Here is a 112,456-nt window from a genome sequence, read left to right on the forward strand (position 1 = left end):
CCGTCTCGACACCTCTGCCTCGACGGACGGACGCGAGGTGAGTTGGTGATGGCTGGACGCGTCCCGGCCCTGAATGCCGTTGTGGCTCCGCGGTCAGTTCACGGTGTGACACTCGATCGCGTCACGCTTTCGGCCCCGGCGGTCTTTGCGGTGGCGACGCTGTTCGTGAGCCGGCTGGCGATCAACGCACGGACGCCTGTCCCGTTCGATCTTGTTGCCGTCCAGGACCTTCTCGTCCCCGTCACAGCGCTTGCCTGTGCCGGCTCACTGATCGCGATAGCTGTCCTCGACGCTGGGGGTTACGAGACGGTCGGGCTGGCGTTCGTCGGCGTCTTCGGCGTCACCGGCACGATCGCGCGACCGGCTTCCGTGCCCGCCGTCGTGGCACTCGTCGCCGGGTCGGGTGTGGCCGCCGGGGCGCGACTGTATGCAGAGCGGACGTTCCCCATCGGCCCGGCCGTCGTCACCGGTGTCCTCCTCGGTGGCCTCACGGCCTCGCTTGGGAGTTCCCTCGGGATTGCCGCGGCGACAACCCGATCGCTGGGGACACAACTGACGTTGCTCGGCGTCGCTGGGACACCGATCTTCCTCGTGCGGGGCCGAACCGACTACCTGGCAGGTGCTGTGGCAGCCGGGTTGCTGGTGGCCCTCGGGATCGTTGCACCGTTCCTGCTCGGGGCGACCGGCCTCGTTGCCGGCGGGATCGTCGGGGCCTCGCTCCCGCTGATGGCGCTTTCGGTCGGCGGGCTGACAGTCACCGCGAGTGCCGCGTTACGAACGCGCCAACATGCAGCCACACTGGGCGCCGGCTTGCTGCTGTTCGCTGGCGTGCCGGCGACGCTTCCGCGCGCAGTCGCTGTCGTCCTCGCGCTCGTGTTGCTCGTCGAGACGGCGACCGGAGGTGCTCGTGATGCCTGAGCCCGATCGCGACCAGGCGGCGGACGAGCCCGACAGCAGTGACCCCGCTCATCCGGACGTGACGACCAGCCGGGCGGACGTGACACTGGGCGAGGCCAGCCAGGCGGAGTTCGCGGCAGCCGACACCGATCCGGTCGCCGAGGACGGCCTCGCGGCCCTGCTCGACCAGTTGGCTGCCAAAGCGCCGACCGAACGCCAGCGGGCGGCCCTGGCACTGGCCGAGCGCGATCCCAGCGAGGCGGCGATCGACGCACTCGGAGATCGGGCGACGGACGATCCAGACGCCCTCGTCAGACAGTTCGCCGTCGAGGCCCTGGGAGAACTGGCCGACGCGACGCCGGCGGCTGTTCTTTCGGCCACTGACGATCCAGACCCCTGGGTTCGCGCTGAAGCGATCGTCGCCCTCGATCACCTCGACCGGGCGGGACAGGCCGACCGGATTGAGGCGGCTCTCGACGATACACACCACGCAGTCCGACGGAACGCTGTCATCTCGCTGTGGAAGGGCCGCGGTGCGGACGCGCTGCCGGAACTGCTTGCCCTGACCGACGACGACAACGATCGTGTCCGGGAGTGGGTCGCCGAACTGCTGGGTCGGATCGACGATCCGGACGCCGAGGCTGCCCTTCGAAAACTCCGGGCCGACGAGGCGTCCATCGTCGCAAAGACCGCTGCACACGCCCTCGAGGGGGATGGTTCGATGCCGGGGCCACCCGGCGGAACCGCCCCGGACGGGACCGACCCGACTGGATCGCACGACCAACCGCCACAGCTCTGAGCGACCGCCGACGCCACTCACGAAGCAATGACAACCGACACGCTTTCCTCGCAGGTCAGGCGCTCGATCGATGCCATTACCGACGAAGGGGCAGCGAGCCCGATCGAGGTACTGTTCGTCGGCGAGGGCGCGGTCTGGCTGGTCGCCGATCCCGACTCGATCGACAGCGACGAAGCGATGATCGATCTCTTTCGCACGCTGGAGGCGATCCCCGGCGTCGAGACGCTGTACGTCGAGCGAGCCGACACGATCGGGGCGGACCCGGGCCAGCCGTCGTGAGCCGTCTCCGGTCGAACACGTTCGGCACGGCCGACTTGCCTGGAGACGGCAACGTCTTCCCATGGATCGGTATGCCACGACATTTCTGGTTCGACGGGCGGGCGCTGACTGCACTGGGGTGAGGTAGCGTGCGGCCGACCGATATCGACCCGAGTGAGCGGCCGGTCGTCCTCATCTGGGAGTTGACCCAGGCCTGCGATCTGGCCTGTAAACACTGTCGGGCCGAGGCTGAAGACCGCCGTCACCCCGACGAACTCACAACCGAAGAGGGCAAGCAACTCCTCGCCGACGCCGCCGACTTCGGCGACGACCAGCTCGTTGTCCTCTCGGGCGGTGACCCACTCTACCGGGACGACGTGGCCGAACTCGTCGAGTACGGCACCGAGCAGGGATTACGGATGACGCTGACGCCAAGCGGGACGGCCTCGCTGACGGCCGACCGGATCGACGACCTCGCCGAGGCCGGCCTTCGCCGCATGGCGGTGAGTCTGGACGGCCCGGATGCCCAATCCCACGACGAGTTCCGAAAGGAAGAGGAGAGTTTCGCCCAGACGATCGCGGCCGCCCGTGCTGCACGCGACCGGGGGCTGCCGTTGCAGGTCAACACGACTGTCTGTGGGGAGACAGTTGAGGATCTCCCGGCGATCCGTGAACTGGTGGCCGATCTCGGGGCGGTCCTGTGGTCGGTGTTCTTCCTCGTGCCAGTCGGTCGCGGGACCGTCCTCGACCCCATTTCGCCCGAGCGTGCCGAGACGGTGATGGAATGGCTCGTGGACGTCAACCAGGAAGCCGATTTCGGCATCAAGACGACCGAAGCACCCCACTACCGGCGGGTCGCACTCCAGCACCACCGGGAGAGCGGCGGCCGACCGCCCAGTGGGAACGGCGAGTCCGCCGGCGACGATCGCTCGACGGGCATCACGGCCGGCAACGGCTTCGCGTTCGTCAGCCACACCGGCGAGGTGTTCCCGTCGGGCTTTCTGCCCAACTCGGCCGGGTCGGTTCGCGAGGCGAGTGTCGTCGACATCTACCGCAACGCGGAACTCTTCGAGCGACTGCGTGACCCTAACGAACTTTCCGGGAAGTGTGGGGCCTGTGAGTTCCGGTTCGTCTGTGGCGGCAGTCGCTCACGAGCGTTTGCGACGACAGGCGATCCCTTGGCCAGCGACCCCCTGTGTGGCTACGTCCCGAAGGGCTACGACGGACCACTGCCCGACACACAGTCACTCGCAGAATCCGACTGATCGCAGCCGATCGGCGACGCGGCTACAATCGCGTCACTCGCTGACGGCAACCGAATCGCCGACCGCAATCTCGCCGCCCCTGTCTTCTTCGGGAACCGAGGCAATGACCATTAGCGTGTAGTAGTGCTCGAACGCCTCTCGGTCGGCCCACTCGGGAAATGTCTTCTCGCGCATCTCGACGAAGCGCTCCCGAAAGTTCGGTGTCGCCTCCCCAGTGTCTGGATCGCGTTCGGGAACGACACACCGGCCACAGGGCGTCACGCCCTCGAAGTGGACGCCGTTGGCTTCGAACCCCGGCGCGGCCTCGCCGACGAAACGGTCCTCCCAGAACGCGTCGACGCCAGACACCTCGATGTTGGCCCGAAGTCGGCGACGGACACCGTCGACGCTCAGTGTGTCGAACCACGAGGCGACTTCCCGGAGTGTAGCGGTACTGACCACTGACGGTCCCATCTCCCGGCGGTCGACGAAACCCAGCGACTCGTCACGTTCGAGGGTCAACTCGATGTCGAAGAAGTCGGAAAACCACGCTTGGGTTCGTTCGCTCTCGGCGTCGCTGTCGAGATCGAACTCGCGACGGTCGCCGTCGGGGGGTCGGACCGTCAACGTGGAGGATCCCGGATCGAAGTCCGTCTCCAGGTCGTGAACGCGATCAGTTCGTTTCCCATTGAGTACGTCACCGTCGGTATCAAAGAGGGCGAACTCACGGTCGTGTTCCAGCGTGCCGCCCGGACGGACACGCGCCGTCTCGAGGTCTATCCCGTCCAGGCCCTTGACCGGATAGACGCGCAATCGCTCGATCCGTGCCATTGCTGGTCGGTCGGTTGCGCCGGTAGTAAGGGTTCCCGACTCGCTCAGGCGTGTTTGATTTCGATGTGGAACTCCTCGGGGTCGACCTGCTCGGTCTCGTGAGTGAAGCTACGCTCTTCGAGGACGTCGTACAGCGGTTCCGGTTCGAAGCTATTGATCAACAGGAGTGTCTCCCCGGACTGGAGGTCCGTGAGTGCGTCCATAATGGCTCCGAACGGTTCGCCATCGATCTCGCGGGCGTCCAGCGTCGCGTCGTATGCGTCGGCGGATTGTGCCATACCTGCCTAGAGTCGCTTCGTCCGTAATCGTTCTCTCCCGAACAAGTTCGCACTGCAGACTGGCAGCTACTCGTTGAGGACAGTACCCTGTGATCGACCCCTCAAGGCACGTGAACCCGCAGGACGTGCCCGCCACAGCCACACTGGTCGATGTACTCCCAGGTCAGATCGTCACCGTACTCCACATCGAGTACCTCGTAGAGATACGTCTCCGGATGGCCGTGTTCGGCGTGGGTCACGAGATTAACGTGGTACCCCGAGGCCGTGTGTTCGATCGCTGTCAGCGCCCCCTCGACGACCCGCTTTCGGTTTTCGGCGTGTGCTGGCTGTTCGAGGTTCGCTGACCAGGAGTTCTCGTGGACCCGATCGGTCACCGGCGTCGATTCGGCGTCCGCAACCTCAGCGTCGTTCATGAGGATATCAGGGCTCGTGCACTCGAAAGGGTGTTGGCGAATCCGTTCACCGCCGGCAAAACTGGATGATCGGCCGATTCGTCGCCCCCCATCCGAATCCTTATTTTCTATAATGGATGATAGTTGGGTATGGGGGGACAGATTGCCGTGCTCGTGACGGAGGGAGACCGGACGAGCCCACACGTCGATCGGGCGATCGAGAAAGCGGCCGACGAGGAGGCGACGCTCCACGCCGTCTACGTGATCGACGCGTGGCGCTTTGGCGAATACTCGGTTTACGGCTGGGAGGAACTCGCCCGGGAGATACACACCGACAAAAGCGAGGTCATTCTCGATGAGATCCGGGATCGCTGTCAGGCCCGCGGGATCGACTTCGAATCGCGGGTTACCGAGGGCGATCCACAGGACGTCATGGAGTCGTACGTGACGGCAAACGACATCGACTGGCTCGTCTGCCGGCATCCCGATGGGTCCGGTCGACCGACACAATCGCCGAGGCTGCTCGACCGACTCGACGCGGACTCCTCGGCGAGCCTCGAGGTCGTCTGAGTGTGCGCTTGGGTCTCAACAACGGTGGGTTGGGCCCCCGACCGCACAGCGGCTGCTCACTTTTTGGGTAGCGTTGCGACAAACTTCCCCTCGGCTTCTTCCTCGACGGTGTACCCGTCGGCGTCGAAGGCCTCGACTTCGGCCTGGAACTCGTAGAACAGCGGCTTTGGGTCGTGGTCGTTGACGATCGTCAGTGCTTGGCCGCTGTCGAGGTCGGCGAAGGCCTCGTGGATCTTCGGATGGCGCTCTGGCGGCGGGACGTCTCGTAGGTCGAGTGTTGTCATGCACTGTTCACTCACTGTCCGACGGGAATCGGCTTGTTCCCGAACGTATTCGGTCGCCCCTGTCCCCTGGCTGCTCGCCTTTCCGGCCGTTCAATGAGACTTTGTACGTCGATTCCCTACCCGTAGCTATGGTCAATTGTCTCCCGCGTGCCGGTCGTGCTGGATTCGCTCTGGCGGTGATCGCATGACTGTCGCGGTCGTCGGAGCGGGGATGTCCGGGCTGGCGCTGACGCACTTCCTCGCGGAGCGTGGGGCCGACGTCCACACGTTCGAGGCCGCCGCCGAACCCGGCGGTGTCGTCCGCTCGAAGACCGTCGACGGACATGTCCTCGAAACCGGACCGCAACGGCTGCGGCTTTCCGAACCAGTCCAGTCACTGGTCGAGACGCTCGACCTCGAAGACGAACTCCGGTACGGTCACGACGACCAGCCACTGTTTGCCTACCACGACGGGCAACTGCGCACGATGCCGCTGTCGGTCCGAGAGGCGATCACGACTGACCTGCTGTCCTGGCCGGGCAAGGCCCGAGTGCTCCTCGAACCGCTGACGCGGGGACCACAGCCCGAGGAAACCGTCGATGGCTTTCTCACCCGGAAGTTCGGCGCCGAGGCGGCCCGCCGGTTCATGGGGCCGCTGTACAGTGGCCTCTATGGCAGTGATCCAGACGAGATGTACGTCGAGTATTCGCTGGGGCGGGCGCTCGATCACGTCGGCATCGAGCGGAGCATCCTCCTCTATGCGGCCCGCAAGCTGCTCGAAGGCGTCGATCCGCCGTCGATCGTCACGTTCGAGGCTGGGCTCCAGCGCCTCCCCGACGCTATCTCCGAGGCCCACGCCGACACGATCGAGCTGAATACACCCGTCACTAGCGTCGAACGGGCCGGTGACGGCTATCTCGTCCACACCGAAGACGAGACTCACGCCGTCGAGACGGTGGCGTTTACGACGCCGGCTCCGACGACCGCGGCCTTGCTCGATGGCGTCGATCCGGCGGCCGCCGATGTCCTCAAGCAGTTCACGTACAACCCGATCGGCGTCGTCCATTTGCGGTCTGACTTCGATGGGACCGGGCACGGCTTTCACATCATCGACGACGGCTTCTTGACCGACGGCTCCACCTGGAATCACAGCATGCTCGATCGCGACGGCGTGTTCACGTCCTACGTCGGCAGCGGCGATGCCGACGCCCTGGACGCCGATCCGGCGGTCATCGGCCGTCGCGCGGCCGAGGAATTCGAGACGGTCACCGGCGAGCCGGCCGACGTCCTCGACGTGTCGATCCTCCGTCCGGGCATGCCCGCCTACGACCGCTCGTGGGCCGCCCTCGAAGATCTGTCCCTACCCGACGGCATCGAGATCGCCGCCAGTTACACCAGTCGGGCCGGCATCGTCGGCCGTATCGCGGACGGCCGGCAGACGGCTGCCTCGATCGTCGAAGAGTGAACCGCAGGGTCGTGTTCGGGCGGATCGAATCCTACCCGACACCTACATTGGTCGTGACGACTAATTGTCGATCGATGGACGAGAAAACCGAGGAACTCCGGGAGCTGTTTGTCGACGTGGCAGGGACCGACACCGTCACGGCCGATCAGTCCGCCGACCGGGGCACACTCGCTGCTCTCGCCGATCTGGACGACGAGACCGTCACGAAACGGGTCCGGGCAGTCGTCGAGGCCATGGCCGAGACATTCACGTTCGAGGCGGATCTGACGATCGAGGAGCGTGTCGAACTTGTCCAGTTGTTCTACGAAGGGGTCGACGACGACGCGATCGCCGACGCACTCGACACTGACGCCGAGACCGTCTTTCTGGCCCGGCTGGAACTGCACCTCTTTCGGGCGTCCGATACCGACGCCTCGATCGAGTGGGATCAACTCCGGGAGCGGTTCCGAGAAACTGACGACGACGAGACTCTCGCCTCGGAACTGGCCATCGATTCCGATACCATTGTGCGGTATCGGCGCGTCTTCGAGGCCCGCCAGCAAGCCCGTCGTGTCAGCCACCGCTACCGGAGTACCTTCCGGGACGTCATTCCCGACGCCGAGCTGGCCGATCGGCTGACCAAAGAGGCGACCGAGGACGGCCTTGAAGAGGCGGCGGCTGACATCGAGACCGACGTCTCCTTTTGAGGCCGGGCCGTTGCCATTCCCGCAGTCCGTCCGTTTATGATGCGGAGCGCGGCCACTCCCGGCCGTGCCCACGTTCCGTGACCTGGCGACCGCCGCCTACTGTCCCCGCCAGTTGTACTACCGCCGGCGCGACGACGAGACCCCCGAAGTGCCCGATTCAGTCGCCATGCGGCGTGAACTCGCCTACGAATATCCGCGGCTGCTCGCAGACGCGGATCTGGACGACGAGCCCATCGCCGTCACCGCGACCCAGTATCGCTCGGCACTCCACCGGGCGAAAGCCCGCTCCGAGGCCTGGGAAAGCCTTGTCGACCCCGCCGACCGAGACGTCTTACTGGAGGGCCGGGACTGCCGAGGCGTCGCCCACAAGATCCTCGAGGAGCCGGTCGCCCCATCGCTGCTATTTACCGGCGAGCCGCCCGATACCGGCGTCTGGCAGCCCCAGTCCGTCCGACTGGTGGCCGCCGCACTGGCTCTCTCCTACGAACGGGAGCGACCCATCGACATCGCCTTCGCCGAGTATCCGGCTCACGGGGTGGTTCGGCGCGTCTCGCTGTCGGCTCACCGACGGGCTGGCTACCGCTCGACCCTCCGGACCGTCCGGTCCATCGACGGCCCACCCTCACGGGTCCGGAATCGAACGAAGTGCGAGACCTGTGACTATCGCGATTCCTGTGGCGTCCGGACCCGCTCGCTCGGCTCGCTCCTCTGAGCCCGTCCGTTCCGAGCGTGGCCGATCAGTTCGCATCTAGCCACGCGGCAACGGCGTCGGCGTTCGCGCCGCGTCGGTGGATCGTGCCGTCACTGACGTCGACGACCGTGCTCGCCTGGCCGGCCGTGTCACCGCCATCGAGAACCACGCCGGCGGCGTCACGGATCTCTCGGTCGACATCCTCGGCCCGGGTCGCACTCTCCCGGCCGGAGACGTTGGCGCTGGTGGCCGTCAGCGGCCCGGTCTGTTCGAGCAATCGCCGCGCGAGGTCGTGATCCGGCACGCGAACGCCGACGCGTTCACGTCCAGCCGTGAGTGCATCCGGCACGTCGCGCCCTCGCCGGACGACGACCGTCACGGGACCGGGGAGGAACGCCTCCATGAACGCCCGCTCGCGCTCGCTGGCCGCGACGTATTCCAGCGCGGTCGACACGTCGGGGACGCCGAGCGAGATCGGCTCCGAGCTGGCCCGTCCTTTCGTGTCGAACACGGCCTCGACGGCCTCGGGATCGAGCGCGTCAGCGCCCAGGCCATAGACAGTCTCGGTCGGATAGACGACCAGGCCGCCCGAGTCGACAGCTTCGACCGCCGGCTGCAGTCGTTGTTCGCTGGCCATACTACAGCGATTCGATCGCGGCTTCGATCTCGTCGTACTCGGGGAACTCGGGCCACTCCGTGGCGACCCAGGCGTCCTCGACGACGCCCTCGCCGTCGAGGACGAACACGGCCGGTCGTGGTTCTTCGATGCCGGCCATGCCGTCAAGATCGTGGGCGACGCCGTACTCGCGGGCGATCTCGTTGCTCGGGTCCGAATAGAGGCGATACGCTTCGAGGCCTTCGGACTCGATCAGTCGCTTGTGGGCATAAGGCGTCGAGATCGAGACGCCGACGACCGTCGCCGATTCGTGCCACTCGCGATCGGCGATTTCGTTCCAAACGTACGTCGCTGGGAACGACCCGTCCATGGGATGGAACACGAGCACGACGGGCGGCTCCTCGAGCAGGGCCGCAAGCGGGACGTCTTCCCAGTACTCGTCGTTCACCAGCGGGCGGGTGAACGCCGGGGCGGTCTCGCCTTCGGCGACGTGATCGGTTGCCTCGAACTCGACGACGTCGAACTCGAGATCCATCAGGCCTCACCTCCAGTCTGCTCGGTCGCCGTGGCGCTCGCTTGGCCGTACGTGTCTTCGAGGTACGCGACGATCTGGGCGCTCTCGCTCATGGTTACGCCCGTCGATTCGTCGACGATCGCGGGGACTGTCCGCGCGCCGGTTAGTCGCTTGACGGCGTTGCGTTTCGAGTGCAGGGGTTCGACGAACCGCGACTGGTATTCGAGGCCGAAGTCGTCCAGGACGCGAGCGACTCGCTCACAGAACGGACACGCCTGGAGCCGATAGAGCGTGATCGACGGCGCAGTCTCTGACATGTCTTCTCGTTGGGGCCGCCTGTGGCTAAGTCTGTCGGCGCTCTCGCCCGCCGAGACCCCAACGAGCACGAATCCACACAAGAGTTAATTTCCCGGCATGGCAACACAGGGTGTTGATGGGTATATCTGGACTTTCAGCAGCGGCAGAGGTTGGCATCCACCTCTACACCGTGCCGGTCGTTGGCATCGAACTGTCACAGATGGCGGTCACGTTGGTCGGTGCCCTCATGATCCTGGCCCTTCTCGTCGGGTCGGGATTTTTCTCCTCTTCGGAGATCGCGATGTTCTCCCTGCCAGCCCACCGGCTGGACGCGATGTTCGAGGAGGGCAAGCGCGGTGCCGCCGCCGTGAAGGCACTCAAGGAAGATCCCCATCGGTTGCTCGTGACGATCCTCGTCGGCAACAACATGGTCAACATCACCATGTCCTCGATCTCGACGACGATCGTCGGCTTCTACTTCGACGCCGGCGCAGCCGTGATCGTCTCCTCGCTCGGGATCACCTCGCTCGTCCTCCTGTTTGGCGAGAGCGCGCCAAAGTCATACGCCGTCGACAACACCGAGTTACACGCACGTCGGGTCGCCCCCGTCTTGCAGCTCGTCGAGAAGGTCCTGTGGCCGCTCATTACCCTGTTCGACTTCCTGACTGGGCTGGTCAATAGGGTTACCGGCGGTCGCTCGGCCATCGAGACGTCTTATCTGACCCGCGAGGAGATCCGAGACATGATCCAGACTGGCGAGCGTGAAGGCGTCCTCGACGAGGAGGAACGCCAGATGCTCCAGCGTACCCTCCGGTTCAACCGGACGATCGCCAAGGAAGTCATGACACCCCGGCTCGACATGGATGCCATCTCAGTCGATGCCTCGGTCGACGAAGCCATCGAGCAGTGTATCCACGGTGGCCACGCCCGCCTGCCCGTCTACGAGGGGAGTCTCGACAACGTCATCGGGGTCGTCAATATTCGCGATCTCGTCCGTGATGCCCAGTATGGTGGCAGAGACGACGTGGAACTCGAGGACCTCATCGAACCGACGCTACACGTCCCCGAATCGAAAAACGTCGACGATCTCCTCGCCGAGATGCGGGCTGAACGCCTTCATCTGGTGATCGTCATCGACGAATTCGGGACGACCGAAGGGCTGGTCACGATGGAGGATCTCACCGAGGAAATCGTCGGCGAGATTCTAGAAGGCGAAGAAGAACACCCGATCGAGTTCATCGACGACGATACTGCCCTGGTCAAAGGAGAGGTCAACATCGAGGAAGTCAACGAGGCGCTGAGTCTGGATCTGCCAGAGGGCGAGGAGTTCGAGACCATCGCGGGGTTCGTCTTCAATCGCGCCGGCCGGCTGGTCGAAGAAGGCGAATCTATCGAGTACGACGGCGTCGAGATCCGCGTCCAGCAGGTCGAGAACACCCGTATCATGAAAGCGAGAATCTCCTTGCCCGAGGACAAATCTCAGCCGAGGGATGGCAACCCCTCCGATGAATCCGACGAGGCTGACGCGACCGACGAGTCCTGAGAGTCCCACGTCGCTGTGGCTCACAGCAGTGTGAGAAGCCGATACCCACCATACCCCGCAACAAGCGCGATCACGAGCGAGCCGATCCAGGCGAGTACGGTGTAGCCCATCTTCGCCCGGCTGATTCCGCTGCCCCCGGCAGCGTAGCCGCTGCCGACGATCGCACTCACCGTAATCTCGTTGAACGAGACGGGAATGCCGAAGAAGACGGCGATCTGGGCGATGACGAACGCGGGGATCAGTGCCGCGATCGACCGCCGCGGGGACAGCGAAGAGTAGTCCTGGCTGAGTGCCTTGATCATGCGTGGCGCACCGGTCCAGGAGCCGACCAGCAGGCCGACTCCACCGGCGAGCAAGGCGACGACCAGCGGGAGGTCGTACGGCTCCAGGACCGGGAGGACCGGTCCGATCGCGAGCCCGACCTGGCTGCCACCCGCCGAGAACGCGACGAGGCCACCGAGCACGAGGAGGAATCGTCGCTGGCTCTGGGCACGATTCGCCCGCGTTCCCCGATACAGGAGCCCGGCGGCGAGGCTCGCAAACGCCAATGTGACGGCCATCTGTACGGCGATGCCGGCGTCCAGCCTCGTCGCGATCGCCGCCGCAACCGACGCCTGTTGGTCGGCTGGCCCCAATATGGCAAAGCGGATATTCGCCAGAATCGCACCGACGAACCCGGCCAGGGCGGCGACGATGCGGGCTTCCCCGCCTACCCCGCTTCGGAGCCAGCGAGCGGTGCCGTAGGCTGCCCCGCCCCCGACAAAGGGTGTGGCGACCCACAGTGCCACGATCCCCTGGTAGGTTCCCCATGCGGGTTCGCCCCCGAGTGCCAGCCCGACGCCGACGACTGCGCCAGTCACGGTAAAAGCCGTCGCGATCGGGTACCCGGCGAAGACACCGACGGCGACCAGGCCGCCGGCGATCGTGAGCAACAAGATCGAGGCCGTCGAGGTCAGGCCGCTGCCGTCGGGAAAGAGAACGAGTCCGCGTCCGACGGTCTCCGTGACTGCGGCCCCCTGTAGGACAGCCCCGGCGAGTCCGAGAATCCCGACGACGAAGGCAGCCCGCATCACCGAGATGGCATTGGCCCCAACTGCGGGCGCGAACGGCGTCGAGCCCGACGACCCGGCACCGATGGCCCACGCCATGAACAGACTGGCCAGTGCGGCGACGAGCACGGTTCCGACAGTTACGACCAGTCCCATGGTCTCGGGGTTGTCCTGTGTCCGCTAATACGCTACGGTCTCGGCGAGAACGGCTCGACAACGGGGACTGTCCGGATAGACGTCAGTTCGTTCTGGAGTCGACGTCGTCGTGGTTCGTCTGTGGCACTTCGACACCTTCGGCGGCTTCGGGCGTCTCGATCTCCTTTTCGGTGTCGACGTGCCAACGATCGACCTCCTGGTCGAAGTCGGCGAGTTTGTTCGAGACCCGGATTTTCAGGTCGTCGTCGTTGACGTTGACCTCGAAGACGTACTCGGGGTTCGTGTCGTCGACACGGCGGATGTTCGCGCTGATCAGGTCATTATCGAAGTAGTAGGGTGCGACCTGGGTCATGACGTTGCGATAGACGCGGTCTTCGACCGCACGAACCGCCTTCCGGCCGGCTGAATCGGCCGCCCGGGCGACGTAGTCGATCGAATCACTCCAGGCGTCGACGGCCTCGTCGGGGTCGTTGAGGTTCTCGTAGGAATCAGCGAGCTTTTCCCCGGCCGTCCGGAGATCGTCGTCCGGATCTTTCCCCTTCTTTTCGCCCTTTCCTTCGTCGACGCGGGCCTGCTGGGCTGTCTTCTCGTTGACGTCCTCGTCGAGGCGCTCGTGGCTCTTGGGCCGCCACTCGTCGAACTCTTCGAGGGCTCGGTCGTCGACGTCGTACTCGTCGGCGAGTTCCTGGAGCGCCCGCACGATTCGCTCGCCGTGTTCGACGATCTCGATCCAGTCGCCACGCACCTTGAAGCCGGAGACACTCTCTTCCATTGGCGATCACGGGAGTTGCGACGCTGGGTCGTCTCCCGTCTTGGCCGCGGTTAGGCGTCAGCGTGCATAAGGCTTGTCGGGGTGTGCAGATCCCTCTCTAGCACTCCTGGGTCGAATATCAACGCCTTTGAGGTGCCCGCGTCTCAGTTCCGACGATGACCATCGAAGATTACGACCGAGCCAAGGTCGTCTCCCACGCGCTTGCCCAGGACACGTTAACACGACTGCGAGATGTCGATACCGAACAGGTCGCCTTCCGGAAAGGACTGGTCAAACTCGGCCGCATCTGTGGCTACGAGATCATCGACGGCCTCATGCAGCGTGAAACAGTCACCGTCGAGACGCCCCTGATGACGACCGAAGGCGAGCGCGTCGGCGACATGGACGACGTGGTGATCGTCAACGTGCTCCGCGCGGCGACCCCGTTCGTCGAAGGATTGCTCAAGGCATTCCCGCGAGCCAAGCAGGGTGTCATCTCCGCCGGCCGCGACGAGGAAGGTGGCATGGATAGTGAGGGCCAGTTCGACATCTCCATCGAGTACAACAAGATGCCCGACATCCACGACGAGGACACGCTCATCATCGCCGACCCAATGTTGGCGACGGGCTCGACGATGTGTGCCGTCATCGACGAGGTGCTGAACGGTGCCGACCCCGAGCGTGTGATCGTCCTTTCGGCCGTCAGCGCCCCCGAGGGACTCGATCGACTCCGTTCGGAATTCCCCGACATCGAACTCCTGACCGTCGCCATCGACGATCGCCTCGACGACGATGGCTACATCGTTCCCGGACTGGGCGATGCCGGCGATCGGGCGTTCCGGACGACGTAACGAATATCTCCAGACTCCCTCTGTTCTTTGTTCTTCGGTCCGTGTTGTCCGAAGACACGTATCGACTGCCTCGCGATCGACACCCCGATCTCGCGAGGCTACTCTGTCGGCCCGCTGACGTCCGCTCGTCCGCTGGTCGCACTCGCAATCCGATCGCACAGATCGTCGCTCTCTTCGGTCGGCACCCGCACCGAAAACTGGACGTCCTCGCCGTACTCGGCCTCGAACTCGACGCCCTCGCTCTCCAGAATCCCTCTGACGGTCCCCGAGTCGTCGTACTCGACGGTGATCGCCAGCTGTTCGTGGGGCCGCTCCTCTGTGACGCCTGCGTCCTCGATCGCTTCTTTGACGGCCCGTGAGTACGCGCTGACGAGCCCGCCGACGCCCAGTTCCGTCCCGCCGAAATACCGCGTCACGACGACGCCGACGTTCTCCAACTCTTGGCCCTGGAGGACGTTCAGTGCGGGCTTGCCGGCCGAACCTGAGGGCTCGCCGTCGTCGCTTGCGTACTCCCTGAGCGGATCGGCCCGGACCCGGTAGGCCGGGACGTTGTGTGTCGCGTCGTCGTACTCGTCTCGAACCGCCTCGATGAACGACTCGGCGTCCTGGACTGTCTCGACGGGCCGGGCGTGGCCGATGAACTCAGAGCCCGAGATCACGAACTCCGCGTGTCCGGATTCGGCGATCGTCCGATAGACCTCGCTGCTCACTGCCGGGCAATTCGTCGCCCGGGGAGAAACCAGTTTCGCGTTGTCGGGCCGTACGGTCGCTATCCAGCAGTTTCACTTTCACTCCGGTGGGCTGGCTTATTTACCATCTCCCGACCCAGACTGAATTGGAGCGTCGTTGACGACACGCTGTCACACGTTCCACACTGTTCCCCTTTCCAATGCAACAACACAGCCACGCCGTCGGCCGTTGCCCGCACTGTGGGGCCACAATCGAACAGCGACGCGTATTGATCACCTACGAACGGGCCGGCGGCGAGGCCATGTATGCGACCTGTCCCGGGTGCTCGGCGGTCGTCCGCCCGGAGTGATCGGCCCGTTGGTCCCGGTAGGGGCGACCGACACCACAACTCGTTTTGATGTGCCGCCCGTACAGCCGCTGTGTACCGACGGACGTTCCTCGCGACGAGTGCGCTAGGAGCGACAGCATTGGCCGGGTGTGGCTCGATCGAATCCCGGTCGATCGACGTCCCGACTGTCGTCTCCGAGCGGCCGGCCGGCAGCTACGTTCCCGGCCACATCGAGGGGATGGCGCGCGTTGGCTCGGTCACGGCCGGCCCGTACGAACTCGTCGTGACCTACAGCTATCCCCACCGCTTTTGGATGGTGACTGGCACCGACACCGAGCGCGTCCCGCTGGAAGAGGCGGACTCGACTCACCTGATGGCGACTGTTCGCGATCGTGAGACTGGCCTCGTCGTCCCCGAAGTCGGCCTCTCGATGGCGATCACGCGCGAAGGGTCTCTGGCCTCTCAGGAGACGATCTACGCCATGCTCTCCCAGACGATGGGCCTCCACCACGGTGCTAATTTCAGCGGACTCGAAGACGGTCGCGAGTACGACCTTGCGGTCACTGTCGGCACGCCGACGGTCCGGTTGACGGGGGCCTTTCGCGACCGATTCACCGATCCAGTCACCGAGACACTCTCGTATTCGTTCGACGAACGCGCGATGGCCGAGTTGCGACTCGACCGACTCAACCGGGCTGGCGAGCGCGGCGCACTCGAACCGATGGGCGGGGCGGTCGCTGGCGCACGAGCTCCAGAACAAGCGACAGTTTCCGGTCGGACAGCGACGACCCGGGCCGGCGACGTGCGCTATCTCGTTGCCCTCCGCGACGAGTCGCCCCCTGGCATCGACTCCGGCCCGTACCTCGCGGTCATTCCCCACACCCGGTACAACCGGATTCGCCTCTCTCGGATGGGGCTGTCGGCCCGTTTCACCACCGGCGGTGGTCCGATCGAAACCCAACTAACCCGCACGTTCGATCCCGAACTGGGCTATCACTACGGGACGGCCCTGTCGGCGGATCCAGCTGGCGAATCCATCTCGTTGCTCGCCGAGACACCGCCGCAGGTCGCCCGCCACGAGGGCTACGAGACGGCCTTCTTCGACCTGCCGACGGCGTCGGTGCAACTGTAGCGGGTCGCCCTGGGTCGCCGGCGCTGGCGAACCATGTTCCAGTCGCCGGAGGCGGTGTGGTTTTCGGAGTCGACGCCCAACAGTAGCCAATGCCAGCGGAGCGATCCGGACTCGACCGACGCCAGTTCTGCAAGGCCGCGGTGGCGGCTGGCGGCGCGGCGGCGCTGAGTGCGTGTCTCGAACAGTCAGACGATCCAGTACCGACAGGGGTCGACGACCCTACGACCCTGCCCGAACGCCAGCACGCCTGGAACGACCGCGTCCGGACTGACGAGCACGGCAACGTGAAACTCCCGCGCCACCAGGTCTTCCTGTATCTGACACTGGAGCGGGACGGCCCACCGACCGACGCCGACCGGGCGGCCGTCGAATCGGCGCTCTCGACGATCGATCGAGCCTACGAGCGCTCGAACGACGGCCTGCTATCTTCGATCGGGTACTCGCCGGCCTACTTCGACCGGTTCGACGCATCGGTGCCCGACACCATCGACTTGCCGTCCCCGCGCCGCCTCTCGCCGTTCGAGGATCCAGCCTTCGACACCCAGGACGCACTCGTCCACCTCGCCAGCGACCGTGCCGATGTCGTCCTGGAAGCCGACCGCGCCCTGCGGGGCGAGCGTGATCGGGCCAACGGCGTCACCGTCCAGACGCCACTCACCGACGTCTTCTCGGTTGCCGACCGCCGGACGGGCTTCGTCGGTGCGGGGCTCCCAGCCGAGAAGCAGGACGTGGCTGGCATTCCCGACTCCGAGCCCGTTCCCGAGGCTTCGCCGCTGTTTATGGGCTTTGAGGCTGGGTTCACGGGCAATCAGGCGACCGAGGACTACGTGACGATCGACGATGGGCCCTTTGCCGGCGGGACGACCAAACACGTCTCGCGGCTCCGCCAGCGCCTCGATGACTGGTATGGCGAACAGGACTTTACCCAACGCGTCGCGGAACTGTTCAGCCCCGTCCACGCGGCGGACGAACTCGTCGAGGGCGTCGGGGACAATCTCGGTAGCGACAGCGGACTCACTCCCGAGATGATCGAACACGTTCGCGAGCACGCCCGCGAGTTCGGCCGCGTCGGCCACGCACAGAAGGCCGCCCGGGCCAACCGCGACAGCGAGGGCAACGTCCGCCTCCTCCGGCGGCACTGTGAATCGACCGACGGCGACGTTGCCGCTTTGCACTTCCCGTCGCTGCAGCAGGGGATTTCTGCCTTCGAGGACGTCCGACGGGCGATGAACGGGACCGACCTGACTGACGAACCGGCGATTCGCCAGCGGGTCAACAACGGCATTCTGGAATATATTTTCACCACCCACCGGGGGAACTTTTTGATCCCGCCGCGCCGCCATCGGGCGCTCCCGGACCCACACCCGGCGTGATTCTTCCGTCTCGGCGCGGCCAGTCTCGACCGATTTCCCCGGTGCCGTAACGTTTACCGGGTGGCCCGCCGGATCGACGTGATATGCAACGACGCGCTGTCGCGATCTCTGTCGTGCTCTTCCTCGTCGTCGGCGCCGGGGCCTACGCCTTCATCGGCATCTCTGAGGCCCCGTCGATCTCGCTGCCGGGCGAGGCACACACTGTTGGCGACACGTTCAGCGTCCAGGACCGCACCTATACCGTCGAGAGTGTCGATGGCTCGGACGATGGCTCCGGTGAACTCGCCTGGACCAACGAGTCAGCCCGGTACACCGAGACTCTTGCCAACGACTCGACGGTCTCACCACTCGACGTCCGGTGGGACGGCCAAGACGCGCGCTGGTCGCGGACGCTCGAAGCCGGTTCGACGATCCCCTACGAGAACGGCACCTATCGCGTGACGGTCAACACCTCGGCGGACTCGCCGATGGCGATGCTCTCGAACACCGACAACGCCTCACAGAACACGACCATCGCTGTCGAAGACACCCTCACCTACCGCGACAACGAAACGACCGTCACGGCGATCGACGACGACGGCGTGACCCTGGTCTGGGCCGAGCCCTACCGCGTGACTGTCCAGAACGGTACCGCGCCTGACTCGGCAACCTTCCGCCAAGTGTTCGACGTTTCGAGCCGGCTCGAACGCGATCCTGCCGTCTACAACGAGACGGTCTCGGTCGATGGCGTTCAGTCAGTCGTCTCCCGGGAAGACAACGCAACCGTCGCCCTGTCGGCGTATCTGCCCGAACCCGACACCGCTACCTTCGAGGAGGGCGAGCAGGTGTGGTACCAGGGTAACGACGCGACGATCGGCAACGTGACCAGTGCTGGCGTGCCCCTGGTCTGGTCGGCCGAACGGCCGAACACGGTCCGGCTTGCGGGTGCGAGCACCGTCACGCTCAACGACCAACAGTACTTCGTGTACTTTCCAGAGGTGTCGTCCGTCAAAATCCTCCCCAGCGAGGACGCCGCCCAGTCCTACCAGCAACAACAAGCCGATATCGACTACTACCACGAACGGATGAACGGACTCTGGGGTGTGAGTATTCTCAGCTTCCTCGCTGCGATCGTCCTGCTCGCGATGGGATACCTGCCAGTCAAAGGCTGAGTCGACGCTTTTCGTTACTCGCTCCGGGCGAGCCAGGCCAACCCGACGCCGATGGCGACCATCCCCGCGACACCCAGGAGCTGTACCGCCGAGACGAGTGCGCTGCCGTTGGTGCTCCACGGTTGGCCGGCCATCGTGCCGAGCCCGACGACGACGAGAAACGCCCCTGTCACGATCCCGATCGGTTCTAGCCGATCCGCAAAGCGATCCGTAACGCTGTTCATACCCGAGTTGTACACACTCCCGGTGGTAAATCATCCGGTTCGGTGACGACGCCGACGATGTACCGACCGCTGGATCGAGCAACTGCCAGCACGAAGCGCTGTCGCGAGGCTCCTCTGAGAATCCGCGCCAGGTCTCGACACCAAACCCCCTGCCAACGGTGGGCATTGCCCAGCCCTCGTCACTGCTGGCGGGCAGACCGCCATTTGGACTTCGGCCCTTAGCGCCAACCACCAGGTGACGTTTCGTCCCCACTCGGTCGTGGGGACAGTTCCGGGTCTATGTTGGCCTTCTCTTGCCCGCTGTCCGCCCCCGGACGGCAACGGCGATGCGTCTGGGGATCGCTCGACAGTATCGGGTACCCGCCGCTCCTGTCGCCAGCGGATACATCAGTGAGGCCCTCCTGCTTTTCGATGGACAACATGAACGCTGCAATCTACCGCGGCCCTGGCGATATCCGGATCGAAGACCGACCGGACCCTCATATCGAGGAGTCAACCGACGTGGTCGTTCGCGTTACCCACACCGCGATCTGTGGCTCGGACCTGTGGTTCTACCGTGGCGAGGAAGACCGGGAAACGGGGTCCCCCGTTGGCCACGAACCCATGGGGATCGTCGACGCTGTCGGTGCGGACGTCCGATCGGTCGAGCCCGGCGACCGCGTGTTTGCACCCTTTGCAATCAGCTGTGGCGAGTGTGAGTTCTGTCGCAACGGCCTCCAGACGGCTTGCGTAAACGGTCGCTTCTGGGGTGATTTGGACTGTGGCGGGCAGGGCGAGCAAATTCGTGTTCCCCAGGCCGACGGCACGCTCGTTCGCGTTCCCGATCGGTATGCCGACGACGAGGACACCCTCCAAGCGCTCCTTCCACTGACGGACGTGATGGGGACCGGCCACCACGCTGCGGTCAGTGCCGACGTGAGTCCCGGCGATACGGTTGTCGTCGTCGGCGACGGCGCCGTTGGCCTCTGTGGCGTGCTCGCGGCGCGTCGCCTCGGCGCCCAACGCATCATCGCCATGGGCCACCACGACGACCGCCTCGATATGGCTCGTGACTTCGGCGCGACAGCGACCGTCTCGAGTCGGGGCCAACAAGCCATCGAGGAAGTCAACACACTCACCCACGGTGGCGCGAATCACGTCCTCGAATGCGTCGGTGCCGAGTCGGCACTGGAAACCGCTGCCCAAATCGTTCGGCCCGGCGGTAATATCGGCTACGTCGGTGTTCCTCACATCGAGAGTGCCGAATTCGTCAGTCAGTTGTTCGCAAAGAACGCCTCGTTCACTGGTGGCCCTGCCCCCGTCCGGGCCTACGCCGAGGAGCTCATGGCTGACGTGTTACAAGGCACACTCGACCCATCGCCAATCTTCACGAAGACTGTCGATCTCGACGGTATTCCGGAGGGCTATGCGGCGATGGACGAGCGCGAGGCCATCAAGGTCCTGGTGACAGTCAACACATAGCCCGACGCGTTGGCCGGCTGGGACTCAGACACACCTCCTACGAAGTGACCCAACCACTTTGACCGCGAGACCAACTAGCCCCGACGAGCGACCTTCGACGTTGCAAATACCTGTGCTCGTTGGCTCCGGTAGTGGCCGCGCCCGTCCGTGGCGCCTCTGTGAAGACTCTTCGTCCTCGTGGCAGTGGCGAGGCAAGCAAGACGAGACCGTCGAACCGTTGGCAGATCGGCTTGCTCCTGTCTCTCTCGGTGTGTCGCTATCGTCATCTTCGGCCAGCGAGGGTGAAGCCACTCTCCTCGTTCAATATAGCCGAATTTGGTTTATCGCGACTCCCGCTCCGCTACGGGCTGCCCACAGGCGGAGTCGGTACGATAGTTTGGGCCGCTTCGATGATCTGTTCGATCGGGTGTGACTATCGGGTGGGGGCTTCCAGAGTGGGCTCGGTGCACTGATCGCCCCTTCTGCCCGGATCGCACTGGTCGGTGCGGGGGAGTCCCTTTCGTTCCGATGGTGCTGGGGGCTGCTGTGCAACGCCTGTAAATCTTATTTCGGTATATCCAATCTCCCGATCGCAGCCTCTCAGTCCCGTTTGCACTGGTTGACTGCCAACTCTCACAATCAAAACGCGAGCGTCCGGGGACCGGACGCGGCTACAGCACGGACAAGCAGGAATTACAGCGGTAGCGAGGCGAAAGCCCACCCGTTCACGGGTGGGATGAAGCGTTGGGACAATTGCAGTCGGCCATCCGAAGAACATTCGTGCTGATGAAGACTGGGGTAGACACGGCAACAAACGCCTGCACGACTGGGCGTTCGAAATTTTGCTGAGTCATATCGAGTACAAGGCTGAAGAGCGTGGCATCGAGATTGAGTGGGTTGATGAGTACGAGTTGGCTACGTCGATAACGTGCTGTAAGTGTGCTACGAAAGCCGATTCAAACCGTGTTGAGCGTGGCCTGTACGTCTGTGAAAACTGCGAGTTCGTCGCTAATAGTGATTTGAACGCGGCAGAGAATATGCGAGCGACGGTAACTCCGAATCCGTCACAGGATAGGAGTAACGGCTGCTTGGCACAGCCATCGGTACGCCTGTTCGACAAATCCACGGGGCGAGTCGCCCCACAAGAACAGATAGCACCGTAGACCCTAATATCCCAACGTGGGAATCCTACGGCTTCAGCCGTGGGAGGATGTCAAAGCCGGTCGTCGACGATATCGACGAGATCGTCGACTGGGACGTTCTCCTCGTCGCCGCTTTCCATATCTCGCAGGGTCACTTCGTCGTCTTCGAGGTCGCGCTCACCGACGACCACGGCGTAGGTGGCGTTGATTCCGTCGGCGTAGCCGAACTGGCTACCGAGGTTTCGATCGGCCAGGTCCGTCTCGACGGTCAGCCCCTCGGTCCGCAAGTCGGTCGCGAGTTCGACGCCGACGTCTGCGACGCTCGCCGAGACGGTCGCGATGTAGACATCGGTCGAGACAGTCTCTTCGGGCCAGACACCCTCCCGCTCGAGGAGTTCCCGGGTCGTCGAGTATCCGAAGGCGAACCCGACGGCGGGGACCTCCTGGTCGCCAAACAGGCCGACCAGCTCGTCGTAGCGGCCACCGCCAAAGAGCGCCCGCAACTCGCCCTGGGTGTCGAAGGCCTCGAAGACCAGCCCAGTGTAGTAGGCGAGTCCGCGCACGATCGAGAGGTCGAGTTTGCACATCGGGGCGACGTCGTAGGCTTCGAGGTGCTCGGCCAGCTCGGCCATGCGGCCAACGGCGGCCTGGGCGGCCGCCTCGTCTGGGGCGATCGCTTCGAGTTCGTCGATCGCTTCGGTGATCGGCCCGCTGATGTCAGTCAGCTCGTCGACCAGTTCGGCCTGTGCTCCAGTCAAGCCACTCTCGGTCAGCGCCGTGCGGAACTCCTCGCGTTCCAGTTTCTCCTTGTCGTCGATGACTTCCATCGTCGCCTGGGTGTTCTCGACACCCTCGGCTTCGAGAATCGACTCCAAGAGGTTGCGGTCGTTGATCAGAAACTCAACGCTGTCTTCGACGTCGAGTTTCTGGTAGATGCGGGCACCGCAGGCGATCAGCTCGGCGTCGGCGGCGACCGACTCGATCCCGAAGATGTCGATGTCGGTCTGGAAGAACTCGCGGTCTCGCCCCTTCTGGACGTTTTCGTAGCGCCAGCGCTTTGAGGTGTCGAACCACTTGATCGGCGTGGTGAGGTCCTTGCGCTGCTGGACGATCCGCGCCCGCGTCGGGGTTTGCTCGGGGGTCAGTGTCACGTCACGGCCGCCCCGATCCTCGAAGCTGTAGGTCTGTTCGAGCAGTTCCTCGCCGGATTTGATCCGGTACAGTTCCGTCCGTTCGATGGCGGGTGTATCGATCTCTCTGAACCCGAACTCCTGGGCTGTCTGTTCGACGACGTCGATCAGCGCCCGCCAGGAAGAGAACTCCCCGGGCAGGCGATCGTACATACCTTTCAGACTCGTTGTTTCGACCATGGTTTGCTGTGTTTCCGTTTCGAAGATACCGAGACGACTCTCTGCGCCCTCAATCGGTTCGATTGCGAGACCGAACTCCCTGGCGGTCCCGCCGGTGACGAACATGTAGATGCCCGCAACGCCGGGCGGGGCGTCTGCCAGGACCTGCTCCTCGTCGGCAAAGTCGATGTCGCGCTTGTGTGCGTACTCGTCGTACGTGTACAGGGGCGGTTGCTCGCCCCAGACGACGCGGGCCAGTGCGGCTCCGAGCCGCCGGAACGATTCTGGGACCAGCACAGCCTCGGGCACCTCGGGGATGGCCTCGTCGCCCGACATCGCTGCCCAGGTCACGTCGCTGCCGGTCGCGCCAGTCTGCCGATAGCCGCGCTCGCCCAGCGCGTTTTCGACGGCCGTCTCGAAGCCCTCGCTGACGTCGAGTTCTTCGTACCCGAGGAGTTCTTCGAGGATCGCGTCGTACCCCGCATAGAAGCGACTTGCGCCCTGTTCCCAGGCGTCGCGGGGCGATTCGTAGCCCTCGATCCGGCGGTCGGTGAATTCGATCTTTTCGAGCACTGGGCGGGGATTGAGTCGCCCGAAGTGTTTGAACCCGATCCGGAAGGTTCCCAGCTGGTCGGTGTATCCGGTCTCCGGATCGCCGGTGTCGTTGATCGCATTCAACCGGTCGATCTGGGCCTGTAACGCCTCGAATCCCTCGCCCGTCTTGGCGGCGCGTTTGCCTTTCCCGTTGATCAGCGAGCGTATCCACTCAAGGTCGTAGCCCTCGCCGTCGAGTTCGATCGCCAGGGCGGCCCCGGCGTTGCGCCCCTTCTCGGGAACCAGCACTCGCTCACCAGCCATCGTGACTCACCTCGAAGTCGAGGACTGACCGAGCGACTCCGGAGAACTTAGCGGAGATGAACACACTCACCGGCGATAGACGTCATCACGACTGTTCGTGATCGCTCGCTCCCGAAATATATATCGGTTTCCCGACCGGTGCCGGTCGGCGCTGCTCAGGACCGGTCGTCGGCTTCGGTCGTATCGGGGTCTGCCGGCGGTTCGCGCTGGACGACCAGTACTGGCCCGAGGAATCGTTCGGCGATCCGTGCGGCTGGTCCAAAGCAGAATACGACAGCAGCGACGTCACGGCCCGTTTTGACGAGGTAGAACGCAGTAGCCAACACTGATTCGAGCTACGGTTCGAGGCTGCCGGTCGGGCTGTCTGTCGGCCTCGGTCGCTGCGAGACCAGGAACGACCCAGCTCCTCCACTGCTCGTCGTCCAGATCTAGATTGACAACTCTCCGACGAATTAGACCTCCCGTCTCATTTGATATTCTTCTGTGAGTGGACAACCTTGCGGTGGAGAATGCTCTGGAAGCGACTGTTCAACTTCTTGGTTCTCGTCGTGACATCTTCTTTTTATTGTCTATGACTGGACGTTTTGTTACATTTCTTCGAATCGCGAGATGGCCATGGGGTCTTGATCCTCACGACGCCAGTATTGTAGCCATCACCACTGCGAGATGTACTTCTTCGTCCTGGTGTCACGAACATAACGTATTTACAGCTCCCGGGTAATACGATGTATTACTGGTGAGGATAGATGACAACAATCACTGTGTCCGCGATCAAGGCGGACGTCGGCGGCTACGTCGGGCATTCAGACACCCATCCTCGCGTCCGGGAGGCGGTCGAGTCCTCGCTCACGGATCACGCGGATATCCTGGAGGGGTTTCACGTCACTAGCGCGGGTGACGATCTCCAGCTCGTCTTGACCCACCGGCAAGGGATCGACGACGAGCGGATTCACGAACTCGCATGGGGCGCCTTCGAGCGTGGCACAGCGGTCGCCGAGGATCTCGGATTGTACGGCGCGGGCCAAGACCTGCTCTCGGAGGCCTTCTCCGGGAACGTCCGTGGGCTTGGTCCAGGGGCGGCCGAGCTGGAATTCACTGAGCGTCCTTCGGATCCAATCGTCGTCTTCGCGATGGACAAGACCGAGCCAGGGGCGTTCAATCTCCCCATGTACAAGGTATTTGGCGATCCGTTCAACACGCCAGGCCTCGTCATCGATCCCAGCATGAACGAAGGATTTTCCTTCGAGATCTGGGATATCGAGGAGAATCGCAAGGTCTTCCTGGAGACGCCCGAAGACGCCCACGAACTACTGGCGTTGATCGGTGCACCCTCGCGATACGTGATCAAGCGAGTGTATCCCCGCGAGGGTAACAAGAACGACCCCGCGGAGCCGGTTGCCTCCGTCTCGACGGAGAAGCTGGTCGACGTTGCCGGCGAGTACGTCGGCAAGGACGACCCCGTCGCTGTCGTCAGGTCCCAGTCCGGCCTTCCCGCGATCGGGGAGGTCCTAGAGCCGTTCACGTTCCCGCATATGGTCTCGGGCTGGATGCGCGGGAGCCACGTCGGGCCGATGATGCCGGTCCCGATGGAGTATTCCCAGACGTCACGCTTTGACGGTCCGCCGCGATGTATCGCGGCTGGCTTTCAGGTCACGAACGGTAACCTGGTCGGTCCGAACGACCTCTTTGACGATGTCGCCTTCGATCGGGCACGGAAGCAGGCAAACGAACAGGCGGATTACTTGCGCGAACACGGGCCGTTCGAGCCCCACCGATTGCCCCTCGAGGAACTCGAGTACACGACGTTACCGGAGATCATGGATGCTCTCAGCGAGGACTGGCAACGCATGGACTCTTCTGAGGGGGTTCCCGAGGAGACGACGGCCAAACCCGTCGAGTGAACGTAGCCTATCACGTCACGGCCTTCCTGAGCCGTTCGACCGGGCGATGGCTTCGGGACGTCAGTTCCGTCTAGGGACCGACGTATTTTATTTCGGGCTGCCGTAGGCACTCGCATGGGCAAAAAGCGGATCTCCCTCACTCTCGATGAAGATCTCGTGGCGACGTTGGATCGCCGGATCGAAGAGGCGGGAATTGGAAACCGATCGAGGGGTGTCGAAACGTTCCTCACGGACTATCTTCGCCGCCAGGGGATCGGAACTGCTGTGATTCTTGGGGGGAGACAGGATAGCTCTTGCCTCGTCGAGGTTGACGGCGAACCGGCGATCGCACATACTCTAGCGTTCCTTGCGGCAGCGGGGATCGACGAAGTCGCTGTTGCGACCGCTGATCCTGCGGTCAGGGATCATCTCGAAGCGGAGGCCCCGGATGTGACGGTTCTCTACGAGACCGAGGCCATGGGGACCGCCGGCAGTCTCGATCGGGTTGACGTCGCCGCCGACGAGACGTTTCTCGTCATGAATGGCGATGTCCTCTGTGAGTTGGATGTCGCTGACATGGCACGTACCCATCGAGACGCGGATGCTCTCGCAACGATGGCACTCACCACATCCAAGGAGACGTCCGACTACGGCGTGGTCCAGATGAAAGGCAACCGGATCATCGGATTCACTGAAAAACCGGATGTCTCGGAGTCCCACTTGATCAACGCTGGCGTGTATTTGCTCGAGGGGGCCTTCCTGAAGCGCATCCCTGAGGGTCGATCACAATTGTCCGATCTCTTCGAGCAGTTGGCCGAGGAAGGCGAGATTGCCGGCTACGTCTACGAAGGTGAGTGGCGAGAAGTCGCCTAACAGGACGGGTCGTGTCTCGATTGCTTTGACGTCGGCTTTGGCGGCCGCTCTTCGGCAGAACGCGCAATACCGTGAGTCGCCGTTGTCGAAGCAGCGTTCAGGGATCGTAGTCGCTGCCGACGACTTCCCGAATCCGCTCGGCGGTGACCTCACCCACTCCGCCAACCTCCAGCAGGTCCTCTTCGTTTGCGGTCATCACCGCCTCGACGGTGCTGAAGTGTTCGAGCAGTGCCTGGGCCGTCACCGGCCCGACGTCGGCGATCGAGGCGACGACGTACTCCTGTTGTTCGGCCAGCGTCTTCGATTGCTTCTCGCCGTGGACGCTCACCTCGCGGTCGCTCGCCTCCTGTTCCCGGGTCGCGATCGTCGCGAGCAACGCCGCAGTCCCCTCCTCGTCGGCTGTCCGGAGGACGCTCGCCCCGAAATCCACCGCCACCGACGCCAGCGCCCCGCGGATCGCGTTCGGGTGGACGTTCCGTTCTTCGTAGAGGCCCTCGCCCTCCAGAATCACGACCGGCCGATCGTAGTGCCGGGCGTCGTCTTTGACCTGCTCGAAGACCGACCGATCCCCGCCTGTCAGGGTATCCAGAAAGTCAGCGACCGATTTGCGCTCGACGACGACCCGATCCGAGAGAACGTAGTCGCCGACTTCCAGGGTCTCTAGGCGTGTCTCGATCCCTTCTTGGCGGGCGAGGTCCCGCCCGATCGCGCTGTCGAGTTCCCGCTGATCGATGACGACTTCGCACCCCTCCTCGCGCTTGGCTGTGGCGACCGTCCCCTCCGGATCGTCGTCACTGTCGTCGTCCTCATCGGCAGTCGACTCGACTGCATCCGCCTCGGTCGGCGCGAAGGCGTCTAGGCCGGTCTGGCCGTCGTCGTCTGTTTCCGTGCGTTCGTCGTTCTCCGTTGCCGTGCTGTCATCGTCTCCGTCGGACGCCGTGGTATCGTCGTCCTTCCTCCCGGTACCTTCGTGGGTATCGTCGGTCGCCGTGCTGTCAGCACTCTTTTCACTGCTGTCGAAAGCCGTTAGATTGACCTGTTCGTCCAGCCGGGATTCGATCTCGCCGGCGACGTCTTTCAGTTCCCGGAGTTCTTGCTCCATGCGCTTTTCGTCCTGGCGGGACTTCCAGAAGTAGGCCTCGTCGCGGGTGTCTTCGGCGATCAGGACCGTGACGGCCCCTTCGGTCTGGCGGCCGGTCCGGCCCTTGCGTTGGATCGAGCGAATCGCCGTCGGAACCGGTTCGTAAAAGAGGACGAGATCGACTTCGGGCACGTCCAGGCCCTCCTCGGCGACACTGGTCGAGACCAGGACTTCGAACTCGCCCGCGCGGAAGGCGTCTAAGGTTTCTTGCTGGTCGCTCTGGCTCATCCCATCGCTGCCCTCGGTGTCGCTTTGGCCGACGAACTTCCGGGTATCGAAGTGCTCACCCAGGAAGTCCGTCAGCGTCTCCGCGGTGTCGCGGGATTCGGTGAAGACGATGACGCGCTCGCCGTCCTCGATGCCGAGCGTTTGGGCGATCAGCACGCGCGTCCGTCTGAATTTCGGGTGCAGATCGTCGAAGTCCTCGGCTTTCCGGACGGCCTCCCGGACTTTCGGTTCACTGACCAGCCGCTGGTCGGCCTTCGAGGCCCCCGAAGAGCGAGCGGCGTTTTTCAATCGCTCGAAGTACCGGCGTAGACTCTCGACGCTTTGGGTTTCGGCGTAGGTGACGGCCGTCCGGAGTTTGCGGATTTCGGCCAGTAGACTCATCCCCTGATAGCCTTCCGACTGGTCTGCGTCCATCAACTCCTGCACCTTGGCCTGGATCTTCCGGATCTCTCGTTCGGAAACGTCGGGCTGGGTCGTGCCGGTGACACCCAGTTCTTTCAGCTGGCTCATCCGGTCTTTGATCACTTCGTGTAGGCCATCCCGGATCTCGACGACCGGTTCAGGCAACTCGACACGTTCCCAGTCGACGCTCGTCTGGTGGGTGTAGGCGGCCACGTCGGCGTCGTCCTCGGTCATCACCTCGACTTCCCGAATGCCGAGGTTGGCACAGACCTGCAAGATTGCTTCCTCGTCGTCGCCCGGTGAGGCGCTCATGCCTGTCACGAGTGGCTCTTCGGCCTCGGCGTGGTAGCGCTCGGCGATGAACGTGTAGGGGTATTCGCCGCTGGCACGGTGGCACTCGTCGAAGGTGCAGTGGGTCACAGGAGAGAGGTCGATCCGCGAGCCGAGAATGTCGTTCTCGACGACCTGCGGCGTCGCGATCACGACTGTCGCCTCGTCCCACAATTCGGCGCGGTCGTCGGGCCGCACCTCGCCGGTGAAGACGACGATTGCCTCGTCGTCGATCGTTAATGCCTCCCGGTAGAACTCGGCGTGTTGCTGGACGAGGGGCTTGGTCGGGGCCAACAGGAGGGCCTTTCCGCCAGCCTCGTTGAGCCGTTGTACGGTCACCAGCAGACTGACGGTCGTCTTCCCCAACCCCGTCGGCAGACAGACCAGGGTGTGGCTCGTGGCCGCGGCGTCTGCCAGTTGGGTCTGGTAGGCTCGCTGTTCGAGCACGCCGGTTTCGACGAGCGGCCCGTCGACGTACTCGCCGTCAGCATCTTCGCCCTCGCCTGTCGCTGCCATTTCCCCATCGTTTGCCCTGCCAGCGCCTAAGCGTTCGGATACCACGGTGAAAGTGATCTGCCTGTCCGGACGGGCGGCCCACGAGGGAGCCCTGCGACGCATCTCGAATCGTCGTCTAGCGTCCCCTCGACGGTCCTTACAGCACCGTCAGTGCGCCTTCCATCGCCACGGCGGCCGCGATCGGGATCGTCAGGTTGTCGTCGATCACGTACCCGCCCACGACGGGCTTGATGCCGTCGGCAACCGTCGCCGCGATCCCGCCAAGCACCGCCGGCACGGTCGGGACGAACGGGGCAGCAAGCAGCGTACTGAGCCCGAACGTCGCGAGCAACACCCACGCCTGTTTGGCTGTCCGGAGTTCGCCCGATCCCAGCAGCCCGCTGAACGGATCGGCGATGGTGAGCATGAGCATCGCCGGGACGGCGACTGGCGACCGTCCAAGCCCCTCGACGAGCGCCGTCGAACCCGGCGGCGAGAAGGCGAACGCGACCACGGTCAGCCCGACCGCACCGAGGAAGTACCCAGCGAGATTCTCCTGTTCGTAGCTCCGGGTGAGTCGATCGAACACCCACCACTCGAAGCCGGCGACGAGTCTGAACGACTCGAAGCCAAGAGCGATGAGGACGGCTATGCCGAGAAAAGCCTGGATGTGACGCCACTCGATCGCGTCGACGAAGATGTACGAGAGCGGAACGACGCTGGTACTGGCGTGGACGAGCCGTCTGGCGATCTCGCCGTCAGCGTCCCGGAGGCCGCCCGCCACGGTTTCAGATGTCCTCGAAGGCCTGCTCGCCCTCGACTAACGCCTCGATCGTCGCCCCGAGAGTCTCGATAGCGACGCGGCGCTGGGTGGTGCTGTCCCGGTCACGGATCGTCACGGTCCCGTCTTCGAGGGTGTCGTAGTCGACGGTCACACAGTAGGGTGTCCCGACTTCGTCCTGACGGCGGTAGCGTCGACCGATCGCCCCCGAGTCGTCGTACGTGACCGCGAGGCCTGTCGCTCTGAGATCCTGTGCGAGTTCCCGAGCGCGCTCGCCCAACCCGTCTTTGTCCATCAGCGGGAAGACGCCGACGGTCGTCGGGGCGACCTCGGGCGGGAGCGAGAGGTAGGTCCGCTGTTCGCCGTCGACTTCGTCCTCACGGTATGAGTGATCGAGTGCCGTATAGAGCGCCCGGTCGATGCCCAGCGAGGGTTCGACGACGTGCGGTGTGACGTGCTCGCCGGATTCAGTGACCTCCTCGACGGCAAAGCCCGTCTGTTCGACGGGGACGGTGTAGCTCTCGTCGTCGACCTCGACGGTTACTTCTTCGCCTTCGAAGGCATCTGGGTCGTCCGCGGCAAGCGTCTCCAAGGCCGCGGCCACGTCGCCGGCCGCGCCGCCGAACTCCGGCCCGAGGTAACTCATGTCCGGATCGACCGTCGGCGTCTCGACGGTGACGGGATCGTCGTACTGTTTGAAGATCGTGAACTCTTCTTCGGAGTGGGAATCGTGTTTCGAGAGGTCGTAGTCGGCCCGGTAGGCGAACCCGCCCAGTTCGATCCAGTCCGGGTCCTCACCGGGATCGCTGACGTCACCTTCGGCGTCCCAGCAATCCTCGGAGTAGTGGGCGAGTTCGCCGGGGCGGTGCTGTCGAAAGCGGAACCGGTCCATATCTAGGCCGATGCGGTCGTACCACTCGGCAGCGACACCAAGGTAGTAGGCGATCCACGGGTCGGCGACGATACTGTGGTCGACCACCTCGGCGATCGTGGTCTCGATGACGCCGCCGCCCTCGCAGTCCTGGGCGGTGGCTGGATAGAACCGTGCAGAAACGTCTGCCACCGACGAGAGATCCGGCTCGTCTTCTTCTGGATCGACGAACAGTTCGAGTTCGGCCTGGCTGAACTCTCGGACGCGAAGCAGTGACTTCCGGGGGCTGATCTCGTTGCGGTAGGCCCGGCCGATCTGTGTTACCCCGAACGGTAGCTGGTTGCGGGCGTACTCTGCGAGTTGTGGGAACTCGATGAAGATCCCCTGGGCTGTTTCGGGTCGAAGGTAGCCCGGTGACGACGACCCCGGCCCGATATTGGTCTCGAACATCAGATTGAACTGCTCGATAGCTTGGCCGGCAAGTCCCGTCCCGCAGGTCGGACAGACGAGTTCGTACTCGGCGATGACCTCCTCGACGCGTTCGGGGGCCAGCGATTCGGCCTCCTCGATCCCAGTGTCGGGGTCGTCCTCGATTATGTGGTCGGCCCGGTGGGACTCGCTGCACTCGGGACACTCCACGAGCATGTCGTCGAACCCATCGAGGTGGCCCGAGGCTTCGAAGACGGGTTCGGGCAGGACCGTCGGCGCGTCGACCTCCATGTGGCCTTCCTGGATGGCAAAGCGGTCACGCCACGTGTCCTCGACGTTGCGTTTCAGCGCGGCACCCTGCGGGCCGTACGTGTAGAAACCGGAGATCCCGCCGTAGGCGCCGGCCGATTGGAGGAAGAAACCGCGGCGTTTGGCCAGTTCGACCAGTCGTTGTGCCTCTACCTGGGTCATCGTAGCGCTTTCAGGACGTCGATGTCGCGGACGATGCCCGCGAGGTCGTCACCCGAGACTAGCGGCACCTGCTCGATCCCGTGTCTGATGAGCAACTGGGCCGCTTCCTGGGCGGTCCGGCGGCCGTTGACCGTCACGAGATCGGCCGTCATGAACTCACTGACCGGCTCGTCCGGAATCTCGACGTTCCGGGTCGGCATGTAGCTGTTGCCGACGGCTTTGATGCCTTCCCACATCCACTCGTCGTCCTGGTTGGCGATGGATTCACCCGTCTCGGCCTCGCCTTCGACGACTTCAGCCTCCGTTAGGACGTCGACTTCGGTCAGCATGCCACACATGTCTGTGTCGTCGTCGAGGACGACCCCGTAGGGAACGTCGGCGTGAGACAGTTCTCGTTCTGCGACGGGCAACGGCGTCCCAGCGTAGACACAATTGACGTCACGTCGGGCGAGGTCGCCGACTGCTCGATCACCGTCGTCGACGCTTCCTTCCGCGATCGCTCGAACGACGTCCGTGATCGTGACGATCCCTTCGAGCTGGCCGTCGACGACCGGGACGCGTGGCTCGCCCGTCTCGACGATCGTCCGAGCGACGTTTTCCAGCGCAGTGTCCGCAGTCGTCGTCGGTACTTCCTCGACGAGCAAGGCGAGCTGGTCCTCATCAGGATGTTTGATCAGGGAGTCACGCGTGACGATCCCGCGGAACTGTTCGCCCTCGTCGGTCTCTTTGACGACTGGGACCGACGAGAACTGTCGTTCTTGTAAATACTCGAGGACGTCGTCTCTGGTGCCCGGTATCTCGACCGTGACGACATCCTCCCGTGGCGTCATGACGTCCGCGACGTTCATACTGGCAAGTACTCCCAGGTCCACGTACTAAATCTTTGTTTAGTTGGCGTGCCCGATCTCACCCCGCTACGTGAGCGGCTCCGCTCGGATCGGGGTCAATTGTATCGGTCAACTGACGCCAAGCGTCAGACGTCTGGCTGACGAATCGCGGTACTGCCAGTGGGTTTCGGCACGTTTATGTATGATTGTTACCTACTCACATAGTATGTCGCAACAGCCCGACGCGCTCGCGGCAGACGGTCACTCAGACGGTGAAATCATGGCCGCAATCGAGGACGACGAGGCGCTCGTCATAGCCGACATCAGCCGCGACAATGCGTATCTTTCGATGCCGGTGGCGGAGGCGGCGTCGCTGTCGGCGTGGCGATAGGGCTCGCTGTTTTTGCGGTTTGTGCCTTCCCGGACTGCTTGCCGTCGCCAGCGGGAGAAAACAAGCGTTATGCCGGGGCGTGCAGTCACCCCTGATATGGAGATCGTAGTCACGGGCCCGGTCGACGAGGCCGGACTGACACTGCTTGCCGAGGCGGGCCACGACGTCCGGACTGTCGAGGTCGACGGCCCGGCGGCACTGGCCGACCAAGCCGAGACTGCCGACGCACTGATCGTCGCCGGTGACGTGGCGGTCACGTCCACTGTTTTCGAGCGTGCCCCGGACCTGCAGATCGTCGGCCAGGCCGGGATCGACGTCGAGGCCATCGACGTGGAAGCGGCGACCGACAGTGGCGTCTTGGTCGCTAATGCCCCCGAAGAGAGCGTTCGATCGATCGCCGAATTCGTCGTCGGACTGGTCTTTGCCACCGGGCGTGGGATCCCGCAAGGACACGTCCGGCTCAAAGATGGCGAGTGGGCGAAAGGTGACATTCTCGGCTCGGAACTGGACGGCAAGACGGCAGGCCTCATCGGGTTCGACGACGTCGGCCAGGAAGTCACAAAGCGGCTAGGCAACCTCGGGCTCGATCTCGTCGTCTACGCACCCGAGGCCGACGACGAGCAGGTCGAACGGGTCGGTGCTGCGGTCGCCGACTACGAGACGGTCCTCGAGCAGGCTGACTTCCTTTCGCTGCACGCAAGCGCCGACGAGGGCGTCGTACTCGGGGAAGATGCATTCGACACCCTCGGTGAGGGGTATCTGGTCAACTGCGGCGATCCGGCGCTGATCGACGAATCCGCGCTGGCCTCGGCCGTCGACGATGGACCGTTGCACGGTGCCGCGCTCGATACGGTACAGGAGGCCCCACTCTCCGCGGACAGTCCGCTCCGTGACGTCGAGGACGTCATCGTAACCCCCGGCATCGCCACTCGCACGACCGGGACTGCTGAATCCGTTTCGACCGCAATCGCCCGCCAGGTCCTTGCTGCATTCGCCGACGAACCGGTCGCAAACGCCGTCAACGCGCCCTCGATTTCACCCGACAAGTACCCGATGGTCCGGCCGTACGCCGATCTCGCCGAGACGGCTGGTCGGATCGCTCTCCAGCTATTCGAGGGGACACCTTCGGCCGTCGCGGTCGACTATGCCGGCGAGATCGCGACCGAAGACGTCGAACCGATCACGGCAGGCGCGCTCACGGGTGTGTTCGAGTCACTCGGCTGGGACGCCAATCCGGTCAATGCTCGCCGTGTCGCCCAGCGGGAAGGCGTCTCTGTCGAGGTCTCGACGAGCCACGATGCGCCGGACTTCCAGAATCTCTTGACCGTCACCGTCAGTGATGGTGACCGCTCCCTCAGCGTCGAAGGGACGCAGTTTGCCGACCAAGACCCCCGTATCGTCAGTATCGACGACTACTGGCTCGAGGCGATCCCCCACGGCTACATGCTGATCGTCCGGAACGCCGACGCACCAGGCGTCATCGGGTACATTGGGACGGTCCTTGGCGAGCACGACGTCAACATCGCGGGCATGTTCAACAGCCGCGAAGCGATCGGTGGAGAGGCCATGTCGGTGTACAACCTCGACGACGAACCGACGACGGCTGTCCTCGAAGCGCTCAACGACGACGACCGTATCCTCGAGACGACGGTTGTCGAACTCAACGGCTTCTGACCTCCGGCCCAGCGCACCTCTTTGGGCTCGTTTTGAGCACGCCACCTTTGGGGTGTTGACCACCCGATAACGTTACTCGTTGCCACAGAGCGACGACCGATCTGCCAGAGACTCCCTCTCGCTGGGGTCGCTCGATATATCGAGTAGTGACCCAGCCGGCGCTCTGCTGTTATCGTCTCGATACTCGATTCACAGCCGCCCGATTGGCCTTCAGGAACGCAGATGCGTGAGCACTTTGTCGGTATCGTCGGGTACTGGCTCGGGTTCGGTCCCGGCCGCGACGGCGGCGTCGGGATCTTTCAGTAGGTGGCCAGTCGTCAGACAGACCACGGACTCCTCGGCACCGATCTCGCCTTGCTCGCGGAGTTTCCGCAGCCCTGCGATCGAAGTCGCCGACGCGGGTTCGACGCCGACGCCCTCCTCGGCGAGCGCTCGCTGGGCGTCAGTAATTGCCTCGTCGCTGACCGCGACTGCCGTCCCGCCCGTCTCTCGAATACCCGGGAGTGCTTTGGGCGCGTTGACCGGGTTGCCGATGCGGATCGCCGTCGCGATCGTTTCGACATCTTCCCAGCGCTCGACGTGATCCCAGCCCTTCTCGATGGCTTCGACCATCGGTGCCGATCCCTCGGCCTGGACGCCGGTGAGTTTCGGGATGTCGTCGGCGTCGATCGCGCCGCTGGCTTCCAGTTCACGGAAGCACTTGTACAGTGCGGCGGTGTTGCCGGCGTTGCCGACCGGTAGCACGATTCGGTCGGGAAAGTGGCCTTCTTCGTCGCGGAACTGCTCCATGATCTCCAGGCCGATCGTCTTCTGGCCCTCCAGCCGGAAGGGGTTCAGCGAGTTCAGCAGGTAGGCTTCCCCGCGGTCAGCGAGGTCCTGGACGATATCGAGACAGCGATCGAAGTTCCCGTCGACTTCGAGGATGCGCGCGCCGTGGAGACTCGCCTGGGCGATTTTCCCGGCAGCGACCTTGCCTTCCGGCAAGAGCACGAGCACTTGCAGTCCGGCCCGTGACCCGTAGGCCGACAGCGCGGCGGAGGTGTTGCCCGTCGAGGCACAGGCCAGCCGGTCCACACCGACTTCCTGGGCGACGCGGACGCCGACTGTCATCCCGCGATCCTTGAAACTCCCGGTCGGGTTCATTCCCTCGTGTTTGACCCGCAAGCGCTCGATACCGATTTCGGCTTCCAGCTGGGGGACTTCGTGGAGTGGCGTGGTACCTTCCGGGAGCGTCACGCCGGTGTCGAAGGGCAAGGCGGCACTGTACCGCCAGACGCCGCCGTGGAAGGCACTCGATTCGTCACCGAACTCATCGAACGTCGGCAGGTCGGCATACCGGACTTCGAGCAACCCGCCACACGCGTCACACGTATAGCGGATGCCATCGAACGGCGGGTACGTCTTGGCACACTCGATGCAGGTCAGCCAAACGCCATCGGTGGCGGTGGCCGGTTCGTCTTGCGTGATCTCTAGATGGCTCATTGGGTGTCCCGACGTGTCGCAGTGGAAAAAAGCCGCGGAATCCACGCCACCACTTTTAGTTCATCGGGTTCGCTCTGTGAACCCGATCTGCTCACGGACGCGCAGCGTCCGAATGCTCGCGGGCCGTAGGCCCGCTCACACTGTCCGTGGGAACAACGCTTCCACGCCATTCGCATGGTCAGCGGGACCGCCGGTCCCGCTCGACTCCCAAGAACGTGGTCCTCACGAGTGAAGTGAGTGTGGGCTCGGCAGAGCTTGCTCTACCGGTGGACCAAAAACCGCTCGCTCCAGTCGGTCGCTCGCGAAGCTACCGTTCTGCCAACCACACCAACAGCCCGTTCTGGGCGTGGAGTCGATTTTCCGCCTGGTCCCAGACGATCGCGCTGTCACTCTCGATTACCTCGTCGGTGACTTCCTCGCCGCGGTGGGCCGGCAGACAGTGCATCAACGCGCGGTCGCCGAGTAGATCGGCCGTGATCTGGAATCCTTCGAAGGCTTCGAGTTTTTCCTCGCGGCGATCCTCCTGGCCCATGCTGACGAAGACGTCCGTGTAGACGACATCGGCGTCCCCAACGGCTGCCTCGGGATCGGTCGTCGTCTCGGGTGCGGTGCCGAGTTCTCCGGCCCGCTCCAGTACGTCGTCGTCGATCCCGTAGCCCTCCGGGGTCGCGACGGTCAGGTCGAGGCCGACCATTGCCGCGCCGAGGACGAACGACTGGGCGACGTTGTTGCCGTCGCCGACCCAGGCGACTCTCACCTCGTCGAATCCGCCGAAGTGCTCGCGGATGGTCAGTAGATCTGCGAGTGTCTGGCAGGGGTGGGCGTCGTCAGTGAGCCCGTTGATCACCGGCACGGTCGCGTATTCGGCCAGCTTCTGGGCGTCTTCGTGGTCGAACAGCCGCGCCATGATCGTGTCAGTGTACCGCGAGACCGCCCGCGCGGTGTCCTTGACCGGCTCGCCTTCTCCGAGGTGGATGTCGTCCGGCCCGAGGAAAATGGCGTGGCCGCCGAGTTGGGTCATGCCAGTCTCGAAAGAGACCCGTGTCCGGGTCGAGGGCTTTTCGAAGATCATCGCCAGCGTCTCGTCTTCGAGCGGTTTGCCCGGTTCCTTGCCGGCTTTGATCGCGGCCGCGCGGTCGAGGACGCTCGTCAACTCCTCGGCCGAGAGATCGTCGACATCGAGTACGTTGCGTGTCATGGTTCTAAGAGAGTCGTCGTGACGTCCTCTAAGACGGCAACCGAGTGGTCGTACTCGGGCAGCGGCAGGTGTTCGTCCGGAGCGTGGTCAAGATCCGAGTCGCCGGGGCCGTAGGTCACCATCTCGGCGTCCCAGGCGTCGGCGTAGATGTTCATGTCGCTGGTCCCGGTCTTGCGCAACAGGCGTGGGTCGCCGTCGCGCTTACGAATCGCCGCACGAAAGGCGCGGGCGACTTCGGTCCGGGGACTCATCATCACCGGTTCGACCCAATCGTCCCAGTTGACCGTCCCGTTCTCTAAGTGGCCGCCGGCCATTTCTCTGAGTTCGTCGGTCGTGTACTCCGGCGGGACGCGCAACTGGACGCGCATGGTCGTCTCGACGGAGAGTCCGTCGTCGCTGATCCCGCCGTCGATATCGACTGGTTTGCAGGTCACTCGCTCGAAAACGGGGTGCCACTCGTCTTTGGCGAACTCGCTTTCGACGCGGTTCCACCAGTCGATGGCGTCTTGAATCGCGTTGTTGTCGGGCCGCGAGGAGTGCCCAGATTCGCTGGTAGCGACGTACGTGCCACCGAGCAGACCGCGATACCCGAGCGTGATTCCGTCCCAGCCGGAGGGTTCGCCGTTGATCACCACGTCGGGCTCGCTATCGCGGTCCGCGACCAGGTAGCGTCCGCCGGTCGAGTCGACCTCCTCACCGACGACGCCGGCAAAGCTCGCCCCCGTCCGGACTGCTACGGCGGCCATCGCCGCCAGGGGTCCCTTGGCGTCGACACTCCCGCGACCCCACAGCACTGTCTCGCCGTCGTCGTTCTCTTCTAACCGCACTGGAATGTCTCCCGGCACGGTGTCGATGTGAGAGGTGAGGAGGACGCCATCGTCTGCCGGGGCACGGATGTTGCCCACGTCGTCGACCCAGACCTCGCGGTCGTGTGCCTCGAAGAAGGCCACGAGTTCTTCGGTAGCCGCCTCGACGTTGCCAGAGACAGACGGCGTACTGACAAGATCAACGAGTAGTTCGCGGGCCGCCGCTGTCGAGACTTCCGCCGCTTGATCTTCAGTCGCGGCGCTCATCAGTCGATCGCCTCCGATAGCGCCGCGACGGCCGCGTCAGCGTCCTCGCGATCGACGACCAGCGGCGGGAGAAGCCGTACGACCGTTCGACCGGCCGGCAGCGCCAGCACCTGATGGTTCAGGGCGAGATCCTTGAGCACGCGGTTGGCCCCGCGCTTGATCTCGACACCGACCATGAGTCCTTCGCCACGGACCTCGCGGGCACTGTCACCGAGTTCTTCGCTGAGTTGCCCACGAAGGTACTCGCCCACGTCGGCGGCGTGGCTCGGGATCTCTTCTTCGACGAGCGTCGAGACCGTTGCCTCGGCGGCCGCCGAAACTACTGGCCCGCCCGAAAACGTCGAGGCGTGCGAGCCGTAGTCCTCGGCGATCCAGTCACGACAGAGCGTTGCGCCCATCGGGAAGCCATTGGCCAGTCCCTTTGCCGTCGTGAGCATGTCCGGGACGACGCCGCTTTTCTCGCAGGCCCACAGCGCTCCCGTTCGGCCCATGCCGGTCTGGACCTCGTCGAAGATCAGTGCTGCGTCGGCCTCGTCGGTGATCTCGCGGGCGGCCTCGAGGTACTCCGTCGAGGCGGGGTGGATCCCGCCCTCGCCCTGGATGGGTTCCATGATGACCGCGGCCGTCTCGTCGTCGACAGCCTCGGCGAGGGCCTCGCTGTCGTCGTAGGGGACGAACTCGACGTCGCCGATCAGCGGTTCGTAGGGCTTCTTGTACTTGTCCTTCCAGGTGGTCGCCAGCGCCCCCATCGTCCGGCCGTGAAAGCCCTGCATGGTGGCGACGATCTTCGAGTCGCCCGTCGCCGACCGGGCGAACTTCAGGGCGGCCTCGTTGGCCTCCGTCCCCGAATTGCACAGCCAGACGTTGTCGATGTCGCCTGGTGCGACGGCCGCCAGTCGGTCGTACAGTTGCGTCCGGGTTTCGACGGGATAGGACGCCTGGACGTAGGTCAGGTCGTCGATCTGGTCTTTGGCGGCCGTATCGACGGCTGCGTGGCTGTGCCCCAGTGGGACGCAAGCGTAACTTGCGCCCATGTCTAGATACTCTCTACCCGCGTCGTCGTAGACGACTGCACCGTCTCCGTCCTCGATCTGTATCGGTTTCTCTGAAAAGACGAATCCGCTCATGATTGATCCTCCGTATCGATCGCTGTTTCGTGTACGTGTGTTCCGCTTCCGTCGAGGGCAGCACTGATTGGGTCGGCAGCGTTGGCGTCAGCGACGACGACCGCAGGTGCGCCGCCGACGAGTGCCTCTTTGGCAGCCATGATTTTGCGCTCCATGAAGCCCTCGGCGGCGTCTTCGAGCGTCTCCCAGTCCTCGCCCGTCTCGACTGATTCGATCAGCGTCTCGGCATCGTCGGGATCCTCGTAGACACCAGCAACGTCCGTCAGTAGGACGAGCCTCGCGTCGAGTGCCCCGGCGATGGCGGCCGCCGAGCGGTCGGCGTCGGTGTTGACCGGAATCCACTCGGCATCATCCTTACCGGCCATCGGTGGCCCGGCAACTGGGGTGTATCCATCGTCTAACAACGTATACAGTAGGTCCTCGTTGACCTCCTTGATCGAGCCCGAGTGATCGCCGCGCTTGATCTTCCGTTTGCCGTCCTCCATGACGCGAACAGCCGATTTCCGGGGTCCGGCCAGGAGTTTCCCATCGACGCCGTTGAGTCCCACCGCGTCGACGCCTTGGCTCTGCAAGCCCGCGACGAGTTGCGTGTTGAGGTGGCCAAATGCCATCTCGAAGACTTCCATGGTCTTCTCGTCGGTGAATCGGCCGACGACACCGGAAGGCGTCTCGACGTACTCCGGCTCGATCCCCATGCGTTCGAGGGTCTCGTCCACTTTTGTCGAGCCGCCGTGGACGACGACGACGTCTTCTCCCTCGTCTCGCGGGTCGCTGTCCTCCCCGCTCGACGTTTCCGAGGCGCTTCGCGCCTCGCCCTCGACTAACGAGGCGACATCAGCCAGCGCGCCTTCTGGATCGACCGCGCGAGCGCCGCCGACTTTGACGACCACGGTCACGCGCGACACACCTCCGTCATGGCGATCCCACCGGGTGCATTCCCGCAAAGTCCAGTCCGGCCGTCTCTTCGAGGCCGAGCGCGATGTTGGCCGCGTGGACGGCCTGGCCGGCCGAGCCTTTCATCATGTTGTCGATGGCCGAGAAGACGACGACACGCTTGTTTCCAGGATCGAGTTCGAAGCCGACCTCGGCGTCGTTCGAGCCCGCGACGGCCTTCGGCTCGGGGTAGCGATAGACGCCACCGCCGCCGGCGACCATCCGAACGAACGGTTCGTCCTCGTAGCTTCCGCGGTAGGCCCCCCAAAGGTCCCCTTTCGAGACGGGCTCCTCGGGGAAGACGTGGATCGTCGCGCTCGCGCCGCGGATCATCTCCACCGCGTGGACGGTAAAGGAGACGCTCGTCCCGAGGAACTGCTCGATCTCGGCCTCGTGGCGGTGGCCCGTCGGCGCATAGGGGCGGACGACACCCGAGCGCTCGGGATGGCTGGAGGCCTCGCCGCCCCCTGCGCCACCTTCCGAGGACCCGACTTTCACGTCGACGACGATCTGTTCGTCCCCCGAGAGGACGTCGTTCTCGAACAGCGGCAGCAGGCCGAGGATCGTCGCCGTCGCGTTACAGCCGCCGGAGGCGATCAGATCCGCGCCGGCCAGGTTCTCGCGGTTGAGTTCCGGGAGGGCGTACTCGGATTCGGCCAGCAACTCGGGCCGTGAATGCCCGTCGTACCACTCGTCGTACTGGGATTCCGAGTCGAGGCGGAAGTCAGCCGAGAGGTCCACGACAGTGTCGGCCGCGTCTTGGAACGCGTCGATGTGGTCCATCGAGACGCCGTGGGGCGTCGCCGCGAACAGTACGTCCACCGACTCCAGATCCTCGGGCGAACTGAACCGCAGGTCCAGTTCACGGAGGTTCGGGTGGACGTGACCGATGGTCTTGTTCTCCTTCGAGCGACTCGTGGCCTGGGCGATCTCGAAATCGGGATGACCGGCGAGCAACCGCAGGAGTTCGCCGCCGGTGAAGCCACTTGCACCGACGACCGAGGTAGTGAGTGACGCTTCCCCCTCGCTCGCGGACATCACTCGTTCACCTCCGCTTTCGTCTCCAGCCAGTCGACGACCTGGCCGGGCACGTCCGTCTCGACGGCGTCGTTCAGCGCCTTGAACTCGACGGTGTGATTGACCTCGTGGACGGTGTAGCCGGTGGGGTTGCCGTCTGAATCAACACCGGTTTCCATGAGATCGATACCCAGGAGACCGCCGCCGACGGCCTCGCTGGCCTCTGCGACGAGTTCGCGGGCGCGATCGTCCAGTTCGAAGACATCGGTTTCAGCACCCTTCGCGGCGTTGGTCAGCCAATGATCCGAGGAGCGAACCATCGCCGCGATCGGCTCGCCGTCGGTCGCCAGCACGCGGATGTCCCGGCCTGGTTTCTCGACGAACTCCTGGACGTAGAAGACCTTGTGCTCGTAGTGACCCAGCGTCGCCTTGTGTTCGAGGATCGCCTCGGCGGCATCCTTCGTGTCGATCTTGGCCATCAAGCGGCCCCACGAGCCGATGACGGGCTTGAGCACGCAGGGATAGCCGAAGTCTTCGATGATCTCTAAGGCCGTGTCCTTGGTGAACGCGACTTCCGTCTTCGGCGTCGGGACGCCGGCTTTCTGCAGTTCGAGGCTGTTGGTCACCTTATCGGCACAGGTTTCGGCCGTCGCGTGACTGTTGACGACCGGGATATCGTAGGCGTCCAGAAACTCCGTCGCGTAGAGACTCCGGCTGGTCGCCAGACAGCGATCGAGGACGACATCGACGCCCTCGAAATCCGCCGGGGGCGAATCGAGGCCGAAGCGCTGTTTGCGCACGTCGATTTTCGTCACCTCGTGGCCGCGCTCGCGCAACTCTTCGAGCAGGAGTTTCTCGTCCTGGCGAATGCGCGAGTACAGCAATCCGACGTTCATAGCGATTCACGCTCCGTTGTCTGCCCGTCGTCGGGCGACTGATGGGGCGATTCGATGGACGGTCTCGTGGTCATGTGGTGAGTGGTCACTGTGGTCGTGCTGATCGTCTCAAACATACGTCTCCACCTCTGCCTGTAGCGCGGCGTCCGCTTTCGCACGCGTCTCCCGGCGCTCGGCCAGCGCGTCGCTGTCTGCCGCGTGGTCCTCGCGGGCCGTCACAACCTGCTCGGCGACGGCCTCTGGGGCCGGGCCGCCGGGAGAGTCGCGACTGGCGACGCTCTCTGTGGGATCGAGCGTTGCCTCGACCGTTTCGCGGTCGACGAACTCGGTCAATGATTTGTCGAGTACTTTCCGCGTGGCGGCCTCAAGCGTCTGGAAGTCCGTTTCCCCGGCCGTTTCGGCCGCGGCCGCGACAACCTCGTGGGCCGTCCTGAAGGGGACGCCGGCCATCGCTAAGGCGTCGGCGACGCCCGTCGCGGTCGAAAAGCCCTCGCCTGCCGCGTCGGCCAGCGCCGCGTCGTTCCACTCGGCTGTGGCAATCGCGCCGGCAGCGACTTCGGTGGCCTCGCTGACGCCATCGATCGTCCGCCAGGCGTGCCCGCCGGCCCGCTGGAGGTCGCGGTTGTACGCCCGTGGCAACCCTTTCAGCGTCGTCAACAGGCCGTTGAGTCCCGCCGCGGCGTCACCCGCACGTGCGCGGACGAGTTCGAGCGTGTCGGGGTTCTTCTTCTGGGGCATGATCGAGGAGGTCGAGGCATAGGCGTCGTCGACCTCGATGTATCCTTTATTCGCGTAGAGCACGACGTCCTCGGCGAGTCCCGAGAGGGTCGTCGCCAGGGTCGCCAGGTGGGCGGTCGACTCCACGAGGAAATCCCGCGCCGAGACGGCGTCCATCGTGTTGGCCATCACTCCGTCGAAGCCCAGCAGTTCGGCCGTCCGCTCGCGGTCGACATCGAAGGGTGTCCCCGCGAAGGCGGCCGCGCCGAGCGGCGACTGGTTCGTGCGCTCGTAGGCATCGAACAGGCGGGCCGTCTCGCGGGCCAGCGCGCGCTCGTAGGACAGTGCCCAGTGAGCGACGGTCGTCGGCTGGGCCGGCTGGAGGTGGGTGAAGCCGGGCATGACGGTTTCGCCCTCGGCCTCGGCGGTCTCGATCAGCGCGCCGCGCGCTTCGAGCGTCGCCTCGATCGCGTCCAGCAGGTCCTCGCGTAGGCGGTAACGAATGCAGGTCGCCACCTCGTCGTTACGCGAGCGGGCGGTGTGCATCCGACCGCCGTCAGGACCGACGCGGTCGATGACGGCCGTCTCGATAGCCTCGTGGACGTCTTCGCCGTCGGGCAGGGCGTCGTGACCTGCCGCTTCGATGTCGTCGAGTGCGGCCAGGATCTCGCCAGCGGTCTCCGCCTCGACGATCCCCTGTTCGGCGAGCATCACGACGTGGGCGCGATCGACTGCGAGGTCAGCGGCGAAGATGCGCTCATCCGCGGCGAGCGACGAGAGGAACCCCCGGGCGGGGCCGCCGCTGAAGCGCTCGCGGCGAACGACGCTATCGCCGTCGGTCCCGCTCTCGTCCGTGGGTTCCTCGGGCATAACTCACTCCTCGTCGGCCAGAGACTCGGTGACCTCGCTGGCCAGGCGCGACTGGAACCCGTGGTACTTCGCGACGCCGGTGGCGTCGTCCTGTGTAATCCCGCCGGTGACGGCCTCCTCGTTGAACGAGGCCGCCGACTCGTTGTACACCGAGTACTCGGATTCACGCGAGACGGCCCGGCAGTGCCCGCCTTCGAGCTTGACCGTCACTGTCCCGGTCACGCGGGACTGCGTTTCGCCGATGAACCCTTCGAGGTCTTTCACGAGGGGTGCGTCGATCAGTCCCTCGTAGGCCTTCTCGGACCAGCGCTGGTCGATGGAGGTCTTGAACTGGCGTTCCTCGGCGGTGAGGACGAGCCCTTCCAGGGCCTCGTGGGCCGTCAGCAGCACCGTCGCCGCGGGGTGCTCGTAGTTCTCGCGGACCTTCAGGCCGAGCATCCGGTCTTCCATCATGTCCGTGCGGCCGACGCCGTGAGCGCCAGCGATCTCGTTGAGTTGTTCGATGAGTTCGACCGAGCCGAGTTCCTCGCCGTCGACGGCGACCGCAGTGCCGTCCTCGAAGGTGATCTCGACGAGTTCGGCCTCTTTCCCTGACGGATTGTCCGTCCAGAGGTAGATGTCGTCCTCGGGGATCGTTGCGGGGTCTTCGAGTTCCGAGCCCTCGATCGAGCGACTCCAGAGGTTCGTGTCGATGGAGTAGCGACCGCCGGCCCCGCCCTCGACGGGCAGACCCTTCTCCTCGGCGTACTCGTTTTCCCACTCGCGGGTGAGCCCGAGTTCGCGGATCGGCGCAATGACGTCCATGTCGGTGTCGCGCCAGACGGCCTCGAAGCGCAACTGATCGTTGCCCTTGCCAGTACAGCCGTGCGCGAGGGCACTACAGCCCTGCTCTCTGGCGACCGCGGCGATTCCCTCGGCGATGACCGGCCGTGCGAGGGCGGTTCCCAGCGGATAGCCCTGGTAGTCGGCGTTGGCCTCGACGGCGGACAGGCAGAGGTCGGCGAACTCCTCGCGGGCGTCGACGACGTAGTGGTCCAGGCCCAGTGCCTCGGCCGTCTCCTCGGCTTCGTCGAACTCGTAGTCGGGTTGGCCGACGTCGACCGTGACGCCGATGACGTCGTCGTAGCCGTATTCCTCTTTGAGTAGCGGTACGCAGACTGTGGTATCCAGCCCGCCCGAGAAGGCGAGTGCAACTGTGCCGTTTCCGTCCTGTTGTGTCGTGGAGTGTGTCATAGTGTCGTGACTGTCGGGTGAGAGATGACCGCCCCGGAACCCGACGGTGGGCGGCGATGAGAACGTTCGAACGCGTGAAAGGAGTAGTAGTGATGGGGCTAACGGCCCCGTCGTCGGCGTCGAAGAAGGGAGACAGACCCGCCGGTCACAACTGCGATCGACGCGGACCGGTGGATCGGCGTCATGTACCCCGGAATATCCGGCATGGAGTACAAATATCTTCCGGGTTTGTTCCTTGCGTGTTGATCTCTGTCGTGACTGCTGGGTCACGGTTCTGTGTCCTCGTGGTCGGCAACTGCCACAACACCTATGCTTCTCGCGTGTGGAGTTATTTACATGAATCTCGACGTCGAAGACCTCCTGAAGATCGTCCTCGCACTGGTAATCGTCTTGGTTGTCCTCGAAATCGTTGGCGAGGTCCTGGGGTGGATGGCGTGGCTTCTTGGCCCATTCCGGCCGCTGCTCGGGCTGATCATCGTCGTGTTGATCGTGCTGTGGCTTCTCGACCGGATCTGAGGGATCTCGCTCTTTCAGCGAGTGATCCGGACCTGTCTGATCGATCGGGGCGCTTATTCTGCTCGACCTCTCCACTCAAGACGTGTACAGTCTGAACGTCCCCGTTCCCTCGTCGGTTGCCCGACTGGCGAGTGAACTCGCCCGGGAAGTGCCACGGGCCCAGGAACGAACGCGCGGCGAGCACACGCTGGTGCTCAAGCGACTCGGGCAGGATCGATCGGTGCCGCGACTCCAGGCCCAGATCCGGGAGTATCTCGCTGGGCAGCCGCCATTCGAGGCACAAGTGACTGGTATCGATTACTTCGCCAACGCGACGAACGGCCCCTCGCCCGTCGTCTATCTCACCGTCGAGAGTCCCGAACTCCGGCGCGTTCACGCGAAACTCGTCGCGAAGTTCTCCCCGGTCGAAGGGATGGAAGGCGACGACTACTCCCCACACGTCACGATCGCCCGGGGCGGCGATCGGGCGACGACCACCGGACTGGCCGAGCGCTCGATCGAGCCGATCACCTGGACGGTCTCGCGACTGACCGTTCGTGACGCCCGACGCGGTGAGCCCGCAAGTAGTGTCTCTCTGCCAATCTGAGCCTCGCTGTCGGCTCAGTCCTCGAAGCGGCGGTCTTCTTTGGAGATGTCGTCGTCGGCATCTCGACCAGTCGTCGGGACCGTCCTATTCCCGAACGATCCGCCACCCACGAGTCGGTCGCGGCCACTCTGCTTGATGATATCCAGAGCGGTCATGAGGTCTGTCCGGGTGAGCAAGCCAGCGAACTCCCCGGCCTCCATGACCAACAGCCGCCCGATGTTGTTCTCTTGGAGGCGCGTCAGGGCCGCCATCGCGTCTTCGTCCGGGCCGATCGTCCGCAGATCGGTCGTCATCACGTCCGAAACGGTGAAGGCCTCGCGTTCGACTTCCCGGACGGCACGGGCGTCTTCTAAGGTCACCAGCCCGACGATCTCGTCGTTCTCGACGACGGGAAAGCCCGTGTGGCGTTCCCGGAACATGAGTTCCATCAACTCCGCGACCGACATGTCCGGATCGACCGACTGAACCCGATCGGCCGGCGTCATCACGTCTCGGACGGTCACGCCCTCGAAGGCGGCTTTCATCGTCGTCATCTGGGCTTCACTGGATGCGCCGATGTAAATGAAGAAGGCGATCGCGACCAGAAACAGGCCGCCGCCGCCGAACAGGCCGAACAACCCGAGCAGGAGGGCAAAGAGCTTCCCGACCTCGGCGGCGATCTGGGTCGCCCGGGCGAACGGGCGCGTCCGGGCGAGCAGCGCCCGGAGGACCCGTCCGCCGTCCATCGGGAAGCCGGGCAGCATGTTGAAGATCGCCAGGGCGACGTTCATCAGCGCGAAGTACCCAAGCAGGAACTTCACCGACGCGATCCCGACCGCCTCGCCCGTCGGCACGAGCCAGAAGCCGGCATACGAGATGCCAGCGAGGGCCACGCTGACGGCGGGGCCGGCGATCGCGATGAACAGTTCCTGTTTCCAGTCTTCGGGCATCTCCTCGAGCTGGGCGATCCCGCCAAAGAGCCACAACGTGATCGACGAGATCGGAAAGCCAAACCGCATTGCGACGACCGAGTGGCCCAGTTCGTGGAGGACGACGCAGGCAAACAGGCCGACGGCCGCAGTGATCCCCAGGACGTACGGGAACGCACCCGTCGACAGTGGCTCGATGGGGATGCCGGCCCCCCAGACCTCGTTCATGAGTTCGACCGACTGGCCGACCTGCGCGCCGATGATCCAGGCAAACAGCGGGAGTACCAGCAGGAACGTAACGTCCAGCTGTATCGGGATCCCGAAGGCGCTACCGATCCGGATGCGTCGCATGATCTCGTGTACTCTTGGCAGCGTCTTAAGGCTCCGTGTCACGGCATGGCGTCCCGGTCCGATCGGGTCCGAGTGAGTCAAGTGGATCCTGCTCTTATTGGCGGTGTGTCCCAGCAGCTTTCGGCCGTCGACACGCTATTCGTCCACGAAGACGGCGAGGACTTTCGGGTGGTCGTCCAGCAGGACGGACAGCGGGTACTTGGCGGTCGACTGGAGGTCAAAGAGACCTCGGCCGGTCCCCGCCCGGCCCGCCTTCGGGTCCAGCGGGGCAGCCAGGAGGATCTGCGCAGCCCCGACCAGTTCGTCGAACTGGCTCGCCGGGCCGACCGGATCCGCGTCTCCGAACAGACCTCCAGTCGTGGTCGACGGGTCGCCCGCGAGATGCTCGATGCCTACCAACTCGAAGCGAAGGTCGTCCGGACCTGTCGGTACTGTGCCTCCAGTGGCGAGTACGCGCCGATCACGAGCGAGACGGCGATCGCTGCCGACGGCGACGATATCTGTCCGGACTGTGCGATCGCGGAACTGGAGCGTGAACTCGCCTACCACGGCGACGTGACGGGTACTGCCCGCGATCGCCTCGAAGCGCTCTTGCTCGAAGTCCAGGATCTCGAACGCATCAAGAACCTCCTCTCTGGGGAACTCGATCCGGAACTCACGAAGTTCGACGAGATCAGCGCCACCGTCGAGGACGTCGATCTCGTCCCAACTGACTCGCTGAGCCTCCATCCGGGCATGCAACAGAAACTCGAATCCCAGTTCGAGGAACTTCTGCCGGTCCAGAGTCTGGCGGTCGAGCACGGCGTCACGGATGGACAGGACCAACTCGTGGTCTCGGCGACGGCGACCGGGAAGACGCTGATCGGCGAGATGGCCGGGATCGATCGGGTCCTCAACGGCAAGGGAAAGATGCTGTTTTTGGTCCCGCTCGTGGCGCTGGCAAACCAGAAATACCAGGACTTTCAAGAGGAGTACGGCGATCTCGTCGACGTGAGTCTCCGCGTTGGCTCCAGTCGTATCCGGGGTGAAGGTGGCGGGTTCGACCCGAGTGCGGACATCATCGTTGGTACCTACGAGGGAATCGATCATGCCCTGCGGGTCGGCCACGATCTCGGCGAGATCGGGACGGTCGTCATCGACGAGGTCCACACCCTCGGTGAGGGCGAGCGCGGCCACCGTCTGGACGGTCTCATTTCGCGGCTGAAGTACTACTGTGAGGAAGGCGGTGGGACGGCGGTCCGTGACGATCGGGGCGGGCAGACGAGTGCGCCCGGCAACACCCAGTGGATTTACCTCTCGGCGACCGTCGGCAATCCGGGCTCGCTGGCGGACTCCCTGGAGGCGCAACTCATCGAGTTCGAGGAACGGCCCGTGCCGATCGAACGGCACGTCACTTTCGCCGACGACTACGAGAAAGTCGATATCGAGAACAAACTCGTCAAGCGGGCTTTCGACACGAAATCCTCGAAGGGATATCGCGGCCAGACGATCATCTTCACCAACTCACGGCGGCGCTGTCACGAGATCTCTCGTCGACTGGAGTACTCCTCGGCTCCCTATCACGCCGGGCTGGACAACAGCCGCCGCGGCAAAGTCGAGTCGATGTTTGCCGACCAGGAACTGTCCGCCGTCGTCACGACGGCAGCGCTTGCGGCCGGCGTCGACTTCCCGGCCTCCCAGGTCATTTTCGACTCCCTGGCGATGGGCATCGAGTGGCTGACCGTCCAAGAGTTCTCTCAGATGCTCGGGCGGGCCGGCCGGCCCGATTACCACGACAAAGGGACGGTCTACCTGCTGGTCGAACCCGACGGCGTCTATCACAACAGCCAGGAAATGACCGAAGACGAGGTGGCATTCAAGCTCCTCAAAGGAGAGATGGAACCCGTCATGAATCGCTACGACGAGAGCGCAGCTGTCGAGGAGACGCTGGCGAACGTCGTCGTCGGCGGCAGTGCGACCAAGCGACTCAACGGTCGGATGCTCGGTGAGGTGCCGACCAAACACGCTCTTGGAAAGCTTCTGGAGTACGAGTTCATCGATGGCCTGGAGCCGACGCCGCTAGGACGGGCCGTGACGCGGCACTTCCTCTCGCCCGATCGGGCGTTCCTGCTACTGGACGGGATCCGCAAGGGAATGGACCCCTTCGAGATCGTCGCCGACGCGGAGTTGGCTGATGAACAGCGATGAGTCAGTAGCCCGCGCCTTCACCGAGGAAGGTGTCGGCTGCGTAGGCGGCTCCGAACGCCGCGATGCCGGACATCAGTCCGACGATGACGCTATTGATGATGAGATTGCCGAACTGGATCGAACTGAGGTTGTTGAGCGATCCTGACATCTCTGATGCTCCCGCGGGGAGACCGCCGAGACCGGCCGCGCTCGATCCCGCGGCCTCAGTGAATGCACTCAGTGACGGGACGATAAACGACGCCATGAGCGTCGTTACAAGGACGAACACGAATCCGCCCAGGAAGACACCGGCACCTGCCGTCATGCGACGGGTCTGTACGTCGTCGCTCATTCGGGTCGCCACGAACAGGCCGATCAATGGCGCGAGACCGAACGCGATGAAGGGGGCGATCTCGGCCGTCAGATATCCGATCGTCAGCTGGTGAGTCGTTCCCAGTGCTTGACCGACTTGCGGGCCGCTGGAGGTGCCCATCGCCGAAGCGGTACTTCCGGCCACCTCAACCGCTCCCGGGACGAACGAGAATCCGCCGATCATGCCCAGCAGGAACGTCATCGCGCCCAGTAGCACCGACGCGATCCCCATCGTTCCGACGATGCCTTTGAGATAGCGCTTGGGCTCGGGCCGTTGCAGGTCGTTCAACAGGCTCGAACCACCGTAGCCACCGCCTTGGGCGTATTGACCTTGTTGGGCGTACTGGCCGCCCTGGCCTTGCTGATCCTGGGCGTACTGGCCGCCCTGGCCTTGCTGACCCTGGGTGTGCTGGCTGCCCTGGCCCTGGGCCCCCGTGCCCCCCGCTTGCTGGCCGCCGGGAGCTCCACCCTGATTCGCTGGTTGTCCACCCGTATTCCCACGTGGTTGACTGTCCTGCTCGCTATTCTGCGTCTTGCGCGGATTGTTTTCATCCGTCATCAGCGCGTACTTGTCTCAGTCTACGCATAAATCTTTGACATTCCGAACGGCGGTTTCGCCGCCGCAAGTGCCGCGCCGCCAAGAGGGGACAATAATAGGGGGCGCCGCGACGGATGGTATGTCGTTTGTGACTATGGTGGACTGCCGTCCCGGCACCCGACAAACGGGGGCGCTTTTGAGAACGCGGCATGAGTGGACTACGTTCGGGAACGTTCTCAGAGCCTGTATATCGCTGCTTCGTAGGGGCGGAACGTCGTCCCGTCAGGGGTCGACGGAACGTCGGTGTAGTTTCCGGTAACGGCGTCAGCACCGTCGGTCGGGACCGGCGACTCGAAGGTGGCCGGTTCGGCCGACCAGTTGAGCACGATCAGTGCCGTCTCCTCGCTCAGTGTCCGCCTGTAGGCGTAGAGTTGCTCGTCTTCGGGGAGCAGTAGTTCGTAGTCGCCGTCGACGAGGACGGCCCACTCGTGGCGCAGGTCGATCAGTTCTCGGTAGTGGGCGAGCACCGAGTGTGTGTCGGCGCGTGCGGCCTCGACGTTGATCTCGGTGTAGCGCTCGTTGACTTTGAGCCAGGGGCTGCCGTCGGTGAAGCCGGCGTGTTTGCCGTCGGTCCACTGCATCGGCGTCCGGGCGTGGTCCCGGCTCCGCTCGTTGACGAACTGGCGGACCTCCTCGTGAGAATCGATGACGCCGGCTTCCTGGAGCGATTCGACCCGACCGATCGTCATTACGTCATCGATCTCGGCCAGATGCTGGAACTCGGCGTTGTGCATTCCGATCGCGTCGCCCTGATAGACGAACGGTGTGCCCCGCAGCGTCAACAGGAACGTGGCAAGCAGTGTCGCCGACTCGCGATGGTATCGTTCGTCGTCGCCGAATAGCGAAACGGCACGCGGCAGATCGTGATTACCGAGGAACGGTGCCGGCCAGGCGATCTCAGTTTGCTGTCGCGTCACGATGTCCTTCAAGGCCGTGAGGTCCCACTCGTCGCTCGCTTCCGGGTCGAAGAGGTCCTCGGGACTGTCTCCGATTCCGACGTGATCGAACTGGAACACCATCTCGAGGCCATTTGACTCACTGGCGACGTACTCGGCGGCCTGTTCGACGGTCGTGTGGCCCATCTCGGCGACAGTCATCACCCCGGCCTCGCCCAGTGTGCGCTCGGTGAGTTCTTCGAGATACGCGTCCAGGGTGGGGCCGTGGCTGTAGTGGGCGATCCCGGTCGGATCGGTGTCCGGATCGCCGTCCGGGAGGCCTTCGGGCTTCGAAATGTGTGAGGCCGCGTCGATCCGGAACCCGTCGGTCCCCTTCTCGCGCCACCAGCTGATCACGTCGGCGATCTCCCGGCGAACGTCGGGATTGCGCCAGTTGAGGTCGGGTTGGCTCTCGTCGAAGACGTGGAGATACCACGCTTCGCGCTGGTCGTCGTACGACCAGGCCGGCCCGCCGAAGATCGACTCCCAGTTGTTCGGGGGTTCCGCGGGGTCGCCTTCTCGCCAGATGTAGTAGTCGTCGTAGGGTTCCTCACCGGCTCGGGACCGCTGGAACCACGCGTGTTCGTCTGCGGTGTGGTTGATCACCAGGTCCATGATGAGGCGGATGTCCCGGTCGTGGAGGCACTCGACGAGGCGCTCCCAGTCTGCTAGCTCGCCGTACTGGTCGTCGATAGCGCGGTAGTCGCTGATGTCGTAGCCGTTGTCCTCGCCGGGCGATTCGTACACTGGAGACAGCCAGACGGCATCGACACCTAGCTCGTCGAGATACGCGACGTTCTCGACGATACCCGAGAGGTCGCCAACGCCGTCGCCGTCGCTGTCGTTGAAACTCCGTGGGTAGATCTGGTAGACGACGGCTTCGGTCCACCACTCACGATCGAGGCTGTCCTCGCTCGTCTCGACGTGCGTGTCCATGAGTCACCCCGTGAGATAGACGCGTGCCTCCCACGGCGAGAGTTCGAGTGTCGTCCCGAGGGTTTGGGGGGCGTCGTCGTTGGCGATCGCCAGTTCGAGCCCCGGATCGACGTGATCGGGGACGTCGATCGACCGCGATTCTCCGGACCAGTTGAGCACGATCAATCCGCGTTCGTCCCCGAGTGTCCGCGTGTACGCGAACACTGACGGGTGATCCGGATAGTGCAACTCGAAGTCCCCAAAGACGAGGACGTCGCGTTCCTCGCGCAGGGCGATCAGGTCCTGGTAGTATTGCCAGACGGAGGCCGGGTCCGTCCGCTCGCGCTCGGCGTTGACGCTCGTGTAGTTGGGGTTGAGCTTGATCCAGGGGTCGCCGTCGGTGAATCCAGCGTGTGTCCCGTCGGTCCACTGCATCGGCGTTCGGGCGGTATCCCGGCTGACCGCTTCGATCGCGTCCCGGACGTCCGCGTAGGACTCGGCGTCACCGGTAGCGATGGCCTCTTCGACGAAATTGATCGCCTCGACGTCGCGCAGTTCCTCGATCGATTCGAATGGGGTGTTCGTCATCCCGAGTTCCTCGCCCTGGTAGACGAACGGCGTCCCCTGTAGCGTGTGGGTGAACGTTCCAAGCAGTTTGGCGGACTTCCGGCGGTATTGGTCGTCGTCGCCGAACCGCGAGACCATGCGAGGCTGGTCGTGATTCGAGAGGTAGATGCTGTTCCAGCCGTCCTCGGCCAGCCCAGTCTGCCAGCGCTCGATGATTTCTTTGAACGCCGGCAGATGCCACTCGCCGGCCTCCCACTTGCTGTCGCCGTCGCCGACGCTGACGTGTTCGAACTGGAAGACCATCGAGAGGCCGTCGCCGTCCTCGCCGACGAACTCCTGGGCGTCCTCGACGGAGACGCCGGGGGTTTCCCCGACAGTCATAATCTCTCGGTCGACCGTTTCGACCGTCTCGGCCATCATTTCCGAGAGGTAGTCGTGGATCTTCGGGCCGTTCATGAAGTGTTCGGCCCCGGTCAGCCCTCCGTCGGGATCGCCGTCCGGGAGCCCCTCGGGTTTCGAGAGGAGATTGATGACGTCCATCCGGAACCCATCGATCCCTTTCTGTAGCCACCAGCGCATCATCTCGTAGACTGCCTCCCGGACTGCCGGATTGCGCCAGTTGAGATCGGGCTGTTTCTCGTCGAAGAGGTGGAGATACCACGCCTCGCGGGTCTCGTCGTAGGACCAGGCGGAGCCGCCAAAAAAGGAGTCCCAGTTGTTCGGTGGTTCCGCGGGATCGCCCTCTCGCCAGTAGTAGAACTCGTCGTAGGGTTCCTCACCGGCTCGGGAGCGCTGGAACCACTCGTGTTCGTCCGAGGTGTGATTGACGACCAGATCCATGATGAGGCGCATGTCTCGGTCGTGCAACGCTGCGAGCAGCTCTTCCCAGTCTGCTAGCTCGCCGTATTGGTCGTCGATAGCGCGGTAGTCGCTGATGTCGTAGCCGTTGTCCGCCTGCGGTGACGCATAGACTGGGGACAGCCAGACGGCATCGACACCCAGCTCGTCGAGATACGGGACGTTCTCGATCATCCCGGGAATGTCGCCGATGCCATCCCCGTCGCTGTCGTTGAAACTCCGTGGGTAGATCTGGTAGATGTCCGCCCGTTTCCACCACGCTCGTGGCTGTTCTGTCGACCCATCGGCCCCGTCTGCCGGCTCGTTCGGGTTACTCATGTCCGTTTGGACACCACTCGTCGCACGCTCTTAACGTTATCTAAATTTGCGAAGAACATATACTACAACTCTATGGGTCGGTGGGCAATCTCACGTCCCGTCCAGTCGGGCCATCGGTTCGATCGTCGCTCTTCTCGCCACTGGCCGGGCGGCGACGGGCAGGCCTTCGTCTCCCGGCCGTCGTGGATGGGTAACGTATTCAAGGCAACCCGCAGAATGTGAGACGATGAGCGAGCGATCAGACGGCCGTGACCGGGAGATTCGGGAGGAACTCGCCGTCTTTGGCTTCTCGGACACGGAAATCGACGCGTACCTTGCGATATTGGCCCACGACGAGGCGACGACGCGAACGATCGCCGAGGCGGCCGACGTGACCCAGCGAGCGGTCTACAACATCGCCGAACGGCTGGCCGATCGTGGGTTGGTCCGGGTCAAAGAGCACGCATCACCGACGACAATCAGTGCCGTGCCCCCCGACGATGCGATCGAGAACCTCACCACCCGGCTCGAATCGATCCGACCCCAACTGGCTGCAACGTACGACGAAACGGCAGAGACCTCTCCGGACATCCGGATCATCAAATCGAGAGAGACAGCGCTGAAACGCCTGCGCCAGGCCATCGAGTTAGCCGACCACGAGATCGTCATTTCGATCCCCCAAGCGATCTATCCCGAGATCGAATCCGCGCTTCAGGCCGCAAACGAGCGGGGGGTGCTCGTGTTGCTGTTGCTCGGGGACTACGAGGGCGACACCGATCCGGCACCGTTCGAACCTGTCGCCGACGTCGTTCGGTACTGGGACGAGCACCTGCCCTTTCTGTACGCCGTCGACAACTACCGTGAGGGGATGGTCGGCGAAGCGCCGGTCCTCGCTGGACCTCACCACGACGGCTATGCCGTCTACGTCACCGAAGCGTTCCTGACGAGTACCATCTTCAGCATGTTCATCGCGACGTACTGGCCTGCCGCCAAGGAACTGTCCGTCACCTCGCCCGATCCACTGCCCGAGACCTTCGAGTGGTTCCGCCACGCTGTCCTCCAGGCTGCGTTGTCCGACGCCGAGAGCACGACGCTTCGGGCCGAGGTCGAGACGGCAAGCGACGAACGCTTGACCGGCCGGATCACCGAGGTCGTCCAGCAACTCATCGAACCCCGGAGTGAGACTTTTTCCTTACAGCACTCTCTGTGCCTCGAGACGGCCGACGGGCCAGTCACCGTCGGCGGACACGACTCGTTCTTAGAGGGGTACGAAGCCGAATCAGTTCGGCTGCTCTCGGAAGAGTGACCGTCTGGTCTGTCCTGCTCGTTGCCGGCCCCCTGTTCGACGTGCAACCGTGTTGCTTGAGTGGCTGTTCGTGATCGGCTCCGCTCTTCGATCGTGTACGCATTTTCGGTCAGTACCGTGTCTCGCTTCGCTGGGTACTGTTTCGGCCAGGGACGGCGTTGGACGCCCGCTAAGAGCTTTGAAGAATACATTCTCCCAGAAGTTTTATTATTGCCGTTCCGTCATAGTAAATTGATGCCTAGTCCCCCGCCGACGAGGTGTGTCTCGCCTATGCGGGACTCCCGTGGGTTGGGAACGGCGACCAACCAACGATGGGTCGCCGGACGACACCGGCCCGGCTGTCTCCCTCGACGGTTGCAACCGGGGCTCGATCGACGACGAGGCCCCGAAATCGGTGGTCGGCCCCCTCTCGACGTGGCTTGCCCAACGAGCACCTCCGGTCTGCGGGCGCCTCCCCGCCCTCCACTACCCAGTAGTTATGCATCTGTCCAATCGACACGTTCCGGATTTCGAACCGCACGCACAGCCAGACGCCATCGTTTCGGCTCCCAACTGCCGGATTACGGTCCTCTCGCCCCGGGTTCTCCGGCTGGAGTACGATCCGACCGAGACCTTCGAGGACCGGCCGAGCCAACTGGTGTGGTATCGCGACCAGCCGGTTCCCGACTTCGAGGTAACCCGGACCGGCGAGTCTCTGGTCGTCGAGACCGACGCCCTGGAACTCGAGTACGACCACACTGGCGATGGATTCAGCGCCGAAACACTGTCGATCGAACTCGCCGACGGCACTGAGTGGGTTTACGGTGCGGACAACGACGGCAACCTGAACGGATCGTTGCGGACCGTAGACGAGGTCGACGGGTCGGCCCCGCTCGAAGACGGGCTGGTGTCCCGTGACGGGTGGGCGGTCGTCGAGGACACCGACCGGCTGGTCTTTGGCGACGACGGCTGGGTCCAGCCCCGCGAGGCGGCCGACGGCTACGAAGACCTGTACTTTTTCGGCGACGGGCAGGACTACCAGACTCGCTTAGCAGACTTCCGGGCGATCACCGGCGAGGTGCCGATGGTGCCCCGCTGGGCGCTTGGCAACTGGTGGAGTCGCTACTGGGAGTACTCCCAGGACGAACTCCGCGAGGTTGTCGAGGGCTTCCTCGATCGGGATATCCCCTTGTCGGTCGCCGTGATCGACATGGACTGGCACGTCGTCGACAACGCACACCACGATGGCTGGACCGGCTGGACCTGGAACGACGAGTACTTCCCCGATCCCTCCAGGTTCATCGACTGGCTCCACGACAACGACATCAAGACGACGCTCAACCTCCATCCTGCGGAGGGTGTTCATCCTCACGAGGCTCAGTACGAGGACTTTGCCGACTTCATGGGGATCGACCCGGCGAGTGAGGAGCCAGTCGAGTTCGACGCGAGCGATCCGCAGTTCCTCCGTGGCTACTTCGAGCACTTGATCGACCCCATGGAGGACGAGGAGGGCGTCGACTTCTGGTGGATCGACTGGCAACAATGGGACGAGTCACCCGAGATGGAGGGACTCGACCCGCTGTGGGCGCTAAATCACTTGCACTCGCTCGATCGGACCCGCGACGGGAAACGGCCGTTCATCTTCTCGCGGTGGCCCGGCCTCGGCGGCCACCGCTACCCGATCGGCTTCTCCGGTGACGCCTACATCTCCTGGGAGTCCCTGCGGTTCCAGCCCCACCTGACGGCCACCTCGGCCAACGTCGGATACGGCTGGTGGAGTCACGACATCGGCGGCCACATGGGCGGGGAGGGCGACCCGCGCGACTTTGCGGAACTGTACGCCCGCTGGACGCAGTTCGGTGCCCTCTCGCCGATCAATCGCATCCACACCACCAAACACCGCTTTATTGATAAGCGTCCGTGGGCCTTCGATGGCACGATCTCGGAGAGCCTCGAAGACGCCCTGACGCTGCGTCACGAGTTGCTCCCCTACATCTACACGATGGCGTGGCGCGATCACACCGAGAGCGTCCCGCTCGTCCGGCCGATGTACTACCACCATCCCGACGCCGAGGCGGCCTACGAGACCGTCCACCAGTACTACTTCGGGAGCGAACTGCTCGCTGCGCCCCACCTCAGCGAGCGCGACGATGAGACCAATCTGGCCCGGCGGTCGGTCTGGCTGCCCGAGGGTGAGTGGTTCGACTTCACGTCCGGCCAGTACCACGATGGCGGCCGGTGGCTCGCCCGCTACGGGGATCTCGACGATCTGCCGGTGTACGCCAAAGCGGGGGCGATCGTGCCCATGGATCCCGACGCGCGTCAGGATGTCGCCAATCCCGACCGACTGCGCGTCGTCGCGTTCCCTGGCGCGGACAACGAGTTTACGCTCTACGAGGACGACGGCACTACGATGGCCCACCGTGACGGTGCCTCCGCAACCACGACCCTGACACAGACGTTCGATGGCGACAGCCTGACCTTCGAGATCGAACCCGCGGCCGGTGACCGCTCGTTCATTCCCGACGAGCGCACCTACGACCTCCACCTCCGGGGCGTCAGCGAACCGACGGACGTGAGGGTCGATGCACCGGTCGACTTCGAGGTGACCTACCGTGAGTCGGACGCTACGCTGGTGGTGGCGTTCGACGCGATGGCCGTCAGCGAGGGCCTGTCAGTCACCCTCGATACCGACGCCGACTCGCTGGTCTCTCGACAGGACCACACCCGCGAGCGCATCGAGGACCTCCTGTGGTCGTTCAAGACTCACGTCGCCGTCAAGGAGGCGATATTGGAGGACTTCGAGCCCGATTCGATCGCATGGCTGGCCGAGTACTCCGGGCCACTCACGACTGCCCAGATGCGGGCGCTCGTCGAGACGATCACCGGCGCCGGGGCGGCCCGGCTCGACCACGATGGCGCGGAGCGACTGGTCGTCTGGAATCCCGACGACGCATCTGTCTCCTATCGATTTACGACCTGGGACTGGCAGGACGAACCGTTCCTCTTCGATGCTGGCTCGGCCGAGTCCGGGACCGTCCCGGACTGGACTGCCTTCGACGTGAGTGGTAGTGCGGTCGACGGGCGTCTCGAACTCACTTACGGCGACACGTTCACGATGGCTGTCGAGAGTGACGCGCCGGACGAACCGGCTCACTGACCCTGGCTTCGTTTCGAACCCGCTCTAGAGCACAAAGACGATCGCGCCGGGTACGAACGCGACTTCGAGGATCGATAGCAAGATCACCAGGACTGCGCCCGGCACACCGCCGACGGCGACGACCAACACCGCCAGCGGGCTGATCGCTACTTCGAGTCCGACCAGCAGATCGGCGAGCAAGAACACGAGCAGTCCCAGGATGGCGTTCCAGATGAACGGCTTGACCGCTTTGACGATCCAATACGCGCCGAAGACGACCGCTAAGACGACTAGGAGGGCACCGATTTCGAGTAGTGCGACCATACGACAACTTCGCGACACCCTCGTATGTGCTTTCTGGCCAGAACGAAACGCTTTAGATCGCCTCGCTGCAAACGGGTAATGCGGGACCGTGGGGTAGCTTGGTATCCTTGCGGCCTTGGGTGCCGTTGACCGCGGTTCAAATCCGCGCGGTCCCACTGTACCACCGTTTTCCTGGTCGGGTACGCCGTAGGCACACCTCTCCTTGCAACAAGCTGGCCCAAAAATAGCTACTGGCTCGCTGCGCTCGCCAGTAGCCAACCCCCTCGCCACGGCGAGTGCCTCGATTATTCGCTCGCAACTGTCTGCATGCCGAGGTGGCCGTTCGGTGCCACGACGACACCAGGTCGGCCGTCCGGTGAGTCGACGCCCTCGGTAGCGGGGTAGCGATCAGAGGTGCCACGGGCGTTCGGCTTCGCGAGTCTATCGGGATCGGCGGTCTGGATACTTCGGTTCTGATCAGTGACCTTTGGGGCCGTCCCTGCCTGGGGTTCACCCAGTCGGTCTTCACACGGTCACGTCGGTTTACCGGGCCGACGAACCGAGGCGGACAAAGCGCCATCTCGCGGCGTTAAGATTGTACTGGGGGTGAGACACACCTTACGAAAGGTGGGATCGAAAATTATCGCACGACGGCGGCGGTCGCGTCCGCGAGCTCGGCGTAGAACGGCTCGCGTGTCTCTGCCCGAACTCCATCCAAGAACGTCTCGAACCACTGCCGGGGATGTTCATCCAGGAACTGTTCACAGGTTTCCCGAGAGGCGACCGCCGACAGATGGCCCGCGAATTCGAGTTCGGTCGCGATGTGATCGGGGAGATCCGACCACTCCGGATCGAGCCCGAGGCCGTACTCGTCGTACCAGTCGACGACCGCTCGCGTCGACGGGCCGAGGACGTTCCCGGCGGTGTCGCCATCGCCATCGCGATAGATGCTCTCGTAGGGCGGACACGGCGGGCTGTCCGGTCCGACAAACAGGCGGGCGTGTTCGGTCCGCAACGCCGTCAAGTCGAGTGTCTCGCGTTCGGAGACGACACCGGCGAGTGCCCCCGACTCGATGGCGGTCCGGAGCTGTTCGTCCGGTTGGCGCCAGCATCGCGCTAACACTGCATAGCCCTGGGCGGCTGTCGCCTCTCCGCCTGCGGTGGCGTCACTCATCGCTGCCACCGTCTGGTCGAATCGTTCCGCCGTCTGCGGTCGCGGTGTCACCGGTCGGGTTCGTCCGTGTGCCATCCCCGAGTGCCGAGCTCGGGAACACCGGGAAGTACCGCAGGCCGAGAGTGAGGATCAACGCCCCGAGGGCGACTAGCCCGAGCGAGATCAGCAACTCGATCGCCGTCGGCGTGTAGGTGCCGACCGTCGCCCAGATGTTCGAGCCGACGCCGCTGTATCCGGTCCCGGTCGTGACGCCGGGAGCCGCCCCGATGTTGAGATCGTTGTAGCCGGTGAAGATGAGGTTCACGCCCTCGAAGAGGATACCGAGGATCGCGAACACGCTGGCAGTGAACACAGCCCAGGTCCGTGTTCGGAGCGCCGGAACGACCAGCAACGCCAGCGGGACCACCCCGCCGACGACGGTCCACAGCCAGAACGACACCGTATCGCCGACGAGAAAGCCACTGGTGATCGCCCAGAAATCGAAGTTCGCGGCCCAGGCGTGGGGCAGCCGCTCGGCACCGACGAGATACACGATGTGCACCGCGACGAACACGCCAAGCACTTTCCCGAGTTCCGGCACCAGCTCCTTCGACAGTTCGAATCGCGTGAACTTATCGGCGAGTATCGCGACCACGAGCACCAGTGCCAGCCCCGAGACCAGTGCCTTCATGATGAACATGGGGGCCACCAGCGGGCTGAACCAGCTCCCACGGCCGATCTGTAGCGCGAAGATCCAACCGGTCACCGAGTGCAATGCGACCGCAAGCGGGATCGCGATTGCTGCTGCCCAAAACGACAGTTTCCGATCGCGTTGTCGGCCGGCCGCCGTATCCTGGACGCCAAAGGCCAGTCGCGACCCGCGAGCGGCCAGGTCACGCCGGGTCAGCAGCCAGAAGTACACGGCACAGAACAGGCCATATAGCACCACGATCCCGAAGTCCCACACCATCGGCGATCGGAAGTCCGGCGAGAGGAAGAACCCGACGACCCGGCTTGGGCGACCAAGATCGGGCAAGATTAGCAGTCCTGCGACCACGATGCAGGCAAAGCTGACCAGCACGCCGAGTGCCGCGATCGAGTCGTACCGGTCTGAGTGAAAGAACTTCGGGACACTAGAGATGATCAACCCGCCAGCCGACAGGCCAACGAAGAAGACGAACAACATGATGTACAGCCCCCACGAGAAGACGTTGTCCATCCCCGTGACGATTAGCCCTTCGCTGAGCTGGTAGGCCCAAGCCGCCAGCCCCGCGAGGACGAGCACGCTCAATGCACCGATCCAGGCCTTCCCACGGGTCCCGAACGCGCCGGATTGGGCGGCCGCGTTGCTCATCTGTCTTCACCTCCGTCGGTCGCTGGCACCCCAGGCTTGGCGTTGCGACGCTTTGGCGGGTCGTCGAGTTCGGACTCCATCTCGTTGCCGAGATGGTTCCGTCCGGGGCTCATCTCCCCGCGAATGTAGTAGGTACTGGGGTCCGTTTCGAGGTCTTCGAGCAACTGCGTGGTTTCGTACTGTTTGACGTACCGCGAGACGGCACTGTCTGGGTCGTCGAAGTCGCCGAAGATCCGTGCACTCGACGGGCACGCGATCGTACACGCCGGATCGAGGCCCTCCTCCAGGCGGTGGCTACAGAACGTACACTTCTCGACGACGCCCCGTTCGCGTTGCTCGACGTTGCCGGTCCCGTCGGGTGGTGTCGTCTCGGGTTCGTCGTAATTGAACACTCGCGCGTTGTACGGACAGGCTGCCATACAATATCGACAGCCCATGCACTTCTCGTAGTCAATCTCGACGATGCCGTCTTCACGCGTGTACGTGGCGTTGACCGGGCAGACCTTCACGCAGGGCGCGTTCTCACAGTGCTGGCAGGCCGTCGGCTGATACTCCATCGACAGCGTTCCGTCCCCGCCATCGACTGGATACTCGCCTGCCGGCGTGTCGATGTTGTCGCCACCCGTGGTGAGGATCCGGTTCCAGGCCTGGCCCGTGCTGACGTTGTTCTCGTCTTTACACGCCACTGCACAGGAGTGACAGCCGATACACCGCTCTTGATCGATCACCATTCCGTAGTTGGTCATGCTGTATCACCGCCGTGTTGCAGTTCGTCGATCCACTCTGTCTCGGCCGGGTCGTCGTACTTGCTCGTATCGAGGTCGTCCGGGGCCGGTTCGATCTCGACACGCGTATCGTAGAACGCGAAGTTCTCGATCGTCTCACTGACGTCCGTGTGTGTCAGGTTGTTGTGGTGGCCGGCGATGTAGTGATCGCCCCACCATCCCTGGTCAGTGTTGACGTGGCCGGGCCGGTAGGCGTTGTTGTACTTCGCCTTGACGATCATCTCGCCGCGGTCGTTGTACACTCGGACGTACTCGCCGTCCTCGATGCCGCGTTCTTTGGCGTCCTGTGGGTTGATGTCGATCCGCGGTTCCGGGTTGATCTCCCGCATCAGCGGGTTCTCGGCCCACTGTGAGTGGATCCGCCACTTCGAGTGGCCCTGCATGAACAACAGCGGGTACTCCTCGGCCAGCTCGTGATCGTCGGCTGTTCGATCCTCCAGCGGAACTGGGAGTTCGAGGGAGACGCCATCTTCGGTGGGCGCGTCTTCGTCGTAAATTTCGAGCCGCCCGGAGGGGGTGTTGAACTCGTCGGTGAAGATGACCTCGTCGGTTTCGAGGTGGATCGTCCCTTTCTCGCGGATCTCCTCGAACGTGAACCGGTCTTCGGCCTCCAGGATCGTCCGGAGTAACGCCGTGCGATCGCGTTCGAAGTGCTCGCCGTACCCGAGTCGATCGGCCAGTTCCGCGATCATCCAGTGGTCGGATTTCGATTCCCACAGCGGCTCGTGGACCGGTTCGCGGTACATGGCGTGGGGGTGTTCGCCGGCCCCCGTGATGTCCTCCCGTTCGGTCCAGTGTGAGGCGGGCAAGACGATATCGGCGTGCTGGACGGTCGGTGTGTGGTGGATATCAGCCACCGTGACGAGATCCAGATTCGACAGCGCATCGATCCACTGCTGGCGGTCGGGAAGCTGGTTGGCCACGAAGTTCGAGGACTGGGTGTACATCATTTTCAGCGGCGGGTCGGCGTCACCCTGCAGCGCCGAGAGAATCCCCTTCTGTTGGAACCGCCGCACTCCTGGGCTTCCCTCGACGGTCCCGTAATCGCTGCTGTAACCGGAGCCGGCGAATCGGCCGCCGGTGACACAGCCACTCCGGCCGTAATCGCCAGTGAGCGCAAGGAGGATCGCGTACGCCTGGCCGAAGACGTGACCGTAGACGTACCGGTCGACGCCGAGGCCCGTCATCACGCCGCCGGGTCCCCGCGTTGCGAGCCAGCGAACCGCTTGCCGGATGTTTTCGGCCTCGACGCCGACGGTCTCTTCGATGTCCTCCGGTGCGTAATCGGACGCAGCCGCATCGAGTTCCGTCAGCGCTGTCCGGACTTCGTGGCCACCGATGTCGAAGGTGCCACGCAGTGCGTACTCGCCGTACGTTTCCGGTTCGAGTGCCACCGCCTGACTGGCCGCCTCGTCGTAGGCGACCGGTGTCTCGTCGTCACCGTCCGCAAAGACGTCTCCCGTCTTGAGGAGATCGCCGTTGTCGGTTCTGACGAGGGCCGGCGCGAGTGTCCGTTCTCGTAAGAATTCGGTGTCTTCCAGTCCCTCCTCGAGGACGGTGTGGATCATCCCCATCGCGAGGTGGATGTCCTTGCCGGGTTTGACCGGCAACCAGAGGTCCGACTTCGCTGTCGTCTGGTTGTACACCGGATCGATACCGACGATCTTCGTTCCACCCTCGATGGCATCGAGCAGGAACCGTGCGTCGGGATTGAGGCGGCTTCTGAAGACGTTGCCACCCCAAATGAGGATCGTGTCGGCGTTCTTGATGTCGGTCCGCATGTTCGTCGGGGTGTTGAAGTACCCCGAGCCGGTGATCCGCCGGAAGCCGAGACCGACGTTGATGTCGATCGACCAGGACATCATCGTCCCGCCGAAAAGGTTCGCCAGACGGCTATAAACCGTCCCGTTGATGCCGCTACCGCCTGATCCGAGTTCGAAGTAGACACTCTCGGGACCGTACTCTTTGCGGATGCGTTGCATCTCGTCGGCGACGTAATCGAGGGCCTCGGACCACTCGATGCGCTCGAAGTCGGCGTCCGGTCCCCGTCCCTGGGGGTTCGGGGTCTCGGGCGACCAGTCGCTTCGCTTCATCGGATACTTCAGCCGGTTGGGATTGTACGTCCGGTGCATGTGGGTCTGTCCCAGCGTACAGGCTCGTCGGAACTCCTCGCGGTCGGGAATCGCCGGCTCGACTTTCCGGATCTGCCCGTCCCGGACGTGAATGTCGAGGGGACAGTGACCTCGACAGTTGGGCGAACAGTAGCCGTGGACGACCGTGTTCTCCTGGAGGAAGCTCTCGACGTCGTTGACCCCTGAATCGTCGCTCAACGACTGGAGGACCTGCGAACCGCCGAGGCCGAGGACGCCTGCGGCCCCTCCAGCACTGAGCAGGACGTTCCGGCGCGTGACGCCGTCGTGTTCACTCATCGAATCCCTCCGGCTTCGTCGGTCGGTTATCGACGCCGAACTCCTCGAGAACGGCGTCGTGATACTTCTCGTGGAAGTCCGACTCGGACATCTCACCGATGCTGACTCGGACTGCGTCCCGCCCCATTTGCTTGCCCAATTCCGTACTGTGGGCACTCTCGTCGAGGGTTGCCTCGACTGACTGTTCCCAGTTGTCCCCGTTGAGATACCGCTCCATCTCGTCGTGTGTGTCGGTCGTATCAGTCACTTCGAGCCACCACGACTGTACCCACGTTCTCCCCCTCCAACCTACTGTCCGGACACAATTGAGGTCTTTATATACACCCCGGACACCCGGCCACCAGCGGGCTAGGGTTCGTCGCTGAATAGATCGCGCATGATCTTTGCTTCCGCCGCCGAAAGCCGCTTCGAGAGGGCCGACTTCGAGATACCGATTTCGTCGGCCAACTCCTCGAAATCGATCGACCGCGGTCGATCGTAGTAGCCGGCGACGATCGCCCAGTCGATCGTTTCACGCTCTGTCTCGGTCAGATTGTCGAGATCGACGAGCTCAGAGCGACGGTCGCCAGGCCCACCCCTGACCAGTTGTTGCAAGCGGACACTCTCTGCGATCTCTCTTATGTCCGTGACGACTTCCCGTAAGGTCTCTTTGTCGGGCGGGTTCGTCCGCACGACGACCGACTGTTCGCCCAGTACCTGCAGGGAGGGGTTACAGCCGTGAGACGCCACGATCCGACAGACACACTCTCCGTCGACCGTCGTCCGTCGGTAGTGGACTGCGGCGTCCTCGATGCTCCCACACGAGGTGACGTGGCAGGTATCGTCGATTATGTGGTGGTCGAGTGGTGGGGTACTGTCACCGGTGTCGACCGCAGGACAGGCACAGTCGGCGCCCTCGACTTTTAGGACGGCAGTCAGCGGGCGTCGGGAATCGAATCCTGGTCTCTCCTCGTCGTCGATTGCATCGACTGCAGGACTCGATCGGGGACTCATACGTGATGATCCATACCGGAATGCCCTGAATCTATTGCCGATTATTTCGGAATGAGAACGCGTGTTGACCGATTGTACGGTTCGACATCGGAGGCGCGACCGATAGCGTGCTCTTTGACCGCACGCGTGGGACGCGTGCCCTCCGTCTGAGAGTGTGATCTCCCCCCCCTCGAATGCGGTTCACCGACCCGCTTTCCTGTGACGATCAGCCTGCCGTCGATCAGTCGACAAACTCGACGCCCGTGATCTCGAATCGCGCCCCGCCCGCTTGGCTCTCGGTCACGCGGATCGCCCAGCCGTGAGCTTCGGCGACGCGCCTGGCGATACTCAGACCGAACCCGGTCCCGTTGTCCTGGGTCGAATAGCTGGTCTCGAAGACCGCCTCACGCTCGCCTGGCGGAATCCCTGGCCCGTCGTCTTCGACGTAGAAGCCGCCGTCGAGTGGGCCGATCCGGACGGTTACCGCGGGGGTATCGTCGCCGTCTCTGGCCACCGTCCCGGCCGGGTCAGCGCCGTGCTCTATGGCGTTCCGGATCAGATTTTCCAGCAGCTGTCGCAGTCGGTTCCGGTCTGCGGTGACCGACCGATCGATCGACACGCGGAGTCGCGCGCCAGGGGTGTCGACCGTCTGCCAGCAGTTCTCGATCAGCGATCGTCGGGCGTGCCGGTGTCGGCCTGGCGTGGTTTCGCCGTCGCACTAGACCTGCTTTTGGATGTGGGCGGCTGTCCGCAACGCCAGTGCGGCGATCGTCAGGGTGGGATTCATCGCGCCGCCGGTGGGAAAGACGCTACTGCCGGCCAGCCACAGGTTCGAAAGGTCGTGGCTCTGTCCCTGTCCGTTCACGACACTCGCCGCTGGATCGCTCCCCATCCGTGTCGTGCCCATGTGATGGGACGCCGGCCCGGTGTTCTCGGGGCCGACCTGCCAGGTTCTCTCGGCATCGAGTTCGGAGAGGATCGCTTCTTGAATCTCGTTTGCCCGTCGGATCGTCCGCTCGGTCCGGGCGTCCAGTCCCCAGTGGATCTCCGGGACGGGATTGCCGTGGTCGTCGGTCCGTGCGGGATCGAGGCCGACGTAGTTCTCCCGGCGCGGGGTCTGTTCGATCAAGGCCCCGACGGCGAGGTGATTGCCGTACGCATCGGCGACTCGCTCCCGGAGCCCGTCGCCCCAGCCGCCGTCGGCCAGTGCCGCCTCGACGGGTGCGGGACCGGCGTAGTTGTGGAATTCGAGTTTGATCGCCCCGAGGTCGTCCGCGTCGGCTCCGGCCGACGGGATCCCCTCGTCTGTCCCCGCCGCGGGATCGTCGTAGAACTGGTGGGACTCGGTGGTGTTGAACCCGACGTGGTGCTGGCGTGTCGCCTGCTCGATTCGACCGCCCGTCCCCGCAAAGAGGTGTTCGGTGAAGTACCGCCCTACCAGCCCGCTGCTGTTGGCCAGCCCGTCGGGGTACTGCGACGACTGAGAGAGCAAGAGGAGCCGTGGGGTCTCGACGCCGCCGGCCGCGACGACGAACTGCCGGGCTCGCTGCCGGTAGGTCTCGCCCTCTGGCGTCGCATACACCGCCGCTGTCACGCGCTCACCCGCCGCGTCGTGTTCGAGACGCTGGACGGGAACCCGATCGATCACTCGTGTGCCTGCTTCCTCGGCTTTCGCGACGTGACTGGTGGCGTCGTACTTCGCGCCGGAGGGACAGACGGGCTGGCAGGTCCCATAGCCAACGCAGGCCGCCCGGTCGTCGTACGGCTCGGAGTTGCGGGCGTTGGGCACCGAGTGGGTCCCAATGCCCAGTGACTCACAGGCCTGGGCGAAGATCGAGTCGCTGTGTGAGGGCTTGAAGGCGGGCATCGGGTGGGACTCCGCACGCGGCGGGGCGAAGGGGTTGTCGCTCGCACCGGCCACTCCCAGTGCGTCCTCCGCAGCGGCGTAATACGGCCGGAGCTCGTCGTAGTCGATCGGCCAGTCCGCCCCGACACCCTCCCGCGTTGCGACCGAGAAATCCCGCTCGTGCAGCCGCATCACCATGCCCTGCCAGTGCAGTGTCGAGCCGCCGACGCCTTTCACCCGGGCGTGATTCAGCGGGTAGTGGCGATCTCCACTCGAAGTGAAGGCGTCCCGAGCCCCGCCCATCTCCCAGATTTCCGGGCGTCCATGTGTCGGCCGGAGGGCATCGCCCATCTGCTCGATCCGTCGTTCGGGGTCGAAGCGTGGACCGGCCTCGAGCACGACGACCGCGTAGCCCGCCTCGGCAAGCCGGTGGGCGAGCAGCGATCCGGCCGGGCCTGCGCCGACGACACAGACGTCCACCCGCTCGCGTGGCGTCCGGTCGACGCTCACGACTGTGGCCCCCGCTGGTAACTATCGAGGCCGCCCGGATGGCCCGGCGGGTTCTCGATCCCGACCAATTGGCCGCCGGTCGGCGAGGCATACAGCGCCAGCAGCAGGTCGTTGATCACGTAGTAACGCACCTGTTCGATGTCGCTCCCGTCGGGATCGGGCGTCGCCTCGTTGGCCCGCATTTCCCGGAGTGCGTTGTCGCGCTCTTTGCGTGACAGCGCTGTAAAGTCCCTCTCGAACCACGCCTGGCAGTACTCGTCGAGATACGCGAGGGCGTCGGCGATCCCCTCGGCGTGTTCGGGCCGTTCGGCTATACGTCCATCGACGTACCGTTCGACGAAGCCCTCGATTCCGGAGACGTCGGTCGGATAGAGGACGTCGGCAGTCGCGACCATCGTTTCCCGGTCGTGGTCGGTTAGCTGGCGGTCCGTGTCGGTCGCGCGCTCGTCAGTGCCGGGCGCTGCGACGCAGCCCGCAAGGGCCACGCCCGCAGCCGACAGCGCCGCGATCGCGTCGCGTCTGGTGAGTTCGTAACTCATGGATTGGCTTCCTCGTCGGTTGTCCGAAGTGCTGTTTGGACGAACACGCCATCGGGGGCCTGTTCGGGCAGATAGGTCGCTGCACCACCACAGGCACGGACGTCCAGACAGTACTCGACGGTCGGGGTGAGCGCTCGGACTCCGTTCCGTTCGGCTTCGACTGGTACTGAGAGTCGATATTCGAAGCCACTCGCGCCGTAATCGGCGAAGACCGTCACGTCGATGTCCTCTCGGCCCTCGACGCTGAGTGTGTCCCCATCGACTGCATCGAGTGGCCCTGTTACCTGTACGGTCCCGTCGGCGATCCGGACGTCGAACGCGAGGGTTCCGTCGGTCTCGGTTGCGACGTAGTGGGCTGTCTCAGTGTCCGCTGTGACAGTGATCGTCGCACCCGTGATCCCCTCGGGGAGCCCGACGCTCGTATCCAGTGTGATGCCCGCACCCGATCGCTCGTGGACGCGCTGGAGCCGGGCATGTTCGGGCGAGCCACCCAGTGGGTCCCAGATCCCACGGTAGCCAAACCGATACAGGTCCCGGTCGGGGAAGGCGTCGGCGACGGCGAAGGGGCGATACTCCATCGCGTAGACGGTGTGCCCGTCGTAGCCGGGGTCGTTTCGTAACGCCTGGAAGGGGTGGCCCAGCCACGGGCCGTAGGGCGTTTCCACCATGACGACGGCGTTGTCCGGTGGTTCCGGCTCGAACGGCTCGTAGACGCGCTGGTAGGTGTCGGTCACGGCGGCGTTCCGCTCGACTGGCTCCGTGGCCCGATCGACTGTGATCCCGCCCACGACGAGTGTGCCCACGAGGGCAATTGCCGTCAGGGCGACAACCGCGCTTCGCTGGTCGAGGCGCGCTTCGAGGACGCTTCTGAGACTATCGAACGCCCACAGCGCGCCGACTGCGGCCAACGCCGCCGTCGGAACCACCAGGTCGAAGTGGTAGTACGGCCCCAGCGCGGCGATCAGGCCGTCACCGGCCACGTCCAGATTCCCGAGCAGATTGTAGTTGCCCCAAAAGAGGAGGTTCCCGACCGGAATCGAGACGACGAGGCCGGCGAGAGTGGCTGTCCGCGGCGACCACTTTCGATCCACGACGATGGCGAGTCCGGCGAGTGCGAGGCCAGCCCCGACGATGCTGCCGAACATCCACCGGCCGACGAACGCTGTGAGCACCTGGCCGTTGGCTTCGATCGAGAGTGCGGGCGTGAACTCGATGCCGTGGTTCAGGATCTCTCTGTGGCCAAAGCCCAGGCCGTCCTGTGGGGCAAATGCCTCGTAGGGGAAGGTAAGTGCCGAGCCGGTCAGGACGGCGTTGTAGCCCAGCGCGAGCGCGACGCCGACGAGGCCGAGTCCGGCCGTCGCGGCCTGTCGGGGGAGTGCGTTTCGCCAGTCGTCTCGAAGCGTCCACAGCGCGTGGCCGACGAACGGCGCGGCAAAGAGCACAGCCGTGAAGGGCCGTGCGAAGAACGCCAGGCCGATCGCTGTGCCGGCCCCTGCTGCCCACCGCCAGTCGTCGGTCCGATCGGCCCGGAGGTACGCGTAGGCAAAGGCCACGTTTAGCAGCGTCGTCGGCGCGTAGGGGAGGAACGTCGCCGTGTCGAGGAGGAACAACGGCGAGGCCAGGACGAAGATGGCCGCCAGCAGTCCGGTCCGGCGATCGAAGACCTCCCTCGCCACGCCCGCGACGCCCGCGAGAATCCCGGCGGCGATGGCGGGCAGGGCCAGTCGGTAGCCCCCGAACAGTTCCCCCAGCGCGAACATGCCTGCGGGGACCGGGGCGTACTTCGGATAGAGGCCCCCGCTTCCCTCGACGAAGAACCACGGCCGGAAGATGCCCTCGACGGGCGGCTTGAGATGGAGCTTCCCTTCAAGCAACATCGCGGCCTGCTGGAGATAGACGCCTTCGTCGTGGTTCAGCGAGTGGTACGGAAAGAGTTCCGTCGAGACGAACCAGACAGCGATGGCCCCGACCAGTGCGATCGCGAGCGTGGCGATTCGAAACCGGCGTCGGCTCATCACTCGGCGGGGAACCAGGCCAGGGGATGGTCGGTCGCCAGGCGGACCCGGACGCGTTTGTCCATCCCGAGTTCTTCGGCGTGGTTGTGTTCACAGTGTAGGACGGCCCCGGAGTCTAATTCGACCGTGTAGACGAACGACGGGCCGGTGTACTGCCGATCGACGATCCGGGCGTTGGTGCCCGCGGGATCGGCCGGGACGGCCCGGATGTCGTCGGGTCGGACCAGCACGTCGATCGTGGCACTCTCGTATTCAGTGTCCAGCCCCTCGATGCGATCGGCGTCGAGACATCCTAGTGGTGTCTCGACACAGCCGTCTGCGAAGGTACCCGAAACGAACCCCGCCTGGCCGAGGAATTCGGCGACGAAGCGGGATTCGGGCTGTTGGAAGACCACTTCCGGGCGGCCGATCTGTTCGACGTGGCCGTCGTCGATGACCGCCACGCGGTCGCTGATCGAGAGGGCTTCCTCCTGGTCGTGGGTCACGGAGACGGCGGTGACGCCGGTCTCTTTGATGATCCGCCGGACTTCTCGGCGCATCTCCTCGCGCAGGCCGACGTCGAGATTCGAGAACGGTTCGTCCAGAAGCAGGACCTCGGGTTCCGGGGCCAGCGAGCGTGCCAGTGCGACCCGCTGGCGCTGGCCGCCCGAGAGGTCCTCCGGGCTGGCTTCGCGATAGTCGCCGAGACCGACCAGCTCCAGGAGGTCCTCGACGCGCTCGTCGATTGCTGCCTCCTCGCGGTCCTGAATGCCGAAGGCAACGTTCTCCCCGACGGTCAGGTGTGGGAACAGCGCGAACTCCTGAAAGACCAGTCCCACGTCCCGCTTTTCTGGCGGGCGGAAGGTATCGCCGCCGGCGACGGTTTCGCCGCCGACCTGAATCGTCCCCTCGTCGGGTTCGTCCAGCCCAGCGAGCAGGCGTAGCGTGGTCGTCTTCCCACAGCCCGAGGGGCCAAGCAGCGTCAGCAGTTCGCCGTCCTGGACGGTCAGGCTGATGTCGTCGACGGCTGTCTCGGGGCCGAACCGGCGGGTCACGCCGTCGAGTGCGAGGATCATTTCCTGCTTTTCGTCGGTTACGTTGGATTTGCCGGTCGTCTGGGGCTGTGTGTCGACTGGAGTTGATGGTTGTGATGCAGTCATGTGTTCGAACCCTCCTGGGCGAGGATGACGGCCATCGAGAGGCCGGAGATGACGATCAAGGCGAGAGCGGGTATCGCGGCCTGGCCGTACAGTCCGGCCTCCCGGACCTTCCAGATGTAGGTTACCAGCGTATGATCGAATTGCAGCGGCCGCATCATCAGTGTTGCCGGTAGTTCCTTCATCGTCGTGAGAAAGACCAACGCCGCGCCGGTCGCGATCCCGGGGGCGATCAGCGGGAGCGTCACCGCCCGGAAGGCACCGAGTCGGGATCGACCCAGCGTCCGGGCGGCCTCGATCAGTCGGCTATCGACTTGCATCGTCGAGGCCCGGATCGCCCCGATGGCCTGTGGGACGAACCGGACGACGTAGGCAAACACCAGCAGCGGGAGCGACCGGTAGACCAGTTCCGTGGCCGATTTCGGGAGCCCGTGGAGGCTCGCGAGCAACAGGGCGATCGCGATGACGATTCCCGGTGTCGCGTACCCGACGTAGGAGAGCCGGTCGGCCAGCCGGGCCAGCCGTGACCGGCCGCGGGCGGCCGCCACCGCGACCGGCAGCGCGACGAGGATCGAGGCGATCGCCGCGAAGACGGCCAGGTACACCGAGTTCCAGCCGTACGTCCAGGAAAAGGCCAGCCCGCCGGTGTTGTAGCCTGCCCCGTCACCGGTCAGCCAGAGTCCGAACACGGCGACTGGCAGGGCGACCGCAAGCAGCGCGACCGTGGCTGGAACGAGGGCGGCGACGTAGCGCCAGTTCCCCAACTTGATGAGGGCGCCGCCGCGCGATCCGCGACTCGCGTAGGCCCCCTCGTCGTCGGCACCGAGTTGCGATTCGAGGTAGAGAATCGCTGCCGTCACCCCGAGCAACTGCAGCGATAGCAGGGCTGCGTAGGGCCGCATCAGGTTCTGGTAGCGCGCGTAGATGAACTGCGTGAACACCTCGACACCCATGAAGTTCGGCGTCCCGAAGTCAGCTAGGGTGTACAGCGCAACCAGCAGCGCGCCGGCGGCGATCCCGGGGGCGATCTGGGGGAGTGTAACCCGTCGAAACGCACCGAGACGCCCGGTATCGAGCGTCCGGGCGGCCTCGACCAGTGAGGTGTCGAGTGACAGTAGCGACGCTCGCGTCGTCAGGAGGACGTACGGATATGTATACAGCGTGAGGACGGCGGCCGCGCCGGCAAAGCCGGTCACGGCCGGCAACTCCGGCAGGCCCAGCGGCGCGAGCAACGTATTGAGACTGCCCCCCGAGCCAAAGCCCGAGATGACTGCAAGCGCCCCGAGATAGCTCGGGATCGCCAGCGGGAGTGCGGTCAGGACCGTCCAAAAACGCGCGAACGGCAAGTCGGTTCGGGCGGTGAGGACGGCGATCGGGACGCCGACGAGGACACTGCCCGTCGTGACCACGACGACGAGTGCGACGCTGCGCAGGAGGACTTCGATCGTCTGTGGGTCGACGGTGAGTTCGAGGGCACGCGGCCCGAGGTCGAACACTTCGACGAACAGCCAGGTGAGAGGGACGACTAGCGCGACGGCCACGACGACGGCAAGCACCGTGAGCCCGTCGGGGAGACGCTCGCGTCCAGCTCTGGGGAGACGCTCGCGGAGGCGGTCAGTGCGGCCCGGCGAACTCATCCCAGCACGCCCGCCTCACGCATCAGATCGAGTGTCGGCTCGATGTCAGCGAGGTCGGCGAGATCGATCTCGGGCGGATTCAGTTCGTCGACGGTCGGCAGGCCGCCGACAGGTTCGACGTCAGGGATCATCGGGTAGGCGAAACTCACCGTCGCGAAGAACTCCTGGGCTTCGGCCGACAGCAGATGCCGGACGAAATCAGCCACGAGGTCACCCTTCTCGGTCCCTTTCACCTGCAGCGCCCCGGCAACGTTGACGAGGGCACCGGCATCACCGCTGGTAAAGGCCAGATCGAGTGGGGCATCGGGGCGCTGATTTTTCACTCGCATCGCGTAGTAGTGGTTGGCGAAGCCAGCGGTGAGATCGCCGTCGGCGACTTCCTGGGCGACGACGTACTCGTTGGGGGAGCTACTGGTGCCTGCCTGTCCCATCGACTGGAGCCACTGGCGAGTGGCGTCTGCACCCTTCTGCAATCGCATCGCGGTCACGAAGGACTTGAAGGCACCGTAGGTCGGTGCCCAGCCCATCGTGCCCTGGAGTGGCCCGGTCTCGGGGAACTGCGCGATCTGTTCGGGTATCTCGCTGTCGCTGATGGCGTTGGTGTTGTAGGGCACACTGCGGGCGCGGCCGGCGACGCCGACCCACGAGCCGTCCTCGCCCTGGAAGTCGGCTGGAACGGGATCGAGCGCCGCGTCGGCAAGCGGTTCGTAGGCGTCGTTGTTGGCGACGTACCCGAGCGAGGCGGCGTCGATCGACCAGAAGACGTCGGCCTGGGCGGCCCCGGCTTCGACCTCTTCGACGACTGTCTGGGCCAGCGACGAGGAGGGAGCGTCGCTGCTGAACACCGAAAAATCCGGGTAGATCTCTTCGAGCATCTCGACGAAGTTGAGATAGATGCCACCTTCGCCGCCGCCGATGTAGAGGTTCAGCGATCCCGACAGGTCCGGCAGGTCCGCGATCGACGTCCCGCCCGGCGCGGGCCGGCCCTCCGCGAGCGTACCGGAGCCACGGAACTGCGACAGCGAGGGAATGTCGAGGTTCCCGGCCCCCTCGGTCGTCGTCCCGTCCGTCTGTCCTGCACAACCGGCTAGACCGGCCAGCGCGCCGGCGCCGATCGCGCCTAGAAACCGTCGTCGACTCGTCGATGGCTCACTCATCTTTGTTTTAGGTTTGCCTAAATGCATAAAAGCTTCATGATCCTCCTGGGCCACCGTCGGCGGCCACGGGATGTTTCTGGGCCGGTGCCTGCCCGATCTCGCCGAGACAATCGAGCCAGTCACGCAGGTGCTCGCCACAGTATGCCAGGAACTCGCCGTTCTGGTACTCGCTTGCGTCGGCTGCGACGAGCGCGTCGGCGACCGCTCGGGCCACCTCGCGGTAGGAGTCAGCGTCTGCCCCGGCGTCGTCGACGATCTCCCAGACGTGTTCGTTGAGTTCTAACCCGGCCACTTCGTTCGCGAGGTCGTCGAACGTCGACCGCGGGGCCTTGTTGTGTGCACACAGCGGGTTGCCGTTGTAAATCTGCTTGCCCAGGACGTCACAGGCCCGTTTGAGGAGGAGTCCCGACCAGATGTCGTCGAATCGGCCCACGTCCCATGGGTTGTCGTCCATCGGGAACTGGTAGAATGCGGGCACGACCGCCCGGCGAAACGCGAGGTTCATCGAGCAGACGGTCAGATAGTTGCCCGGTCTGGCCACGAAGTCCGGCCCGAAGTCCTCGGCCGTCGTGCGGGTCTGGGCCTGGCCCTGGAGGTCACCGTCCATCAGGATCCGGACGGCATCGAGGTCGGGCACGTTCGTCCACAGGCCCTGGGAGGCGACGACCGATTCGACGCCAACGCTCGTCTCCGTCCAGTCTTCGTCCATCGCGCTGTAAGGATACCCGCGCGGATAGAGATCGTGGTCGCTCTGATAGAGGACGTTGACCCACTGCTCGTCGGACTCGACGGCGGGTAGCTCGCCCTCGTAGGCGAGATTGGCCAGGTGTGTCCCGAAGAAATCCGTCTCTTCGTGTGGGCGGGTGTCGTCGTCCAGGAAGACGCCGTACTCGAAGCGCTCGTTGGCCCACAGGTACAGCAGGCCGAACGACGTCTGGGCGTGGCTGCCGGCCGGGATCAGGTGCTCGTACTCGGCGATGCCGTGCTCGTGAAACCACTGCTCGCGAGCAGTCGCGTCGAAGACGGCCCCATCGAGGCCTTCCTCCTCGAGCAGTCGCTCCATCTCGTCGGTCTCACACCAATCCTCGGTGACCAGTACGACGAACAACCGATCGGTGTCGAACCCGTGTTTGCGGGCGTTCTCGGCGTAGGCCGCGATGGCCTCGTACTCGCGTATCGTCGGCATCACGACGCAGACATCTTGGGGTGGCATTCCTGTCGCCGCCTAGTTTAGGATGGCCTAAAAGCTTGCTGATCGGCGATGTCCAGTGCCGTGCCGCCACTGTCCACTGATCTGGGGGACTAACTACCGGCACGTCCTCGTCTCGGATCCGACGATCTGTGCGTACTGGCCTGTCAGGCGCGTGCGGCGACCAGTCGTCGGATCGGCCCCTCTCGACGTCGAGGCTTCAGCCGACGATCTAGGTGTCGTCACTGTCCTCTCCCCCGAGGCCGTCCACATCCGGGAGGGTGACGTCAGTCTCGGCCGCGAGCTGTTCGATATCGGACTGTTCTTCGGCCATGCCCGTGGTCATCAACAGCCGCAACGCCCGGCGGACACTGATGTCGATGTCGTAGGCGTCGGCTTCGGGCACTATCAGGAGTCGCCCGCCGGTCACGTTCGGGCTGGTCGGGACGAACACGTTGAACGCTTCCCCGGTGACCGTCTGGACGGAGTCGGGGCTCTCGCCGGTGACGAATCCGACTGCATAGACCCCGTCGCGTGGGTACTCGACGAGGACGACACTCTCGTAGTGGTTCTCCCGATTGCGGAGTGCGTTGGTCATCTGGCGAACGCTGGTGTAGATGACGCTGACCAGCGGGACGATGCCGAAGGCCCGATCGAACCACTCGAAGAGCCACTGGCCGAACGATCGCTGGGCGAGATAGCCAAGCAGGGCTACCAATCCGAGCAACGCGACCAGGGTGATGCCCTGGGCGACCAGTGCGATATCGGCGGTGTACCGTGACAGCGCCGTCGCCTGAACGATCGGATTGACGAACCCGGAGACCCACCCGATCAACAGTCGGAGGGCGACGATCGTGACGATGAGTGGTGCGACGAAGAATATTCCGGCGACGAAACTCCGACGGATCGTCTGCAGGCGAACCATACTGCACAGCCAGCCACCGGAGGGTCTTAAACTTCGGTCCCGACCCTGGCCCGAATCGACGCCCACAAACCGATCCTCCTCGTAATCGCCGGCAATGGACGTGCAGTTTCTGGGCGGCGCTCGCGAAATTGGTCGGAGCGCGGTCCTGATCGACGATCGACTGCTCGTCGACTTCGGGATGCAGACGGCGACGCCGCCGCAGTTTCCACTCGATGCAGACCCCGAAGCAGTCGTCGTCAGCCACGGCCACCTCGATCACGTCGGGACGATCCCCGCCCTGCTGTCGGGTGATCGGCGGCCGCCGATCCACTGGACGCCACCGACTCGTGAGTTGGCGCTGACGCTGGCCCGGGACACGATCAAACTCCACGGTGGCACCTACGACTGCCCCTTTACGGAGCAGGAAGTCAAGCGAGTGACGCAAGTTAGCGAGACGCACGGCTATCGAGAGCCCTTCGAGGCGGCTGGCTACGAGGTCACGTTCTTCGACGCCGGGCACATCCCTGGGAGTGCCCACGTTCTGATCGACGACGGCGAGACGCGACTGCTGTACACGGGTGACTTTCACACGGGCGATCACCGCGGGAGCGACGCTCCCGCGAGCCGTACGGATCGGCGCGGCAGGCCGATCCGTGGACAGCGACTCGTCGCCGGCACCACTGCCCGGCCCGACGCCGACGTCGTGATCACCGAGAGCACGTACTCGGACGTGACCCACGAGGACAGAGCAGCGATCGAAGACCGGTTCGCCCAGAGCATCAAGACGACGCTGTGGGAGGGTGGGACGGTCGTGATCCCGGCCTTTGCGATCGGCCGGACCCAGGAAGCCATGCTGATCTGTGCGGCTCACGACATCCCCTGTTACGTCGACGGGATGGGGACGCACGTGACGGAATTGCTCCGTCGCCATCCTGAATTCCTCCGCGATCCCGAGGCACTCCAGCGGGCCAAATCACACGCTCGCTTCGTCACGGGGAGAGACGGGCAAAGCGGGGGCGGAGCCCCCGGATTCCGAGCGGGAGGCACCGGTGCCTCCCGCGAGGAGCGCGAGCGCATCGCCGAGCAGAACACGGCGATCATCACCACCTCGGGCATGCTCTCGGGCGGTCCGGCGATGACGTACGTTCCGGCGATCCGCGATCGCCCGGTGAACAAGATCGCGATGACCGGCTACCAGGTCGCGGGCACGCCCGGCCGAGCGTTGCTAGAGACGGGCCGGGCCGAAATCGACGGCCAGGTGATGCCCGTCGCCGCCCAGGTCGAACAGTACGAGTTCTCCGCGCATGCTGACCGTGGCGGCCTGCTCGACTTTCTTGGGAACTACCGCGATTCGGAACTGCTCGTCGTCCACGGCGATCGAACCGTCGACTTCGCCGCGGAACTGGCCGCAGACGGCTTCGACGCGTCGGCACCCGAACGCGGTGAGACGGTCACGCTGTGAGTCGGCACGTTGTCGGGTGTCGACCCCCATCACAGCGGGCGGTCAGGACTTCTCGGCAGGTCCCGACGGTGGCTGCAAGGCGAGCGCCCCGAGCCCGGCCAGCACCGCCAGACACCCTCCGAGGAGGAACGTCGGGTTCCAGCCCAGGGCGACCACCGCTGTGCCGGTGACGGTCCCGCCGAAGACGCCTCCCCAGATCTTCGCGGAGTACAGCAGCGCGTAGTTGCCACTGGAGTTGGCATCGCCATAGAAGTCCGCGACTGCACTCGGGAACAAGGTGTACTGTGGACTCGAGCAGAACACGCTGGCGACGACGGCGGCGACAAACGCCGTCCCGATCCCTCCCTCTCCGAAGGCGACGACCCCGAACAGGCCGAGGCCGCTGAGACCGAACGTTACCGTCATCGTCCGCGTGCGCCCGAGTCGGTCGCTGAGCCCGCCGATCGTCAGCCGACCCGCCGCACTGGCAACCGGTAGCAGCGTCGCAGCCGCCGTGGCGACGGCCGCCCGCAGAGAGCGCGTCCCCGCATAGGAGACGACCTTCTCGATGAGCATGAGTTCGGCGCTGGCGACGGCGACGAACATCGCGTACATGAGCCAGAACTGCCGGGTCCGGACCATCTCCCGCCAGGTGAACTGCCGGCCAGTCGCTCCCAGGTCTTCGGTCTCTGTCGACTGCCAGTCGGCCGGCGGATCACGGAGGACGAGCGCGCCGACGAACACGACCACGAAGATGAGTACGCCGACCTGCTGGAGGACGCCACTGTACGCCGTGACGGGACTGCCCGGTCCCGTGTTCGCCCGGACGTACGGGACCAACGCGGCGCTCCCGCCGGCAAACGCCATCGTCCCGGTCCCAGCCGTGAGGCCGCGACGGTCCGGGAACCACTTCAGTGCCGTATTGACGGCCACCGTGTAGACGATCCCGACGCCCAGTGCACCCAGTCCGTAGGCGAGATAGACTTGCCAGACGCTCGTCGCGACTGACAACGCCAGATAGCCACCGCCGGCGAGGACAGCAGCGAGCATCGACAGTGCTCGTGGACCGTGACGATCACGCCACCAGCCGACGGGGAACTGGCTGCCGGCCTGGATCACGACGTACAGCGTGAACACGGTCGAGAGTGTGGCGCTGTCGATGCCGAGAGTGGCTGCGACGGGATCCCGGAGGCTGCTCCAGACGTACTGGTAGGGGCCAACGACGGCCATCATCCCCGCGGCCGCCAGTACCAACCACCACCGTGAGAACCCGAGCACGTCGCGAGCGCGGGCGCCGTACTCGACGTCCTCACTCATGGCGGCCTCCGGGAACGGCCTCGATCATGGATCGGTCGGGGGTTTCGGGAGGAAACACTGCGAGTCGATTATCGCTGTCGTTACGACCGCCTCGGGGCTGTCGCCGGCCGGCGTCGAGACCGTCGCGGTCGAAGCCTACTCGGGAGGTGATACTACTGCCGTGTTGCTTCTCGGGCCGCCTCGCGCTCGTAGACGACTTCGCCGCCGACGATCGTTGCCTGGACCGTCAGGTCGCCGTCGAGGATCGTCAGGTCCCCACGCAGGCCGGGCTCTAGCCGTCCACGGTCGTCCAGTTCCATCGCGCGAGCTGGGATGTCCGTCGCCATCTGGACCGCCCTCGACAGGTCCAGTCCGAGCTCCTCGACCAGATTCCGGACGGCGGCGTCCATCGTGAGTGTGCTGCCCGCGAGTGAGCCATCCTCGACGAGCCGGCTGGTTCCGTCCTCGACGACGACGTCCATTTCACCGAGGCTGTACTCGCCATCTGGCAGCCCTGTCGCGGCGATGGCGTCCGTGATGAGCATGCACCCCTCGTGTCCCTTGGCGGCCAGCGCGAGCTCGATCGCCCCCGGGTGGAGGTGTTGTAAGTCAGTGATGAGTTCGGCGGTGACGCCATCGTCGAGCAGTGACGCGCCGATGATCCCCGGCTCACGGTGATGGAAGCCGATCATGCCGTTGTAGAGGTGGGTCGCGATCGAGATGCCGGCATCGAAGGCGGTGGTGGCCGTCTCGAAATCGGCCCCGGAGTGGCCGGCCGAGACGACCAGTCCCTGCTCGCGTGCCGCCTGGATGAACTCGTCTGCGCCGGTCAATTCCGGGGCGAGCGTGACGCGAGCGAGGGTCCCCTCGGCGGCGTCGGCGACGGCCTGGAGTTCCTCGACAGCCGGGTCCCGGAGTGCAGCTGGATCTTGGGCCCCACGCTGGTCGTCGTTGACGTGTGGTCCTTCGAGGTGGAGGCCGGCGATTGAGGCGCCGTCGTGGTCGCGATCGACGGCCGTGGCGGTGGCTGCCCCCGCAGCGACGAGCTCGTCTTGGGGGGCTGAGACGGTCGTCGGGAACAGCGACGTCACGCCGGTCTCGACGACTCCTTCCGCGATATTCACCAGCCCGTCCGGATCGCCGGAGACGGCATCGCCCGCGTAGCCGTGGATGTGTGCGTCGACGAAGCCGGGGACTGCGATCCCATCTGGATACGTTCGTGTCGGCGAGCGCTCGGCCGCTGCCCGGCTCTGGACTGCCTCGATCGTCCCGTCTTCGATCGTGACAACGGTTCCTTCGAGCTGTCGTGACGGCGTTAGCGCCTGGCCCACTGCGATCCGTTCACTCGCGGTCATCGGCGACCCTACCGGGCGAGGGCCTAAAACTGTTGGTCACCCTATCGAACGATCGCCCGGCGTCGTCGGAGACAGCGCTCGGCTACAGGCCGGCAGCCTCACTGCGAGCGTCCACGTCGCCGCTTTCGAGCAACGCCAGGAGCTCGGAGTACCGATCCCTGATCGTGACCTCGCTGACGTCGGCCGTCTCGGCGACGGCACCCTGGGTAACCCGGTCGCCGGTCAGCAGTCCGGCAGCGTAGATCGCGCCTGCAGCCAGTCCTGTCGGGTTCTTGCCGCTGTGGACTCCATCCTCTTTTGCCCTCGCCAGCAGCTTGCGGGCGCGTCGTTCGAGCTCGTCACCGACCCCAAGTTCCGAGACGAACCGTGGCAGGTACGATGCCGGATCTGCGGGAGCGATCCCGAGTTCGAGCTGACGAGCGAGATACCGGTATGCACGGGCGAACTTTTGGCGAGGGACTCGACTCACGGGCTCGAACTCGTCGAGGCTGCGGGGTGTGCCGGCTTGGCGGGCTGCGGCGTACAGCGACGCCGTGGCCATCCCTTCGATCGAGCGCCCCGGGAGCAGCCCATCTTCGAGGGCTCGCCGGTAGATCACGGAGGCGGTTTCACGGACGTTGTCTGGCAGTCCCAGTGCCGAAGCCATCCGGTCGATCTCGCCCAACGCCTGTTTCAGGTTCCGATCTTGGGCGTCTTGGGCGCGAAAGCGCTCGTCCCAGACGCGAAGCCGCCCCATCTTCTCCCGCTGGGAGGCCGAGAGGGTCTGGCCGCTGGCGTCCTTGTTAGACCAACTGATCGACGTCGAGAGCCCTTCGTCGTGGAGCAGCTTGGTCGTCGGGGCACCGACGCGACTCCGCTGGTCGCGCTCTGCGGGCGTGAATGCACGCCACTCCGGCCCGTGGTCGATGGCCTCGGACTCGACGACGATGCCACACGCCTCACAGACCCGCTCGCCGCGCTCTTCGTCCGTCACGACTGTCCCGTCACACTCGGGACACGCTGTCGTCGATTCGGCCTGCTGTCCGTTCTGCCGGTTGCCCGCTCGGTGCTTAGAGACCGTCCGTGCCGAGTTCGTTTCTGACATGACTGACCTTGCTGCGTTGTTCCGTACCTCCAGTAGCCGACCGGACTATTTAGGGCTTTCGACAGTTTTTCACTGAGATCGAAACAGAGTCGATACGGGACAAATAACAACTCACCTGCCCCGTCGCTGGGCTATTTGTGGCGGTGATGCAGTAGAGCGCTCGGATAGCGAGGCAAATAAGTTGTGACAAACGTAGAAACGTCCAAAGGACTATTCGGATGTGGATCGAACCGAACGTACCCGAAGTGGGGGCCACGCAACCATGACAGACGACAGGTCATCGACAGACGGATCGGATCACTCGATCGTCGAGGAGTGTGTCTCGCTGTTACAGACGATCGATTTCACCGAATACGAGGCGAAGTGTTTCGTCGGACTCCAGCGCGTTCGCCAGGGCACGGCCAAGGACGTCAGTGACGTGGCGGACGTCCCGCGGGCTCGCGTCTACGATTGCATGGAGGGCTTGCAGGAACGGGGGCTGGTCGACGTCCAGCAGGGGACGCCCCGGGAGTTCCGTGTCGCCGACCCGGACGAGGCCGTCTCGCTACTTGATCGCCGCCTCTCGGATCTGCTGGACCGCCTGGCGGAACTCTTGCCGCGGTTGCAGCCGCCCGAGGCGACCGAAGACAGCGGCGACGTGTGGGTGATGGAGGGCGACGCCGAGGTCAGCGAGCGCATGGAAGGGCTCGTTCAGCAAGCCGACGAGGAGGTGTTGCTCGCTGCAGCCGTCGAGGATCTCCTGACTGACGATCTGCTTGCCGCCGTACGTGGGGCCACCGAACGCGACGTCGATGTCGTGATCGGCTCTCCCGCGGCAGGGATTCGCGAGCGCTTGCGGGAGGAACTCCCGAAGGCACGCCTCCAAGAGACCTGGACGTGGTGGGACTCACACCCGATCCAGCCGGGGGCCGTCAGTGCGATTCTCATGGTCGACGGCCAACAGTTACTCGTCAGTGCCGACGTCGAAACGTCACTTCCCGGCGTCCGGAAACACCGGGCCGTCTGGACCGATGGCGACTCCGCGCCGTTGGTCGGGATGATGCGACCGCTGCTTGCCGACGCGATTCAGCGCTCGGCCGAACCCGCAGTGTGAGCTCCCGTCCGCTCGAAGTTCTCTGCCACGTTCGGGCACGGTCGTTGCGCTGTGGCATTTCTTCCGGAACTTATTTGTCTCGTGTCTGTATCGCCCTTGCATATGTCGGGAGGAAATCACGAAACCGGTACCGACGGTGGACAACCGCAAGATGGACAACCAGCCCACCCCCAGGAGGGCCAGCAGGGCCAGCCAGAGCAACAGGCACCGCCACAAGGCGGACAGCAGGGCCAGCCAGAGCAACAGGCACCGCCACAAGGCGGACAGCAGGGCCAGCCAGAGCAACAGGCACCGCCACAAGGCGGACAGCAGGGCCAGCAGCACCAGCAGGGTGTCCCACAGCAACCTGCGGGCCAACCCGGCTACGGCCAGGGGCGGGGCGGCTCGGCGTTGGGGCCTGACTTCCAGAAGTTCGGCAAACTCGGGCTCGGCGTGTATCTCACGATCGGACTGGGCTCGTTAGTCATGCTGTTTCTCGTGTCTACGCTCGCTGGGGACAGCGTTAGCGGTGTCGCTGGCATCTCGATAGCCAGCGAGCAAGCGCTGTTCGTGGCGTCGTACGGTGCCTTCGAGTTCACTATCATTCTCTCGCCGCTGGTTGCGATCGGACTGGGCTTTTTCGTCGCCCAGCGGGTCTCGCCGGGGTCGTCACCGCCGGCCGTCAGTGCAGCGGTCAACGGTGGCGCTGTGCTCGGGACACTACTTCTGCTGGCCGTGTTCGTCATCCTCTTTGCCCCCGAGATGGCGTCTCCGTCGTTCGGTGACTTGCTCACGCCGGCGATCGGCGTCGCGATCGGTGCTGCTGTGATCGGCGCGGCCGGGAGTACGTTGCGCGAGCGCTTCCAGCAGTGGTAGTCGATCCGGAGCACCACCTGCGATCCAAAACCCTCCGTTTCCCGTCCGCTGACTCGACGTGAGGGTGTTACCGCTCCGTCGATCGTCGGGTGATCGGCGACGGTACGTCTCCGAGGGCCGCCTCGATCGCTTCGAGTGGCTCCGAGGGCGTCGGTTCGACCCGCTCGGGCGATAGTGTGGCGTCGGTTTCGACACATTGGACGTACAGCGGGCCGTCCCCGGCGAGGGCGGCCAGTCGTTCGAAATCGGCCGGCTCGACCACGCCCGGGTCGAACGTCGTCCTGAACTCGTAGGCCGGTGCCTGTTCGCGGACGATCCTGGCGCTACGTTCGATGGCCTCGGCGACGCCATTTGTGGCCCCGAGTTCGCCGTAGCGAGCGGGTCGCGTCTTCAGATCCATCCCAACGTAGTCGATCGCCCCGGTTGCCAGTACCCCTCCAATGCGTCCGGCCGCATCCCGTTCGTGTCGAGTTTCACGTCCAGTCCGTGATCGGCGATTCGCTCGACGAACGCCGGCAAATCCGCCTGTAACGTCGGCTCGCCGCCGCTGACCACGACCCCATCGAGGACGTCACCCCGCGCTTCGAGGAACGCGAACAACTCTGCTTCGGGAAGCGATGGCGTCTCGTCGATCAATTCCGGATTGTGACAGTACGGACAGCGGAGGGTACAACCGGCGGTAAAGACGGTACAGGCGACACGGCCGGGGAAATCCGACAGCGTCGTCCGCTGGAGACCACCCAGATTCATCAGTCCCCGACGCTCGGGCGGAAATCTGCCCGTTCGTCGAACTCAGCCTGTTTGCCGGGGTTCCAGTTTTCGGTCGGGCGAAGGTAGCCGACGACCCGCGAGTACACCTCACAGGACTCCCCGCACTCGGGGCAGTCCTCGTGTTCGCCGCTGTGATAGCCGTGGGTCGGACAGACCGAGAACGTCGGCGTCAGCGTGTAGTAGGGCAACTCGTAGTTCTCGGCGATGGTTTTGACGAGTTGCTTCGTCGATTCGGGCGAGGGCAGTTGCTCGCCCAACCACCCATGGAAGACTGTCCCACCCGTGTATTTCGTCTGGAGATCGTCCTGGTGGTCTAAGGCGTCGAAGAGATCTGGCTCCGCTCCGAAGGGCAACTGCGTCGAGTTCGTATAGATCGGCTCCTCGCCGCCGAGTCGGTCGGTCGCGTGGACGCGCAGGTCGGGGAACTGCTCGCGGTCGCGACGCGCCAGCCGGTAGGACGAGCCCTCTGCGGGGGTCGCTTCGAGGTTGTACATGTGTCCGGTCTCGGCCTGGTACTCCCGAAGGTGCTCGCGCATAAACTCCAGCACGTCTTCCGCGAATTGCTTCCCTTCTGGCGTGTCGATCCCTGCATCGGGGCCGCGCAGATTCAGCAACGCCTCGTGGGTACCGATGAGGCCGATCGTCGAGAAGTGATTCGCCCAGTAGCTGTCCTGTGCCGCCTTGACGTTCCGGAGGTAGAATTTGGCGTAGGGATACAGCCCTCGCTCGGTGTACCGTTCTAGGACCTCGCGTTTGGTCTCTAAACTCCGCTTTGCGACGTCCAGCAGCGATTCCAGGCAGTCGTAGAAGTCGCCCTCGTCGTCGGCCCGGTGGCCCAGTTGCGGGAGGTTGATCGTGACGACCCCGATCGAGCCCGTGAGTGGGTTCGAGCCAAATAGGCCGCCGCCCCGCGTTTCGAGTTCGCGGTTGTCCAGCCGGAGCCGACAACACATCGAGCGGGCGTCCTCGGTGTCCATCTCGCTGTTGACGAAATTCGAGAAATAGGGCGTCCCGTACTTGGCGGTCATCTCCCAGACGGGATCGAGGGTCTCGTTGTCCCACTCGAAGTCCTCCGTGATGGAGTAAGTCGGAATCGGGAACGTGAAGGGTCGGCCTTTCGCGTCGCCCTCCAGCATGACCTCGGCGAAGGCGCGGTTGATCATGTCGACTTCCGCTTGGAAGTCGCCGTACGTCGAGTCCTGGGGCTGGCCGCCGATCACGACGGGTTTGTCGGCGAGGTGATCGGGCACCGTCAGATCCATCGACAGGTTCGTAAAGGGGGCCTGGAAGCCGACTCGCGTGGGGACGTTCAGATTGAAGATGAACTGCTGGAGTTGGTGCCGTACGTCGTCGTATGCGAGGTCGTCCGCCCGGACGAACGGCGCCAGATAGGTGTCGAAATTCGACAGCGCCTGGGCGCCGGCGGCTTCGCCCTGCAGCGTATAGAGGAAGTTCACGAGTTGCATCAGCGCCACGTCGAAGTGCTTTGCGGGCGCGGACTCGACCTTTCCGCGGACGCCCTTCAGGCCCTCTCGGAGGATGTCTTCGATGTCCCAGCCCACACAGTAGGGACCGAGTACGCCCAGGTCGTGGATGTGGAGTGCGCCCGACTCGTGGGCCTGGGCCACCTCGGTACTGTAGATTTCTTCCAGCCAGTAGTCCTCGATAGTGCGTTCGGTGAGGTGGATGTTCAGCCCCTGCAGTGAATAGTCCATGTTGGAGTTTTCCCGGACGCGCCAGTCCTCGCGGTCGACGTAGGCATCGACCGCGCCCTGATCGCTCTCTTGTGTGGCCCCACTGCCTTGCTCGACCAGTCCCGCAAGATCACGTAACTCGGCGTGGCGGTGTCGATAGAGGATGTACCGCTTGGCGGCCTCGTACTCGTCGGCCGCGACGAGTGTCCGCTCGACGTGATCCTGTATCGTCTCGACTGCCACTGCCCCGTCCGTCGCGTCCAGGCGGTCTACAACCCCCTCGGTCAGTGTCTCGATGCTCGTCGCTGGGGCAACTCCCGCCGCATCGAACGCCCGCTGGATGGCGGTCGTGACCTTCGTCTGTTCGAATTCCTCGCGTGAGCCATCGCGCTTGCGAACCTCCTCGAGCATGTGACTCCCGGGTTCTGTCCGGGACTACTAAACAACTTTGCTTGCTATTGTACAAACTAATTTGTATTCGGCCACGCCGACGAACACGTCGCCTCAGCGGTCCGACAGCCGCGCCATGGCGTCCCAGGCGGGATCGCTCGCCGGTGGCTCGACTCGCTGGCCGTCGAGGTGGACGCCCCCTTTCCCGTCGGTCGCCTCGACTCCTCCGACTACTGCGGCCGGCGTCCCGCGCGTTTTCATCGCTTCGACGACCGCCGTCGCTTCTTCGGGGGTGCCGTGAGCAGGAGGCTCCCTGCACTGGAGACCGTCCAGGGATCGACGCCGACGGCTTCACACACGGGCTGGACGCCCGGCTGGATCGGGGCCGGCTCCCGCTCGACGACGAACCGGTGGCCGGCTCCCGTTGCCATCTCGGCGAGCCCACCGATGACTCCGCCCTCGGTGGCGTCGTGCATCGCGTGCAGCTCCCCGGCCTCGCTGGCCCGGGTTGCGTCTGCGACCCCGAGGATGTCCTCGACGCGCTCCTGTGCCGTCGCGACGGTCTCAGCTGAGAGGTCCAGGGCGTCCGGGAACAGCGTCGCGAACAGTCCGGCCGTCTCCGCGCCGGGACCGGTCGTGAGGACGATCGCGTCGCCCGGCTGTGCCCCGTCCGGGCGGACGAGATCCGCCGGGTCACCGACACCCAGGGCCGTAGCGCCACCGACCCACGAGTACTCGATGCCTTCGTAGCGGGCCGTGTGGCCGGCGACGACACTCACACCTAGCGATTCGGCGTGGGCGGCCATTCCGTGCCAGGCCCTGGCGAGTTCGGCGTCGGTCATCTCCGTCGGCAGTGAGAGACTCACGGTGACGTGTGTCGGCGCGATGCCCGAAACGGCGACGTCCGTTAGCACGATATCGAGCGCCATGCGCCCGGCCCGCTCGAAGCCAAGCGTGGGGAGAATCGAGAGCGGATCGGTCGCCGTCACGATCGCGCTGTCCTCGACAGAGAGCACGCCGAAGTCGACGCCGTGTTGGGGGCCAAGCGCCACGTCCGCACGGTCGGCACCCAGTTGTGGCGCGATGATCTCCTCGAAGGTCGCGTCGTCGATCTTTCCGCGATCCGGCATTGCCACCCGTAGGTCCGTCGCCGTCAAATCGTCGGCGCTTTCCTCCCGTTGTGGGCTGGCACTGCTGACGGCGTTCGGATGCGTCACTCGCCCCCGACGACGGTCACGTCCGCGCCGTCAAAGCCAAGTGTGACGGTCTCGCCCTCCGGTGCGCGCTGGGTCCTGGCTCGGATCGAGTGGCCGTTCCACGCACAGTGGACGCGGTAGGCGTCGCCCAGGAACTCGACGTGTTCGACCGTCGCCCAGAGTGTCACTTCGCCGGCCCCGAGGTGGATGTCTTCGGGACGGACACAGACGATCGCTTCATCGCGCTCGGGGAGCGATTGCGGGCGTTCGATCCGCTCGCCGTCGATCGCCAGAGACTGACCGCCACCGTCGACCCGCGCGTCGAAGACGTTGTTCTCGCCGACGAATTGGGCGACAAAGCGCGTCGCGGGGTTGCGATAGACCTCCTCCGGGGTCCCGACCTGTTCGATCCGACCGTCGTTGACCACGCCGATCCGGTCGCTGATCGCCAGCGCTTCGGCCTGGTCGTGGGTGACGTAGATCGTCGTGATCCCCAACTCGCGTTGGATCTCCCGCACTTCCAGTCGCAACTGCTCGCGCAGTCGCGCATCCAGCGCCGAGAGCGGTTCGTCGAGCAGGAGGACGTCCGGGCCGGGTGCGAGTGCGCGAGCGAGGGCGACGCGCTGTTGTTGCCCGCCTGATAGCGACTCCGGCTGTCGATCCGCCAGGCCAGCCACCTCGACGAGTTCCAGCAACTCGGCGACGCGTTCGTCGGGAGCGGTCTCGCCCGGCGGCGATCGGTACCGGAGGCCGTAGGCCACGTTCTCCCGGACGGTCATGTGCGGGAACAGGGCGTAGTTCTGGAAGACGATCCCCACGTCACGCTGTTCGGGCGGCAAGCCGGAGACATCGCGGCCGCTGATTCGAACTGATCCGCTCGCGGGCGTCTCGAAGCCGGCGACGGTCCGCAGCGTCGTCGTCTTGCCACACCCGGAGGGCCCGACGAGCGTGAAGAACTCCCCCTCGGCGACCGACAGCGTCACGTCCGACAACGCCGGGACGTCACCGAAGGTCACGGCGACGTCTTCGAGTTCGACCCCTGTTCCGGTCGAATTAGCCATCGTATCGTCCCCCGACGCGATCGATAACCACGAAACTGGCGGCTGTCACTGCGAGCAGGACGGACCCCATCGCCGTGGCGGGGCCGAGACTCGGCCCGATCGAGCGGTTGCCGACGTACCGCTCCAAGGCGACCGGCATCGTGTGACTGGCTCCGCCCTCGGCCAGCAGGACAGTCGAGTCGAACTCGCCGATACTGATCGCGAAGGCAAAGGCTGCCCCGGCCACCAGTGGGGCGACGATCAACGGCAGGGTCACCGTCAGCAGGGCACGGAACCGCGTCGCCCCCAGCGATCGCGCGGCGTCGACGATCCGGTCGTCAATCCCGGCCAGAGCGGGAGTTACGTTTCGCGTCACGAACGGGTAGGCCGCGACGGCGTGGGCGGCGACGACCGCGAGCCAGCCGGTCACGGTGAGCCGGTGGCCAAACACGTCGACGCCGAAGACGAGTGTCTGGAGCAGGCCCAGGCCGACGACGATGCCGCTGACGGCGATCGGCGCGGACAGCAGCGTCTCCGCGAGGCGACTCCCCCGCCCGCCGCGGGTCGCGACCAGCGAGACGATGACGCCCATCGGGACGGCGACGGCAAGCGTCCCAAGAGCGAACAAAAGCGAGTTGCGAATCGCCGTGAGGGGCGCGATCGTCCCGACCGCAGCGGAGGCCTGCTGTGCGAGCAGGAACTCGTAGTACGCCGTCGTGAACGCCCCTTCTGGCCCGGTGACGCTCTCGACCAGCAGGCTGAGGACTGGCCCGAGAAAGACCACTGCCGCGATACAGCCGTAGGCGAGTACTGCCAGGCGACGTGGATCACGAAGGGTCCCCAATCCGTCCAACAGCGCCCGTCGTGAACGCGAGCGGCCGCCCGAACGGGACGCGATCTGCCCCGACTCGTACCGGAGGTAGAGGTACATGAGGGACAGCGAGAGCACCGATTCGAGGACGGCCAACGCGGCGGCCGCTTCGAGGTCGAGTGATTGGACCTTCGCGTAGAGCCACACTTCGACGGTCTGTAACTCCAGGCCGCCCAGCGACAGCACGATCGGGAACGACATGAACGAGAAGACAAACGCAAGCACCGTCGCCGAGAGCACCGCAGGGAGCAACTGGGGAAGGACGACGTCCCGGAACGCGCGAATCGGGGTTGCGCCCATCGCTCTGGCCGACTCGATCTCGCGGGCGTCGACCCCTTCCCAGGCACCCGTCACGAAGCGAGTGACCAGCGGCGCGTTGTAGAAGGCGTGGGCGAGGACGATCGCCGGCAGCGTATAGAGCACGTCGATCGGTCCCAGGCCGACGACCGCGAGGGCGTCGTTCAGGAGCCCGGTCTGGCCGAACATCGCCTGGAAGCCGACCGCCACGAGGATCGACGGGAGGACGAAGGGAACAATCGTCAGCGACGTGAGCGTTCGCCGTCCCCAAAAATCGTAGCGGGCAAGCACGTACGCGCCGGGAAAGCCGAGTGCAACGCTCGCGAGTGCGGATAGGGCTGCCTGGTAGGCGGTAAAACCGAACAGACCGAACTCGATCGCACTGAGGGGCCCACCCGCAGCGAGCCACGAGCCTACGCCTGCAGGAATGCCCGTTGGGTCAGCAAAGACGTGATGGGCCAGGCCGACGTAGAACGGGTCAGCGAGGACGTCCACGATCGGTGCCAGCGGGGTCCCGCCAAGGTCGATCGCGGCCAGAAGCACGCGACCGACGGGGTAGTAAAAGACGACGACAAGCACTCCCAGCGTGGCCACCACGCCGGCCGGGAAGACGACCCGATCCGACGACGGCCACCGCATCCTCACGCGTTGACTTCGCGGGCCCAGTCCTCGATCCATCCCTCGACGTTCCCTGCCAGTTCGTCGTAGGAGAACGTGACGGGTTCGGCTGGCTCGTAGGCGTACTTCGAGAACTCCGCGCCGGGATCGACGCCCTCGACGGCCGGGAACTGGACGTTCCGGACCGCGATCTCGGCCTGGGCGTCCGGTGAGAGCACGAAGTCCATGAACTGCTGGCCAAGCTCCGGTGTGTCGGCATCGGCGAACAGCCCCATCATCTCCGGGTTGGCGTACCCTTGGTCGTTGATGAACCCGACCTGGTGGCGCGACATATCGACGCCCTCGCCGTGATAGTAGACCTGATCGGTCGAGTAGGAGACGACCATCGGCGCTTCCTCGTTCTGGTAGGCCTGATAGGCCGGCTCCCAATCGGAGAGGATCGTCACGTCGTTGGCCAGCAGGTCCCGCCAGTACTCAAGGTAGCCGTCCGGTCCCTTTTGGGCGATCGTCCACAGGAGAAACGCCCGGCCCGGATCGGATTGCTGGGCGTTCTGCGCGATGAGGTCACCCTGATACGGGTCGGTCGTGAGTGCGTCGAAGGTTGCCGGGTTCTCGACCTCGTTTTCGTCGTAGACCAGAGAGATGTACCCGGTGTCGTAGGGGACTGCCCGCCCGCGTGGGTCGGCCTGCAGTCCCGGCTTGACGTCTCCAGCCCGCTCTAAGTCCGGCGTCGCGAACAGCGAGCTATCGAGTTCCTGATCGGCCCGGACGAGCTCCGACGTGTTCAGCCCGACGTAGGCGTCGACATCCAGGGGGGCACCTTGCTGACGGCGCAGGATGTACTGGTTGAGGCCGCTCTCGGGCGTGACAAACTCGACAGTCACCCCGTCGTGGGCCGACTCGAAGGCCGACTTCAACCAGTTGCCGGCGGTCCCCTCGCCAGTGAACGAGGAGTATGTCGCCACCCGCAGCGTCCGCTCGGCCGTCACGGAACCGGTCGTCGTGTCTGTCTGCGTTGCGGTGTTCTCGGCGTTCGTGTCCGTCTCGGTATTCGTCTCCGTCTCGGTCGTCGACGATCCCTCGTCCGTTTGTTCTCCGCCCGTACAGCCGGCCAGTGCCGTCATCCCGACGGCACCCACACCGGCTGTTCGAAGGAACGTGCGTCGTTTCACCACCTGGTTGTTCGACTGGGTGGTGATGTCCTTTGCGGTTTGCAGCAAACGTCTCTACTGCTCGCTGGCTGTGCTGTTACTCTCTCAGTGTGCTATCGCGCTCGTTCAGTCGGCACGTGCGATGATGGCTGCCATCCACGAACCACCTCGTCCAATCGAGGCGTGTCTCACTTACTCGTCGTCGCCGGTGATGTCGTCGTACAACTCCTCGGCCGTCACCTCGACACCTAGTCCGGCGAAGAAGTTCGCGACGTTTGCACAGTCTCGCTGCAGGAAGTCGTCGGCGTTGGGCGAGAGGACCGTTACGGCCTGGCCGAGGTCGATCACCACGAGCTGACCTTCGTGGAAGACGACGTTGTACTCAGAGAGGTCCCCGTGCACGAGGCCGGCGTCGTAGAGGCGGCGCATGTACTCCCGGAGGACCTCGAAGGCCGTCTCGGGGTTCTCGATGTGGACCTCGTTGAGTCGCTTGGCCCGCCCCTCGGCGTCGGTCGCGATGTACTCCATGACGAGGACGTTTCGCTCGACGGCAATCGGTTCGGGCACCCGGACGCCGGCTTCTTTGGCGCGCCGTAAGTTGGCGAACTCCTTGCGGACCCAGGCAGTGACGACCTTCTTCTTGTCCGAGCCGATCCCTTCGAATCGCGGGTCGCCGTCCAGATACCCGCGCATGTCCTTGAAGTCGGAGGCGTTGATCCGGTAGACTTTGACCGCGACCTCGGTGTCTTCCGGGCCTAATGCAGTATAGACGTTTGCCTCCTTGCCAGTCGAGATCGGCGCACCGAAGGCGTCGATGTGGCCGTCCTGGACGAGTTTGTACAGCGCAGCGAAGGTCGCGTCGTCGAAGACCGACGCTTCGACTTTGAACTGCTCGGTGTTCTTGATGCGTTTGCGAAACTCGCTGAACTCCCGATCTCGGCGGCGGGCGATCCGGTCGGCTTCGGTATCCGCGACCTCGATTTCCTCGAACTCGTCACCTGGCTTTTCGGCTCCCTCGTCGTCGATCAGGCCGAACTCAGCCATCGTCGCCCCGCGAAAACAGTCGGTGTGGGCCTCGATCCCGCTTCGACCCAGCCAGTCGGTGGGGTGCCACCGTCATGTCTCGCCCGTCACGGTTCCTGAATGTGGCCCTCCTCGCGCAACTGGTCGGCTTCCTGTTTCTCGTAGCGCCAGGTAACGTCGGCTTTCTCGTCTTGCCAGTCCCACGGACTGACCAGAACAACGTCGTCTTCGCGGATCCAGATGCGCTTTTGCATCTTGCCCGGGATACGAGCGGTCCGCTCGACGCCGTCCATACAGCGGACGTTGATGCGGTTTGCCCCCAGCATCTCTGTGACGATTGCGAACACCTCGTCGTCGTCAGGCATGCGAAGATCCGTGCGCTCCTGATCGCTCATATCTCCCGCTACGGGAGGCAGGGGTTTAAGGTTTGGAAACCGCCTCGGGCCGGTCTGGTCCCTGGCCACTCACTCGCCACACGCCGACCGCCCCCCGCTCAGTGTAGCGTCCCCTCACGGACGTGCTCGTCGTAGGCAAACAGCGCATAGCCGACCTCGGCGGGGGAGTAACCCGTCGCTTGCGCGATCTCACGGATCGGCTCGATCATCGTCACGTAGTCGGCCGCGTCGAACGATTCCTTGCGTCCCTCCACATGTTCGAGGCGCTCCAACGAGGCCCACACGCGCGTGTCGACGACGGCGTGCCGGCCGGGATCGAGCGCGGTCAGCACGGCCGAGGCCGTCGGCGCTTTGAACCCCGAGAGCCCGCTGATGAGCCGGATCTTCGAGAAGTCGCCCTCGACTCGTCGGACGTTTTGCGTCACTTCGATACAGCGCGCTTTTGGGTTCGATTCGACGTGGTAGGCGCTTCTGGTCGAACTCTCGAAGGCCAGGTCGTAGAGTTGCTCGCGGGTGAGATGGCCCTGCTCGCGATACTGTTCGCCGAATTCGGCGAGGCGTTCGGGTACCAACCCTTGCGTGTCCGCGTACCGATCCAGGTTTTTCGCGACGAACTCCTCCATGCGGACTCGTCGGTCCCTGGTCCACAAGAACCCTCACTTCGGGTCCGACGAGCGGTGGCACGCGCGAGTCGGTGAGTGCTCGACTTGCCTCACACGCTCCCGCCGTGTCCGGAGGCGCGGTGTTCGGAGATGAGCTGGTCGACCATCTCGGCGGTCCGGGCCTTCTCACGCTCGCTCTCGTAGTCGCGCCACTCCTCGATTGCGGCCTCGACTTCCCGTTCGCGGGCGACGGCGAGTTCGTCGACCTCCTGGACGGTGACGGCGTCGGCCGGCGCGATGGGCACGCGTCGCTCGAACAGCACCTCGTCGGAGACGTCCGAGAGTCCGCCTGTCCGGAGGACCAGCCGCGGTTCCAGGTCGGCCAGCAGTTCGGCTGTCGATCGCCCGGCACCCGTGGCGTCACGGAACAGGATGATGTCGTCCTCGGCGAGGCCAAAGCGGTCGTCGGCGTCCTCGATGGCCTCGGTGGTGAACTTCTCGACGACCTTCACCGGGACCAGGCCCTCTTTGGCTTTCTCGACGTCGGCAAAATTGGAGTGATCGAGCTTCCAGAGGGCTTTCAGACGTTCGAGCTTGCCTTCGAGATCCGCGACGCGATCGCGCTCGTCTTCGAGTTCGCGTTCGAGGCGGTCGTTCTCGCGTTCGAGGCGGTTGACTTCCCGCCGTTTGCGCGTCTCGGCGCGCTGCTCGCTGCGGGCGGCTTCGAGTTTCTCCTCGTAGGCCGCGATCGTCTCGTCTTTGTCCTCGATCGTGCCACGGAGGTCCTCGACGTGTGATTCGAGGCGATCGACGCGTTCCCGGAGGCGTTTGATCTCTTTCTCTTCGGGGCTCAACTCCCGTGGTTCGTGCTCGCTCGTCTCCGTGGCTTCGCTCTCGTCGTCGCTGAGGTCTTCGAGGACGCTCTCGACGGATTCGTCGTTGGCGACGACCCGCGCGAGGACGGGGCCGACCTCCTCGCGTGGCGGGACTTTCGCCGCGACCCGCTCGAACTGCGTTTCGTGATCGTCGTAGGCTTCTAGGGCCGCCGCCAGGGCGTCCCGTTCGTGGTCGTTGTCGTAGGCCTGTTCGCGCGTTCGGTGCAGTTTCTCGTCGACGGCGAGGTCGCTGTCGGGCGTCCAGCCGGCGGCGTCGAAACTTCGGCGCAACTTCTCGACGGTCTCGGGCATCGGTGTCACGTCCGCGGCGACGAGGAGCGGTCGCCCACGCTCGATGACCCACTCGATGACTGCTGCGGTATCGTCGGTTCTCGTCGAGTAGACGTCCAGTACCTCGCCGTCGAGGCTGAGGACGGCCACGGCGGTCGTCGTTCCCGGGTCGACCCCGACGACGACGTGATCGCGCCGGTGGGCGAGTGGCTCGAATTCGATCCCGTCCCGACGCTCACGCTCGATCTCGATGCGGGTGTCGCCGGACCGCTCGGCCGAGATGGGGATCTCACCCGGGCTCGCTTGCACCTCGAAGACTGCGTTTGCGAACCCGCCGTACTTCTCGGTGACCTCCCGCTCGTAGTCCAGTGCGGCCGCGTCAAGTTCGCGTTCGACCTCGCGCGTTCGCTTTTTGACCGAGCCGTGGATGCGCCGCGTGTAGCGGTCCTCGCTCCACCCACCACCACCGCCCGTCGAGCGACCGCGGGCGACTTTCAGGCGTGTCGTGTCGGTAAACGCCGAGACTTCATAGCCCACGTTTCCCGCGGCCAGACGGGCTGTGGCCTCGGCTTCTTCCATCGGGTCCTTGCCGTATGGCACGCCGTGGCGCGTCGCGACCCGTGATAGCGGCTCTGGCTGTTGGTCACCGGTCACCTGGACGAGTCGCGTCTCCTCGGGCAACTCGCGGAGGAAGTGCACGAGGGCGTCCTTGTCCTCGGCGAGCTCGTACATGTTGTCCGTGGCGACGATCGCCGGTGTCTTCGTCTCGATCAGCCGGCGGAGCTTCCGGTGGCTCACCACGTCTCGCTCGATGGACTCGCCGTCGAAGATCACCAGCGCGTAGGCGGGCGAGTTACCTCTGACGTCCCCGCTTTGGATATCCACGCCGAAGATCACGTCGTCCAGGGCAGCCGTCCGTTGCACGGCCGTCGGTAGGGGAGTCAGGAGTATAAACGCCGTGGCGTCCCCACGCTCATCCGTCGAGCGGTCGGTAGAACTCGATGGTGTGTCCGTCTGGATCTTCGAGGAACGTCGCCTTGGCGTCGGCAGCCTCGACGACGTGTGGTTCGGTGCGGACCGACCCACCGGCTTTGCGGGCCTGCTCGGCGACGCGCTCGACGTCTTCGACGAGGAACGCAACGTGGTCAGTGTCTGCCCGCGACGGCGCGATCGGCGTCGTTCGCGTCGGATCGTGCTTGAGTTGGAGTTCGCCGTCGCCAGCACTGAGGTAGACATTCTCGACGCCGTCGGCAGTGAACGAGCAGGTTCGTTCGAACCCCAGATCCCCATAGAACGATAGCGAGCGATCCAACTTCGACACCCAGAGTGCGACGTGCGTCAGGTTCATGCCGGGACGGTTCCCATTCCTGACGGAAGACGCTAACGGCCCCTGTCTAGGCTGTGTTACTCGGAGTCTCCGTCGGCAATCGGCAACTGGACGGTCACGACTGTGCCCCTGGGATCCCGATCCGCAAACGAGATCGAGCCGCCGTAGCGATCGACGAGCATCCCGACGATGTACAGGCCCAGTCCAGACTGACTGTCTACCTCGTGGCCATCGGGGTTCAGCGCGGCTGTGCGCTCGGCCGGCGGGATGCCTGGGCCGTTGTCGGCTACCGAGACAGTCACCGCCCTCTCGCTTGCTTCTACCGATACTTCGACGGACGGGTTTTCCCGATCGTTGTGTTCGACGGCGTTGGTGAGCAGGTTGTGAAAGATCGTCGAGAGGAGTTCGTCGGCGGCGACGGCGACGTCCGGCAGTTCGCCGTCGACGGCGATCGTCGCCCGGCGATGGACCTCGCGTGCGTTGTCGACTTGCGTTTCGAGGACTCGTTCGAGTGAGATCCGACGACTGGTCGACCGATCGTCCACACCCAGTGACGCGACGAACGCCCGGACCTGCTCGGTCAGTTGGATCGCTTCCTCGGTGGTGCGTTGGACACGTTCGAGATAGTCCTGTCCGTCGTCTTCGACGTAGCTCTCTAAGTGACCGGTCATGCCGCTGATGATCTGGAGGTCGTTGCCGATATCGTGACGGACGATTCGGTTGAGCAAGGCGAGTTTCTCCCGCTCGTCGGCCAGTCGCTCCCGTTCAGCTTCGAGATCGCGGCGACGGCGCTGGCTGCGAGCGTCGTATCGGCCGACGAGTAGCCCGCCGATCCCACCGATCGACGCCAAGCCGCTAACGACGACGGAAATATTGGTCAACTCGACGCCGGCGGACAACTGATAGCCGACGATTCCAAGCGCGGCGAACGCGCCGAAGGCGGTCCCGAGGAACCACCACACTGTGACGGCAACGGCGAGTTCGCCGTCGAAATCGGTGTTTGCGAGCCAGTAGCCGCCGCCCAGGACACTCAGCCCGAACGTCATCGGCACGACGGTGCCAAGCAAGGGGGACCCGGTGGCGCTGGCACTCGTGACGGCCCGTATCAGCGGGACGACGACCCCGGCCAGGCCGGCTGCAGCGATGAACCAGGCACTGGCGAGACGAATACCCCGCGGCGACGCGGCGTCGAGACCCCGTGCGATGAGGGCATCGGCCCGCTGCTTGGCCATTACGACGTACTTAGACTACAGGGAAGTAACTGTTCTGACTTCGAGACACTGGCGCTTTCGCTCTCCAGTTTTCGACCGTTTCGACGGTGACGATCGCGCTCTCCTCCTCTACCGTGTCATTCGCTGTCCGGGAACGGGACATCGAGCGTCTGGCCGTCTGCCGCGACGAAAGCACCGTCACCGAATGCGTCTCGGGCCTCTGTTTCGAGGCGGTGGCCCTGCCCCGCGTACCGCGTCGAGACGTGGGTGAGTGCGAGCCGCTTTGCCCCAGCCTCGGCGGCCAGCGTCGCCGCCTCGCGCGCCGTCGAGTGCCCGGTTCCGGCCGCCCGTTCGGCGCGATCGTCGGCGAACGTGCCGTCGTGGATCAACAGCTCTGCATCCTCGCTGGCTCGCCGGACAGCCTCGACTGGCCGCGTATCGCCCGTGTAGACGACGGTCCGTCCGGGTCGGGGCGGCCCGACGACCTCCTCGGGCTGGATCGTCCGCCCGTTGTGTTCGACTGGCTTGCCGTCGTGGAGTTTGGAGTACTTTGGCCCCGGTGAGATCCCGAGCTTTTCCTCGGCTTTCTGGCGGTCGAATCGGCCCTTGCGGTCGTCCTCTTCGAGGACGTAGCCGATCGACCGTGTGCGATGTTCGGTCTCGATCGCTCGAATCTCGTACTCGTCGGCGTCTAGCACCACGTCCCCTGCCCGATTTTGCGTAATCCGAATGGGGTAGGAGGGACGGTCGCCGGTCGCTCCGATGAGATCCTCCAGTCGGGACCGCGTGCCCTGAGGGGCGTGAATCGCCAGCGGGGCCTCGCGGTCGTTGAAGTCCATCGTCTGTAAGAGGCCCGGGATGCCCAGGACGTGATCGCCGTGGAGGTGGGTGATGAAGATGTGTGCGACGTCGAATCCCGTCCCAAAGTGCATCATCTGGCGCTGAGTCCCCTCACCACAGTCAAAGAGCAGTCGCTCACCGTCTCGGGAGAACATGATCGCCGAGGGGTTACGTTCGGTCGTCGGCACCGCACCGCTGGTCCCAAGGAACGTCACGCGCATTACCCGTCTGTCACCCGTCGACGGCTAAACGCCCTTCGAATCGACCGGGCGGCGACCGCTCGTCTCTTACCGGTTCGGGATTGTCGGCCTCTCACCGTGATGGCGTCGCTAGCATCCGGCCCCCACAGACGGCACAGGCCACGGGCCGGCGCTCGCCTGCTGTCTCCCAACCACACTTGGCACACTCGAACGTGTAGGGGTACTCGTCGCTGTCCTCCTCACCCATCTCACCCACTCCCTGTACTTCCTCCCAAATCAGTGTTGATATCGGCTGTCGATCTCCCCGTGTCCGACTACTTCGTCGATTGGGAAACACACATCTGCCAGTTCTCCCCACGACCGTGACCAATCTGTCTCAGGTCATCTCGACTGGTTCGCTGGATCACTGTGCTGTCCCTGTGCGGTCTGCTCGTCGTCGAATGGACTGCTCCTGAACAGCGACTGTTGTATTCGTAGTCGGATAGTCTTTCATTTTGATTGTAATATCGGAAAGACTCGACGCATCGTCGTCGTTTTGGGGTGCAAATTTGGTGGTATGGCAAAGCCTTTTTACAGCGTGGGTCGTGAGAACTTTTATCGGAGGTGATGTGAACGCACTACACACTCTCACTTGGTATGGCCGACGCGTGCTGCATCCCTGATCCTGTGATCGACTGTCCCTAGCCCCAGCGACCCCTGTCAGCTACTTTCCAGGCCCTAGAATGGCCCACTCCATCGGTGCGGTCGTCACTGTTTGGTCTCTCGATTGTCACTATTCGAGCGCTCCACGGGAGAGGCTTCTATGGCTGTGGCTCACTTCTCATCGAGATGCTCCCGATCGGCTGCTTGGAGGGGCCAATGAGGGGAGCGTTTTTAGGTGTGGTGGTACTTCACACAGGTATGCACTTCGTCATCGTCGGGTTCGGGCGGGTCGGGATGCGTACCGCCAGGGTGCTCCGGGAGGAGGACCACGACGTCACGATCGTCGAGATCGACGCCAAGCGGGCCGAGCGCGCACGCGAGGAGTCCTTCGAGACGATACTGGGCGACTGCACTGATACGGACACCCTCGACGCAGCGGGCATCGCCGAGGCGGACGCCATCGCCGGGTTGACGGGCGATCTCAACGCTAATTTCGCCGCGTGTATGATCGGTACCGAACACGGTTGTCGGACGGTCCTGCGGATCGATGCGGATTATCGGGAGGAACTGTACGACAACTACGCCAGCGAGGTCGACGAAGTCATCTATCCCGAGCGGCTGGGTGCCGCGGGGGCGAAAACGGCTATGCTCGGCGGTGATTTCGACGTCTTGGCGGACCTCACCGAGCACCTGACCGTCACGTCGATCCGTATCCCGGCGGACTCACCGGTGGTCGGTGATCGTGTGGTCACGCTCGATCTTCCTGGCTCCGCCCAAATCTACGCCCACGGTCGCAACGACGAACCGATGTCGATTCCGCTGCCCAGAACCACGATCGAACCCGGCGATCGCATCGCGATCACTGCCCCACCCGAGGCTATCGAGGAGATCCGCACCCATCTGACTCCCGCTGTCGACGCCTGAGGGGCTCTCGCTGGCTATTTCACTCACGAACGCGTGGCTGTATCACTGTGTGCCGTTCGGGCCTGTCGAAAACGGGTGGGTGCCCGGGCGCGCTGTGGGAGGATGGGAAAACGACGAGGCCGTCGGTGCGCGCCCATCCTAACTGCCTGGTGGGGCCTACAAAAACTGCGTCAGACGAGTGCATGACGGCTCGCTGATACAGACCGATAGCGCATACCTCCGTCTTCAGGCGGAGGTCAAGCGGTAGGCATAGTGCGTCAATCCACAAGTCCCGCCATTACTGGATTTCCCACGCTTCACCGAAGGTATTAACACGCTGACGAACCATAGTGTGAACACGGATGAAGACCACACGGCACGCGACCTACAACCTCAACTACCACATAGTGTGGTTGCCGAAGTCTCGCAGAACAGATGGTTCTGCGGACATCGCGGAACAGGGTTCCGCTCAGTACCGTCAGTCGGTACTCGTCTACGAGGTCGCCGACCGTGTGCGAGACATCCTCCACGAGATCGCCGACGACAAGGGCTTGGAGATAATCGACCTGACCGTTCAACCCGACCACATCCACCTGTTCGTCAGTAGTCCACCGAAGCACGCGCCGTCACTTCTCGCCAACTGGTTCAAGGGTATTTCCTCGCGGAAATACAACCACCGCTACGCCGACAACGACGGCGAGAAGATTCGATGGGCACGGGGCTACTACGCAGGAACGGCGGGGCACGTTTCCAGCGAGACGGTGCAGGATTACATTCAGCGTCAACAGAACTCATGAGTTCTGTTTGGCACACGAGAAACGCCGCGTTTCTCGGGACGTCACAAGGAGGATGACCAATGACGGAACTCACCAAGACGCTGGAACTGAAACTGGTAGACCCGAACGCGCACAAACGGCGGAAACTCCGCGAGACGCGGGACGCCTACCAGCAGGCCCTTCAAGATGCGTTCGACGCTGGTTGTACCACCCAGACCGAAGCGAACGACATGGTAGTCAACTACGACCTGTCGGGGTACGCGAAGAACGCCCTCAAGAAGTACGTCCCGCAGTTGACGACGACGTACAACGCGGGCGACCTTCACGACGACCACCCTGTTCGGTTCACCAACGAGGGGGTACGCCTCGACCACCAGCCCAAGAACGCTATCGAGTGGTACGTCAAAATCCCGCACCACGAGGATTACCACCTCTGGATGCCAGCACAGCCGAATCCCGACCAACGGGACTGGCTGGAAGCGTTGAACGCTGGTGACGCAGAGATGGGTGAGAGTCGGCTGTTCCAGCGGGATGGGACGTGGTATTTCCACGTCACCGCCACCCGCGACGTGGAGGATTGTTCCAAGGTGTCCGCCGATGAACGGACGCCGATCGGAGTGGACATTGGGGAAGCGTCACTCGTCACGGTGTGTCACCGCGACGGCCACGGTTCTCCGACCCGCCCTGAACTATGGGCTGACGAAGGCAAAACCGTTCGTCGGCTTCGCAAGACCTACTTCACCGCCACGCGACGGCTTCAAGAACGCGGAAGCGAGCGTCTCGCCGAGTCATTCGGTGACGACCTGTGGAACCAGATAGACGACGTGCTCCATCGTGTCACCCGCGAAGTCGTGGAGTACGCCGAATCCGTCGAGAATCCCGTGCTGGTTCTGGAAGACCTGACGTACATACGGGAGTCGATGGACTACGGCGAATATATGAACCGCCGTCTCCACGGATGGGGATTCGCCAAACTCCATGCGCAGATACGGTACAAGGCCGTTGAGAAGGGGATTCCTGTCGAGACGGTGAATCCTCGAAATACCTCGAAGGAGTGCCATGCGTGCGGTGAAGTTGGGTATCGCCCGAGGCAGGCGACGTTCAAGTGTACGAACGACGACTGCTGGATGGGCGAGTACCAAGCCGATGTGAACGGGGCGATAAACATCGCAGACCGCTACCTCAGCGGAGAGAGTCGTTTCAGAGAACACGAGAACGACGATGACTCGGCTGAGGATGGGGCGTGTTTGACCGCGCCACAAGACAGCCAAGCCGTTAACGAATCGCGAAGCGATTCGTTCGCACACCAGAAATCTTCGATTTCTGGGGACGATGCTGAAGTCCAGCAGGAGACGCTTGGAACGTATGCGTCTTGAAACCACAGGGCCGACTCGTTCGGCCTGAAATCCCGTGGCGGGATTCCCGCGTCTTCAGGCGCGGGAGGAGGTCAACCGAGGGCTTTTGCCCGTCAGCACCGACAGGCAGGACATGGACTCCTGGGACGTGTTGTTCGACCGAGCGAAAGACGTCGAGACGTCCGTCGACGCTATCGGCCAGCGGTTGGCGGCCCACCGGGCCGATGACGACGAGTGACCCCACGCGGTTCGTGGCTGACGCCGACGTGTTGGCGGCGGACCTGCTGGTCGGCGGCCAGGCCCGGCAGGCGATGGCACGTATTCGTGCCCACGACTGGCTGACGCTGCTCGCCAGCGACGCTCTCCTCGCCGACGCCGCGGCCCTGATTGCGGACATCGCGGGGCAGTCACTGGCTACTGACTGGCGTGCCCGGATCGAGCGTGAACGCCACTCGGTCACCCATCCGGATGGGGACCATCCGGCCCTGGCATCGGCTGTCGCCGGCGACGCCGGGCACGTCCTCTCTTTCGACGAGCAACTCACTGGCGCACAAGCCGGTGTCGCACTCCGAAGATACACGGTCAGCGTCCGCTCGCCAGCGGCATTCCTGGCTGTGTTCGATGCCCAATCACTGTACGAAGCGACGGTCGGTGGGGACTATCCTGGGCCGGATCGTGATCCGCGACAGTGAGCGGTCGCAACCGAGCCCGACTGCCACGCCGAGTCGCGATTTACGCCGTCGGTTCGGCCGGGGCGCTCACTGCTCGATATCGAGTTCGAACTGTTCGTGTTCGACGGCCGCGTTGAGCACGACGCTCGTGTTTGACTCTTTGATCTCGGGGTCGGTAAGCAGGCTCTTGATCTCGGCGTTCATGTCGTCGGTGTCGGCGAACTTCCCGACCGCGATGATGTCGTGATCGCCCGTCACTTCGTAGACGCTGATCATCTGGTCGAGTTCTTCGAGTCGATCAGTAACTTCGGGCAGAGCGCTTCCTTCGACTTTCAACTGGAGGATCGCCGTGACGTCGTAGCCGATCTCGCCGTAGTCGACCCGCGGTGTGTACCCCTGAATGATTCCCTGTTCTTCGAGATCCGAGAGATGGTTCGAGACCGTCGTGACCGAGACGTCGAGGTCGTCGGCGAGGCTTCGGAGGCTTGCGCGCCCGTCGCTCAGCAGTTCGTTGATGAGCTTGCGGTCGAGATTTTCGTACGTCATTGGCGTCACTGACGGGATCTACCCATTAGAATTTTACGAATATCCAATTCTCGAAGTGACACGGAAGATTTGCGCAGAGCGGCAGTGTTTTTATATCGGGGGTACAGTTCGGGAGTGACGAGAAAGATGACAAACGATCAGCTCACAGACGGCGGGTTGTCCGCCGAGGCCGAGGCAGTGCTCGAAGCGATCGACGAGAAGAACGTCGACTTCCTGCGGTTGCAGTTTACGGACATTCTGGGGACCGTCAAGAACGTCTCGATTACGGCCGACCAGGCCGAGAAAGCCTTCACCGAGGGGATCTACTTCGACGGCTCGTCGATCGACGGGTTCGTCCGGATTCAAGAGTCGGACATGCGCCTCGACCCCGATCCGTCGACCTTTGCCGTCCTGCCGTGGCGGACCAGCGAGGATAGCGCTGCCGCCCGTCTCATCTGTGATGTGATCAACACCTCGACTGGCGAACCCTTCGAGGGCGATCCGCGTGGCATTCTCAAGACGGCCATCGACCGCGCAAACGAGATGGGTTACGAGGTCAACGTCGCCCCCGAACCCGAGTTCTTCCTCTTCGAAGAGGACGAGGACGGTCGTGCGACCACGAAGACCAACGACGTCGGCGGGTACTTCGACCTCGCGCCCAAGGACCTCGCAAGCGACGTCCGCCGGGACATCATCTTCGGCTTAGAGGACATGGGCTTCGACATCGAGGCCTCTCACCACGAGGTCGCCGAGGGCCAACACGAGATCAACTTCACCTACGACGACGCCCTCTCGACGGCCGATAACGTCGCCACCTTCCGGTCGGTCGTCCGCGCCATCGCGGCCGAACACGACCTCCACGCCACGTTCATGCCCAAGCCGATCCCGAAAATCAACGGCTCGGGGATGCACACCCACATCTCACTGTTCACCGCCGAGGGCGAGAACGCCTTCCACGACGGTGACGACGAGTTCGACCTCAGCGGGACGGCAAAGCAGTTCCTCGCGGGTATCCTCGACCACGCGCCCGCGATCACCGCCGTCACGAACCCGACCGTCAACAGCTACAAGCGCCTGGTCCCAGGCTACGAGGCACCCGTCTACGTCGCCTGGTCCGATCGGAACCGCTCGGCGCTGATCCGCAAGCCCGCCGCCCGCGTCCCCGCCGCCAGCCGGATCGAGGCCCGTTTCCCCGATCCGTCCTCGAACCCGTACCTGGCCTTTGCGGCGCTTATCCACGCTGGCCTGGATGGGATCGAGAACGGAATCGACTGCCCCGATCCAGTCCGGGAGAACATCTACGAGTTCGACGAGGCAAAACGCGACGAGTACGGCATCGACACGCTGCCCGAGAACCTCGGCGAAGCGCTCGACGCCCTCGAAGACGACGAGGTTATTCTCGACGCGCTTGGCCCCCACACCAGCGAGAAGTTCCTCCAGGCCAAACGCCAGGAGTACAAGGACTACCTGGTCGACGTCTCCGAGTGGGAACTCGATCGCTACCTCGAGACGTTCTGAGACGAGCCACCGGATCGCTTTTTACTCGTTTTTGCGGTCGTTGCCGACGGCAAGCGGCGCGGCGACGACGGCGACCCCGCCACCGGCGGCGAGCAGCGTCAGCGCGACCTGGGACAGTTCGAGCCGGAGTGCGAACAGCCCTATCACTGCGAGCCCGCCGCCGATTGCGATGGCACTCGTCCGATAGCTCGGCCGGCCAGCCCCCAGCAGTTCCCAGCCGACGAACCCACCGAGGGCGAATCCAGCGGCGAACAATCCATCGGTGTCGAGTGCGACAAGCAGTGGGCTCGTTGTGCCGATCACGCCCGCCAGCGCGAAGGTGCGTCGGGGCGTCCCTGCCACTCTGGTCGCGACGGCGAGGTAGGTCAGGCCCAGGCCAATGCCGACACTCACTTCGAGCGGTCGGTGGACACCCAGAGCGACCCGTGAGGCAGCGATCGCGACGATCGCGCCTCCGGCCACCAGGAGCGGTCGTCGATCGTCGTCGGCAAACACCCACGCCAGGCCGCCCCAGCCGACGGCCGCGCCCGTGGCGTGGCCACTCGGGAAGGCGTACCCGCCAGGGCCGACGACCCAGGTGTAGATCGATTCGACGACAGGCCCCATCCCCTCACTGCCGGGCAGGGTGGAAGCGCCCCCCGGGCGAGTGATTGCGAGCCCTGTCTTGAGAGCGGCCGTCAACGCGAGAGCGCCGGCGATCAGCCCCAGAAGCATTGCTTCCCGCGTGCGGTCGCGCCCACCGCTACGGAGTCGGCCACCGAACAGGTACGCGGCGATGCCGATGCTCACAACCACCAGCGGGTCCCCGAGCAGCGTCACACCGGCGACGGCGAGCCACGCCGCCGAGATCGGATCGATCACGGATCAATCGCGCCAGTCACGAATTCGATCCAGGAGGCGACCTGGCGCGCCTACGATTTTGGTCGCCACGCCGATCAGCACCATCAGCGCGTACAGGCCGAGTGTCGACAACCAGATCACCAGCATCGCCAGGATTGCCCAGCCGCCGCCCAGGAAGTAGAAGGCCCCGAGCGTCATGACTGTCCCGTACAGCAAGACGAGGTACGGTCCCCAGCCGTGGGCGTGACCCCGACGGACGCGACGGCGGACGTACCGCTCGAGGTCGCTTTCGAAGTCATCACGATCGACCGTCCGGTCGTCGATCTCGGCTTCGAGGCGCTCGATATCGGCGCGTAACTGTTCGACCTCCGCGTGCTGGTCGGCCTCAGTCTGGCCGCTGCCCTCCCGATCCAGCGCGTCGGTCCCGTCGCCCGCCCCGTCTCTCCCGGTCATTGTCGGGTCTCTCCCGGACGTGTGAGGCGATCGAAGTTGTAATTGCCGGTCTGGCCCCGCAAGGACGGCGTTGACGACGCCCCCAAGCAGGAGGACACTTGCCCCAACGTACAGCCAGGTGACAAACAGCAGTGCGCCGCCAACCACGCCGTAGACGTCGAACTGGCCGGCATTCGCGGCGTAGACCCGAAAGACGACACTCAATACCGTCCACCCGACGGCGGCCGTGATCGCCCCCGGGGCTGCTTCGCGGAGCCCGACTGACGTGGCTGGGAGGACGATGTACACCGGCAACAACAGGCCCGATAACGCGACAACGACCGCACTCGTCTGGGCGAACCCGGCGAAGGCGATACCCGCCTCCGAGAGGAGGACTGTGCCAGTGACGACGGTCCCCACGCCGATCCCCAGCGCGAGTAACGCGAGACTTGCCCTCCGCAACTGGCCGCGGAACGTTTCCTCGTCGGCGGTGCCATAGATCGTTCCGAACGCTATCGTGAGACCGCGAAAGACACGCAACCCACTCCAGGCCAGCACGCCGACCCCGACGATGGTCGCACTGGTTCGACCGCTCTCACTGACGAAGGCTTCCTGGAGCAACTGACGGCCACTGGGCGAGAGTGCCCCGCTGACCGTACCGATGACCTGCTGGGCGATCGCATCGCCACCAAGCAGCGAGCCGACGGCCACGACCAGCAAGACAAGCGGGAACACCGAGACGAACGCGTAATACGCCGTCCCCGCCGCCAGAAAAGATAGTCGAGTCTCCCGAACGGTAGTGACGATCTCCCGGGCCGTCCCGATCAATTCACGTCCCTGTCGTTGCATGGGCGTTGCTCCACCCGGCCACGACAAAACCGCTTGGCTGGTTTCTCGCTGTCTGTCCGCTGGGCGGGGCTGCAACTTACCGTATCTCTCCTGGAGCGAAAACTGATTACGTCAGGCTCCCGCAACTGATGGTATGAACCAGCGACTGGTCTGGCGCATTCGCCAGGTCACCGGTGCGGGCTTTACCGGCGGCCTCCTGTTGGTCGGATGCGGACTCGCGGGACTTCCCGGGTCGCTGCCGCTTTCGATCGCCCTGATCGGCAGTGGCCTCGCCGGCACGGCACTGCGCCATCGTCTCTATGGCCTGCTGGACAATCGAGCGTTCGAGGCATATCTTACCGCCCTTCCCGCCGGCCCACTGGTTGCTGGCCTCGTCCTGTTGGTCTTTGCCGGGGCGTCGCCGGGTGAACTCCAGACGCTTGGCGGCGTCGTTGGCCTCCTCGCGCTGCTCAATCACCTCTTGCGCCCGATCTACGGCCTGCTCTCTCTCGTCGTCACTCGCCTCTCGGGTGCGCTGGCCTGACGCTTCTGCCCCGTTCCACGTCGCCGCCTACAGCTTTGCCGTTGCCGTCCGAATCGCTTCGACGTCGGCATCCGTTTTGAACGTCGTCCCGCCGTAGTGGGTGCGGCTGGCGTCGTAGCCCCCCTCCCGGAGCGCGGCGAGAAAGTCGTCCATGGCCATCGCCGACCGGTCCCAGCGCTTACAGAGACGGTGTTGATCGTAGTGGGTCGGTTCGTCCAACTCTGCCGAGAGCGTTTCGAGGAGCGTTCCTGCACGGTCGCGGCTCCCCATCGTCTCTTCGAGGTGTGTTTCGACCGTATCGAGGAAGCCGGACTCGTGGGTCGACCCGAGCCACAGCGGCCCGGCTGTCTGGAGGTGCTCACCGCAGTGGGGACAACTCTCTGGCGGGTCGGCGACGAGTCCATCGGCCGTCGAGCGATACAGACAATGCTGGCAGTGGTGGACGTGGCCGAGTCCCGCGATCGCATCGTCGGCGACCTGTGCGCCGTAGTCGAACTCGAGGTAGGTCCGCACGTAGTGATCGCTCGCGTGGGTGAGGATCGGCCGGGCCGCAACGTCGTAGCGTGCGGCGGTCCGCACCAGCGCGCCCAGGAGCATCCGGACCGCCATCTCGCCGTGGTACTCGGTATTTCGCGGGACCGCGCTGTAAGACCGGACGCCACTGTTGAAGTGAGCCCCACACAGGGGCGCGAGGTCGGTCGCCGTCACCGCGAGTAGGCGACTCGCGCTGTTGACCGCGGCGTCGGCAAACGGGATCGGCGTCCCGAACGGGTCCAGATCCACGACGTCGAACTGTCGTTCGTGCATGAGTGCGTTTGCGTTCCGGTGGACGACGTCGCCATCGAGGTCGTTGCTAGCGAGATTTGCCCGGCAGCGCTCGACAGCATCGTGATCGACGTCACACAGTGTCGTCTCGAAGTCGTTTGCGGCCGCCCGCACGCCGCGGATGCCACTTGCCGCCGTCGCATCGAGATAGGTCTCGACGGGGTGCTCGTCGCGAGCGTCGATCCGTTCGCGGTAGGCTTTGAGTGTGGCGACCGTCAGGTCTCGATTCAACTCCTGGTCGGGATTGAAAAAGACGGCATCGCCGACACCTGCCTCGGCCTGCTCGGGGACATCGACGGTTACCCGTCCCTCCGTGACACGCATATCCTCGCTGGGCCGGCCGTGAGGAAAAGCCCCTCGCTCTTGGCCATCCTCGAGTGCCCAATTGGCCACCGCTCTGCCAGGTCTGTCGTCACCCGTCGGGCGTATCGCCTTTTATACCATCTGTGATCATAAGTACTGCGAGGGTGCTCGTCGCGCCAGCATCTACAATATAAAAATGTTGGGGACGGGACGACGACGGACCGATCGTTGGCCCGAGAGGCTATCGTCCGGTCGGTGGCACGAATCTCGTCCCAGAGTGCATGCTGTGCCACTTTTCACTACCGCTCTGTGAGTATAAACACGGCAATCGCTGCGTTCAACCGCTTGCCGGAGAGCCGATCGGCCCTGTGCTCCCGCATTTTATATGTCATGATCGACCCCCTCCATTTATAACCATATAGAGTATATAAGTATGTGATGTCGCACGACACGACCAGGCGGACGTTCCTGCAAGGGATCGGCGCGACTGTAGCGACCGCGGGTATCGCCGGAACGGCGAGTGCGTACGAGCCTCGTTCGGCGACGCGGTTTGCACAGTTCAACATCGAGGATCTCACAACGTCGCAGGTTCAAGAAGAAGAGACTAGTTTCTACGAAGACAGCTCCGGCGACGAGCAGGCAGCTGCGGCCGCAGAACTCATTCAAGAGATCCGGCCGGACGTCCTCGTCATCAACGAGCTGACAAACAACATTCAGCAGGGCAAGAAGACGGACAAGACGAACATCCGGGCGTTCATCGACAACTACCTCCGCGTGCCACAGCGGGACGATCTGGACCCGATTCCGTTCCCGTACACCTTCCAGCCACCGGTCAACACCGGCGTCCTCCCCGAGGAGGATTACGACTTCAACAAGGACGGGAGTGCGGGCGAGCGGCCCGGCGACGCCTACGGGTTCGGGTTCTACCCCGGCCAGTACGGCATGGCGATCGCCAGTCAGTATCCCATCCTGGAATCCGATATCAGAACCTTCCAGGAGTTCCTCTGGGCGGACATGCCCAACAACCTGATGCCCCTCGACGACGGCTCGATGGACCTCGACGAGGACGGCATCTACCTGACTCCGGAGGAGACAGACGCGTTCCGTCTCTCCTCGAAGACCCACGCCGACATTCCGGTTCGCGTAGACGGCGAGCCCGTTCACGTCCTCACGTCTCACCCGACCCCGCCACAGTACGACGGGCCGAACAACTTCAACGGCCGCTGGAACCACGACGAAGTCCGGTTCTGGGCGGATTACGTCGCCAACGCCGAGTACATCTACGACGACGACGGCAACGAGGGCGGACTCGACGACGATCGCTACGTCCTCATGGGCGATCAAAACGCCGCGGTCATGGGCGAACGCATCCTGAAGCCGGCCCACGCGTTCTTCCGGGAGAACAAGGACTTCTACACGGACGAACTCCCGAGCAGTCCCGGCGGCGAGAACCTCGGCAAGCCGCATGCGACCCGGATTCGCGGGCCGCGACCTGGCCAGGCCGGTGATGGCGATACCGTCGTCGGCCAACTGGATCGCGTGCTGCCCTCTCCCGCCCTCTCCTACGAGGATGGCGGCGTCGTCTGGCCCAAACCGAGCGATAGCCGGATCGAGACGGTCCGAGCCGCGTCCGACCACCGTATGGTCTGGGCCGATCTCGAATCCCCGTCCCAGTCGTCCGGTGTCAGCGAACTGCTCGCAGCGCTCCGATCGGATTCGTCGTCTGCGGACTAGCCTCGACGCGTTGTCGGCCCCAGCGGGCCGAGCGCCGTCCCCTCCGCCTCGAACTGCCGGTCCCGGCGGGTTGACGTTCACCGCTCTTTTTCGGGCGGGGTTGTGATTCGATCTTCGTTGCTGTGTCCCGAACACTGCGTGCACCGAACCTGTTTTGCCCGACGCCATCCAAACGGAACCAGTGACTGGCCTCGAAGAGTGGCAAGCGGCTCTCGCTGAAGCGGGCGAACTCACCGCCGACGTCGTCGACCGTATCACTACTGTCCACGACTCCCGTGGCGTCCGGGCCATCGAGGCTGTCGCCGAGGATCGCGTCAAGGAATACGAGGACTTCACGGTTGTCGTCGGCCACAGCGACGAGTACGTCATCGAGGGCGGCGGCTGTACCTGCGAGGACGCCGCTTACAATCTGGATCCCGACGATCCGACCGCCCTCTGCTGGCACGTTTTGGCGGTCAAGATCGCCCGGGAGATCGACGCTGTCGACCACCACGACATGTACTACTCTGACGTCCGGGATTTCGTGTGACGGCCGGCCAGTCTCGTGGGTGACGATCGAAAGCCGTCATTTGCTAACTGTACCCATGATTTAATGGTTCAGGATTCCAAGACCGGGTACAATCATGGAGTCGCGGGACGAGATCGTCGTGTTGCACGTCGACGACGAGTCCGCGTTCGTCGAGACGGCCAGCCAGTTGCTCGCCCGTGAGGACGAGCGCCTCGTCGTCGAAACCGCGACCAGTGCTGCCGCGGCCCTGGACGTACTGGCGGAGATCGATGTCGATTGCATCGTCAGCGACTACGAGATGCCCGACTGTGACGGGATCGCGTTCCTCGAAGCCGTTCGTGCTGAGTACGATGACCTGCCGTTTATCCTCTTTACGGGCAAAGGGAGCGAGGAGATCGCCAGCGATGCCATCTCTGCCGGCGTGACCGACTATCTCCAGAAGGGGGCAGGCACGAGCCAGTACGCCGTCCTGGCCAATCGGGTCACGAACGCGGTCGCGACCGCCCGCAGTCGGGACCGGGCGGCGACGATGCACCGGATGCAGAAAGTCCTCCGGGACGTCAACCAGCGTCTCGTCCGCGCTGAAAGTCGGGCTCAGATCGAAGCGGACGTGTGTACAGTTATCAGCCGGATCGAGCCCTACGGACTGGTCTGGATTGGCGCGCCTGCGGGCGGCATCGTCACGGTCCGCGCGAGTGCCGGTCCCGCAACCGACTATCTGGATGCACTCACTGTCGAGATCGATGATGCCGCTCCCGCGGTGGAACCGACTGCACAAGCTCTCGGCGGAGCCACGTCGGTCGTGGTCCAGTCGATCCCGGACGATCCTGCCCCGGAGTCCTGGGAAGCCCTCGCCCGCGAGCACGGCCTCCGAGGTGTCGTCACCGTCCCACTCGTTCACGGCGGCCGGCAGTTCGGGGCCTTGAGTGTCTACAGCGACCAGCCGGCGTTTTTCGACCAGCGGGAACACTCTCTGCTGGCCGAACTGGGCGAAGACGTCGCACACGCGATCCATCGGGCCGAAAACGAGCGGGAATTGCGAGACAAACAGGCCGACCTGCGCGTCTACGAGCGGGCCGTCGCGTCTTCGAGTGATCTACTGGCCGGGATCGACACCGACTATACGCTCATTTTCGCCAACGAGCGCTACCGGGAATTTCACGGCATTTCCGAGGATGCCGTCGGCGAGATCCCGCTGCCCGACGCCTTAGGCGAGGTCTGGTCCGAGCAAATCAAAGCACGCGAGGATCGCGTTCTCGATGGGGCGATTCTCAACTACGAAGTGACGCGGACGGGCCCGGACGGTGACGAACGGACCTTTTCGGTCCGCGATTATCCACTGAAAGACCGCGACGGTACGATCCTCGGGGTCGTCGGGGCGATGCGGGACATCACCCCGCGAAAGATCGCCGAGCGAGAACTCAAACGCTACAAGCAACGGTACGATCTCGCCGTCGAGGCGGCTGAAATCGGCATCTGGGATTGGGATATCCGGACCGACGAGGTCCAATTCAACGAGCAGTGGGCGACGATGCTT

Annotated in this window: 105 protein-coding genes, 1 tRNA gene and 1 pseudogene (2 of these 107 cut by a window edge); 39 read left to right on the top strand and 68 right to left on the bottom strand. The window is 64.3% G+C overall.

Features of this window, described 5'->3' with window-relative positions; all coding sequences use genetic code 11:
* The 5 genes from Hrd1104_RS12000 to Hrd1104_RS12015 form a co-directional block, all read left to right on the top strand.
* On the top strand, window positions 1-49 hold the 3' end of the coding sequence (locus Hrd1104_RS12000; RefSeq protein WP_154552981.1) for a molecular chaperone TorD family protein. 686 nt of this gene lie to the left of the window's left edge; only the last 49 of its 735 coding nucleotides appear in the window; its start codon lies off the left edge, out of view; the stop codon is at window positions 47-49.
* Window positions 49-918, top strand: coding sequence for a hypothetical protein (locus tag Hrd1104_RS13170; protein WP_158855290.1), 870 nt, complete (start codon window positions 49-51; stop codon window positions 916-918). Before Hrd1104_RS12000 ends, Hrd1104_RS13170 begins: the two co-directional genes overlap by 1 nt.
* On the top strand, window positions 911-1,696 hold the full coding sequence (locus tag Hrd1104_RS12005; RefSeq protein WP_195837591.1) for a HEAT repeat domain-containing protein: 786 nt from the start codon (window positions 911-913) through the stop codon (window positions 1,694-1,696). The genes Hrd1104_RS13170 and Hrd1104_RS12005 overlap by 8 nt, the downstream gene beginning before the upstream one ends.
* A 27-nt stretch (window positions 1,697-1,723) precedes the next feature.
* Window positions 1,724-1,975 carry a hypothetical protein gene (locus tag Hrd1104_RS12010; RefSeq protein WP_154552983.1) on the top strand — a complete coding sequence of 84 codons (252 nt, stop codon included), beginning with the start codon at window positions 1,724-1,726 and terminating at the stop codon, window positions 1,973-1,975.
* Window positions 1,976-2,103: 128 nt separating this feature from the next.
* The gene (locus Hrd1104_RS12015) at window positions 2,104-3,219 is read left to right on the top strand and encodes a TIGR04053 family radical SAM/SPASM domain-containing protein (protein ID WP_154552984.1); all 1,116 of its coding nucleotides are present in this window, start codon (window positions 2,104-2,106) and stop codon (window positions 3,217-3,219) included.
* A 33-nt stretch (window positions 3,220-3,252) separates the two neighbouring features.
* Here the strand turns inward: Hrd1104_RS12015 and Hrd1104_RS12020 are convergent, their stop codons facing one another.
* From Hrd1104_RS12020 to Hrd1104_RS12030, 3 genes are all read right to left on the bottom strand, one after another.
* Complete coding sequence (locus tag Hrd1104_RS12020; protein WP_154552985.1) at window positions 3,253-4,029, bottom strand: MOSC domain-containing protein; 777 nt, start codon at window positions 4,027-4,029, stop codon at window positions 3,253-3,255.
* A gap of 44 nt (window positions 4,030-4,073) precedes the next feature.
* A complete protein-coding gene (locus Hrd1104_RS12025; RefSeq protein ID WP_154552986.1) occupies window positions 4,074-4,307 on the bottom strand; it encodes a DUF2249 domain-containing protein in 234 nt (77 codons plus the stop codon).
* A gap of 101 nt (window positions 4,308-4,408) precedes the next feature.
* Window positions 4,409-4,720, bottom strand: a complete 312-nt coding sequence (locus tag Hrd1104_RS12030) for a CGCGG family rSAM-modified RiPP protein (protein ID WP_154552987.1) — start codon at window positions 4,718-4,720, stop codon at window positions 4,409-4,411.
* Between the two features lie 129 nt (window positions 4,721-4,849).
* Here Hrd1104_RS12030 and Hrd1104_RS12035 point away from each other — a divergent pair, with 129 nt between their 5' ends.
* Window positions 4,850-5,269 (top strand): universal stress protein, encoded by a 420-nt coding sequence (locus tag Hrd1104_RS12035; RefSeq protein ID WP_154552988.1) that lies wholly within the window; start codon window positions 4,850-4,852, stop codon window positions 5,267-5,269.
* 56 nt (window positions 5,270-5,325) lie between these two features.
* On the opposite strand, the gene Hrd1104_RS12040 is transcribed toward Hrd1104_RS12035, so the two are convergent.
* A complete protein-coding gene (locus Hrd1104_RS12040; protein WP_195837592.1) occupies window positions 5,326-5,553 on the bottom strand; it encodes a DUF2249 domain-containing protein in 228 nt (75 codons plus the stop codon).
* A 184-nt stretch (window positions 5,554-5,737) separates the two neighbouring features.
* Here Hrd1104_RS12040 and hemG point away from each other — a divergent pair, with 184 nt between their 5' ends.
* From hemG to Hrd1104_RS12055, 3 genes are all read left to right on the top strand, one after another.
* Entirely contained in the window at window positions 5,738-6,997 is a 1,260-nt protein-coding gene (hemG, locus tag Hrd1104_RS12045) for a protoporphyrinogen oxidase (RefSeq protein WP_154552990.1), read from the top strand.
* Window positions 6,998-7,071: 74 nt separating this feature from the next.
* Window positions 7,072-7,683, top strand: a complete 612-nt coding sequence (locus tag Hrd1104_RS12050; protein WP_154552991.1) for a hypothetical protein — start codon at window positions 7,072-7,074, stop codon at window positions 7,681-7,683.
* A gap of 64 nt (window positions 7,684-7,747) precedes the next feature.
* Entirely contained in the window at window positions 7,748-8,395 is a 648-nt protein-coding gene (locus tag Hrd1104_RS12055; protein ID WP_154552992.1) for a hypothetical protein, read from the top strand.
* Between the two features lie 25 nt (window positions 8,396-8,420).
* Here the strand turns inward: Hrd1104_RS12055 and Hrd1104_RS12060 are convergent, their stop codons facing one another.
* The 3 genes from Hrd1104_RS12060 to Hrd1104_RS12070 are packed head-to-tail and all read right to left on the bottom strand — an operon-like array spanning window position 8,421 to window position 9,821.
* Window positions 8,421-9,011 carry an L-threonylcarbamoyladenylate synthase gene (locus tag Hrd1104_RS12060; protein WP_154552993.1) on the bottom strand — a complete coding sequence of 197 codons (591 nt, stop codon included), beginning with the start codon at window positions 9,009-9,011 and terminating at the stop codon, window positions 8,421-8,423.
* A gap of 1 nt (window position 9,012) precedes the next feature.
* Window positions 9,013-9,525: a redoxin domain-containing protein gene (locus Hrd1104_RS12065; RefSeq protein ID WP_154552994.1), complete on the bottom strand. Its 513-nt coding sequence runs from the start codon at window positions 9,523-9,525 to the stop codon at window positions 9,013-9,015.
* Window positions 9,525-9,821 (bottom strand): glutathione S-transferase N-terminal domain-containing protein, encoded by a 297-nt coding sequence (locus tag Hrd1104_RS12070; protein ID WP_154552995.1) that lies wholly within the window; start codon window positions 9,819-9,821, stop codon window positions 9,525-9,527. The genes Hrd1104_RS12065 and Hrd1104_RS12070 overlap by 1 nt, the downstream gene beginning before the upstream one ends.
* Window positions 9,822-9,937: 116 nt before the next feature.
* On the opposite strand from Hrd1104_RS12070, the gene Hrd1104_RS12075 reads away from it, so the two are divergent.
* Window positions 9,938-11,344 (top strand): hemolysin family protein, encoded by a 1,407-nt coding sequence (locus Hrd1104_RS12075; protein WP_154552996.1) that lies wholly within the window; start codon window positions 9,938-9,940, stop codon window positions 11,342-11,344.
* 20 nt (window positions 11,345-11,364) lie between these two features.
* On the opposite strand, the gene Hrd1104_RS12080 is transcribed toward Hrd1104_RS12075, so the two are convergent.
* Window positions 11,365-12,549, bottom strand: a complete 1,185-nt coding sequence (locus tag Hrd1104_RS12080; protein WP_154552997.1) for an inorganic phosphate transporter — start codon at window positions 12,547-12,549, stop codon at window positions 11,365-11,367.
* A gap of 82 nt (window positions 12,550-12,631) precedes the next feature.
* Window positions 12,632-13,321 carry a DUF5828 family protein gene (locus tag Hrd1104_RS12085; protein WP_154552998.1) on the bottom strand — a complete coding sequence of 230 codons (690 nt, stop codon included), beginning with the start codon at window positions 13,319-13,321 and terminating at the stop codon, window positions 12,632-12,634.
* Window positions 13,322-13,476: 155 nt separating this feature from the next.
* On the opposite strand from Hrd1104_RS12085, the gene upp reads away from it, so the two are divergent.
* Window positions 13,477-14,151, top strand: a complete 675-nt coding sequence (gene upp, locus Hrd1104_RS12090) for a uracil phosphoribosyltransferase (RefSeq protein WP_154552999.1) — start codon at window positions 13,477-13,479, stop codon at window positions 14,149-14,151.
* A 98-nt stretch (window positions 14,152-14,249) separates the two neighbouring features.
* On the opposite strand, the gene Hrd1104_RS12095 is transcribed toward upp, so the two are convergent.
* A complete protein-coding gene (locus Hrd1104_RS12095; RefSeq protein ID WP_154553000.1) occupies window positions 14,250-14,861 on the bottom strand; it encodes a YigZ family protein in 612 nt (203 codons plus the stop codon).
* A gap of 179 nt (window positions 14,862-15,040) precedes the next feature.
* Between Hrd1104_RS12095 and Hrd1104_RS13175 the strand changes: the two genes are divergently transcribed.
* The 4 genes from Hrd1104_RS13175 to Hrd1104_RS12110 all read left to right on the top strand — a co-directional run bounded on the left by Hrd1104_RS13175 (window position 15,041) and on the right by Hrd1104_RS12110 (window position 18,825).
* Entirely contained in the window at window positions 15,041-15,190 is a 150-nt protein-coding gene (locus Hrd1104_RS13175; RefSeq protein WP_195837593.1) for a hypothetical protein, read from the top strand.
* Between the two features lie 70 nt (window positions 15,191-15,260).
* A complete protein-coding gene (locus tag Hrd1104_RS12100; RefSeq protein ID WP_154553001.1) occupies window positions 15,261-16,301 on the top strand; it encodes a hypothetical protein in 1,041 nt (346 codons plus the stop codon).
* Between the two features lie 89 nt (window positions 16,302-16,390).
* A complete protein-coding gene (locus Hrd1104_RS12105; RefSeq protein WP_154553002.1) occupies window positions 16,391-17,674 on the top strand; it encodes a Tat pathway signal protein in 1,284 nt (427 codons plus the stop codon).
* Window positions 17,675-17,757: 83 nt separating this feature from the next.
* Window positions 17,758-18,825, top strand: coding sequence for a hypothetical protein (locus Hrd1104_RS12110; protein ID WP_154553003.1), 1,068 nt, complete (start codon window positions 17,758-17,760; stop codon window positions 18,823-18,825).
* A gap of 14 nt (window positions 18,826-18,839) precedes the next feature.
* On the opposite strand, the gene Hrd1104_RS12115 is transcribed toward Hrd1104_RS12110, so the two are convergent.
* Window positions 18,840-19,049: a hypothetical protein gene (locus Hrd1104_RS12115; RefSeq protein ID WP_154553004.1), complete on the bottom strand. Its 210-nt coding sequence runs from the start codon at window positions 19,047-19,049 to the stop codon at window positions 18,840-18,842.
* A gap of 420 nt (window positions 19,050-19,469) precedes the next feature.
* On the opposite strand from Hrd1104_RS12115, the gene Hrd1104_RS12120 reads away from it, so the two are divergent.
* Together Hrd1104_RS12120 and Hrd1104_RS12125 are read left to right on the top strand one after the other, a co-directional pair.
* A complete protein-coding gene (locus Hrd1104_RS12120; protein WP_154553252.1) occupies window positions 19,470-20,510 on the top strand; it encodes a zinc-dependent alcohol dehydrogenase family protein in 1,041 nt (346 codons plus the stop codon).
* A gap of 755 nt (window positions 20,511-21,265) precedes the next feature.
* On the top strand, window positions 21,266-21,652 hold the full coding sequence (locus Hrd1104_RS12125; RefSeq protein ID WP_229770578.1) for a zinc ribbon domain-containing protein: 387 nt from the start codon (window positions 21,266-21,268) through the stop codon (window positions 21,650-21,652).
* 50 nt (window positions 21,653-21,702) lie between these two features.
* Here Hrd1104_RS12125 and hisS read toward each other — a convergent pair whose 3' ends face one another.
* Together hisS and Hrd1104_RS12135 are read right to left on the bottom strand one after the other, a co-directional pair.
* Window positions 21,703-23,838 (bottom strand): histidine--tRNA ligase, encoded by a 2,136-nt coding sequence (gene hisS / locus Hrd1104_RS13400; RefSeq protein WP_229770485.1) that lies wholly within the window; start codon window positions 23,836-23,838, stop codon window positions 21,703-21,705.
* Between the two features lie 155 nt (window positions 23,839-23,993).
* Window positions 23,994-24,161 (bottom strand): hypothetical protein, encoded by a 168-nt coding sequence (locus tag Hrd1104_RS12135; protein WP_154553005.1) that lies wholly within the window; start codon window positions 24,159-24,161, stop codon window positions 23,994-23,996.
* 423 nt (window positions 24,162-24,584) lie between these two features.
* On the opposite strand from Hrd1104_RS12135, the gene fbp reads away from it, so the two are divergent.
* Window positions 24,585-25,739 (top strand): fructose-1,6-bisphosphate aldolase/phosphatase, encoded by a 1,155-nt coding sequence (gene fbp, locus Hrd1104_RS12140; RefSeq protein WP_154553006.1) that lies wholly within the window; start codon window positions 24,585-24,587, stop codon window positions 25,737-25,739.
* A 114-nt stretch (window positions 25,740-25,853) separates the two neighbouring features.
* Window positions 25,854-26,591: a sugar phosphate nucleotidyltransferase gene (locus tag Hrd1104_RS12145; protein ID WP_154553007.1), complete on the top strand. Its 738-nt coding sequence runs from the start codon at window positions 25,854-25,856 to the stop codon at window positions 26,589-26,591.
* A gap of 97 nt (window positions 26,592-26,688) precedes the next feature.
* Here the strand turns inward: Hrd1104_RS12145 and Hrd1104_RS12150 are convergent, their stop codons facing one another.
* The 4 genes from Hrd1104_RS12150 to Hrd1104_RS12165 all read right to left on the bottom strand — a co-directional run bounded on the left by Hrd1104_RS12150 (window position 26,689) and on the right by Hrd1104_RS12165 (window position 32,587).
* The gene (locus Hrd1104_RS12150; RefSeq protein WP_154553008.1) at window positions 26,689-29,208 is read right to left on the bottom strand and encodes a DEAD/DEAH box helicase; all 2,520 of its coding nucleotides are present in this window, start codon (window positions 29,206-29,208) and stop codon (window positions 26,689-26,691) included.
* Window positions 29,209-29,344: 136 nt separating this feature from the next.
* The gene (locus tag Hrd1104_RS12155) at window positions 29,345-29,971 is read right to left on the bottom strand and encodes a dolichol kinase (RefSeq protein WP_154553009.1); all 627 of its coding nucleotides are present in this window, start codon (window positions 29,969-29,971) and stop codon (window positions 29,345-29,347) included.
* A gap of 4 nt (window positions 29,972-29,975) precedes the next feature.
* Complete coding sequence (glyS, locus tag Hrd1104_RS12160) at window positions 29,976-31,739, bottom strand: glycine--tRNA ligase (protein ID WP_154553010.1); 1,764 nt, start codon at window positions 31,737-31,739, stop codon at window positions 29,976-29,978.
* Complete coding sequence (locus Hrd1104_RS12165; protein WP_154553011.1) at window positions 31,736-32,587, bottom strand: CBS domain-containing protein; 852 nt, start codon at window positions 32,585-32,587, stop codon at window positions 31,736-31,738. Before Hrd1104_RS12165 ends, glyS begins: the two co-directional genes overlap by 4 nt.
* Window positions 32,588-32,792: 205 nt before the next feature.
* Between Hrd1104_RS12165 and Hrd1104_RS13180 the strand changes: the two genes are divergently transcribed.
* Complete coding sequence (locus tag Hrd1104_RS13180) at window positions 32,793-32,957, top strand: hypothetical protein (RefSeq protein ID WP_195837594.1); 165 nt, start codon at window positions 32,793-32,795, stop codon at window positions 32,955-32,957.
* 96 nt (window positions 32,958-33,053) lie between these two features.
* Window positions 33,054-34,631 carry an NAD(P)-dependent oxidoreductase gene (locus Hrd1104_RS12170; RefSeq protein ID WP_154553012.1) on the top strand — a complete coding sequence of 526 codons (1,578 nt, stop codon included), beginning with the start codon at window positions 33,054-33,056 and terminating at the stop codon, window positions 34,629-34,631.
* A 210-nt stretch (window positions 34,632-34,841) separates the two neighbouring features.
* On the opposite strand, the gene thrC is transcribed toward Hrd1104_RS12170, so the two are convergent.
* The 9 genes from thrC to Hrd1104_RS12215 form a co-directional block, all read right to left on the bottom strand.
* Window positions 34,842-36,113 carry a threonine synthase gene (gene thrC, locus Hrd1104_RS12175; protein WP_154553013.1) on the bottom strand — a complete coding sequence of 424 codons (1,272 nt, stop codon included), beginning with the start codon at window positions 36,111-36,113 and terminating at the stop codon, window positions 34,842-34,844.
* A gap of 307 nt (window positions 36,114-36,420) precedes the next feature.
* Window positions 36,421-37,311 carry an ornithine carbamoyltransferase gene (gene argF, locus Hrd1104_RS12180; protein WP_154553014.1) on the bottom strand — a complete coding sequence of 297 codons (891 nt, stop codon included), beginning with the start codon at window positions 37,309-37,311 and terminating at the stop codon, window positions 36,421-36,423.
* Entirely contained in the window at window positions 37,308-38,384 is a 1,077-nt protein-coding gene (locus Hrd1104_RS12185; protein WP_154553015.1) for a [LysW]-lysine hydrolase, read from the bottom strand. The genes argF and Hrd1104_RS12185 overlap by 4 nt, the downstream gene beginning before the upstream one ends.
* Window positions 38,384-39,511: an aspartate aminotransferase family protein gene (locus tag Hrd1104_RS12190; protein ID WP_154553016.1), complete on the bottom strand. Its 1,128-nt coding sequence runs from the start codon at window positions 39,509-39,511 to the stop codon at window positions 38,384-38,386. The genes Hrd1104_RS12185 and Hrd1104_RS12190 overlap by 1 nt, the downstream gene beginning before the upstream one ends.
* Window positions 39,508-40,407: an acetylglutamate/acetylaminoadipate kinase gene (locus Hrd1104_RS12195; RefSeq protein ID WP_154553017.1), complete on the bottom strand. Its 900-nt coding sequence runs from the start codon at window positions 40,405-40,407 to the stop codon at window positions 39,508-39,510. The genes Hrd1104_RS12190 and Hrd1104_RS12195 overlap by 4 nt, the downstream gene beginning before the upstream one ends.
* Window positions 40,408-40,423: 16 nt before the next feature.
* Window positions 40,424-41,482, bottom strand: coding sequence for an N-acetyl-gamma-glutamyl-phosphate reductase (gene argC, locus Hrd1104_RS12200; protein ID WP_154553018.1), 1,059 nt, complete (start codon window positions 41,480-41,482; stop codon window positions 40,424-40,426).
* Window positions 41,482-42,357, bottom strand: coding sequence for a lysine biosynthesis protein LysX (lysX, locus tag Hrd1104_RS12205; RefSeq protein WP_154553019.1), 876 nt, complete (start codon window positions 42,355-42,357; stop codon window positions 41,482-41,484). Before lysX ends, argC begins: the two co-directional genes overlap by 1 nt.
* Window positions 42,358-42,465: 108 nt before the next feature.
* Complete coding sequence (argH, locus tag Hrd1104_RS12210; RefSeq protein ID WP_154553020.1) at window positions 42,466-43,944, bottom strand: argininosuccinate lyase; 1,479 nt, start codon at window positions 43,942-43,944, stop codon at window positions 42,466-42,468.
* A 3-nt stretch (window positions 43,945-43,947) separates the two neighbouring features.
* Window positions 43,948-45,177, bottom strand: coding sequence for an argininosuccinate synthase (locus tag Hrd1104_RS12215; protein WP_154553021.1), 1,230 nt, complete (start codon window positions 45,175-45,177; stop codon window positions 43,948-43,950).
* Between the two features lie 336 nt (window positions 45,178-45,513).
* Between Hrd1104_RS12215 and Hrd1104_RS12220 the strand changes: the two genes are divergently transcribed.
* Window positions 45,514-45,693 carry a hypothetical protein gene (locus tag Hrd1104_RS12220; protein ID WP_154553022.1) on the top strand — a complete coding sequence of 60 codons (180 nt, stop codon included), beginning with the start codon at window positions 45,514-45,516 and terminating at the stop codon, window positions 45,691-45,693.
* An 82-nt stretch (window positions 45,694-45,775) separates the two neighbouring features.
* Window positions 45,776-46,279 (top strand): 2'-5' RNA ligase family protein, encoded by a 504-nt coding sequence (locus Hrd1104_RS12225; protein WP_154553023.1) that lies wholly within the window; start codon window positions 45,776-45,778, stop codon window positions 46,277-46,279.
* A 14-nt stretch (window positions 46,280-46,293) separates the two neighbouring features.
* On the opposite strand, the gene Hrd1104_RS12230 is transcribed toward Hrd1104_RS12225, so the two are convergent.
* Window positions 46,294-47,538, bottom strand: a complete 1,245-nt coding sequence (locus Hrd1104_RS12230; RefSeq protein ID WP_154553024.1) for a CBS domain-containing protein — start codon at window positions 47,536-47,538, stop codon at window positions 46,294-46,296.
* A gap of 105 nt (window positions 47,539-47,643) precedes the next feature.
* Between Hrd1104_RS12230 and Hrd1104_RS12235 the strand changes: the two genes are divergently transcribed.
* On the top strand, window positions 47,644-49,725 hold the full coding sequence (locus Hrd1104_RS12235; RefSeq protein WP_154553254.1) for a DEAD/DEAH box helicase: 2,082 nt from the start codon (window positions 47,644-47,646) through the stop codon (window positions 49,723-49,725).
* Between the two features lies 1 nt (window position 49,726).
* On the opposite strand, the gene Hrd1104_RS12240 is transcribed toward Hrd1104_RS12235, so the two are convergent.
* From Hrd1104_RS12240 to Hrd1104_RS12250, 3 genes are all read right to left on the bottom strand, one after another.
* The gene (locus Hrd1104_RS12240; protein ID WP_154553025.1) at window positions 49,727-50,635 is read right to left on the bottom strand and encodes a hypothetical protein; all 909 of its coding nucleotides are present in this window, start codon (window positions 50,633-50,635) and stop codon (window positions 49,727-49,729) included.
* Window positions 50,636-50,850: 215 nt separating this feature from the next.
* The gene (locus tag Hrd1104_RS12245) at window positions 50,851-52,545 is read right to left on the bottom strand and encodes an alpha-glucosidase (protein ID WP_154553026.1); all 1,695 of its coding nucleotides are present in this window, start codon (window positions 52,543-52,545) and stop codon (window positions 50,851-50,853) included.
* 3 nt (window positions 52,546-52,548) lie between these two features.
* Window positions 52,549-54,267 (bottom strand): alpha-glucosidase, encoded by a 1,719-nt coding sequence (locus Hrd1104_RS12250; RefSeq protein ID WP_154553027.1) that lies wholly within the window; start codon window positions 54,265-54,267, stop codon window positions 52,549-52,551.
* 226 nt (window positions 54,268-54,493) lie between these two features.
* Here Hrd1104_RS12250 and Hrd1104_RS12255 point away from each other — a divergent pair, with 226 nt between their 5' ends.
* Together Hrd1104_RS12255 and Hrd1104_RS12260 are read left to right on the top strand one after the other, a co-directional pair.
* Window positions 54,494-55,552 carry a TrmB family transcriptional regulator gene (locus tag Hrd1104_RS12255; protein ID WP_154553028.1) on the top strand — a complete coding sequence of 353 codons (1,059 nt, stop codon included), beginning with the start codon at window positions 54,494-54,496 and terminating at the stop codon, window positions 55,550-55,552.
* Between the two features lie 478 nt (window positions 55,553-56,030).
* The gene (locus Hrd1104_RS12260; protein WP_154553029.1) at window positions 56,031-58,691 is read left to right on the top strand and encodes a glycoside hydrolase family 31 protein; all 2,661 of its coding nucleotides are present in this window, start codon (window positions 56,031-56,033) and stop codon (window positions 58,689-58,691) included.
* A 24-nt stretch (window positions 58,692-58,715) separates the two neighbouring features.
* Here Hrd1104_RS12260 and Hrd1104_RS12265 read toward each other — a convergent pair whose 3' ends face one another.
* Window positions 58,716-58,994 carry a pro-sigmaK processing inhibitor BofA family protein gene (locus Hrd1104_RS12265; protein WP_154553030.1) on the bottom strand — a complete coding sequence of 93 codons (279 nt, stop codon included), beginning with the start codon at window positions 58,992-58,994 and terminating at the stop codon, window positions 58,716-58,718.
* 82 nt (window positions 58,995-59,076) lie between these two features.
* Here Hrd1104_RS12265 and Hrd1104_RS12270 point away from each other — a divergent pair.
* Window positions 59,077-59,149: transfer RNA gene (locus Hrd1104_RS12270), tRNA-Pro, on the top strand.
* A gap of 464 nt (window positions 59,150-59,613) precedes the next feature.
* Here Hrd1104_RS12270 and Hrd1104_RS12275 read toward each other — a convergent pair.
* From Hrd1104_RS12275 to Hrd1104_RS12345, 15 genes are all read right to left on the bottom strand, one after another.
* Complete coding sequence (locus Hrd1104_RS12275; RefSeq protein ID WP_154553031.1) at window positions 59,614-60,147, bottom strand: molecular chaperone; 534 nt, start codon at window positions 60,145-60,147, stop codon at window positions 59,614-59,616.
* A complete protein-coding gene (nrfD, locus tag Hrd1104_RS12280; protein WP_154553032.1) occupies window positions 60,140-61,480 on the bottom strand; it encodes an NrfD/PsrC family molybdoenzyme membrane anchor subunit in 1,341 nt (446 codons plus the stop codon). Before nrfD ends, Hrd1104_RS12275 begins: the two co-directional genes overlap by 8 nt.
* Window positions 61,477-62,226 (bottom strand): sulfate reduction electron transfer complex DsrMKJOP subunit DsrO, encoded by a 750-nt coding sequence (dsrO, locus tag Hrd1104_RS12285; RefSeq protein WP_154553033.1) that lies wholly within the window; start codon window positions 62,224-62,226, stop codon window positions 61,477-61,479. Before dsrO ends, nrfD begins: the two co-directional genes overlap by 4 nt.
* The gene (locus Hrd1104_RS12290) at window positions 62,223-64,694 is read right to left on the bottom strand and encodes a molybdopterin-dependent oxidoreductase (RefSeq protein ID WP_154553034.1); all 2,472 of its coding nucleotides are present in this window, start codon (window positions 64,692-64,694) and stop codon (window positions 62,223-62,225) included. Before Hrd1104_RS12290 ends, dsrO begins: the two co-directional genes overlap by 4 nt.
* A complete protein-coding gene (locus Hrd1104_RS12295; protein ID WP_154553255.1) occupies window positions 64,687-64,911 on the bottom strand; it encodes a 4Fe-4S ferredoxin N-terminal domain-containing protein in 225 nt (74 codons plus the stop codon). The genes Hrd1104_RS12290 and Hrd1104_RS12295 overlap by 8 nt, the downstream gene beginning before the upstream one ends.
* 131 nt (window positions 64,912-65,042) lie before the next feature.
* Window positions 65,043-65,687: a helix-turn-helix domain-containing protein gene (locus Hrd1104_RS12300; RefSeq protein WP_154553035.1), complete on the bottom strand. Its 645-nt coding sequence runs from the start codon at window positions 65,685-65,687 to the stop codon at window positions 65,043-65,045.
* Between the two features lie 220 nt (window positions 65,688-65,907).
* The gene (locus Hrd1104_RS12305; protein WP_229770487.1) at window positions 65,908-66,285 is read right to left on the bottom strand and encodes a HAMP domain-containing sensor histidine kinase; all 378 of its coding nucleotides are present in this window, start codon (window positions 66,283-66,285) and stop codon (window positions 65,908-65,910) included.
* Window positions 66,286-66,384: 99 nt separating this feature from the next.
* A complete protein-coding gene (locus Hrd1104_RS12310) occupies window positions 66,385-68,022 on the bottom strand; it encodes a GMC family oxidoreductase (RefSeq protein WP_154553037.1) in 1,638 nt (545 codons plus the stop codon).
* Window positions 68,019-68,561 carry a gluconate 2-dehydrogenase subunit 3 family protein gene (locus tag Hrd1104_RS12315; RefSeq protein WP_154553038.1) on the bottom strand — a complete coding sequence of 181 codons (543 nt, stop codon included), beginning with the start codon at window positions 68,559-68,561 and terminating at the stop codon, window positions 68,019-68,021. The genes Hrd1104_RS12310 and Hrd1104_RS12315 overlap by 4 nt, the downstream gene beginning before the upstream one ends.
* Window positions 68,558-70,576 (bottom strand): glycosyltransferase family 39 protein, encoded by a 2,019-nt coding sequence (locus tag Hrd1104_RS12320; RefSeq protein WP_154553039.1) that lies wholly within the window; start codon window positions 70,574-70,576, stop codon window positions 68,558-68,560. The genes Hrd1104_RS12315 and Hrd1104_RS12320 overlap by 4 nt, the downstream gene beginning before the upstream one ends.
* Entirely contained in the window at window positions 70,576-71,715 is a 1,140-nt protein-coding gene (locus Hrd1104_RS12325; protein ID WP_154553040.1) for an ABC transporter ATP-binding protein, read from the bottom strand. Before Hrd1104_RS12325 ends, Hrd1104_RS12320 begins: the two co-directional genes overlap by 1 nt.
* On the bottom strand, window positions 71,712-73,349 hold the full coding sequence (locus Hrd1104_RS12330; protein ID WP_154553041.1) for an iron ABC transporter permease: 1,638 nt from the start codon (window positions 73,347-73,349) through the stop codon (window positions 71,712-71,714). The genes Hrd1104_RS12325 and Hrd1104_RS12330 overlap by 4 nt, the downstream gene beginning before the upstream one ends.
* Window positions 73,346-74,506 (bottom strand): extracellular solute-binding protein, encoded by a 1,161-nt coding sequence (locus Hrd1104_RS12335; RefSeq protein ID WP_154553042.1) that lies wholly within the window; start codon window positions 74,504-74,506, stop codon window positions 73,346-73,348. Before Hrd1104_RS12335 ends, Hrd1104_RS12330 begins: the two co-directional genes overlap by 4 nt.
* Window positions 74,507-74,540: 34 nt before the next feature.
* A complete protein-coding gene (locus Hrd1104_RS12340; RefSeq protein ID WP_154553043.1) occupies window positions 74,541-75,719 on the bottom strand; it encodes an alpha-1 4-glucan-protein synthase in 1,179 nt (392 codons plus the stop codon).
* Window positions 75,720-75,927: 208 nt separating this feature from the next.
* Window positions 75,928-76,620 (bottom strand): DUF502 domain-containing protein, encoded by a 693-nt coding sequence (locus Hrd1104_RS12345; RefSeq protein ID WP_154553044.1) that lies wholly within the window; start codon window positions 76,618-76,620, stop codon window positions 75,928-75,930.
* 94 nt (window positions 76,621-76,714) lie between these two features.
* On the opposite strand from Hrd1104_RS12345, the gene Hrd1104_RS12350 reads away from it, so the two are divergent.
* Window positions 76,715-78,061, top strand: a complete 1,347-nt coding sequence (locus Hrd1104_RS12350; RefSeq protein WP_154553045.1) for an MBL fold metallo-hydrolase — start codon at window positions 76,715-76,717, stop codon at window positions 78,059-78,061.
* Window positions 78,062-78,103: 42 nt separating this feature from the next.
* Here the strand turns inward: Hrd1104_RS12350 and Hrd1104_RS12355 are convergent, their stop codons facing one another.
* The 3 genes from Hrd1104_RS12355 to Hrd1104_RS12365 form a co-directional block, all read right to left on the bottom strand.
* Window positions 78,104-79,357: an OFA family MFS transporter gene (locus Hrd1104_RS12355; protein ID WP_154553046.1), complete on the bottom strand. Its 1,254-nt coding sequence runs from the start codon at window positions 79,355-79,357 to the stop codon at window positions 78,104-78,106.
* Between the two features lie 152 nt (window positions 79,358-79,509).
* Entirely contained in the window at window positions 79,510-80,691 is a 1,182-nt protein-coding gene (gene nagA / locus Hrd1104_RS12360; protein WP_154553047.1) for an N-acetylglucosamine-6-phosphate deacetylase, read from the bottom strand.
* A gap of 82 nt (window positions 80,692-80,773) precedes the next feature.
* A complete protein-coding gene (locus Hrd1104_RS12365) occupies window positions 80,774-81,775 on the bottom strand; it encodes a transcription initiation factor IIB family protein (RefSeq protein WP_154553048.1) in 1,002 nt (333 codons plus the stop codon).
* A gap of 262 nt (window positions 81,776-82,037) precedes the next feature.
* Between Hrd1104_RS12365 and Hrd1104_RS12370 the strand changes: the two genes are divergently transcribed.
* Window positions 82,038-82,868 carry a TrmB family transcriptional regulator gene (locus Hrd1104_RS12370; RefSeq protein ID WP_154553049.1) on the top strand — a complete coding sequence of 277 codons (831 nt, stop codon included), beginning with the start codon at window positions 82,038-82,040 and terminating at the stop codon, window positions 82,866-82,868.
* Between the two features lie 102 nt (window positions 82,869-82,970).
* Entirely contained in the window at window positions 82,971-83,723 is a 753-nt protein-coding gene (locus Hrd1104_RS12375) for a hypothetical protein (protein ID WP_154553050.1), read from the top strand.
* 67 nt (window positions 83,724-83,790) lie between these two features.
* Here Hrd1104_RS12375 and Hrd1104_RS13405 read toward each other — a convergent pair whose 3' ends face one another.
* The 15 genes and pseudogenes from Hrd1104_RS13405 to Hrd1104_RS13500 all read right to left on the bottom strand — a co-directional run bounded on the left by Hrd1104_RS13405 (window position 83,791) and on the right by Hrd1104_RS13500 (window position 98,762).
* Window positions 83,791-84,123: a hypothetical protein gene (locus tag Hrd1104_RS13405; RefSeq protein ID WP_229770488.1), complete on the bottom strand. Its 333-nt coding sequence runs from the start codon at window positions 84,121-84,123 to the stop codon at window positions 83,791-83,793.
* Window positions 84,114-84,473: a radical SAM protein gene (locus Hrd1104_RS13410; protein ID WP_229770489.1), complete on the bottom strand. Its 360-nt coding sequence runs from the start codon at window positions 84,471-84,473 to the stop codon at window positions 84,114-84,116. The genes Hrd1104_RS13405 and Hrd1104_RS13410 overlap by 10 nt, the downstream gene beginning before the upstream one ends.
* The gene (locus tag Hrd1104_RS12385; protein WP_154553051.1) at window positions 84,473-86,599 is read right to left on the bottom strand and encodes a ribonucleoside triphosphate reductase; all 2,127 of its coding nucleotides are present in this window, start codon (window positions 86,597-86,599) and stop codon (window positions 84,473-84,475) included. The genes Hrd1104_RS13410 and Hrd1104_RS12385 overlap by 1 nt, the downstream gene beginning before the upstream one ends.
* 93 nt (window positions 86,600-86,692) lie before the next feature.
* Window positions 86,693-87,708 (bottom strand): annotated as a pseudogene (locus tag Hrd1104_RS12390) (AIR synthase-related protein).
* An 83-nt stretch (window positions 87,709-87,791) separates the two neighbouring features.
* The gene (locus tag Hrd1104_RS12395; RefSeq protein WP_154553052.1) at window positions 87,792-88,835 is read right to left on the bottom strand and encodes an ABC transporter ATP-binding protein; all 1,044 of its coding nucleotides are present in this window, start codon (window positions 88,833-88,835) and stop codon (window positions 87,792-87,794) included.
* Window positions 88,828-90,621, bottom strand: coding sequence for an iron ABC transporter permease (locus Hrd1104_RS12400; protein ID WP_154553053.1), 1,794 nt, complete (start codon window positions 90,619-90,621; stop codon window positions 88,828-88,830). The genes Hrd1104_RS12395 and Hrd1104_RS12400 overlap by 8 nt, the downstream gene beginning before the upstream one ends.
* Window positions 90,622-90,623: 2 nt before the next feature.
* Window positions 90,624-91,772, bottom strand: coding sequence for a thiamine ABC transporter substrate binding subunit (locus Hrd1104_RS12405; RefSeq protein WP_154553054.1), 1,149 nt, complete (start codon window positions 91,770-91,772; stop codon window positions 90,624-90,626).
* A gap of 171 nt (window positions 91,773-91,943) precedes the next feature.
* Window positions 91,944-92,795 carry a serine/threonine-protein kinase Rio1 gene (rio1, locus tag Hrd1104_RS12410; RefSeq protein WP_154553055.1) on the bottom strand — a complete coding sequence of 284 codons (852 nt, stop codon included), beginning with the start codon at window positions 92,793-92,795 and terminating at the stop codon, window positions 91,944-91,946.
* A gap of 86 nt (window positions 92,796-92,881) precedes the next feature.
* Window positions 92,882-93,169: a translation initiation factor eIF-1A gene (eif1A, locus tag Hrd1104_RS12415; RefSeq protein ID WP_154553056.1), complete on the bottom strand. Its 288-nt coding sequence runs from the start codon at window positions 93,167-93,169 to the stop codon at window positions 92,882-92,884.
* 98 nt (window positions 93,170-93,267) lie between these two features.
* Window positions 93,268-93,792: a hypothetical protein gene (locus Hrd1104_RS12420; protein WP_154553057.1), complete on the bottom strand. Its 525-nt coding sequence runs from the start codon at window positions 93,790-93,792 to the stop codon at window positions 93,268-93,270.
* Window positions 93,793-93,881: 89 nt separating this feature from the next.
* Window positions 93,882-95,861, bottom strand: coding sequence for a DUF460 domain-containing protein (locus Hrd1104_RS12425; protein WP_154553058.1), 1,980 nt, complete (start codon window positions 95,859-95,861; stop codon window positions 93,882-93,884).
* A gap of 49 nt (window positions 95,862-95,910) precedes the next feature.
* Window positions 95,911-96,285, bottom strand: a complete 375-nt coding sequence (locus Hrd1104_RS12430) for a VOC family protein (RefSeq protein WP_154553059.1) — start codon at window positions 96,283-96,285, stop codon at window positions 95,911-95,913.
* Between the two features lie 56 nt (window positions 96,286-96,341).
* Complete coding sequence (locus tag Hrd1104_RS12435; RefSeq protein ID WP_154553060.1) at window positions 96,342-97,496, bottom strand: sensor histidine kinase KdpD; 1,155 nt, start codon at window positions 97,494-97,496, stop codon at window positions 96,342-96,344.
* Window positions 97,497-97,612: 116 nt separating this feature from the next.
* Window positions 97,613-98,536: a ribonuclease Z gene (gene rnz, locus Hrd1104_RS12440; protein WP_154553061.1), complete on the bottom strand. Its 924-nt coding sequence runs from the start codon at window positions 98,534-98,536 to the stop codon at window positions 97,613-97,615.
* 91 nt (window positions 98,537-98,627) lie between these two features.
* A complete protein-coding gene (locus Hrd1104_RS13500; RefSeq protein WP_255470255.1) occupies window positions 98,628-98,762 on the bottom strand; it encodes a hypothetical protein in 135 nt (44 codons plus the stop codon).
* Window positions 98,763-99,415: 653 nt separating this feature from the next.
* Here Hrd1104_RS13500 and Hrd1104_RS12445 point away from each other — a divergent pair.
* The 4 genes from Hrd1104_RS12445 to Hrd1104_RS12460 all read left to right on the top strand — a co-directional run bounded on the left by Hrd1104_RS12445 (window position 99,416) and on the right by Hrd1104_RS12460 (window position 102,883).
* On the top strand, window positions 99,416-100,081 hold the full coding sequence (locus tag Hrd1104_RS12445; protein WP_154553062.1) for a TrkA family potassium uptake protein: 666 nt from the start codon (window positions 99,416-99,418) through the stop codon (window positions 100,079-100,081).
* 341 nt (window positions 100,082-100,422) lie between these two features.
* Window positions 100,423-100,857 carry an IS200/IS605 family transposase gene (gene tnpA / locus Hrd1104_RS12450; protein WP_154553063.1) on the top strand — a complete coding sequence of 145 codons (435 nt, stop codon included), beginning with the start codon at window positions 100,423-100,425 and terminating at the stop codon, window positions 100,855-100,857.
* 59 nt (window positions 100,858-100,916) lie between these two features.
* Window positions 100,917-102,212, top strand: coding sequence for an RNA-guided endonuclease TnpB family protein (locus Hrd1104_RS12455; protein WP_154553064.1), 1,296 nt, complete (start codon window positions 100,917-100,919; stop codon window positions 102,210-102,212).
* Window positions 102,213-102,415: 203 nt separating this feature from the next.
* A complete protein-coding gene (locus Hrd1104_RS12460; RefSeq protein WP_154553065.1) occupies window positions 102,416-102,883 on the top strand; it encodes a hypothetical protein in 468 nt (155 codons plus the stop codon).
* A 66-nt stretch (window positions 102,884-102,949) separates the two neighbouring features.
* Here Hrd1104_RS12460 and lrp read toward each other — a convergent pair whose 3' ends face one another.
* A complete protein-coding gene (gene lrp / locus Hrd1104_RS12465) occupies window positions 102,950-103,408 on the bottom strand; it encodes an HTH-type transcriptional regulator Lrp (protein ID WP_154553066.1) in 459 nt (152 codons plus the stop codon).
* Window positions 103,409-103,534: 126 nt separating this feature from the next.
* Here lrp and glnA point away from each other — a divergent pair, with 126 nt between their 5' ends.
* On the top strand, window positions 103,535-104,905 hold the full coding sequence (glnA, locus tag Hrd1104_RS12470; RefSeq protein ID WP_154553067.1) for a type I glutamate--ammonia ligase: 1,371 nt from the start codon (window positions 103,535-103,537) through the stop codon (window positions 104,903-104,905).
* Between the two features lie 21 nt (window positions 104,906-104,926).
* On the opposite strand, the gene Hrd1104_RS12475 is transcribed toward glnA, so the two are convergent.
* Window positions 104,927-105,766, bottom strand: a complete 840-nt coding sequence (locus tag Hrd1104_RS12475) for a phosphatase PAP2 family protein (RefSeq protein ID WP_154553068.1) — start codon at window positions 105,764-105,766, stop codon at window positions 104,927-104,929.
* Window positions 105,767-105,769: 3 nt separating this feature from the next.
* On the bottom strand, window positions 105,770-107,026 hold the full coding sequence (locus tag Hrd1104_RS12480) for a YihY/virulence factor BrkB family protein (protein ID WP_154553069.1): 1,257 nt from the start codon (window positions 107,024-107,026) through the stop codon (window positions 105,770-105,772).
* Window positions 107,027-107,159: 133 nt separating this feature from the next.
* Between Hrd1104_RS12480 and Hrd1104_RS12485 the strand changes: the two genes are divergently transcribed.
* Window positions 107,160-107,549, top strand: coding sequence for a hypothetical protein (locus tag Hrd1104_RS12485; protein WP_154553070.1), 390 nt, complete (start codon window positions 107,160-107,162; stop codon window positions 107,547-107,549).
* Window positions 107,550-107,576: 27 nt separating this feature from the next.
* On the opposite strand, the gene Hrd1104_RS12490 is transcribed toward Hrd1104_RS12485, so the two are convergent.
* Window positions 107,577-108,698 carry a tRNA (guanine(26)-N(2))-dimethyltransferase gene (locus Hrd1104_RS12490; RefSeq protein WP_154553071.1) on the bottom strand — a complete coding sequence of 374 codons (1,122 nt, stop codon included), beginning with the start codon at window positions 108,696-108,698 and terminating at the stop codon, window positions 107,577-107,579.
* Between the two features lie 417 nt (window positions 108,699-109,115).
* On the opposite strand from Hrd1104_RS12490, the gene Hrd1104_RS12495 reads away from it, so the two are divergent.
* From Hrd1104_RS12495 to Hrd1104_RS12505, 3 genes are all read left to right on the top strand, one after another.
* Window positions 109,116-110,411: a twin-arginine translocation signal domain-containing protein gene (locus Hrd1104_RS12495; RefSeq protein WP_154553072.1), complete on the top strand. Its 1,296-nt coding sequence runs from the start codon at window positions 109,116-109,118 to the stop codon at window positions 110,409-110,411.
* Between the two features lie 181 nt (window positions 110,412-110,592).
* Complete coding sequence (locus Hrd1104_RS12500) at window positions 110,593-110,940, top strand: hypothetical protein (RefSeq protein ID WP_195837595.1); 348 nt, start codon at window positions 110,593-110,595, stop codon at window positions 110,938-110,940.
* A gap of 94 nt (window positions 110,941-111,034) precedes the next feature.
* Window positions 111,035-112,456 carry the 5' portion of a PAS domain-containing protein gene (locus Hrd1104_RS12505; protein ID WP_154553074.1) on the top strand. Its footprint extends 264 nt past the window's final position, so only the first 1,422 of its 1,686 coding nucleotides appear in the window; its start codon is at window positions 111,035-111,037; its stop codon lies beyond the right edge, outside the window.

Source organism: Halorhabdus sp. CBA1104 (genome assembly GCF_009690625.1).
In the GTDB taxonomy this organism is placed as follows: domain Archaea; phylum Halobacteriota; class Halobacteria; order Halobacteriales; family Haloarculaceae; genus Halorhabdus.

What these genes read in the sequence shown, in the direction of transcription:
- Hrd1104_RS13170 (WP_158855290.1), top strand. Translation starts at nt 49, where the DNA reads ATGGCTGGACGCGTCCCGGCCCTGAATGCCGTTGTGGCTCCGCGGTCA.
- Hrd1104_RS12005 (WP_195837591.1), top strand. Translation starts at nt 911, where the DNA reads ATGCCTGAGCCCGATCGCGACCAGGCGGCGGACGAGCCCGACAGCAGT.
- Hrd1104_RS12010 (WP_154552983.1), top strand. Translation starts at nt 1,724, where the DNA reads ATGACAACCGACACGCTTTCCTCGCAGGTCAGGCGCTCGATCGATGCC.
- Hrd1104_RS12020 (WP_154552985.1), bottom strand. Translation starts at nt 4,029, where the DNA reads ATGGCACGGATCGAGCGATTGCGCGTCTATCCGGTCAAGGGCCTGGAC.
- Hrd1104_RS12025 (WP_154552986.1), bottom strand. Translation starts at nt 4,307, where the DNA reads ATGGCACAATCCGCCGACGCATACGACGCGACGCTGGACGCCCGCGAG.
- Hrd1104_RS12030 (WP_154552987.1), bottom strand. Translation starts at nt 4,720, where the DNA reads ATGAACGACGCTGAGGTTGCGGACGCCGAATCGACGCCGGTGACCGAT.
- Hrd1104_RS12035 (WP_154552988.1), top strand. Translation starts at nt 4,850, where the DNA reads ATGGGGGGACAGATTGCCGTGCTCGTGACGGAGGGAGACCGGACGAGC.
- Hrd1104_RS12040 (WP_195837592.1), bottom strand. Translation starts at nt 5,553, where the DNA reads ATGACAACACTCGACCTACGAGACGTCCCGCCGCCAGAGCGCCATCCG.
- hemG (WP_154552990.1), top strand. Translation starts at nt 5,738, where the DNA reads ATGACTGTCGCGGTCGTCGGAGCGGGGATGTCCGGGCTGGCGCTGACG.
- Hrd1104_RS12050 (WP_154552991.1), top strand. Translation starts at nt 7,072, where the DNA reads ATGGACGAGAAAACCGAGGAACTCCGGGAGCTGTTTGTCGACGTGGCA.
- Hrd1104_RS12060 (WP_154552993.1), bottom strand. Translation starts at nt 9,011, where the DNA reads ATGGCCAGCGAACAACGACTGCAGCCGGCGGTCGAAGCTGTCGACTCG.
- Hrd1104_RS12065 (WP_154552994.1), bottom strand. Translation starts at nt 9,525, where the DNA reads ATGGATCTCGAGTTCGACGTCGTCGAGTTCGAGGCAACCGATCACGTC.
- Hrd1104_RS12070 (WP_154552995.1), bottom strand. Translation starts at nt 9,821, where the DNA reads ATGTCAGAGACTGCGCCGTCGATCACGCTCTATCGGCTCCAGGCGTGT.
- Hrd1104_RS12075 (WP_154552996.1), top strand. Translation starts at nt 9,938, where the DNA reads ATGGGTATATCTGGACTTTCAGCAGCGGCAGAGGTTGGCATCCACCTC.
- Hrd1104_RS12080 (WP_154552997.1), bottom strand. Translation starts at nt 12,549, where the DNA reads ATGGGACTGGTCGTAACTGTCGGAACCGTGCTCGTCGCCGCACTGGCC.
- Hrd1104_RS12085 (WP_154552998.1), bottom strand. Translation starts at nt 13,321, where the DNA reads ATGGAAGAGAGTGTCTCCGGCTTCAAGGTGCGTGGCGACTGGATCGAG.
- upp (WP_154552999.1), top strand. Translation starts at nt 13,477, where the DNA reads ATGACCATCGAAGATTACGACCGAGCCAAGGTCGTCTCCCACGCGCTT.
- Hrd1104_RS13175 (WP_195837593.1), top strand. Translation starts at nt 15,041, where the DNA reads ATGCAACAACACAGCCACGCCGTCGGCCGTTGCCCGCACTGTGGGGCC.
- Hrd1104_RS12105 (WP_154553002.1), top strand. Translation starts at nt 16,391, where the DNA reads ATGCCAGCGGAGCGATCCGGACTCGACCGACGCCAGTTCTGCAAGGCC.
- Hrd1104_RS12110 (WP_154553003.1), top strand. Translation starts at nt 17,758, where the DNA reads ATGCAACGACGCGCTGTCGCGATCTCTGTCGTGCTCTTCCTCGTCGTC.
- Hrd1104_RS12115 (WP_154553004.1), bottom strand. Translation starts at nt 19,049, where the DNA reads ATGAACAGCGTTACGGATCGCTTTGCGGATCGGCTAGAACCGATCGGG.
- Hrd1104_RS12120 (WP_154553252.1), top strand. Translation starts at nt 19,470, where the DNA reads ATGAACGCTGCAATCTACCGCGGCCCTGGCGATATCCGGATCGAAGAC.
- hisS (WP_229770485.1), bottom strand. Translation starts at nt 23,838, where the DNA reads ATGGCTGGTGAGCGAGTGCTGGTTCCCGAGAAGGGGCGCAACGCCGGG.
- fbp (WP_154553006.1), top strand. Translation starts at nt 24,585, where the DNA reads ATGACAACAATCACTGTGTCCGCGATCAAGGCGGACGTCGGCGGCTAC.
- Hrd1104_RS12145 (WP_154553007.1), top strand. Translation starts at nt 25,854, where the DNA reads ATGGGCAAAAAGCGGATCTCCCTCACTCTCGATGAAGATCTCGTGGCG.
- Hrd1104_RS12150 (WP_154553008.1), bottom strand. Translation starts at nt 29,208, where the DNA reads ATGGCAGCGACAGGCGAGGGCGAAGATGCTGACGGCGAGTACGTCGAC.
- glyS (WP_154553010.1), bottom strand. Translation starts at nt 31,739, where the DNA reads ATGACCCAGGTAGAGGCACAACGACTGGTCGAACTGGCCAAACGCCGC.
- Hrd1104_RS12165 (WP_154553011.1), bottom strand. Translation starts at nt 32,587, where the DNA reads ATGAACGTCGCGGACGTCATGACGCCACGGGAGGATGTCGTCACGGTC.
- Hrd1104_RS13180 (WP_195837594.1), top strand. Translation starts at nt 32,793, where the DNA reads ATGTCGCAACAGCCCGACGCGCTCGCGGCAGACGGTCACTCAGACGGT.
- Hrd1104_RS12170 (WP_154553012.1), top strand. Translation starts at nt 33,054, where the DNA reads ATGGAGATCGTAGTCACGGGCCCGGTCGACGAGGCCGGACTGACACTG.
- thrC (WP_154553013.1), bottom strand. Translation starts at nt 36,113, where the DNA reads ATGAGCCATCTAGAGATCACGCAAGACGAACCGGCCACCGCCACCGAT.
- argF (WP_154553014.1), bottom strand. Translation starts at nt 37,311, where the DNA reads ATGACACGCAACGTACTCGATGTCGACGATCTCTCGGCCGAGGAGTTG.
- Hrd1104_RS12185 (WP_154553015.1), bottom strand. Translation starts at nt 38,384, where the DNA reads ATGAGCGCCGCGACTGAAGATCAAGCGGCGGAAGTCTCGACAGCGGCG.
- Hrd1104_RS12190 (WP_154553016.1), bottom strand. Translation starts at nt 39,511, where the DNA reads ATGAGCGGATTCGTCTTTTCAGAGAAACCGATACAGATCGAGGACGGA.
- argC (WP_154553018.1), bottom strand. Translation starts at nt 41,482, where the DNA reads ATGTCCGCGAGCGAGGGGGAAGCGTCACTCACTACCTCGGTCGTCGGT.
- lysX (WP_154553019.1), bottom strand. Translation starts at nt 42,357, where the DNA reads ATGAACGTCGGATTGCTGTACTCGCGCATTCGCCAGGACGAGAAACTC.
- argH (WP_154553020.1), bottom strand. Translation starts at nt 43,944, where the DNA reads ATGCCCGAGGAACCCACGGACGAGAGCGGGACCGACGGCGATAGCGTC.
- Hrd1104_RS12215 (WP_154553021.1), bottom strand. Translation starts at nt 45,177, where the DNA reads ATGACACACTCCACGACACAACAGGACGGAAACGGCACAGTTGCACTC.
- Hrd1104_RS12220 (WP_154553022.1), top strand. Translation starts at nt 45,514, where the DNA reads ATGAATCTCGACGTCGAAGACCTCCTGAAGATCGTCCTCGCACTGGTA.
- Hrd1104_RS12230 (WP_154553024.1), bottom strand. Translation starts at nt 47,538, where the DNA reads ATGCGACGCATCCGGATCGGTAGCGCCTTCGGGATCCCGATACAGCTG.
- Hrd1104_RS12240 (WP_154553025.1), bottom strand. Translation starts at nt 50,635, where the DNA reads ATGACGGATGAAAACAATCCGCGCAAGACGCAGAATAGCGAGCAGGAC.
- Hrd1104_RS12245 (WP_154553026.1), bottom strand. Translation starts at nt 52,545, where the DNA reads ATGGACACGCACGTCGAGACGAGCGAGGACAGCCTCGATCGTGAGTGG.
- Hrd1104_RS12250 (WP_154553027.1), bottom strand. Translation starts at nt 54,267, where the DNA reads ATGAGTAACCCGAACGAGCCGGCAGACGGGGCCGATGGGTCGACAGAA.
- Hrd1104_RS12255 (WP_154553028.1), top strand. Translation starts at nt 54,494, where the DNA reads ATGAGCGAGCGATCAGACGGCCGTGACCGGGAGATTCGGGAGGAACTC.
- Hrd1104_RS12260 (WP_154553029.1), top strand. Translation starts at nt 56,031, where the DNA reads ATGCATCTGTCCAATCGACACGTTCCGGATTTCGAACCGCACGCACAG.
- Hrd1104_RS12265 (WP_154553030.1), bottom strand. Translation starts at nt 58,994, where the DNA reads ATGGTCGCACTACTCGAAATCGGTGCCCTCCTAGTCGTCTTAGCGGTC.
- Hrd1104_RS12275 (WP_154553031.1), bottom strand. Translation starts at nt 60,147, where the DNA reads ATGAGTGACGCCACCGCAGGCGGAGAGGCGACAGCCGCCCAGGGCTAT.
- nrfD (WP_154553032.1), bottom strand. Translation starts at nt 61,480, where the DNA reads ATGAGCAACGCGGCCGCCCAATCCGGCGCGTTCGGGACCCGTGGGAAG.
- dsrO (WP_154553033.1), bottom strand. Translation starts at nt 62,226, where the DNA reads ATGACCAACTACGGAATGGTGATCGATCAAGAGCGGTGTATCGGCTGT.
- Hrd1104_RS12290 (WP_154553034.1), bottom strand. Translation starts at nt 64,694, where the DNA reads ATGAGTGAACACGACGGCGTCACGCGCCGGAACGTCCTGCTCAGTGCT.
- Hrd1104_RS12295 (WP_154553255.1), bottom strand. Translation starts at nt 64,911, where the DNA reads ATGGAGCGGTATCTCAACGGGGACAACTGGGAACAGTCAGTCGAGGCA.
- Hrd1104_RS12300 (WP_154553035.1), bottom strand. Translation starts at nt 65,687, where the DNA reads ATGAGTCCCCGATCGAGTCCTGCAGTCGATGCAATCGACGACGAGGAG.
- Hrd1104_RS12315 (WP_154553038.1), bottom strand. Translation starts at nt 68,561, where the DNA reads ATGAGTTACGAACTCACCAGACGCGACGCGATCGCGGCGCTGTCGGCT.
- Hrd1104_RS12320 (WP_154553039.1), bottom strand. Translation starts at nt 70,576, where the DNA reads ATGAGCCGACGCCGGTTTCGAATCGCCACGCTCGCGATCGCACTGGTC.
- Hrd1104_RS12325 (WP_154553040.1), bottom strand. Translation starts at nt 71,715, where the DNA reads ATGACTGCATCACAACCATCAACTCCAGTCGACACACAGCCCCAGACG.
- Hrd1104_RS12330 (WP_154553041.1), bottom strand. Translation starts at nt 73,349, where the DNA reads ATGAGTTCGCCGGGCCGCACTGACCGCCTCCGCGAGCGTCTCCCCAGA.
- Hrd1104_RS12335 (WP_154553042.1), bottom strand. Translation starts at nt 74,506, where the DNA reads ATGAGTGAGCCATCGACGAGTCGACGACGGTTTCTAGGCGCGATCGGC.
- Hrd1104_RS12340 (WP_154553043.1), bottom strand. Translation starts at nt 75,719, where the DNA reads ATGCCACCCCAAGATGTCTGCGTCGTGATGCCGACGATACGCGAGTAC.
- Hrd1104_RS12345 (WP_154553044.1), bottom strand. Translation starts at nt 76,620, where the DNA reads ATGGTTCGCCTGCAGACGATCCGTCGGAGTTTCGTCGCCGGAATATTC.
- Hrd1104_RS12350 (WP_154553045.1), top strand. Translation starts at nt 76,715, where the DNA reads ATGGACGTGCAGTTTCTGGGCGGCGCTCGCGAAATTGGTCGGAGCGCG.
- Hrd1104_RS12355 (WP_154553046.1), bottom strand. Translation starts at nt 79,357, where the DNA reads ATGAGTGAGGACGTCGAGTACGGCGCCCGCGCTCGCGACGTGCTCGGG.
- nagA (WP_154553047.1), bottom strand. Translation starts at nt 80,691, where the DNA reads ATGACCGCGAGTGAACGGATCGCAGTGGGCCAGGCGCTAACGCCGTCA.
- Hrd1104_RS12365 (WP_154553048.1), bottom strand. Translation starts at nt 81,775, where the DNA reads ATGTCAGAAACGAACTCGGCACGGACGGTCTCTAAGCACCGAGCGGGC.
- Hrd1104_RS12370 (WP_154553049.1), top strand. Translation starts at nt 82,038, where the DNA reads ATGACAGACGACAGGTCATCGACAGACGGATCGGATCACTCGATCGTC.
- Hrd1104_RS12375 (WP_154553050.1), top strand. Translation starts at nt 82,971, where the DNA reads ATGTCGGGAGGAAATCACGAAACCGGTACCGACGGTGGACAACCGCAA.
- Hrd1104_RS13405 (WP_229770488.1), bottom strand. Translation starts at nt 84,123, where the DNA reads ATGGATCTGAAGACGCGACCCGCTCGCTACGGCGAACTCGGGGCCACA.
- Hrd1104_RS13410 (WP_229770489.1), bottom strand. Translation starts at nt 84,473, where the DNA reads ATGAATCTGGGTGGTCTCCAGCGGACGACGCTGTCGGATTTCCCCGGC.
- Hrd1104_RS12385 (WP_154553051.1), bottom strand. Translation starts at nt 86,599, where the DNA reads ATGCTCGAGGAGGTTCGCAAGCGCGATGGCTCACGCGAGGAATTCGAA.
- Hrd1104_RS12395 (WP_154553052.1), bottom strand. Translation starts at nt 88,835, where the DNA reads ATGGCTAATTCGACCGGAACAGGGGTCGAACTCGAAGACGTCGCCGTG.
- Hrd1104_RS12400 (WP_154553053.1), bottom strand. Translation starts at nt 90,621, where the DNA reads ATGCGGTGGCCGTCGTCGGATCGGGTCGTCTTCCCGGCCGGCGTGGTG.
- rio1 (WP_154553055.1), bottom strand. Translation starts at nt 92,795, where the DNA reads ATGGCTGAGTTCGGCCTGATCGACGACGAGGGAGCCGAAAAGCCAGGT.
- eif1A (WP_154553056.1), bottom strand. Translation starts at nt 93,169, where the DNA reads ATGAGCGATCAGGAGCGCACGGATCTTCGCATGCCTGACGACGACGAG.
- Hrd1104_RS12420 (WP_154553057.1), bottom strand. Translation starts at nt 93,792, where the DNA reads ATGGAGGAGTTCGTCGCGAAAAACCTGGATCGGTACGCGGACACGCAA.
- Hrd1104_RS12430 (WP_154553059.1), bottom strand. Translation starts at nt 96,285, where the DNA reads ATGAACCTGACGCACGTCGCACTCTGGGTGTCGAAGTTGGATCGCTCG.
- Hrd1104_RS12435 (WP_154553060.1), bottom strand. Translation starts at nt 97,496, where the DNA reads ATGGCCAAGCAGCGGGCCGATGCCCTCATCGCACGGGGTCTCGACGCC.
- rnz (WP_154553061.1), bottom strand. Translation starts at nt 98,536, where the DNA reads ATGCGCGTGACGTTCCTTGGGACCAGCGGTGCGGTGCCGACGACCGAA.
- Hrd1104_RS13500 (WP_255470255.1), bottom strand. Translation starts at nt 98,762, where the DNA reads ATGGGTGAGGAGGACAGCGACGAGTACCCCTACACGTTCGAGTGTGCC.
- Hrd1104_RS12445 (WP_154553062.1), top strand. Translation starts at nt 99,416, where the DNA reads ATGCACTTCGTCATCGTCGGGTTCGGGCGGGTCGGGATGCGTACCGCC.
- tnpA (WP_154553063.1), top strand. Translation starts at nt 100,423, where the DNA reads ATGAAGACCACACGGCACGCGACCTACAACCTCAACTACCACATAGTG.
- Hrd1104_RS12455 (WP_154553064.1), top strand. Translation starts at nt 100,917, where the DNA reads ATGACGGAACTCACCAAGACGCTGGAACTGAAACTGGTAGACCCGAAC.
- Hrd1104_RS12460 (WP_154553065.1), top strand. Translation starts at nt 102,416, where the DNA reads ATGACGACGAGTGACCCCACGCGGTTCGTGGCTGACGCCGACGTGTTG.
- lrp (WP_154553066.1), bottom strand. Translation starts at nt 103,408, where the DNA reads ATGACGTACGAAAATCTCGACCGCAAGCTCATCAACGAACTGCTGAGC.
- glnA (WP_154553067.1), top strand. Translation starts at nt 103,535, where the DNA reads ATGACAAACGATCAGCTCACAGACGGCGGGTTGTCCGCCGAGGCCGAG.
- Hrd1104_RS12480 (WP_154553069.1), bottom strand. Translation starts at nt 107,026, where the DNA reads ATGCAACGACAGGGACGTGAATTGATCGGGACGGCCCGGGAGATCGTC.
- Hrd1104_RS12485 (WP_154553070.1), top strand. Translation starts at nt 107,160, where the DNA reads ATGAACCAGCGACTGGTCTGGCGCATTCGCCAGGTCACCGGTGCGGGC.
- Hrd1104_RS12490 (WP_154553071.1), bottom strand. Translation starts at nt 108,698, where the DNA reads ATGCGTGTCACGGAGGGACGGGTAACCGTCGATGTCCCCGAGCAGGCC.
- Hrd1104_RS12495 (WP_154553072.1), top strand. Translation starts at nt 109,116, where the DNA reads ATGTCGCACGACACGACCAGGCGGACGTTCCTGCAAGGGATCGGCGCG.